The sequence below is a fragment of the Haloferax sp. DFSO52 genome, from assembly GCF_048158745.1.
Lineage (GTDB): Archaea > Halobacteriota > Halobacteria > Halobacteriales > Haloferacaceae > Haloferax.
Map to the genome: position 1 here is coordinate 451638 of NZ_JBLOPB010000002.1, position 114216 is coordinate 565853.

At 56.0% G+C, this 114216-nt stretch carries 111 protein-coding genes and 1 pseudogene (2 of these 112 running past the window's edge); 57 read left to right on the plus strand and 55 right to left on the minus strand.

What is annotated here, in order from left to right:
* A protein-coding gene (locus tag ACK3SC_RS11760) for an acetyltransferase (protein ID WP_416840377.1) crosses the window boundary here: on the plus strand, positions 1–183 show its 3' portion. It extends 405 nt beyond the left edge of the window; only the last 183 of its 588 coding nucleotides appear in the window; the start codon falls outside the window, past its left edge; it ends in the stop codon at positions 181–183.
* Positions 184–311: 128 nt separating this feature from the next.
* On the opposite strand, the gene ACK3SC_RS11765 is transcribed toward ACK3SC_RS11760, so the two are convergent.
* A complete protein-coding gene (locus ACK3SC_RS11765) occupies positions 312–596 on the minus strand; it encodes a PadR family transcriptional regulator (protein ID WP_416840378.1) in 285 nt (94 codons plus the stop codon).
* 271 nt (positions 597–867) lie between these two features.
* Here ACK3SC_RS11765 and ACK3SC_RS11770 point away from each other — a divergent pair, with 271 nt between their 5' ends.
* The gene (locus ACK3SC_RS11770; RefSeq protein ID WP_416840379.1) at positions 868–1428 is read left to right on the plus strand and encodes a hypothetical protein; all 561 of its coding nucleotides are present in this window, start codon (positions 868–870) and stop codon (positions 1426–1428) included.
* Positions 1429–1614: 186 nt separating this feature from the next.
* Positions 1615–2409: a BtpA/SgcQ family protein gene (locus tag ACK3SC_RS11775; RefSeq protein ID WP_416840380.1), complete on the plus strand. Its 795-nt coding sequence runs from the start codon at positions 1615–1617 to the stop codon at positions 2407–2409.
* 143 nt (positions 2410–2552) lie between these two features.
* Here ACK3SC_RS11775 and ACK3SC_RS11780 read toward each other — a convergent pair whose 3' ends face one another.
* Positions 2553–2966, minus strand: coding sequence for a carboxymuconolactone decarboxylase family protein (locus ACK3SC_RS11780; protein ID WP_416840382.1), 414 nt, complete (start codon positions 2964–2966; stop codon positions 2553–2555).
* Positions 2967–3398: 432 nt separating this feature from the next.
* Between ACK3SC_RS11780 and ACK3SC_RS11785 the strand changes: the two genes are divergently transcribed.
* A complete protein-coding gene (locus ACK3SC_RS11785; RefSeq protein ID WP_416840384.1) occupies positions 3399–4100 on the plus strand; it encodes a hypothetical protein in 702 nt (233 codons plus the stop codon).
* Between the two features lie 94 nt (positions 4101–4194).
* On the opposite strand, the gene ACK3SC_RS11790 is transcribed toward ACK3SC_RS11785, so the two are convergent.
* The 6 genes from ACK3SC_RS11790 to ACK3SC_RS11815 form a co-directional block, all read right to left on the minus strand.
* On the minus strand, positions 4195–5124 hold the full coding sequence (locus ACK3SC_RS11790; protein ID WP_416840385.1) for a carbohydrate kinase family protein: 930 nt from the start codon (positions 5122–5124) through the stop codon (positions 4195–4197).
* A 186-nt stretch (positions 5125–5310) separates the two neighbouring features.
* The gene (locus tag ACK3SC_RS11795; protein ID WP_416840386.1) at positions 5311–6177 is read right to left on the minus strand and encodes a hypothetical protein; all 867 of its coding nucleotides are present in this window, start codon (positions 6175–6177) and stop codon (positions 5311–5313) included.
* A gap of 114 nt (positions 6178–6291) precedes the next feature.
* Complete coding sequence (locus ACK3SC_RS11800) at positions 6292–6789, minus strand: metal-dependent hydrolase (protein WP_416840387.1); 498 nt, start codon at positions 6787–6789, stop codon at positions 6292–6294.
* Positions 6782–7315: a hypothetical protein gene (locus ACK3SC_RS11805; protein ID WP_416840388.1), complete on the minus strand. Its 534-nt coding sequence runs from the start codon at positions 7313–7315 to the stop codon at positions 6782–6784. Before ACK3SC_RS11805 ends, ACK3SC_RS11800 begins: the two co-directional genes overlap by 8 nt.
* Positions 7316–7381: 66 nt before the next feature.
* Positions 7382–9181 (minus strand): glutamine--fructose-6-phosphate transaminase (isomerizing), encoded by a 1800-nt coding sequence (gene glmS, locus ACK3SC_RS11810; RefSeq protein ID WP_416840389.1) that lies wholly within the window; start codon positions 9179–9181, stop codon positions 7382–7384.
* A gap of 176 nt (positions 9182–9357) precedes the next feature.
* The gene (locus ACK3SC_RS11815; RefSeq protein WP_416840390.1) at positions 9358–10521 is read right to left on the minus strand and encodes a sugar phosphate nucleotidyltransferase; all 1164 of its coding nucleotides are present in this window, start codon (positions 10519–10521) and stop codon (positions 9358–9360) included.
* 257 nt (positions 10522–10778) lie between these two features.
* On the opposite strand from ACK3SC_RS11815, the gene ACK3SC_RS11820 reads away from it, so the two are divergent.
* Genes ACK3SC_RS11820 through ACK3SC_RS11845 form a run of 6 tightly spaced genes read left to right on the plus strand, consistent with a single transcriptional unit; the run spans position 10779 to position 15293 of the window.
* Positions 10779–11873, plus strand: a complete 1095-nt coding sequence (locus ACK3SC_RS11820) for a glycosyltransferase family 4 protein (protein WP_416840391.1) — start codon at positions 10779–10781, stop codon at positions 11871–11873.
* On the plus strand, positions 11870–13114 hold the full coding sequence (locus ACK3SC_RS11825) for a glycosyltransferase family 4 protein (RefSeq protein ID WP_416840392.1): 1245 nt from the start codon (positions 11870–11872) through the stop codon (positions 13112–13114). The genes ACK3SC_RS11820 and ACK3SC_RS11825 overlap by 4 nt, the downstream gene beginning before the upstream one ends.
* Positions 13115–13122: 8 nt before the next feature.
* Complete coding sequence (locus ACK3SC_RS11830; protein WP_416840393.1) at positions 13123–13713, plus strand: nucleotidyltransferase domain-containing protein; 591 nt, start codon at positions 13123–13125, stop codon at positions 13711–13713.
* Between the two features lie 2 nt (positions 13714–13715).
* Positions 13716–14192 (plus strand): PssD/Cps14F family polysaccharide biosynthesis glycosyltransferase, encoded by a 477-nt coding sequence (pssD, locus tag ACK3SC_RS11835; RefSeq protein ID WP_416840394.1) that lies wholly within the window; start codon positions 13716–13718, stop codon positions 14190–14192.
* Entirely contained in the window at positions 14189–14653 is a 465-nt protein-coding gene (locus ACK3SC_RS11840; RefSeq protein ID WP_416840395.1) for a glycosyltransferase, read from the plus strand. The genes pssD and ACK3SC_RS11840 overlap by 4 nt, the downstream gene beginning before the upstream one ends.
* On the plus strand, positions 14646–15293 hold the full coding sequence (locus tag ACK3SC_RS11845) for a hypothetical protein (RefSeq protein ID WP_416840396.1): 648 nt from the start codon (positions 14646–14648) through the stop codon (positions 15291–15293). Before ACK3SC_RS11840 ends, ACK3SC_RS11845 begins: the two co-directional genes overlap by 8 nt.
* Before the next feature lie 1320 nt (positions 15294–16613).
* Here the strand turns inward: ACK3SC_RS11845 and ACK3SC_RS11850 are convergent.
* Positions 16614–18356 carry a hypothetical protein gene (locus ACK3SC_RS11850; protein WP_416840397.1) on the minus strand — a complete coding sequence of 581 codons (1743 nt, stop codon included), beginning with the start codon at positions 18354–18356 and terminating at the stop codon, positions 16614–16616.
* Positions 18357–19237: 881 nt separating this feature from the next.
* On the opposite strand from ACK3SC_RS11850, the gene ACK3SC_RS11855 reads away from it, so the two are divergent.
* A complete protein-coding gene (locus ACK3SC_RS11855) occupies positions 19238–20692 on the plus strand; it encodes an oligosaccharide flippase family protein (RefSeq protein ID WP_416840398.1) in 1455 nt (484 codons plus the stop codon).
* Positions 20693–20701: 9 nt separating this feature from the next.
* Here the strand turns inward: ACK3SC_RS11855 and ACK3SC_RS11860 are convergent, their stop codons facing one another.
* Positions 20702–22057, minus strand: coding sequence for a sulfatase (locus ACK3SC_RS11860; RefSeq protein WP_416840399.1), 1356 nt, complete (start codon positions 22055–22057; stop codon positions 20702–20704).
* 156 nt (positions 22058–22213) lie between these two features.
* Between ACK3SC_RS11860 and ACK3SC_RS11865 the strand changes: the two genes are divergently transcribed.
* Complete coding sequence (locus ACK3SC_RS11865; protein WP_416840400.1) at positions 22214–23146, plus strand: hypothetical protein; 933 nt, start codon at positions 22214–22216, stop codon at positions 23144–23146.
* 25 nt (positions 23147–23171) lie between these two features.
* Here the strand turns inward: ACK3SC_RS11865 and ACK3SC_RS11870 are convergent, their stop codons facing one another.
* The 6 genes from ACK3SC_RS11870 to ACK3SC_RS11895 form a co-directional block, all read right to left on the minus strand.
* Positions 23172–23957 (minus strand): FkbM family methyltransferase, encoded by a 786-nt coding sequence (locus tag ACK3SC_RS11870; protein WP_416840401.1) that lies wholly within the window; start codon positions 23955–23957, stop codon positions 23172–23174.
* Between the two features lie 334 nt (positions 23958–24291).
* Positions 24292–25446 (minus strand): glycosyltransferase, encoded by a 1155-nt coding sequence (locus ACK3SC_RS11875; RefSeq protein ID WP_416840402.1) that lies wholly within the window; start codon positions 25444–25446, stop codon positions 24292–24294.
* A gap of 53 nt (positions 25447–25499) precedes the next feature.
* Positions 25500–26615, minus strand: a complete 1116-nt coding sequence (wecB, locus tag ACK3SC_RS11880) for a non-hydrolyzing UDP-N-acetylglucosamine 2-epimerase (protein WP_416840403.1) — start codon at positions 26613–26615, stop codon at positions 25500–25502.
* Positions 26612–27595 carry a glycosyltransferase family 2 protein gene (locus tag ACK3SC_RS11885; protein WP_416840404.1) on the minus strand — a complete coding sequence of 328 codons (984 nt, stop codon included), beginning with the start codon at positions 27593–27595 and terminating at the stop codon, positions 26612–26614. The genes wecB and ACK3SC_RS11885 overlap by 4 nt, the downstream gene beginning before the upstream one ends.
* Before the next feature lie 275 nt (positions 27596–27870).
* Entirely contained in the window at positions 27871–29769 is a 1899-nt protein-coding gene (locus ACK3SC_RS11890) for a hypothetical protein (RefSeq protein ID WP_416840405.1), read from the minus strand.
* Entirely contained in the window at positions 29770–30279 is a 510-nt protein-coding gene (locus ACK3SC_RS11895) for a hypothetical protein (RefSeq protein ID WP_416840406.1), read from the minus strand.
* A gap of 233 nt (positions 30280–30512) precedes the next feature.
* Between ACK3SC_RS11895 and ACK3SC_RS11900 the strand changes: the two genes are divergently transcribed.
* The 4 genes from ACK3SC_RS11900 to ACK3SC_RS11915 all read left to right on the plus strand — a co-directional run bounded on the left by ACK3SC_RS11900 (position 30513) and on the right by ACK3SC_RS11915 (position 34527).
* Complete coding sequence (locus ACK3SC_RS11900) at positions 30513–31310, plus strand: hypothetical protein (protein WP_416840407.1); 798 nt, start codon at positions 30513–30515, stop codon at positions 31308–31310.
* Positions 31311–31573: 263 nt separating this feature from the next.
* The gene (locus ACK3SC_RS11905; protein ID WP_416841220.1) at positions 31574–32011 is read left to right on the plus strand and encodes a type IV pilin; all 438 of its coding nucleotides are present in this window, start codon (positions 31574–31576) and stop codon (positions 32009–32011) included.
* Positions 32012–32014: 3 nt separating this feature from the next.
* Positions 32015–32461: a type IV pilin gene (locus tag ACK3SC_RS11910; protein WP_416840408.1), complete on the plus strand. Its 447-nt coding sequence runs from the start codon at positions 32015–32017 to the stop codon at positions 32459–32461.
* Positions 32462–33327: 866 nt separating this feature from the next.
* Positions 33328–34527 carry an aminotransferase class V-fold PLP-dependent enzyme gene (locus tag ACK3SC_RS11915; protein WP_416840409.1) on the plus strand — a complete coding sequence of 400 codons (1200 nt, stop codon included), beginning with the start codon at positions 33328–33330 and terminating at the stop codon, positions 34525–34527.
* A gap of 27 nt (positions 34528–34554) precedes the next feature.
* Here ACK3SC_RS11915 and ACK3SC_RS11920 read toward each other — a convergent pair whose 3' ends face one another.
* The 4 genes from ACK3SC_RS11920 to ACK3SC_RS11935 are packed head-to-tail and all read right to left on the minus strand — an operon-like array spanning position 34555 to position 37871.
* Entirely contained in the window at positions 34555–35298 is a 744-nt protein-coding gene (locus ACK3SC_RS11920; RefSeq protein ID WP_416840410.1) for a glutamine amidotransferase, read from the minus strand.
* Positions 35295–36359 carry a glucose 1-dehydrogenase gene (locus ACK3SC_RS11925; protein ID WP_416840411.1) on the minus strand — a complete coding sequence of 355 codons (1065 nt, stop codon included), beginning with the start codon at positions 36357–36359 and terminating at the stop codon, positions 35295–35297. The genes ACK3SC_RS11920 and ACK3SC_RS11925 overlap by 4 nt, the downstream gene beginning before the upstream one ends.
* Entirely contained in the window at positions 36356–36736 is a 381-nt protein-coding gene (locus ACK3SC_RS11930; protein WP_416840412.1) for a RidA family protein, read from the minus strand. The genes ACK3SC_RS11925 and ACK3SC_RS11930 overlap by 4 nt, the downstream gene beginning before the upstream one ends.
* A 1-nt stretch (position 36737) precedes the next feature.
* Positions 36738–37871, minus strand: a complete 1134-nt coding sequence (locus ACK3SC_RS11935; RefSeq protein WP_416840413.1) for an ABC transporter ATP-binding protein — start codon at positions 37869–37871, stop codon at positions 36738–36740.
* Between the two features lie 135 nt (positions 37872–38006).
* Here ACK3SC_RS11935 and ACK3SC_RS11940 point away from each other — a divergent pair, with 135 nt between their 5' ends.
* Positions 38007–38705, plus strand: a complete 699-nt coding sequence (locus tag ACK3SC_RS11940) for a PIG-L deacetylase family protein (protein ID WP_416840414.1) — start codon at positions 38007–38009, stop codon at positions 38703–38705.
* A gap of 64 nt (positions 38706–38769) precedes the next feature.
* Here ACK3SC_RS11940 and ACK3SC_RS11945 read toward each other — a convergent pair whose 3' ends face one another.
* From ACK3SC_RS11945 to ACK3SC_RS11960, 4 genes are read right to left on the minus strand one after another with little or no spacing between them, the layout of a single operon-like run.
* The gene (locus tag ACK3SC_RS11945) at positions 38770–39003 is read right to left on the minus strand and encodes a hypothetical protein (RefSeq protein ID WP_416840415.1); all 234 of its coding nucleotides are present in this window, start codon (positions 39001–39003) and stop codon (positions 38770–38772) included.
* Entirely contained in the window at positions 39003–39884 is an 882-nt protein-coding gene (locus ACK3SC_RS11950) for a carbohydrate ABC transporter permease (RefSeq protein WP_416840416.1), read from the minus strand. Before ACK3SC_RS11950 ends, ACK3SC_RS11945 begins: the two co-directional genes overlap by 1 nt.
* The gene (locus tag ACK3SC_RS11955; protein WP_416840417.1) at positions 39868–40788 is read right to left on the minus strand and encodes a carbohydrate ABC transporter permease; all 921 of its coding nucleotides are present in this window, start codon (positions 40786–40788) and stop codon (positions 39868–39870) included. The genes ACK3SC_RS11950 and ACK3SC_RS11955 overlap by 17 nt, the downstream gene beginning before the upstream one ends.
* Positions 40789–42108, minus strand: a complete 1320-nt coding sequence (locus ACK3SC_RS11960; protein WP_416840418.1) for an extracellular solute-binding protein — start codon at positions 42106–42108, stop codon at positions 40789–40791.
* A gap of 498 nt (positions 42109–42606) precedes the next feature.
* Between ACK3SC_RS11960 and ACK3SC_RS11965 the strand changes: the two genes are divergently transcribed.
* From ACK3SC_RS11965 to ACK3SC_RS11975, 3 genes are all read left to right on the plus strand, one after another.
* Positions 42607–43863, plus strand: coding sequence for an orc1/cdc6 family replication initiation protein (locus tag ACK3SC_RS11965; RefSeq protein WP_416840419.1), 1257 nt, complete (start codon positions 42607–42609; stop codon positions 43861–43863).
* A gap of 163 nt (positions 43864–44026) precedes the next feature.
* Complete coding sequence (locus ACK3SC_RS11970; protein ID WP_416840420.1) at positions 44027–45010, plus strand: Gfo/Idh/MocA family protein; 984 nt, start codon at positions 44027–44029, stop codon at positions 45008–45010.
* Complete coding sequence (locus tag ACK3SC_RS11975; RefSeq protein WP_416840421.1) at positions 45007–45999, plus strand: Gfo/Idh/MocA family protein; 993 nt, start codon at positions 45007–45009, stop codon at positions 45997–45999. Before ACK3SC_RS11970 ends, ACK3SC_RS11975 begins: the two co-directional genes overlap by 4 nt.
* 443 nt (positions 46000–46442) lie before the next feature.
* Here the strand turns inward: ACK3SC_RS11975 and ACK3SC_RS11980 are convergent, their stop codons facing one another.
* From ACK3SC_RS11980 to ACK3SC_RS11995, 4 genes are all read right to left on the minus strand, one after another.
* Positions 46443–47654, minus strand: a complete 1212-nt coding sequence (locus ACK3SC_RS11980; protein WP_416840422.1) for an MFS transporter — start codon at positions 47652–47654, stop codon at positions 46443–46445.
* A 214-nt stretch (positions 47655–47868) separates the two neighbouring features.
* Positions 47869–48021 (minus strand): hypothetical protein, encoded by a 153-nt coding sequence (locus ACK3SC_RS11985; protein WP_154325991.1) that lies wholly within the window; start codon positions 48019–48021, stop codon positions 47869–47871.
* Between the two features lie 118 nt (positions 48022–48139).
* A complete protein-coding gene (locus ACK3SC_RS11990) occupies positions 48140–49630 on the minus strand; it encodes a hypothetical protein (protein ID WP_416840423.1) in 1491 nt (496 codons plus the stop codon).
* Positions 49631–49973: 343 nt separating this feature from the next.
* Complete coding sequence (locus ACK3SC_RS11995; RefSeq protein ID WP_416840424.1) at positions 49974–50231, minus strand: hypothetical protein; 258 nt, start codon at positions 50229–50231, stop codon at positions 49974–49976.
* 495 nt (positions 50232–50726) lie between these two features.
* On the opposite strand from ACK3SC_RS11995, the gene ACK3SC_RS12000 reads away from it, so the two are divergent.
* From ACK3SC_RS12000 to ACK3SC_RS12010, 3 genes are all read left to right on the plus strand, one after another.
* Entirely contained in the window at positions 50727–52973 is a 2247-nt protein-coding gene (locus ACK3SC_RS12000) for a PGF-pre-PGF domain-containing protein (RefSeq protein WP_416840425.1), read from the plus strand.
* 113 nt (positions 52974–53086) lie between these two features.
* Positions 53087–53596: a hypothetical protein gene (locus tag ACK3SC_RS12005; protein ID WP_416840426.1), complete on the plus strand. Its 510-nt coding sequence runs from the start codon at positions 53087–53089 to the stop codon at positions 53594–53596.
* 110 nt (positions 53597–53706) lie between these two features.
* Positions 53707–54663 (plus strand): alpha/beta fold hydrolase, encoded by a 957-nt coding sequence (locus ACK3SC_RS12010; protein ID WP_416840427.1) that lies wholly within the window; start codon positions 53707–53709, stop codon positions 54661–54663.
* Between the two features lie 95 nt (positions 54664–54758).
* Here ACK3SC_RS12010 and ACK3SC_RS12015 read toward each other — a convergent pair.
* Positions 54759–55043: pseudogene (locus ACK3SC_RS12015) on the minus strand (type II toxin-antitoxin system RelE family toxin).
* Positions 55036–55320 (minus strand): ribbon-helix-helix domain-containing protein, encoded by a 285-nt coding sequence (locus ACK3SC_RS12020; RefSeq protein WP_416840428.1) that lies wholly within the window; start codon positions 55318–55320, stop codon positions 55036–55038. The pseudogene ACK3SC_RS12015 and the gene ACK3SC_RS12020 overlap by 8 nt, the downstream one beginning before the upstream one ends.
* 201 nt (positions 55321–55521) lie before the next feature.
* On the opposite strand from ACK3SC_RS12020, the gene ACK3SC_RS12025 reads away from it, so the two are divergent.
* Positions 55522–56601: a cell surface protein gene (locus ACK3SC_RS12025; RefSeq protein WP_416840429.1), complete on the plus strand. Its 1080-nt coding sequence runs from the start codon at positions 55522–55524 to the stop codon at positions 56599–56601.
* A gap of 53 nt (positions 56602–56654) precedes the next feature.
* Here ACK3SC_RS12025 and ACK3SC_RS12030 read toward each other — a convergent pair whose 3' ends face one another.
* Positions 56655–57182 carry a metal-dependent hydrolase gene (locus tag ACK3SC_RS12030; RefSeq protein ID WP_416840430.1) on the minus strand — a complete coding sequence of 176 codons (528 nt, stop codon included), beginning with the start codon at positions 57180–57182 and terminating at the stop codon, positions 56655–56657.
* Between the two features lie 85 nt (positions 57183–57267).
* On the opposite strand from ACK3SC_RS12030, the gene ACK3SC_RS12035 reads away from it, so the two are divergent.
* The 3 genes from ACK3SC_RS12035 to ACK3SC_RS12045 all read left to right on the plus strand — a co-directional run bounded on the left by ACK3SC_RS12035 (position 57268) and on the right by ACK3SC_RS12045 (position 60572).
* On the plus strand, positions 57268–58017 hold the full coding sequence (locus ACK3SC_RS12035; RefSeq protein WP_416840431.1) for an ABC transporter ATP-binding protein: 750 nt from the start codon (positions 57268–57270) through the stop codon (positions 58015–58017).
* Positions 58010–59245, plus strand: a complete 1236-nt coding sequence (locus tag ACK3SC_RS12040; protein ID WP_416840432.1) for an FtsX-like permease family protein — start codon at positions 58010–58012, stop codon at positions 59243–59245. Before ACK3SC_RS12035 ends, ACK3SC_RS12040 begins: the two co-directional genes overlap by 8 nt.
* Before the next feature lie 115 nt (positions 59246–59360).
* Positions 59361–60572 carry an ABC transporter permease gene (locus ACK3SC_RS12045; protein ID WP_416841221.1) on the plus strand — a complete coding sequence of 404 codons (1212 nt, stop codon included), beginning with the start codon at positions 59361–59363 and terminating at the stop codon, positions 60570–60572.
* Positions 60573–60842: 270 nt separating this feature from the next.
* On the opposite strand, the gene ACK3SC_RS12050 is transcribed toward ACK3SC_RS12045, so the two are convergent.
* The 4 genes from ACK3SC_RS12050 to ACK3SC_RS12065 form a co-directional block, all read right to left on the minus strand.
* Positions 60843–61373, minus strand: coding sequence for a hypothetical protein (locus tag ACK3SC_RS12050; RefSeq protein WP_416840433.1), 531 nt, complete (start codon positions 61371–61373; stop codon positions 60843–60845).
* A 163-nt stretch (positions 61374–61536) separates the two neighbouring features.
* Positions 61537–61911: a type II toxin-antitoxin system VapC family toxin gene (locus ACK3SC_RS12055; protein WP_416840434.1), complete on the minus strand. Its 375-nt coding sequence runs from the start codon at positions 61909–61911 to the stop codon at positions 61537–61539.
* Positions 61912–62142 carry an AbrB/MazE/SpoVT family DNA-binding domain-containing protein gene (locus ACK3SC_RS12060; protein ID WP_416840435.1) on the minus strand — a complete coding sequence of 77 codons (231 nt, stop codon included), beginning with the start codon at positions 62140–62142 and terminating at the stop codon, positions 61912–61914.
* 211 nt (positions 62143–62353) lie between these two features.
* Positions 62354–63136: a CPBP family intramembrane glutamic endopeptidase gene (locus tag ACK3SC_RS12065; protein ID WP_416840436.1), complete on the minus strand. Its 783-nt coding sequence runs from the start codon at positions 63134–63136 to the stop codon at positions 62354–62356.
* A gap of 204 nt (positions 63137–63340) precedes the next feature.
* On the opposite strand from ACK3SC_RS12065, the gene ACK3SC_RS12070 reads away from it, so the two are divergent.
* The 4 genes from ACK3SC_RS12070 to ACK3SC_RS12085 all read left to right on the plus strand — a co-directional run bounded on the left by ACK3SC_RS12070 (position 63341) and on the right by ACK3SC_RS12085 (position 66880).
* Complete coding sequence (locus tag ACK3SC_RS12070; RefSeq protein WP_416840437.1) at positions 63341–63616, plus strand: hypothetical protein; 276 nt, start codon at positions 63341–63343, stop codon at positions 63614–63616.
* 1 nt (position 63617) lies between these two features.
* Positions 63618–64529 (plus strand): DUF4350 domain-containing protein, encoded by a 912-nt coding sequence (locus ACK3SC_RS12075; protein WP_416840438.1) that lies wholly within the window; start codon positions 63618–63620, stop codon positions 64527–64529.
* 69 nt (positions 64530–64598) lie between these two features.
* Entirely contained in the window at positions 64599–65588 is a 990-nt protein-coding gene (locus tag ACK3SC_RS12080) for an AAA family ATPase (RefSeq protein WP_416840439.1), read from the plus strand.
* Between the two features lie 266 nt (positions 65589–65854).
* Positions 65855–66880, plus strand: a complete 1026-nt coding sequence (locus ACK3SC_RS12085; RefSeq protein WP_416840440.1) for a hypothetical protein — start codon at positions 65855–65857, stop codon at positions 66878–66880.
* Between the two features lie 665 nt (positions 66881–67545).
* Here ACK3SC_RS12085 and ACK3SC_RS12090 read toward each other — a convergent pair.
* Together ACK3SC_RS12090 and ACK3SC_RS12095 are read right to left on the minus strand one after the other, a co-directional pair.
* The gene (locus ACK3SC_RS12090) at positions 67546–69183 is read right to left on the minus strand and encodes a right-handed parallel beta-helix repeat-containing protein (protein ID WP_416840441.1); all 1638 of its coding nucleotides are present in this window, start codon (positions 69181–69183) and stop codon (positions 67546–67548) included.
* Positions 69184–69516: 333 nt separating this feature from the next.
* Positions 69517–70320: an alpha/beta fold hydrolase gene (locus ACK3SC_RS12095; RefSeq protein WP_416840442.1), complete on the minus strand. Its 804-nt coding sequence runs from the start codon at positions 70318–70320 to the stop codon at positions 69517–69519.
* Between the two features lie 622 nt (positions 70321–70942).
* Between ACK3SC_RS12095 and ACK3SC_RS12100 the strand changes: the two genes are divergently transcribed.
* The 4 genes from ACK3SC_RS12100 (at position 70943) to ACK3SC_RS12115 (ending at position 74758) form a co-directional block, all read left to right on the plus strand.
* Positions 70943–71704 carry a DUF4386 domain-containing protein gene (locus tag ACK3SC_RS12100; RefSeq protein ID WP_416840443.1) on the plus strand — a complete coding sequence of 254 codons (762 nt, stop codon included), beginning with the start codon at positions 70943–70945 and terminating at the stop codon, positions 71702–71704.
* Between the two features lie 553 nt (positions 71705–72257).
* Positions 72258–72557: a hypothetical protein gene (locus ACK3SC_RS12105; RefSeq protein ID WP_416840444.1), complete on the plus strand. Its 300-nt coding sequence runs from the start codon at positions 72258–72260 to the stop codon at positions 72555–72557.
* Positions 72558–72950: 393 nt separating this feature from the next.
* Positions 72951–74108 carry a low temperature requirement protein A gene (locus ACK3SC_RS12110; RefSeq protein WP_416840445.1) on the plus strand — a complete coding sequence of 386 codons (1158 nt, stop codon included), beginning with the start codon at positions 72951–72953 and terminating at the stop codon, positions 74106–74108.
* 206 nt (positions 74109–74314) lie between these two features.
* Entirely contained in the window at positions 74315–74758 is a 444-nt protein-coding gene (locus tag ACK3SC_RS12115) for a hypothetical protein (protein WP_416840446.1), read from the plus strand.
* Between the two features lie 630 nt (positions 74759–75388).
* On the opposite strand, the gene ACK3SC_RS12120 is transcribed toward ACK3SC_RS12115, so the two are convergent.
* The 4 genes from ACK3SC_RS12120 to ACK3SC_RS12135 all read right to left on the minus strand — a co-directional run bounded on the left by ACK3SC_RS12120 (position 75389) and on the right by ACK3SC_RS12135 (position 78852).
* On the minus strand, positions 75389–75838 hold the full coding sequence (locus tag ACK3SC_RS12120; RefSeq protein ID WP_416840447.1) for a DUF5518 domain-containing protein: 450 nt from the start codon (positions 75836–75838) through the stop codon (positions 75389–75391).
* 171 nt (positions 75839–76009) lie between these two features.
* Positions 76010–76933: a hypothetical protein gene (locus ACK3SC_RS12125; protein ID WP_416840448.1), complete on the minus strand. Its 924-nt coding sequence runs from the start codon at positions 76931–76933 to the stop codon at positions 76010–76012.
* A complete protein-coding gene (locus ACK3SC_RS12130) occupies positions 76930–77418 on the minus strand; it encodes a hypothetical protein (RefSeq protein ID WP_416840449.1) in 489 nt (162 codons plus the stop codon). Before ACK3SC_RS12130 ends, ACK3SC_RS12125 begins: the two co-directional genes overlap by 4 nt.
* Positions 77419–77433: 15 nt before the next feature.
* Positions 77434–78852 (minus strand): DUF58 domain-containing protein, encoded by a 1419-nt coding sequence (locus ACK3SC_RS12135; RefSeq protein WP_416840450.1) that lies wholly within the window; start codon positions 78850–78852, stop codon positions 77434–77436.
* Between the two features lie 170 nt (positions 78853–79022).
* On the opposite strand from ACK3SC_RS12135, the gene ACK3SC_RS12140 reads away from it, so the two are divergent.
* The 11 genes from ACK3SC_RS12140 to ACK3SC_RS12190 all read left to right on the plus strand — a co-directional run bounded on the left by ACK3SC_RS12140 (position 79023) and on the right by ACK3SC_RS12190 (position 89552).
* Complete coding sequence (locus tag ACK3SC_RS12140; RefSeq protein WP_416840451.1) at positions 79023–81089, plus strand: hypothetical protein; 2067 nt, start codon at positions 79023–79025, stop codon at positions 81087–81089.
* Positions 81090–81195: 106 nt separating this feature from the next.
* Positions 81196–82230 carry a DUF1616 domain-containing protein gene (locus ACK3SC_RS12145; RefSeq protein WP_416840452.1) on the plus strand — a complete coding sequence of 345 codons (1035 nt, stop codon included), beginning with the start codon at positions 81196–81198 and terminating at the stop codon, positions 82228–82230.
* A 353-nt stretch (positions 82231–82583) separates the two neighbouring features.
* Positions 82584–83240, plus strand: a complete 657-nt coding sequence (gene rdfA, locus ACK3SC_RS12150; protein WP_416840453.1) for a rod-determining factor RdfA — start codon at positions 82584–82586, stop codon at positions 83238–83240.
* Between the two features lie 26 nt (positions 83241–83266).
* On the plus strand, positions 83267–85213 hold the full coding sequence (locus tag ACK3SC_RS12155) for an archaea-specific SMC-related protein (RefSeq protein ID WP_416840454.1): 1947 nt from the start codon (positions 83267–83269) through the stop codon (positions 85211–85213).
* Positions 85214–85432: 219 nt separating this feature from the next.
* On the plus strand, positions 85433–85768 hold the full coding sequence (locus ACK3SC_RS12160; protein ID WP_416840455.1) for a HalOD1 output domain-containing protein: 336 nt from the start codon (positions 85433–85435) through the stop codon (positions 85766–85768).
* A gap of 191 nt (positions 85769–85959) precedes the next feature.
* Positions 85960–86238 (plus strand): ubiquitin-like small modifier protein 1, encoded by a 279-nt coding sequence (locus tag ACK3SC_RS12165; protein ID WP_416840456.1) that lies wholly within the window; start codon positions 85960–85962, stop codon positions 86236–86238.
* Position 86239: 1 nt separating this feature from the next.
* Entirely contained in the window at positions 86240–86497 is a 258-nt protein-coding gene (locus tag ACK3SC_RS12170) for a hypothetical protein (RefSeq protein WP_416840457.1), read from the plus strand.
* Between the two features lie 2 nt (positions 86498–86499).
* Complete coding sequence (locus ACK3SC_RS12175) at positions 86500–86940, plus strand: hypothetical protein (protein ID WP_416840458.1); 441 nt, start codon at positions 86500–86502, stop codon at positions 86938–86940.
* Positions 86941–87000: 60 nt separating this feature from the next.
* The gene (locus ACK3SC_RS12180) at positions 87001–87696 is read left to right on the plus strand and encodes an AzlC family ABC transporter permease (protein WP_416840459.1); all 696 of its coding nucleotides are present in this window, start codon (positions 87001–87003) and stop codon (positions 87694–87696) included.
* Positions 87697–88035: an AzlD domain-containing protein gene (locus ACK3SC_RS12185; protein ID WP_416840460.1), complete on the plus strand. Its 339-nt coding sequence runs from the start codon at positions 87697–87699 to the stop codon at positions 88033–88035. It abuts the gene before it with no gap.
* 272 nt (positions 88036–88307) lie between these two features.
* Positions 88308–89552 carry a cation:proton antiporter gene (locus tag ACK3SC_RS12190; RefSeq protein WP_416840461.1) on the plus strand — a complete coding sequence of 415 codons (1245 nt, stop codon included), beginning with the start codon at positions 88308–88310 and terminating at the stop codon, positions 89550–89552.
* Positions 89553–89585: 33 nt separating this feature from the next.
* On the opposite strand, the gene ACK3SC_RS12195 is transcribed toward ACK3SC_RS12190, so the two are convergent.
* On the minus strand, positions 89586–90209 hold the full coding sequence (locus tag ACK3SC_RS12195; RefSeq protein ID WP_416840462.1) for a GyrI-like domain-containing protein: 624 nt from the start codon (positions 90207–90209) through the stop codon (positions 89586–89588).
* A 235-nt stretch (positions 90210–90444) separates the two neighbouring features.
* Between ACK3SC_RS12195 and ACK3SC_RS12200 the strand changes: the two genes are divergently transcribed.
* Positions 90445–91152: a hypothetical protein gene (locus ACK3SC_RS12200; RefSeq protein WP_416840463.1), complete on the plus strand. Its 708-nt coding sequence runs from the start codon at positions 90445–90447 to the stop codon at positions 91150–91152.
* A gap of 31 nt (positions 91153–91183) precedes the next feature.
* Entirely contained in the window at positions 91184–93367 is a 2184-nt protein-coding gene (locus ACK3SC_RS12205) for an amino acid permease (RefSeq protein WP_416840464.1), read from the plus strand.
* 63 nt (positions 93368–93430) lie between these two features.
* On the opposite strand, the gene ACK3SC_RS12210 is transcribed toward ACK3SC_RS12205, so the two are convergent.
* Positions 93431–94426 (minus strand): WD40/YVTN/BNR-like repeat-containing protein, encoded by a 996-nt coding sequence (locus ACK3SC_RS12210; RefSeq protein ID WP_416840465.1) that lies wholly within the window; start codon positions 94424–94426, stop codon positions 93431–93433.
* 150 nt (positions 94427–94576) lie between these two features.
* Entirely contained in the window at positions 94577–96508 is a 1932-nt protein-coding gene (locus ACK3SC_RS12215; RefSeq protein ID WP_416840466.1) for an aldehyde ferredoxin oxidoreductase family protein, read from the minus strand.
* A gap of 324 nt (positions 96509–96832) precedes the next feature.
* Here ACK3SC_RS12215 and ACK3SC_RS12220 point away from each other — a divergent pair, with 324 nt between their 5' ends.
* The gene (locus tag ACK3SC_RS12220; protein WP_416840467.1) at positions 96833–98101 is read left to right on the plus strand and encodes an RNA-guided endonuclease InsQ/TnpB family protein; all 1269 of its coding nucleotides are present in this window, start codon (positions 96833–96835) and stop codon (positions 98099–98101) included.
* 45 nt (positions 98102–98146) lie between these two features.
* Here the strand turns inward: ACK3SC_RS12220 and ACK3SC_RS12225 are convergent, their stop codons facing one another.
* Entirely contained in the window at positions 98147–99214 is a 1068-nt protein-coding gene (locus ACK3SC_RS12225; protein WP_416840468.1) for a hypothetical protein, read from the minus strand.
* Positions 99215–99435: 221 nt separating this feature from the next.
* Between ACK3SC_RS12225 and ACK3SC_RS12230 the strand changes: the two genes are divergently transcribed.
* Positions 99436–100518: an archaeosine biosynthesis radical SAM protein RaSEA gene (locus ACK3SC_RS12230; RefSeq protein ID WP_416840469.1), complete on the plus strand. Its 1083-nt coding sequence runs from the start codon at positions 99436–99438 to the stop codon at positions 100516–100518.
* A gap of 140 nt (positions 100519–100658) precedes the next feature.
* On the plus strand, positions 100659–100835 hold the full coding sequence (locus ACK3SC_RS12235) for a hypothetical protein (RefSeq protein WP_416840470.1): 177 nt from the start codon (positions 100659–100661) through the stop codon (positions 100833–100835).
* Between the two features lie 144 nt (positions 100836–100979).
* On the opposite strand, the gene purQ is transcribed toward ACK3SC_RS12235, so the two are convergent.
* The 3 genes from purQ to ACK3SC_RS12250 all read right to left on the minus strand — a co-directional run bounded on the left by purQ (position 100980) and on the right by ACK3SC_RS12250 (position 102884).
* Positions 100980–101654 carry a phosphoribosylformylglycinamidine synthase I gene (purQ, locus tag ACK3SC_RS12240; RefSeq protein WP_416840471.1) on the minus strand — a complete coding sequence of 225 codons (675 nt, stop codon included), beginning with the start codon at positions 101652–101654 and terminating at the stop codon, positions 100980–100982.
* Between the two features lies 1 nt (position 101655).
* Positions 101656–101907, minus strand: coding sequence for a phosphoribosylformylglycinamidine synthase subunit PurS (purS, locus tag ACK3SC_RS12245; protein ID WP_416840472.1), 252 nt, complete (start codon positions 101905–101907; stop codon positions 101656–101658).
* A gap of 86 nt (positions 101908–101993) precedes the next feature.
* Positions 101994–102884: a winged helix-turn-helix domain-containing protein gene (locus ACK3SC_RS12250; protein ID WP_416840473.1), complete on the minus strand. Its 891-nt coding sequence runs from the start codon at positions 102882–102884 to the stop codon at positions 101994–101996.
* A 324-nt stretch (positions 102885–103208) separates the two neighbouring features.
* Between ACK3SC_RS12250 and ACK3SC_RS12255 the strand changes: the two genes are divergently transcribed.
* Together ACK3SC_RS12255 and ACK3SC_RS12260 are read left to right on the plus strand one after the other, a co-directional pair.
* A complete protein-coding gene (locus ACK3SC_RS12255; RefSeq protein WP_416840474.1) occupies positions 103209–104192 on the plus strand; it encodes a formyltetrahydrofolate deformylase in 984 nt (327 codons plus the stop codon).
* A gap of 33 nt (positions 104193–104225) precedes the next feature.
* The gene (locus ACK3SC_RS12260) at positions 104226–104720 is read left to right on the plus strand and encodes a VOC family protein (protein ID WP_416840475.1); all 495 of its coding nucleotides are present in this window, start codon (positions 104226–104228) and stop codon (positions 104718–104720) included.
* 257 nt (positions 104721–104977) lie between these two features.
* On the opposite strand, the gene ACK3SC_RS12265 is transcribed toward ACK3SC_RS12260, so the two are convergent.
* Complete coding sequence (locus ACK3SC_RS12265) at positions 104978–105409, minus strand: CHRD domain-containing protein (RefSeq protein ID WP_416840476.1); 432 nt, start codon at positions 105407–105409, stop codon at positions 104978–104980.
* A 183-nt stretch (positions 105410–105592) separates the two neighbouring features.
* Positions 105593–106612, minus strand: a complete 1020-nt coding sequence (locus tag ACK3SC_RS12270; RefSeq protein ID WP_416840477.1) for a phosphoribosylaminoimidazolesuccinocarboxamide synthase — start codon at positions 106610–106612, stop codon at positions 105593–105595.
* 159 nt (positions 106613–106771) lie between these two features.
* Between ACK3SC_RS12270 and ACK3SC_RS12275 the strand changes: the two genes are divergently transcribed.
* On the plus strand, positions 106772–107530 hold the full coding sequence (locus tag ACK3SC_RS12275) for an NAD-dependent protein deacylase (RefSeq protein ID WP_416840478.1): 759 nt from the start codon (positions 106772–106774) through the stop codon (positions 107528–107530).
* A gap of 36 nt (positions 107531–107566) precedes the next feature.
* Here the strand turns inward: ACK3SC_RS12275 and ACK3SC_RS12280 are convergent, their stop codons facing one another.
* Both ACK3SC_RS12280 and ACK3SC_RS12285 read right to left on the minus strand, forming a co-directional pair.
* Positions 107567–107815 (minus strand): hypothetical protein, encoded by a 249-nt coding sequence (locus ACK3SC_RS12280; protein ID WP_416840479.1) that lies wholly within the window; start codon positions 107813–107815, stop codon positions 107567–107569.
* 93 nt (positions 107816–107908) lie between these two features.
* Positions 107909–108367 carry a DUF5518 domain-containing protein gene (locus ACK3SC_RS12285; protein WP_416840480.1) on the minus strand — a complete coding sequence of 153 codons (459 nt, stop codon included), beginning with the start codon at positions 108365–108367 and terminating at the stop codon, positions 107909–107911.
* A 209-nt stretch (positions 108368–108576) separates the two neighbouring features.
* Between ACK3SC_RS12285 and ACK3SC_RS12290 the strand changes: the two genes are divergently transcribed.
* The 3 genes from ACK3SC_RS12290 (at position 108577) to ACK3SC_RS12300 (ending at position 111602) form a co-directional block, all read left to right on the plus strand.
* On the plus strand, positions 108577–109383 hold the full coding sequence (locus tag ACK3SC_RS12290; RefSeq protein WP_416840481.1) for a DUF1801 domain-containing protein: 807 nt from the start codon (positions 108577–108579) through the stop codon (positions 109381–109383).
* A 298-nt stretch (positions 109384–109681) separates the two neighbouring features.
* Positions 109682–111052: a 7,8-didemethyl-8-hydroxy-5-deazariboflavin synthase subunit CofH gene (gene cofH, locus ACK3SC_RS12295; protein ID WP_416840482.1), complete on the plus strand. Its 1371-nt coding sequence runs from the start codon at positions 109682–109684 to the stop codon at positions 111050–111052.
* 1 nt (position 111053) lies between these two features.
* Entirely contained in the window at positions 111054–111602 is a 549-nt protein-coding gene (locus ACK3SC_RS12300) for a metal-dependent hydrolase (protein WP_416840483.1), read from the plus strand.
* Between the two features lie 39 nt (positions 111603–111641).
* Here ACK3SC_RS12300 and cofG read toward each other — a convergent pair whose 3' ends face one another.
* The 3 genes from cofG to ACK3SC_RS12315 all read right to left on the minus strand — a co-directional run.
* Entirely contained in the window at positions 111642–112805 is a 1164-nt protein-coding gene (gene cofG, locus ACK3SC_RS12305) for a 7,8-didemethyl-8-hydroxy-5-deazariboflavin synthase subunit CofG (RefSeq protein ID WP_416840484.1), read from the minus strand.
* A gap of 294 nt (positions 112806–113099) precedes the next feature.
* On the minus strand, positions 113100–113765 hold the full coding sequence (gene cofC, locus ACK3SC_RS12310) for a 2-phospho-L-lactate guanylyltransferase (protein ID WP_416840485.1): 666 nt from the start codon (positions 113763–113765) through the stop codon (positions 113100–113102).
* 6 nt (positions 113766–113771) lie between these two features.
* Positions 113772–114216, minus strand: partial view of a hypothetical protein gene (locus ACK3SC_RS12315; RefSeq protein WP_416840486.1) — the 3' portion only. Its footprint extends 350 nt past the window's final position; the window shows 445 of its 795 coding nt (coding positions 351–795); the start codon falls outside the window, past its right edge — the gene reads right to left on this strand; the stop codon is at positions 113772–113774.

Consider the following 114216-nt stretch of genomic DNA (forward strand, 5'->3'; position numbering starts at 1 on the left):
AGTTCCGACGAGGTGCCGCAGGGTGACTTCGGGACGGGCCGGACGATCTGGGCTGCTGAGTACCGGTTTACCGCTGGTGACACGGTTGCGTACTACGAGACGCTTCGAACGGCGTTGACGGAGCACGCGGTGTTTGTGAGGGTTGTGACGGCGGCGCTCGAGGCTGAACTCTCGCGTGAGTGAGCGCCGCAGCGCTGGCTTTTAGGGTTTTGACGAAGCGACGGAGTAGTCACTGTCTTCACTCGGACTGTTCTGTCGAGTTGCCTACGAGCGTGTTCGAGGTTGGATAGGAGAGAATCGGACAGCGTCGACTATTCGCGAAGGACCACCTGATCGTCTTCCCACGCGCGTCGGTCGGTGAGTGCAGTCGCTCCCTCCTGCGTGATGCGGTAGTAATTGGTGCGCCGGTCGATATCGCCTTTCTCGAGGTAGCCCCGCTCGACTAACACGTCGAGATTCGGGTAGAGGCGACCGTGATTGACGTTCGAATGTGTCGTTATCTCGGTGAGGTGGTCTTTGATGTCCTGGCCTGATGGCTGGGTCAGCCCTGCAGTGGTGTAGAGCAGATCCCGCTGAAACCCTGTCAGTTCAAACATGTTCAGCAATACGTGAGTTTCACATATTGGTATACATCGCGTTCTTTCAGGTAGTTGCGCCGCTAACCAGGCGATTCAGCGAAATTCACGGAGAACGTCCGCGGTCGTCGCCGTCACCTGATAGCTGTGGTTTCTGCCTGTGGGGAACGACTCTCCCCGACTCGTTCGGTGACACCCGAACCAAACGGGTGGAAATGCGACGACATTCGGCTGAATCCAGGTGGAGTGAGTTGACGATTTATGTCTCCGACCTCCTTTCGAGCCAAGTGCCATGCAAACCAAGCTACACAGGCTGCTCAACACCGATGCGCTCGATGAGCGAACACTCAAGCCCATCGTGAAACTCCTGTTGATGGTCGGCGCACTGTTGCTCATGTGGGCACTGGTGTCGAACCTGCCGGGTATCGACGCACTCGTTCCCCAGACTGCAGTGACCTACGGTGCCGTGCTGGGTGCCATGCTGACACTTGGAATCATCGCAGTCCTGGGACTCGTCGCGTTCAAACTCGAGTCGCTCGTGGTACGGGTACTCGCTGGACCGGCCACCGTCGTCGCTGACGTCGCCTCGATCGCCAAGCACATCGTGCTGTTCGTGGCGGTCATTACGGCTCACAGCGGGCTTGCACCACTCCTCGTTCCGACACTCGAATTCGTCGGTCTCGAGTGGACCTACGATATGCTGTTCCTCGTCTTGGCCCTCATCCCGACGGCCGTTATCGCCATCACGATGGCTGGCAACATCGACGAGGCTGCCTCGCTTCTCTCCGGGCGACTCGCGTCGGCAGATGCTGCCGAACCCGATGATGACGTTGAGCCAGCGTCCATGGACTAACCTGGCCTGACGTGTTCGAGTTCGCCCACTGGCGAACCTCATCGCCGACTCCCCGCTGACGACCCCCCCTCCACGGACGCTTTGTTTTCTTGCGGATTCTGACAGCGTCGTCATTCGCGAATCGTGAGCGATGACGACGTGTGGGCATATCTGTACGATTAAGTCACTTCGACGGCCACGAACGACATGGACATCTTCAGCACGGACCCCTCGATTATCGGGATGGTACATTTACCGCCCCTTCCGGGGTCTCCAGGATTCGATGGAGACCGAAGCGAGATTCGGACGCGACTCCGTCAGGATGCAGCAGCGCTCGAGTCGGGCGGTGTCGACGCTATCATGCTCGAAAACTTCGGTGACGCCCCCTTCTATCCGGACCGTGTGCCTCGCCACGTCGTCGCTGACGTTGCGGCACTCGCTGCAATGCTTCGTGAGCAGGTGTCGATTCCGTTCGGTGTGAACATCCTCCGGAACGACGTCCAGAGTGCACTCGGCATCGCCGCCGCGACGGGTGGCTCAGTTGTCCGTGTGAACGTCCATACCGGTGCGCGCCTCACTGACCAGGGTCTCATCGAGGGGATGGCCCACGAAACGTTGCGGCTTCGTGAGCAACTCGATGCCGACGTTGCTATTTTGGCTGATATCGACGTGAAACACTCTGCGCCACTCGCCGAACGGTCACACGATGAAGTGGTTGGCGAACTCGTCGAGCGCGGCGGAGCGGACGGAATCATCGTGAGTGGGACTGGAACCGGAGAAGCGGTCGATACGACCGTGCTCGAGCAGGTGGTTGGATCTCGCGATGCTCGCGGCCTCGACGTCCCTGTCTTGATCGGAAGCGGTGTGACGCCCGAGACAGCACCCGAGCTGCTTTCGGTCGCCGATGGCGCAATCGTCGGGACGGCGCTCAAACAGGGCGGCAAGACGACGAACCCCGTCGACGAAGCGGCAGTCGAGCGCCTCGTCGAGTCCGTTCGGTAGAATTCTCTCGGCTCTGTCGAAATTCGCAGAGCTTGCTAGCAGTTGTGTGCTGAATAGACGGGTGGATGTAGCAGCGATTACGCTCCTTTGGGCGCGTCTCGATTATACTCGGTGAAAAACTGTGGGACGCCGATTATGCGGCGTTAGTCAGCGGCCTGCTGTTGTTCCTGGATGAAGGCACCAATCTGGTGGAGTTCATCCACGAACGTCTCGTAGTCGTACTGCTGGGTGTGTATCATGGCACTCCAGCGGGTGGTGAGACTCGCCAAGACGCCGGTCTCTGCGAGTTCCGCTTCAGTTGCCCCGTTCATCTCGGCAACCCCAGTGTGGAACGCCTCACAGTACTGGCACTTCTGCGTGGCGGCGACCGCCAACTGCATGAGTTCACGGTACTTCGGCGGGATGACTGTCTCGCCCAGTGTGTACTGCTTGAAAACCGGCCACTCGTGAACGAGGGCGTTTTCGGGAATGGCTGCCATGAAGCCGGGGACGAACCCGAGGCTGTTTTCGATATCTATCAATGTCTCTGTATAGCTTGATTCGGTGGTTACTGCCATCGTCTTGCCTGTTGTTGATCCTCAGAGAATGTCTTGCTGGATCACGTTACCGACGATGGAACCAGTGGTGGACTCGGAGAGTCAATATACTAGAGGGCACGTAAGTATATAAACCACCTTGATTTATAAAGGTCCTTTTATATTGGCAGTAGGGGTTCGCGTCCTCACCCCATCACGGTCGTAGCTGATCGATACATTCGCGCCCGCTAATCAGCGCGATTGCCGGAGCGTTCCCGTCCCAGTCAGAAGGTGCGTGCTGAATTGCGCGGCTGGGCTCGGGACAGAACCGTGTTTATCAGGCCTGTAGCCACGGGCACAAATCGGTAAGGTGCTGGCAGACAATGAACCGATATGGAAAATCCGTCAGGGCACAGGGACCACCATGCCGATCCCACTGAGCCACCTCGGGGATACGGACCCGAAGGGCACGCCGTGCCAGGAGGGCTGGCAATAGACGCGAGCGGGCTTCAGTTCGACCCATCGGAAACTCGGTTCGCACCCGGAACGACGAACGACTGGACGTTTCGGATCGTCCGAACAGACGGAACGACGGTGACCGAATTCGAAGAGGCACACGGGGAACGAAGCCATCTGATCGTGATTCGACGCGACTTAACGCACTTCCAGCACCGTCATCCGACGTTAGAACCGGACGGCACGTGGCGAGTCGAACAGTTCACGCTCCCAGAACCGGGCGCGTATCGCGTATTCGTGGATGTCGTCGTCGATGGCCACCCGGAGACACTCGGGTTCGACGTGTTCGCCCCGGGGACGTGGGAGGTCCAAGCGCGCCCGGGGTCGACACGGACCGCGATAACTGGCGCGTACGAAGTTACACTGTCCCCTGACGAAATCCCTGTTCGCCAGCGAAGTCGGCTCACGTTCGAAGTCAAGCGCGATGGCGCTCCTGTTTCGACACTTGGTGAGTATCTTGGTGCCCGTGGCCACCTCGTCGCACTACGGGAAGGGGATCTCGCATATCTCCACGTCCATCCCGAAGCGACCGCTCCGGATAGTGGCCGCGTTGAGTTCAGTGCGCAGTTTCCAACAGCTGGACGATACCGGTTGTTCTTTCAAGCCAAACCCGAACAGACCCTCATCACAACGTCGTTTGACCTCACTATCGACGGATGATACGTGCGCGTATTACCGAGTTAGTTGGTGGCGAGTCGAGCGTTTATCGAACGCTTCATTCACCAACTGAGGGGTACAACAGACCTGCGCTCCGCTACTGGTTCGCTAAAAACTCCCGAACATCGGATTCCATCGGGAGATAGCCACGGGCACCCATCGCAGTACAGTTGAGTGCGGCCGTGGCCGCGGCAAAGCGGCCGGCTTCTCGTGGCGAGTCGTCGTCGAGGAGCCACCGCTGGATCAGACCAGCCGTGAACGTGTCGCCGGCCCCGGTCGTATCGTTCACATCGACATCGAAGGCCGGAACGTCGTGAACTGTGTCACCATCGAGGAGTAGTGCGCCGTCTTCGCCCCGTGTGATTGCTGCACGAGAGACAGCTCGTTGGGTGAGCGTGGCGATGGCTTCGTCGGCGTCGCCACCGAAGTACGAGCGTGCAGCGACCTCACCGACCACGAATAGATCGACAACAGAGAGTAATTGGTCGATGGTCTCGGGGGTGGTTCCTCTCCCTTCGAGTTCCGGAAGTGGCCCAGCGAGGTCGAATACGAGTGTGGAGATTTCACCGCGTTCGCGAGCGGTCACGAGCTTCGAGACCACCTCGTCGGGGGCGTAGGCACTCGTAAAGACGACATTTGCGGTGCTCGCATATTCGATATCGCGGTCGTCGAGTCGAAGATTCGGTACGCTCTGGCCCCCAGCGACGATCATTCGTTCGCCGTTCGGTGCTCGTAGAATCAGGGTGTACGACGACTCTTCAGACCCGGTTTGGATTCGAGTGCAGTCAATATCGCGTGCTCGGAGGTCGGCTTCGATTTCGGCGGCTGCATCTGTGCCGACGCGTGAGATTACTCCTGTCTTGGTCCCGAACTCCGCGAGTCCAGCGGCGACATTTGCAGCGACACCTCCGACATCGGTCGTGTGTTCGCGGGCGAATGCACCGCCGTCTGGTTTTGGGAGGTTCGAGAGCGAATAGCTGTGGTCGATGACAGCACTGCCGACCGTCACGACGTCGAGTGGGGGCATTGTGTGTAGTCGGTGGGTGGTCGTCTTGAATATGCAGGCGTCGGGGTGGTATCGTGCGCTCTGGCCGTTGCTCAGTTTCGGTGGTGAGCGCCATGTTCGATGGTGTCCCAATCATCCGTTCTCTGTGTTGCTCCACCATTCGTGGATTGTCGAGGCAGTCGAACCGCATCGCAGCCTATTGCAGACTCAACTACTGTCTCCCATGCCCATCTGAGCAAATCCAGGTTCGGAATCATCCCACGAGCCAATGTCTGGAGACTCAGGATCGATGTCCGCAACGAAGCGCATCGTCGTGATGTTCGCCGCGAGCCCAAGCACACCGCCACCGATGATGCCAACCACGAGCCCCATCACTGGGATATTGACCACGAACGCCGATGCAAACACCGAGATGATGAGCACGAAGAAGCCATAGCCGAAAAAGTAGTACAGATACGGGCCGCCTCGAATGGCGAACGAGACTGACCCGCTAATTGCTTCACGAAGGCTGGTATCTCGGAGGACCAAGAGGTAGGGTGTCGCGTACAGCAGATACACTGTGATGAAAAAGAGGACGATGAGGAGTGCGACGAGGGCGACGAGATCTGTTGGGAGGTCGGTCGCGTTGCGACCGATACCCACTTCGAACGGGAGCAAGACCGCGAACGGAACGACAGTGAGGACGAAAAACGGCGCAAAATGGGACCGCACGCTGGCGACAAAGTCGTACTCTCCTGTCGTGAGCTGGCTTTTGATACTCCCGAAGTAGCCCGCAGCGAGTGCTGCTTTCACCACGAGCAACGCAAACACAGGGACCAATACCGATGGACGTCTCCCGACTGGAACACCGAGATAGACGTTCACTCCACTATTTGGCGGGTTTACGAATTGCCAGACTGTTCCGACCGACATCGGGAGTCCGAACGTGAATCCGATATGCACGCCGTCGTGGGCGAGGACGGACTGAATCTTCGAAACCTCTGTACATGCGAACAGGATGGGAACTACAGTGAGTGTGAGCGCGTCGAGCGCTCGCTCCCACCCATCTGTGAATCGCTCGTAGATTCCGGGCATTAGCTTCGTCCCTGGTGTCGTTGTGGGTCGTTTGTGTCGGGGTGTGGAGGCTGAACAGTGAGTGGGGAGGGCATTATTCGTGGACACTCATGTCAGTGTAAATAATGTTCTCCTTTAGTTGGGGGAGGTGCGGCGTTTTCGAGTCACCCCGTACACGACGAGTGCGACTGCTCCGAGAACGATGGCGGGTTCGACGTCTGTACTCAGGTACAGTCCCGGTGTTGGAGGGTAGATTCGGGTGAGTGGCCAGAGGAGTGGGTAGGATTGTCCAGTTGGTTTCAGCAAGAAGGCGTCGGCGATGAGGTGGGATGTAGCGCCCAGTGAGAGGAGGACGAAGACCCGAACTCGTTCGGTTGCTTTGACGAGGAGCACACCAATGAGAACTGAACAGATGACTGCGCCTGTCGTGTGGAGCCCGAACCAGCTAAATGGAACCCCGAGGAGTTGCTCAACTCGAGCGTTTGGGAGAAGCAACTCTCCTTTCGCTATATCGGGGATGAAAGCCCCAGCCATTGCAACCGTTACGTATGGTTGGGTGATCCACTCGTAACGCCACGAGGCAATCATGGCAAGGCTGTAGGCTAGCAAGACGTGGGAGAGCAGGTCAGGCATCGTGTTCCTCCGTGTTCTTGGTGGAGAGACTCAGGTCGCTCGCTTGGAGTGGTTTAGCACGTGGTTCTAACGACCAACTGCCCCAATCGATTCGCCACGTTCGAATGAGTCTCCCGAGTACCCACACGCCAGCGAGGAAGGAGACGACGTACATGTACAGGTAGTTCGACGCGGGGATTGTGTATGCGTTCAACGCACGAATCGTGTGGTTGGGTTCGACGACACCATAGACTGCGAGTGTGTCGCCTTGTTGTGCGTCGATAGCTGCTCCAGTAACTTTGAGTCGAACTTGCTCACCGGATCCGTACTCGGCGACAATCGTGAGTGGGTCTGTCTCGATGACTGTCCCCGTGAGACTGGCCTGTTCGCCAACCCACACATCGTACTCTATCCCCAACTCAGTCGTACTTGGATACGCACCAACTGCTGGGTCCGGGGCAAGTGAGCCAAACCAGATCATAAGTCCCAGTAGACACCCCAGTAAAACGAGAATCGCAACGAGGCGCCGAACTGGTGTGTCTTGCATTGCTCTCCAGTACTGAACTCCGATGAATAAGGGTTCCCGAATAGAATACAGTCGGTAGAGGTTCAGTTATTCGACGGTCACGGACTTCGCGAGGTTCCGGGGTTTGTCGATGGGGCGGCCCATCTCGTTCGCAACGTGATAGGCAAACAATTGCATCGCAACGTTCGCAACGAGGGGTTCGAGACGGCCGAGGCTCGGTATCTCGATCGTATGCTCGCAGAAGGAACCTGAGTCCCCTTCTGTGGTAAGTCCGATGACTGGTGCACCACGCGATTCGACTTCTTTGACGTTGTTGAACGTCTCTTTGGGCGAGGCACTCTCGTTAAGGAACGCGAGCACGGGCGTGTTCTTCGTGACGAGTGCCAGTGGGCCGTGTTTGAGTTCACCCGCAGCGAAGCCCTCTGCGTGGGCGTACGAGATTTCCTTGAGTTTCAGTGCGCTCTCGAGTGCAACGGGATAGGCCAGTCCACGACCAATGAAGAAGAACGAGTCACTGTCGACGTACTGCTGTGCGAGTCGCTTGAGTTGAGATTCGGTATCGAGAACCGACTGAACAGCGCTTGGGAGGTTTCGGATGTTCTCGAGGATATCCACTCCGTCTCCTGCAGAGAGGGTTCCACGCAGGCGACCGAGATAGGTTGCGAAGAGCGCGAGTGCTGTGACTTGCGAGACGAACGTCTTCGTCGCTGCAACACCGATTTCAGGGCCAGCTTTGATGAACAGCGCATCGTCGACTTCGCGGGTTATGGTGCTTCCGACCGTGTTGGTCACGGCGAGTGTCGTCATTCCTGGTGCCTTTGCACGGCGAATAGCTGAGAGGGTGTCTGCGGTCTCCCCACTTTGGGTGACTGCGACGACGAGTGTCCGTCGGTTATCATAGCCATCGTAGACCTCGTATTCGCTTGCGAGGTCGACGCGGACGCTGACGTCGACGAGTGGTTCGATGAGTTCCTGTGCGTACAGTCCGGCGTGATAGGAGGTTCCGCAGGCGACGATTTGTATCTCGTCGATGTTTCGGAGGAATTCGTCGTTGAGGTCGATGTCGAGCGATGCGTTCCCTGAGAGTTCGTCGATACGTCCGGAGATTGCCTGGCGAAGAGCGTGCGGTTGTTCGTGAATCTCCTTGTGCATGTAGTGGTCATGACCAGCCTTTCCAGCAGCGGATGCATCCCAGTCGACGGTCTGGATTTCACGCTCGACTCGCTCGCCATCGTTGAAGATTGTGATGCCGTCCGCACTCAGGTGGGCGACGTCGCCATCTTCGAGGTAGGACACCTGCCGGGTGTACTCGACGAACGCCGTCACGTCGCTGCCGAGGTACATCCCATCTTCGCCGTGGCCGATAACCAGTGGACTGTCCTGCCGTGCTGCGACGATGCCTTCGTGGTCGACGTGGGTTGCTGCGATTGCGAAGCTTCCTTTGAGTTTGTCGAGGACACGAGTGACTGCTGCCCGGAGGTCTGCACCACGGGCGATTTCCTCTTCGATGAGGTGCGGAATGACTTCGGTGTCTGTCTCACTCTCGAATATGTGCCCACCGAGTTCCTCCTTTAGCTCGGTGTAGTTCGAGATGATTCCGTTGTGGACGACTGCAACGTCCCCACGACAGTCAGTGTGTGGATGAGCGTTCTCATCAGTTGGCTCACCGTGAGTGGACCAACGCGTATGGCCAATTCCGTGTGTAGCGTCCGTGTCACTCGGAATGGTCAACCCATCAATTGTCCCTTCTTGCTTGTGCACGTCGACCTGGTCACCAACGAGTGCAATTCCTGCCGAATCGTACCCGCGGTATTCCAGGTTCTTCAACCCCGCTGAGAGTATTGACGCACTCTCCTCCCCACCAATGTATCCCGTTATTCCGCACATAGTTTTGTAGACTCCAGTTGCTCGTTTCCTTGCTGGCTACTGCCAACCGAGCGGTTGATATAAGCAATTTTGAATGAAGCTATTTAGTGTTATTGCACCGACTAATTCGAAGATGAATATCCATTTAGGAGATATAATGAGAGAGATATAACGAAGTTATGGGTGTTAGACCGTACTCAGCCTCGGAATATATTCGCATTGTCAGGGATTCGCCCAGATAGTTTCGACCCACTCTCGACGTGAACGTCATTTCCAACGATAGTTCCGGGTTCAATAGTCACGTTCCCACCCAGGGTAGTGTTGTCTCCGATGAGTCCGCCAAATTTCACGTCTGTGTATAGTTCACTGTCAACACGAACGTCGGTTCTGCCTCCCTCAATTGAATTTAGGGGGCCGATTTCGGACCCGGCACCGACGATACAATCGGAAATAACAGTACCGGGCTTGATAACCGTGTCTTCGAGGATTATGGAATTGGTGACGACAGCATTCGCACAGATAGTAACGTTGTCACCGATAACTACATCGTGGAAAATACGTGCCCCGGGTTGTATTCGAGAGTGGTCACCGACGACTGTAGGTTTGCCAAGTGTCACATCATTGCCAATCACTGCTGAATCAGCGACTATTGAATCCGTCCCAGATAAGACGCCATCGTTGACTGTAAGTAAATCCCACGGGCGAGAGAGTTCGAGCCACATTCCATCGTATCGAACTGCATGCAGCGGGTGCTCGCGAATATGTTCTCTGAGTGTATCGGTTAATCTGAGTTCACCAAAATGTTCGGTTTGACGGATGGCTGAGAAGATGCCAGGCCCGAATGCATAGGCACCTGCATTGACCAAGTTCGATGTGACTTCGTGCGGCTCGGGCTTCTCTTGGATATCGGTGATCTCTCCATTCTTAACAGTGACCGAACCGTAGATGGTTGGATCTTTGACCTCGGTAATTGCCATGCATGCATCACCTGTGGATTGGTGGCGTTGGATGAGCTCTTCAAGTAACTCCGGTTCGACTATTCGATCGCCATTGACTACGAGACAGTCGCTTCCGATAGTGTGCTCTGCTTTTAGTAGCGCGTCCCCAGTTCCACGGGGATTCTCCTGTACGACGTACTCTATTTCAACACCCCAGTCACCGCCATTTTGGAAGTGATTCTGGATACGTTCGCGTTTGTGCCCTACGACGAGAACGATTTCGTCGATTCCAGATTTTTTAATTACCTTCACCACGTGTTCCAAGAGTGGCTTGTCCCCGATCGGGAGCGTTCCTTTTGGGCGCATTTCTGTGAGCGGACGGAGTCGAACACCCTCTCCTGCAGCGAGAATGACTGCTTTCATTATCTATTTGTTGATTTCATTAGTGAAAATCATACGGGATTGATCTACTACCATTTGAAACAATGCAGTGTAATTCTTGCTTGTGGTCATCGTGTCTCCGGAGTTGGATAACACGATGTATCATCGATAAAAGACACAGAGCAAGAGGAAAACAAAAATTCGAATTTGTAAGCTGTGTTGGGTATGTCTACTACTACTCAAGCCGCTCAAACAACTAATTCGAAACATTGACATTTGGTTAGGATATTTAAAAAATCGTGCGAATTGGATTGGTCTACTCAACAGGTTTCCCTCCAGAGGAAGGAATCGGGACCTATGTATGGAAACTGGCAAATAATTTAAGGAAACGTGGACATACACCGGTGTTGATAACCCGAGGAAACGGCAAATCGAGTATTAAAAACGGAATTGAAATCCACCAAGCGAAATTCTATCCGGTTTACCCGTTCCATGTTCATGTCCATGAATTCTTTGTACAAAATGTTGTAGACAAGTTGGATCTCGATGTTCTACATATTCATTCACCACTTTCGCCGGTGGTTGATGCAGATGTACCTATTCTTGCGACGATTCACACCCCAATAATGCCTGTGGCTTCAATTACCGACAAGACAACTGTTTCCGGTCTTCTTGGATACCTGCAGTCAGTTACCGTGAGCCAACGTATTGAAAGGGATCTCGTGAATTCTGCAGATATGGTCACTGCGGTTTCCGAGAGCATCGCGGAGGCGCTTGAACTACAATACTCGGAGAATACTAGATTGTTGTATAATGGTGTGGATGCGGATGAATACGATGAATGCACTGAGCAAGGAGAAGATAAATATCTCCTTTTTGTCGGGAGAATTGCTCAATCAAAAGGGATATTACAGTTAATTCGAGCATACTCCGAATATAACATTGACCTGCCCGTTCGTGTTGTCGGGAGTGGCCCTCTTGAAGGCAAAATGAAGCAGTTCGTTAGTAAAAAGGACATATCTGACAAAGTTATCATCAAGGGATATGTGTCTGATGGTGATCTCAAAGAAATGTATGCTAATGCTGAAGCTCTAATATTACCGTCTCTGTATGAAGGCCTTCCAACTGTGGTTCTTGAAGCATTAGCGAGTGGTACTCCAGTAATCGGAACTGAAGTTCCAGGAATACAAGATTTAATCAATCACCGAGTGAACGGGTTACTAATGCCGGATAACTCAATAGAGCAAATTCACGCGTCGATTACCAAATTGTCTGAAAATCCAGAATTAAAGAGCTTGCTGTCTTCCAATGCCCGCCAATCGGTTGTTCCCAAGTACACGTGGGATAGCATCTCAAATGACGCGATCAAGTATTATAATACATTGACACAATGAGTACTGAAATTTGTTTTTTCACGTTTGGACTAAATGAGCAAATGAAACGGTTGCAGCCTTGGAGATATTATTTTGAAGTTATATCAAACCAGACTGTATTTGATGACATTGAAGTGTATGCTATCTCTTCAGAACCTAATTTAACTACGGAAGAATGGAAGAATATGGACGGTATTTCAATCTATGCTGTTCCTGAAATCAACCCTTTGGGAAGGGATAAGAGCAGGTTGAGGGATTACTTTTCGGAACTTGACCCAGATATTGTTGTATGGCCAGTTGACCAGTTCACTTTCTTGTACCGAAACATCATAAGTGAGCTTGAATCAAAAGTCGTGGGTGTCTGCCCAGGAATTTGGTACGATTTTGATTTGATTAGGAATACGACGGTCTCTGAACTAATTCGGAACATCGATGAGACAGCAATACCTCTATTGATGAGTATTGTCCCGGATTGGCTGGAGTCCCGTAGTTTTCGAGGCGAGTATTTTGACAAAATTATAACTTTCAGTGAAGACACTCGGAAAACATTAATTAGACAAAGGTTTAGTGAAAACCTCTCAAAATCTATCCCACCTGGGTTATCTTCTGACGATTTTCACCAACCAAGTGCTGAGGTACTCAGAAAAGCTAGAAAGAAAGGGAAATCGTCACAAGAAGATTTCACTGTCTTGTATATGGGATCTCCTCTATCGATTCGTGGCTTAGATACAACTATTGACGCAGTAAAATACGCCTCAAAAGAGATTAATAATCTAAATTGTATTGTCCTTTCGAGGAGACATACCGACCCAGAAACGGGAGAGGTACACTATGCTGATCATGAAGAATGGATTAAAGAATATTGTAGCAAAAACCAGGTCCAAGACATTGTGAGTATCGTCCCAGGATTTTTATCTCGCGAAGAAGTGCGCTCTTTCATATCAATCTCTGATGCGGTCTGCTTGCCGTTTAAAACACTACAGGCAGATATGCCATTGTCGATCCTAGAAGTATTGGCGCTGGGCAGGATACCGATTAGCACTACCGTTGGTGGTATCCCTGAGCTAGTTCAAGGCGAAAATAGACGTGGTTACGCTATTGAACCCAACTCACCCGAGCAGTTGGCATCGAGACTTGTGGATCTTCACTCAGATAATCAGTTGAGAGAATCAATTCAATCAAATGCGAAAAATTATGCGTTCGAATGTCATCCGACGTGGGTTGAGGTTTCGAAAGAATTTTATTCATTTTGCCTAGAATGAATAAATACATGATTGATTGGCTAATTGAGAAAACAGATTCTTACCCTTGGGTTGTTGTACTTCGAAATTGGGTTTTCCAAGCGATACTCTATGTAGAGAAGACGGAGCGAATTTTCAAAATTGCTTTCGAGATCGCACTCTTTACTCCTCTTTATATTGTTCTCTCAAAGAACACGAAATTAAACCGCGTAGAAACAATCTTGATGTCCTCATTCGTATCACACTCTATCAATTGGTTATTTAACGGGGACGTCCACGTGTTAAGGAAATGTGTTGGTGAGGGTCCTCAAAACCCTGTTGAGAAGAAGATTGATTACTTAGATGGGTTTGTACAACGTGCAAAAAAGGAAGAATCAATTGCAGCAGTCGGTATCGTTGGGAGCTATGTGCGAAATGAGATGACACCACACTCTGATATCGATGTAAGAATTGTTCGAAATAGCGGCTTAACGAACGCCGTTAAGTCTTCAATGTTTCTTTTACGAGAACGAACTAAGGCTTTGTTCAAAAACTATGCACTTGATTGTTATCTATATGATGATTTTTCCAATTTCGAAAAGGATGATGATGACCACATGATGTTATACTCTGAAGAATAAACATGGCGAAGGTTCAGATTGTATGTTCAAATGGTGGCCATTTAAATGAAGCTCTAGCCATTGCAAAACATTTGAATGATCATCAAGTTGAAATCGTCACTTATGAATCTAAATTCACTGAAGATTTAACAAATGAGATAGAGTATGATGTGAGGTTGGTTAGTCAGTCTCATGTTCGGTTATATGATAATCGTTTGAGGCTTGCAAAACACTTGTACAATGTCACAATAGATGCGAGTAGATACTTGAATGACGATTTTGATTGTGTAATCTCAACTGGATCTGAAATTGCAATTCCGTTTTTATTAATAGCAAAGTTGAGGCGAATCCCATTTATCTTTGTTGAGAGCCTTTCAAGAACAGATGAGCTGTCTGGAACAGGAAAAATTGCATACAAATTCGCAGATACGGTTCTTGTGCAGTGGGAGGCACTCGCAGAAAAATATCCACGCGTCGAATACCACGGGAGGGTTGTATGATATTTGCCACTGTTGGTAGTAGCACTTTCCCAAGAATGATGACTCTCATTAGCGAGGTACATGACAAAGTGGATGATGAGCTCGTGGTTCAAACTGCAGGAGGTGATTTGGACTCAGATATTAGCCAAGTAGACTATCTTGGTTTTTCCTCATTTCGGGTGAACATCAAGGAATCTGATATTGTGATCGGTCATGGTGGGGTTGGTACCCTAATAACCTGTCTAGAATTTAACACCCCACTGGTTGTCATCCCGAGGAAAGAGAGTCTTGGTGAAGTTATCGATAACCATCAAATCAAGACAGTAGAAAAGTTTGAGAAAAACCCGTTAGTGTCGATCGCAAACGATGCAGAGACAGTTTGCAACAAGATTCGTGAAATAAATAGTTCCTCTCAACCAATCTCTTCCCGTCCAAATGAGTTGGGTGAGTTCGTTAATGGACTCGTCAATGAATATGAATAAAACTGACTCACTTCCTCCTGTTATTGTAGTCTCAGGTCCTGACGGAGTTGGAAAGTCAACCCAAATTGATAAATTGACAAAAAAATTTGATGAGTTAAATCTGAAATATAATACTGTTTGGCTTAGACATAGACATTATTTATCATTGGTTGTACTATTGATATCAAGACTAACTGGACATACAGTGTTTGATTCCCATAAGGAATATCAATATCAATATCACGATTTTGATAATAATTTGTTGGGAATGGCGTATATTTTTACAATGTATGTCGATTTGCTAATCGCGTATGTATTTCGAGTTTGGATACCAGTTGTATTGGGCAGGACCGTGATATGTGATCGTGGACCGCTTGACACGTTAATCGATATTCACTTTAAAACAGAGATCGAATATCAGAACACATGGCTCGAGTTAATGTACTTGTTATTAATCCCGATGGAAAATGAAAATATTATTTTGAATATGGACTATGCCGATTGTGTTCACCGGAATGAAAGGTTCAAATATGAACGTGATTTCGAAGAAAGGGTCAACCACTACGAGCTCGAGTCTTCCCGATTCAATATCGAACAAATTGATGCATCCATGAATGTGGAGGCTGTTTTTAATTCAATGTGGGCTGAAATAACAGATTAAACGATATTATTTAGTTCTGAATCTTGTCAACTAATCTCGTCCTCAACATCACCATATTTGGGGCGGTCACCGAACTCAAATGCGCGCCAGCGACGCGTCATCGGTAGGCCGACGTCGGACACTCTGCAAGGCACCGATAGCTCGCCCGCACAGCTCGGGAATGTCGTCAATGCCCAGGTCAAGACATCATGAATCTCGGTGGATTGATGGTGAGCGGACATTTCATACTGCTTACGACGCGCTAACCGCTCACATGCAGACGTGGGGAAAAAACGGGTTATCACCAACTTACCAATACCGAGAAAGTCCACACGCCCGAAAGGTGTCATCTGTATTGAAGACTGTCTCGACGCGTTTGACGTGTGCATCAATCAGCAACGAGGCATTCCATTCGGCTCAATGATAAGCCGTGATTCGATAGGCGGCATTCAACGGCTGACGCAAGCCCAAATTGACGAGTTACTTGAACTCTGCAGTGGAATCGGCAACCTCGGTGCGAATCTTGCCGGATCGGAGTGGTACGTGCAGAATTACTTGACGCTCTACGAGTACATCATCGGTAGCAAAGAAATTCTCGAACAGCAGTACAACAGGCTAGTACCCCCCCCCATTCGTGGCAGGTGATATAATACCATCTCGATGGGTAGATGGACACTGAAAAAGTGTATCTGATTCGTCCGACATACCTCGTTTTAGAGGGTGAAACAGCCAAATTTGGTAGAATGACAATTATTTGTACACCGGCGCGCACCACGCGGTGCCTCGACTCAACATTGACTAGAGGATGAGGCAGGACTGAAAGTCGTTATTTAGGATCTGGTGGATACGAAAGGGTCGCAGAACTCTACGGGCACCCCGGAAAACGGGGAACTGTGGACGTAACACTCACTGGCTTCCGCAGAGCGATGGACGACGTCGTCACTCACCGAGATAATGGTGTGTTGGACGTTTGGAAACCAACGTGGACGAAGATTTGGCCAGACGACCTTGGTGAGGGGGTATCGCCCCGAACGTCGGTACTGAGAATATCACGACGTTTGGACAAAAGGGATGGTCAGAAGTCGGAAATGTTCCTGAAGTCGTTACAGCAGACTTTGCGAATTCCCTCTCTGGGAAAATTACTACCAATCGATGCGACGACGGGGAATGGTACTAACGCTCAAAGTGGTATGAAGTTCGTGAAACCCGCACTCGGTTAAAACATCCATCACGTCATGATTGAATTGTGGGCAAAATCTGTGACAGGGGCGACAGAGACGCTATACGTCACGATCCGAGACGCAAAAAAGACCACGCTAATTCGGCATGTCTGGTTTCGAATCAAGTTCGCGACGTTGAGTTTTTGATTATATACAACTCAAATCCGCCGTTTGAGTGTATCCGATTAATCTGACTGTCTTGTTCTAAGTATCGGTAATCGGACTTTGAATATCTAAACCCTCCGTACAAGCGCGTATAGGCTCTGTCTGTCGATAAGACAACAAGGTATGACTTATTTTGAGTGTATGCTGGGAGTGACTTATTGTTGAAGTGGTCCGGTAATGGGAATGCTTTTCCTGACTCGAACTCGCTCCCATTTGCAGCGATTGCATGGTAATATCGATATTCTGGAGCACGAACGTTGTATACTCGTATTGACTCCTCTCGGTGGGAATAGAACTCTTCGTATCCTGTGAACTGCTGCTCAGATACTTGCTGATTTCCTTGATAGATATATGGGCCAGGGTGAATCAACATCCCAGAAAGACTCAAGAACAATATGAATACAACGAGTAGAGACACGTGTCCAAATTTTTTCGTTGTGAATGATCCAATCAAATCCTTTGTCCGTGAGAGTGTGATTCCACCAAAAACCGTCGCAATAACAGCGATAAATCCGAGGTTCCGAAGGAAGATTGTTCGACCGCTCACCGCGTAATAAATAATCATGATTCCAAGAATTGGAATTACTGCAAGAAGTAAAGCGAGTTGCAAGTCCTTCGGTCGAGAAAGCGTCTGATTATCAGTTAATTCATACAAACGAAAGAGCCCAACTGCTGTCGAGAGCAGCAGAAACACACACAGAACAAAGAATAGTTTTAGGAATAAGACTTCAAAACTCCCACCGATTTGGGAGAGCGAGCTTGATTGATTGCTTATTTGGGAGGACGCATTTGTACCGACGGATATATTAAACACAATTCGTTGAAGAAACGCAATTAAGGTGGCAGATTGCTTTGTCCAGAGCCAAAAGACCAACCCAGATGCAATCAACGTAGCGTATGGTACTATAGTCTGCCTACCAACTCGACCGGAGAGCCCTGCAAGCACGAGGCTCACAGTCCCAAAGTAAACAACGACATTGAAGAATTGCTGTGGATGGATTAGCAGTGTTGTCATCAGTCCAACTAATAACATGACGAGATATGACCGCCTGTTGGTGGTGACATAGCCCAGTCCAGCGTAGAACACGAATGGGAAGAAGAATATCGCCTCAGTAGCTGGATGAAAAACGAGATTCGACCCAAGCCAATTAATCGGTAGAAGGAGTGACATCGAAAGTCCAACAGTAAGAACCTCATCTCGTCTGAATGTCAATTGTCGAGCGCAAAGGATGCCTCCAAGAATAAAAACAACAACAAATATTGGTACAATGGTGACAACAACCCGGCGAACTTCTAATCCTGTTATTAGATGGAGTGTTGCCGCAAGGAGATGGGTGCCAGGGTACAGAATACCAAGCTCGGCCATTTCGCCATCAAGAATTGTCCGAACGTACCCGAGATGAGTTAGTGGATCGCCTTGACCATAAAAATAGTAAGAGCGAATTATCGGAAGAGAGACTGCAGATATCAATGAGATCGACGTGGTGAGAACTCCGCCCCATCTGACACGCCAATCTGTAGAAAAGATAGCGACGACAGTACCGAAAATCGCCGATGCGAAAACTAAAATCCAAAATGAAACCGGTGTCGATTGATAGATTGAAATCTCGTAATTGGTTGCTGGGGTAGAGTGAGACGACAGTACTGCTAGTGCAATTGAGAGGTTTCCAGTAATAAGTAGAAGTTTCTTCCAAGGCATCAAATCACGCTAAATTATCAGAGAGAAGTGGGCGAGGATATTGGTAAACATGAGGAAGAAGGATATCAACAGAGACAAACAGTGATACGAGTCTAAACACATTAGTTGTCTGCGTAGGTGGATTGTATGGATAGAGTGACAAAGGGACGATTAGGGTAGTGCAGACTAATGAGTCAATGATTGGTCGCGAGAAAAGGTCATTTGAAATTACGTTCCTGAGCGTGGCCATGTTGATAAGCCAATATCACTGTGCGTAGATATATGTTTTCAAGAGCAGCGTCTCAATCTAATCCTCCAATTGAGGTTTCTTAAAAAATGTTTAGAGCGTTTTTGAGTAATCCAACACTCAAACTACCAATGTCTCTTTCAATTAGCGAGTCTGACTTACTATCCTTCTCTAATTAGACTCAGTTTTGTCAACTAACTAGTCTCATTCTCCTGTGATGACCTCAACAACCAAGAGCGAGCTCTTGCATCTCTCTTATCATTACCTGGTCACCACGAGAGGGTGAGGGACCGCTGTTCACCGAACTTCAATACAATGACAAATTCGAGATAACTTTGGAGTGCGCAGAACTTATCCCCACAGTTCCGTTCGCAGTCGCACTCTGCGGTGTTGCACACGCTGGACTAAAGCCTAACGAACCGAATCAATCTGACAACCCAGCCCCAATCAAAGTTGCAGTCTCGTGACGGCGGTGGTGATAACTGATGTCGTACTCAACATCGTATTCGATAAACTGCTATTTATATGGGGATTACAACTAGTAATGTGGTCTATATCACTGACATACCGATAGATGTATACCTAATACGAACCCTCTCGGAGACAAGTTGAGAAGTAGACACAGCTTCATGGCATATAGTTAGTAACTGCTAGAATGTTAGACAAAAATCTCAGTAATCTGATATCGATTAGCTTTGTAGGCGGTTTGATAGGGAGTGCGTTTCAATATTTACTTTACTTGATCGTTGGGAGGTATCTCGGCGCAGAGCCATTGGGACTGTTCACGTTTGGCATAGTCATCTTAAATATTAGTGCAACTATCTCGAGAGTTGGGCTAGACAAAGCGGTAAAAAAGTATATTCCAATATACCGAAAAAAAGAGGAGTGGGGAAAACTTTCTGGATTGATAATCATCAGTATAGGGTTCCCTCTTGTGCTGGGCAGTTTGGTTTCTATCATGTTATACTTAAATCCAGAAATTATAAGCAATCTCACATCAGAATCATTCGGTTCGACGACGTCATTGTTCCTTCTTGGGATCCCATTTATGACAATAATGACGGTTGGTAGAGCAGCAACAACGGGATTTATTCATTCAAAATATGCAGTATATATAAAAGACGTTGGTCAAAGTACTACTGCAATTACTCTTGTCGCCATCGCCGCCGTTCTATTAGACTCTACTCAGGCAGTAATAATCGGCTATGTTCTTTCAATAATTATTGCTGCAGGGCTAGCGTTGTACTATCTTTACACCCTTGGTGTGTTTAGAGGAATTAATCAAGTTGAGTTTGAACCAAAGATGTTACTGACGTTTTCTATTCCTCTTACGATAGCAGCAATTGCCCAGTATCTCGTAACGTGGACTGATGTGTTAATGTTGGGTATGTTTCGAACGGCATCCGAGATCGGGACATATCAGGCTGCCTTCCAAACATCAATGATTCTTGGCTTTTTGTTAATCGCAGCAAATTCAGTATTTCCATCCATAGCGTCTGGATTATATGATAGTGGTGAGCTTAATCGACTACGAAATATATACGCGGTATTAACGAAATGGGTCACATACTTTACACTACTCGGATATATTTTCATCGTAGTTTATCCTCGAGATATATTGTTAATATTTGGCTCTGAGTTTACAGGAGCTCGTTTAATACTGATGATTCTTTCAGGTGTTTTTGTTTTATCAACCGCTGTTGGACCAGCCGGATTTTTATTAATGATGGCAAATTACGAAAGGGTTGAATTGCTAAACACAATTATCACCGCTGTAACTAATGTGGTTCTGAATTATTTGCTCATTCAACAATTAGGAGTCCTAGGTGCCGCGATCGCAACTGGCATTTCGTTAGTTGTGTTAAACATACTTCGAATATCCGAAGTGTGGTGGATATTCAAGATTAGACCAAAAATCCGCAATTACGGAAAGGGGGCGGTTGCAATCGCTGCTGCCACCCCAATAATGTTTATTGGTCATACTCTGTCAACTCATTTTGTCATTTCAATGGCTATCAGTGGAATTTTATCACTGTTTGTATTTTGTATCGTGATGTATCTACTCGGACCGGAAAAAGAAGATTACCTCATGATTCAAAGCCTTTCATAGATGGCTTGGTTACAAGTACCCGAGGTCTGATAATCGCTGTCGCTGCTTAGCAGAAAACTCTGCATTCCCGGCGTGGTATGAGATTTGGTTGAATTTCGACTGCCAATCCTCTAACTCTTTTTTCAATCTTTTCAATTCTTTTACATCTGATTTTGCGGAATTTGTATTATAATCTCTGAGCTCGGTAGCTTCCTTTGAGACGACTAATCTGTGTTTCCCATCAGTTATTGAGGCCACATCTGAACTGGGAAACTTTGACCCATCAAATTGATCTCCCAATCTGGAAATCTTGTCTAGTTTTTGTTGTGCACGCTCTCCCGAGCGTTCTGTAATTGCGACCTCACGTGAGGACACGCCTGCCGGAACAGGTGCATCAATTCCCACCTCTTCAACAAGCATCTTCATTACATCTGCATGTTGGATTAGTGAATTCCGTTCCGGTAATTCATCGATGCCAGAGATAACAAGTGGTACATTTGATACAGCAGGGTGTGTTGTAATCATGTGAGCGAGTAATCCATCTTCGCCAAATAGCTCCCCGTGGTCACCTGTTATCACAACCATTGGATCATCTAAGTATTCACGAGCCGTCTTAACAAGATCCTTCACTAACTCGTCAACGTAGTGAATTACTGTGTCGTACATATCTTGAATCGACTCCCATTCATTCTCATCAAGAGGAAGGCCTGTCGCAATTAATTCGTGAAGCTTGTTGGACATGGCTAGTGAAACATCAATAGAGCCATCCGGTGGGTTTCCGAAAATATCCCTCTTAGCAGCAGGAGGCGAATAGGCATGGTGACTGTCACCGTGATGGATATACAAAAACAACGGCTTTTCAGAACTATTGTTCTTGATATATCGCTTCCCGATCTGATTTAAAAAATATCCACTGTTATGCAATTGGAGATTTTTAGTAAGTCCCGCAGAATGTCTTCGAATGGCACCGGTGAACTTGATGATGTCACTAACTTTGGCTTCCTTAAGAATTGTATTTGCATCAACATAGTGAAAATTACTAAACCCTGCACTCAGCCCAGTTGCCTCTCCAAATTGAGGATTGGATGAGATTCCCACAGTTTCATAGCCCGCTTGTTGGAATTGTTCTGGAAGTGTTATTATATCTGAAGGTAGCTGAGCTTCATCAGTCCAAGTTTTATGTTTACTACTCGGCAATCCGGTGAGTATTGATGCAGTAGAGGCACGTGTCCAGATATCGTGACTAAAGCATTTGTCGAATGCTTTAGAATGTGTTTCATTTGCTAGCTCTTTCATGAACGGGGTTGTATCCCTCTGATACTCACCCAATGAGGTCCGATCTTGCCGAACGCTTTCTAAGGTTATCCAAATTACGCTACGCTTCATGGTACTCAAATTACCTACCTGATATAAAATAAACCGTTTGGAATTGTTGCCGTGTTGGTCTATTGTTTTAGGTTATCATTTTCAAATTAGTCATTGAGCGGATCGATAGGTCACAACCGAAACACTCCTGTATCTAAAGTAGCATTATCCCCAATAATGGCTAAGCTATTAGATACTGCCTTGTCAATAAAAAACAACTATAACAACCGACCTTGGTTGTATTACCATTTCGCAGAACGCGTCTTAGCACCAATTCACAATATTGTATACTCTGACTCAGATGGTATTGATATAGTTGAGGAAGACTGGGACAACTTGCTACTTTTAGACGCGTGCCGTTATGACTTATTTGAGGAAGTCGCAGATATCTCTCAATTTGATAGCTACTCTGTCGTTGAATCGAAAGGTAGCCACACGAGTGAGTGGACCTCAAAAAATTTCACTCCTCCAGCAAAAGATAACTTAGTCTACGTCAATTCCTCACCAGAAGTGTCGAGAAACATGGGTACCTCTGTAACTAAGTTTATTGAAGCGTGGCGTACCGACTTTGATCCTGACAAGAGGACTGTTCCAGCCGAAAATATCGCAGATCGTGCTCGATCTGCTAAGGAGGAAAACCCCCACTGCCGGTTATTGGTTCACTTTTTACAACCACACTATCCATTTATTAATCATCCTGAACTACAGTTCACGTCATTCGATAGTACTGAAGAGTGGGATATCAGTTCAAATAGTGAAATCGGAAATGTTTGGGATGCTGTTCTTGAAGGTGTTGTTTCAGTAGAGGACTGCTGGAAAGGATATAAGGACAATTTAGAATATGTCCTAGAGATTGCAATCGAACTCGCTAATGAGTTACCTGGTAAGACAGTCATTACTTCAGACCATGGAAACCTTATAGGTGAGAAACCAAAGTTTTCACCAATTAAAATCTATGGGCATCCAAAAGGGATTCATCACGAACACCTTCGAAAAGTTCCTTGGGCCGTCATTGACAGTGATAGATCGAGTAATAGGTTGGATCAAGACCAGAAGGAAGATTCAACAGATATTCAAGAACAACTTAAAGCACTTGGATATACTAAGTAGCAATCGTCAACTCTTAATCGCGTAGTTAACGGGTTGCTTTTAGATTATATCCACTGCCATTATCTTCTATTATTTCCAAATCGAAACCATGACTCTCAAAAACGTCTTCCACCATTTCAGGAGACGCACCAAAATCAGGAAGGAAATTTCTGTGGATCTCGCAATACACAACTCTTAAATCCGAATCTGAAAGTATTTTTCCCATCCCATTCAATACATTATATTCTGCACCTTCGACATCTATCTTCATAATACTCGGCACTGGGTAACCCTCTTGGACAAGCTGGTCACCAGTTACAACATCAACAGCGACACCATCGCCCTTGCCCAGTTGTAATTTTTCAGAAATTGTGGCGCACCCCGGACTGTCGGAAATTGCTTTTTGGATGACATTAGCGGAAAATCCGTTGAGCGATAGATTGGTCTTAAGTGTATCAGCGCGCTTTGTTGGTTCAACAGCAATGACCGACTCAACATTTTCACTCGTTGCAACCGAACAACTGTATAATCCGAATGCCGCACCTATATCCCAAAAGACATCTTCCTGCTGAATTTCATTAAGGACATCTTGAATAACGGGATATTCTCCAGCATATGCTCCAACAATACCTTGGTTTTCAAAACTCAAATCCACATCGTTGACAGTAATTGTGTTCATCTCGGGGGTTTGGACAAGCCGAAGCAATCTAGCGTAGATTCTTCCAAGGTGGCGGTTAGCCCCCGTTGAGTCCACCACATATTTGACTTTACCCTTGTACACCCTTTTTAGCGTGGATTCCATTCCCCAAACGATTCGCTCTCTGATATTCATAGAGGGAAAATTCGTCAGAGAAATAAAAATATAACTCATGTTTGTCTGTCAAACTTCGTAGTTTTCTATCGGGGAACTTGTGATTGATCGGTCGGTCTCCATAGGGATTCGCCTGTGGTGGTCCTTGATACGGACTTGTGATCTGAACTGTATCTACTATCCCTTGGCCCGTGTGTTGGACGTCGACGTGTTGCTTCGAGAGAAGTTTCTGTAATGAGTCTTGCGTTGGCTATTCATTGTAGGGGGTATTGTGCATCTTTAACAAACAGAGGCCATCATAGGATTTATTTCAGGTGCCTTTTGAAGGATCACACCACCTCCGGTAAGAACCGTCTTACTTTTGATGATTGTTTACTACTTCAAGTAATTGATTCTCCATGGAGGAGGAGACGCTTTCCCAGGAATATTCTTCTTTGACAATTCTACGACCCTTGGTTCCAATCTGAGCCCTTGTATCTTCATTCTCATACAGCGATTGCAGTGATTGGTTCCAGTCTTCCTGTGTATCTGCGATTAGCGCACAATTTCCTACTGCCCTTTTCACCCCTGGAATATCTGAGGAAACGACCGGAACCTCACATGCGAGGTACTCGAACAATTTGAGTGGGAGTGAATTCTTTGCTATTCCATTATCCTTGAAAGGTATTGTTCCGATATCCATTGAATTCACATATCTTGGCACTTCGTCATAAGGTACTGTGCCTGCAAACTCGACTGCATCCTCAATGTCTAACCTTTGCACCAACCTCTGAATCTCACCAATGCCTCCCTCATCACCTACGACCAGAAGACCGAGATCCAGCCCGTCACTACGTAATTTTGCAATACTGTGCACTAATAATGATAAGTCAACCCATTCACGGTTTACCCCGACATATCCGACTATCAAATCGGCATCTATCTCAATTTTCAACCTGTCTGAAGTAGGCTTAAATTTAGAGACGTTTACACCGTTTGGTATTCTTTGTGATGTTTCACCTGACAATTTGTGCTCTTCAGAGATTCCCTTTGTGATATATGTCACCCGTTCGTATTTAGACACCTTACTATTTATTAGATATTCTCCAACCATTGATCCAGCCACACCAAGATAGGATGGTAGTTGCGGTGAATCCCGAATCATAGCTGGTAAATCGTCTGCAAGGTCTAGAACAGATGGAACATTGTATGGTCTGAGCTGGTTACTAATATGATATCCGAGAAATAAGGAATTATAGTCTAGATGGACATCAAACGATTCGTAATCTATGTCCAAGTTTGTAATTAGTAGTCTCGAGAAAATGTCTTGCAATATCGGACTTAAATTCTTACCAGTCAGATATTTCGTTTCTGATTTTTCTTCTGAGGTAGCGCCAGAATAGTTTTCGGTATCTACTTGTTTCGCTCTCCAAACGTCTCTTGGACAGACAACTGTGATATCATGTTCACCCTGAAGATGATTGATAAAATTATGAATTCGATTGTTTGCTGACCCCTTAATATCTACCAACGACGATATGAGTACCTTCATTTTAGGTAATTGTGTTTAAGATTCGAGACCAATTACAGAGGTGTTTCGATTAGAGTTGCTTCACGTGAGACACAGTTAATGATGTACTGTGCCGCGTCTCCATTACCGAATGGATTTTGCCAGTTCTCATCTAATTCAACCATCTCAGTCGCTCGGTCTAATATGCTCTGTGGGGATGTCCCAGCCAACACGTTCGCACCAACATCAAGAGTTTCTGGACGTTCGGTATTCTCTCGAAGCGTTACACAAGGGACACCTAAAATGCATGCTTCTTCTTGAACACCTCCTGAATCAGTTAGTATTAGATCTGCACCACTCTGGAGTCGAATAAAGTCGATGTAGTCCTGAGACGGAATCGTTTTGATGTGCTCTGGCATTGATAGATTGAAAGCATTCACACGACCACGGGCCCGAGGGTGGATTGGATACAGAAATTCAATATCTAGCTCGGATCCAACTTTTTCTACCCCTTCTAAGAGCTTTTCAAATTTTTCCTTGTTATCGACATTCTCAGCACGGTGAGCTGTCAAGAGTCCATACGTTGTATTTGTCAGACTAAAATCTTCTATTACCGAACTCTTTATCGTTGCCAACTCACGATTCTGTTGGACTGCATCTACGACCGTGTTCCCAGTAACGAAAATTCGTTCTTCTGGGAGACCTTCTTCTAGTAGGAACTCTTTGGATTGTTCTGTTGGTGCGAAGAGGTAGTCTGCAGTATGGTCTGCAATCACTCGGTTTTTTTCTTCGGGCATATCGCGGTCGAAGCTCCGGAGACCAGCTTCGACATGGCCAACTTCACAATCCAATTTAGTCGCTGCGACTGTTCCTGCTAGGACGGAATTCGTATCTCCCTGTACGAGGACAACATCGGTATCCTCTTCGAGGAGAATCTCCTCGATTCCAATAATCATCTCTCCAGTCTGCTTCCCATGAGATGCAGACCCAACACCGAGATTATAATCCGGTTGTGGAAGTTCTAATTGGTCAAAAAACACCTCATTGAGGTTTTCCGAGTAGTGCTGTCCGGTATGGATAACACTGTACGAGATTCCACGGTTCTCACAAGTCCGGATGATCGGTGCAAGCTTGATAATCTCGGGTCTCGTCCCGAGAATGATGGTGATGTGTGGTTGTTTCGTGTTCATTGTTGGACGTCTTGTTTGAGTTCGCTGATCATGTTTGAAATCCGGTTCAGGATGAGGCCCACAAAGACTCCGAGAACACCGAGAATCGTGGTAAAACCTGCGACGAATACTTTCCCAGGGTAGAATACATTCGAAGCTTGGTAGATGAGAATTGCATCCACCCCGTACAGTGTTCCAGCGAGCGTCAGTACTGCTCCTGGGACACCAAAGAAAATCAATGGATGCCGGTCACGGATTAGTTGGAGGATGAACGTTGCAACAGTCAGGCCATGTCGAAGTGGGCTGTATGTTTGGCCATCGACGCCCTCATAGCGGACATCGATTGGTGCTTCCTCAATCTTGAGGTCCTTATAGACGGCATCCCCAATCATCTCGCTTTCGACACCCATTCCTTTCGTTTTTACCGAAATCCGTTCGACCGCTGTCGGTGAGAACGCACGGAAGCCACTTTGCGTGTCTGTGAGATTCTGTCCACTCGACCCAACAGTTAAGATATCGAGCACACGCTGCCCGAACCGACGGTACAGTGGTGTCTCATCAGAACCAGAGTCCAGATAGCGACTCCCAATAACAAGGTCACTGTCTCCTTCCAAGACGGGGGAGACAACCTGTGGGATGTCTCGTGGGTGGTGCTGTCCATCTCCATCAAGAATCACGAAAGCATCGCATCCTGTTCGTCGAACGTGATCCAGAAGTGTCTGGACAGCGGCTCCCTTGCCTTGATTCTCTTCGTGAACGATGACAGTTGCACCGGATGCTCGTGCAATTGAAACGGTATTGTCCGTACTCCCATCGTCAACGACCACAACCTCGTCAGCATACTGCTGTGCAGCGAGGATTGTACTTCCTATCCCGACCTCCTCGTTGTAGGCAGGAACCCCCACGACCGTTGTAGCCTCTTGAGAGATTCGGGTATTGTTGCTATTTGTTGGTTTTTCCCGAAGGTTGGTTAACGAATCCTTTTCTCTTCCGTCACCCACATTTTCCTTCGCATCAGCCGACTGCAATGCTTCTCACCCCCTGTTGATTTAGTTGTTTCTCGCGTTCCATGGTTGTCCCCTTTGAGATGAGATTCACGAGATGGGATATGTCCCATCAAGCAAACCTTCACTCCTATTATCATGATGAGGACAACGCTTGGATAAAGAGTTTTCCTCTGAAGAATCAGAGTGTGTGCATAATTATACAATATTGCTACTAACCGTTCTCAATCGCCCATCCTTGAGTCAGGTATTAGATCCGAAATCAATGCATACTATGACCACCGAACGAAGTTGCTCACCCAATCGATCACAGGAAGTGCGAAGCCCCCACTATGTGCGAAATACACGACCCCAGCGAGGAGCAAGAAGTTCGTCGTCACCCCAAAGACAATGCCCAGGAGAGCTGCACCACCCGGTTGAACACGCTGTGGAAGGTGCTGGTGCACAAGCAGCCAGAGTGCGAAACACGCAGCAACACCAAGACTGGCCCACGCGTGGACCTGTGCTGCCTCGCCGAGGGTTGCGTTATTAATAACCAGAACCACGATTATCAGTTGGGAACCGATGAGGACGGTTCCTATATACGAGAACGACATTACCTGAGGGTAACCAGTAAGACTCTGAATTGTTGGGAGTCGGAAGACAGCATAGGCGAACAGTGGCATCACTGGTAAGATATGCCGGACTGTAATCGCTGCATGAGTGGGAAGGTCTGCAACATAAAATAGAATGAACAAACTTGAAATTATCACCACCAGCCAGTCTGTAGCCGCAACCGCTTTGTTCCGGGAGTCTCCACTCATAAGGCTCAGGAGAGCAGCTTTCGGGAGAAACACGAGTGCTGAAACGAGCGGCATCGCCTCTAACACCGAGAGATTAATAGCTTGATTATAGTCTTTGTGTGCGAACCTCTCAATATATCCTCGGCGTATAAATACGGTATAAACGTGAGTCGGTCTGGCCACCGAACGTAGCCCATCCGTGATCATCCGTATAAACCGTTCCGCTGACCTGAGAAGCTCACCAACCGCGAGCTGCATTGTGACCAACAGAGATACCAATATCGGTGTTTTCGGTCCTGTCTCGGTTGGTATGTTAGAGGTCGAAAATCCTCCATTTCTTCCCACACCTACTTCTGGAGGAGTATACCGTGGTAGGAAGAGTGGCGGCTTGAAAGGGTTCCCAGCAATCAAGAGATTCGTGAGCATGAACGGCAACAACGAGACCCCGAACACAGCTCCAACCACACCAAGTTCACGAACCGAATTCGACTCCGCAGTCAACAAATCCACACTGACCAAAGCAACAAACAAGACCAGTGCCTCACCAGCCTGAAGCCATGTCGCTAGACCCACAAAGGCATACGACAGCGCACGGAACCAAAGCCTCTGTTCTGCAGATTGCACCTCTCGACTCCGGTAGAAACTGTACACTGTCGCGACCACGAGCAACGATATGTAGGTGTGACGCTTGGGAATCGTCGCCCAGAAGGTGAGCGGCGTGGCCAGGACGATAGCCGCACCAGCAGCAATCCCAATCTGCTGAGTGTGGATGCGCGTTAGCAGGCGATACACGAGCACTGCAACCAGTGCAGCAGCCGCCATTGACGTAATCTGCAGCGCGAACAAGGCGATGTACCGCTCGTCTAAATGAGTCGCAATTGCGGTGTTGAGTCCGAACGCAGCGAGTGCAAGGACCGAACCCACAACGCCACCCATCGTCTCGCGTCCGGTCACCCGACCAACCTGATAACAGGTTGTGAGAATTCCGAGAGACCACAATCCAACAACACCAAGCCGGAGATCGCCCACTGTCGCAAGTCCCCGAAGGAAGTACACCACTGGGAGCGAAATGAAGAGTTGGCCATAGTTTCGCCCGTAACGGAGGCCGTTGTTCGTAACCATCCCAGGTGTTGCACCTGAGTCTGGGCCATAGATAATTGTCTCAACAGAAAGACTCCCATTGGCGAGATTGTACATCGCATTTGCGATGGTGTAGTTGTCGTTGATGACGAAGCCAACGCGCCAGAACAGCCCGAAAAAGACCATTGAGGCGAGGAAGATGAGAAGCCCAATCTGGTCGCCAAAGATTGCAGTCTGCAGTCGGGTTCGGAGCGATGACTCCTCATCGAGTGCGTCACGCACCCTGATCAACTGGGTCGGAAAGTCCATTTACGAATTCACCTCGACAGTCACGTTTTGACTTGCAAGCTCTCGCTTCGTTTCTCCCGAGCGAACCGATACTGACGCAATTGCGCGATATTGGTCTTGCGTCACGTCCTTGGCCTGTGTCTGACTTTGTGGAGGCTCAATCACGACATCCTGCGGCGAATCACCGTCGACGCCGTGTGAGGTTTGGATAGTATAACCGAGGGCTGGAATATCAACCGCATACACGAGAAAGACAGAGCCATCGATCGAATCGATATGAAGTCTCGCCTCGGGGAACGACGTCGTGTAGATTCCAGATCCCGCCACGCCTTTCTTCAGTTGATATCCTTCTTCCGCGATAGTAATGTTTGAGGCGGTGAGTGAGCCTCCCTTAGAATACGCTTCGAGGCCAACGTATTCGCGTTCGACGTCGGGTGTCAAGTCGACTGCTTGGACGAGTGGACCGCTCACGACCGTCACCACGCAGATACAGAGTACCGCGAGGACCATTTCATCGCGTGGATGTTTCATTGAACATACGTGAATCGGTCTCCATCATAAGAGTGCTGGACGGCTATTATGTAACATACATAGCCTTGTTACATCTCTCACCCAAACGATTCCAAAATTAGGTAACTCCTCCAATTACCATCTGTTGCGTTGGTACAGATACCCGCCGAGAATGTGATAGTGCGATATAATATCTATTAGAAATCACATCTTACCAACAACTTGATATCGTCTTCGTTAGATGTGCTTGGTAGATGCTGCAGGAAGCGGGGTTGGCGAGGACATACTCTCACCCGTCGTATCCTGATCCGTATAATGTCGTCATCGACTACGAACGGGTCAGAAACTACCATCTGTCACACCCGGACCAAGGTTCGACAGTGGTTGCACGGGCACTCGACCTTCCTCGGGCACGGATTCGTCCGTGGTTGAACGGTTCGAAACCGGACCCAGTGAGAGCTATCGAAACAGCGCAACGGCTCGGCTGGTTTGATGCGACACACGAGAACAAATTCGGAGTGGCGTTCAATCGTCTTATCGCAGCGAGTCTGAGTGGTGGGTCGATCAGTCGGTCATTCGAACCGCGTTTTGTTGCCGATACCGACGTTGTCGACGAAGGCGTTAGAGAGAGCTTGACTACGCTGGCTGTTGGCGTGCGTGAAGTGAACCCCAACGAGGCCAATCGGCCAGTTGAACTCACACCGGATTCAGATCGTATGCTCTTGGGGAGAGTGCTGACCGCCATCGGAGTTCCTCTCGGATCGAAAACTTCGGGCTCTGTTCGCGCTCTCCCATCATACCTCGATAATGCACAGCCATCGGTTCGAAATGACTTCGTCGAGATTTACCTCGCGAACCGCGGGGTCGAGTTTGACGGGAAAGACACGGTTCGAATTATCGAAGACCGTGAAACACAGTACAGAGTCCAACTCGCAAACCTGCTTCAGGAAGTGATTGGCAAACCGGTCTGGGTGACAGAACAAGGTATCACAATAAGTGCGGATGCTGCTCGCGAAGTCAAGACAGTAACAGGCGATCAATTCGGCTGGTAAGTTGACTATTTAGATTGGGTACAGACGGAGAGTGTACACCATTGGTATGAGTCCGACCTTGATTGCCGAAATGCGATAATTCGGGCGTTTTACCCGTATTTACGGGCGTTACTGAACGTTCTTCTTCATTGGAAAGTCTGACAAAATTATATATGGGAGGGGTTACGTTAGTAACCTAAGACACGTTTGACCTCCGGGTGGTGGAGATAGTCTCATATCTCTGTTCATATCCCACGAGCGTTGAACTCGTGTCAGATGATACCATGAAAATTCGCAACCTATTCCAAGACGATACGGCTGTCTCACCGGTCATCGGAGTGATTCTGATGGTCGCGATAACAGTCATTCTGGCAGCAGTCATCGGCACATTCGTGCTGGGACTTGGCGACCAGGTCAGTGAAACGGCACCGCAAGCGAGCTTCAGCTTCGATTACGATGGATCTAGCACTCTCACTATCACTCACGAAAGTGGTGATGCGATTGATGCATCGCGGATCTCTTTAGCAGGAGGTGGACTTGATGGGAAGTACTGGGACGATGGTTCAGGTGCAACATCTGGTCTGGTATCAGCGGGTGCCTCAACTACATTCGTATCTGGTGATGGACTCAGTATCGGCTCGGGTGACAAGGTGCGAATCATCTGGACGTCAGAAAGTGGGAGTACCTCTGCAACACTCCAGAGCTGGACCTACAATGGATAAACTATGAATTTCAACCAACTCTTCACAGACGATACCGCAGTTTCGCCGGTCATCGGCGTGATTCTCATGGTCGCGATAACCGTGATTCTGGCTGCCGTCATCGGCACGTTCGTCCTCGGCCTCGGCGACCAGGTCAGTGAGACGGCGCCACAGGCGAGCTTCAGCTTCGATTATGACAATAGTCCAGCGAAATTAGTAATCACCCACGAAAGTGGAGACGCAATTGACCCTGCACGATTAAAGATTATTGCTGACAGCTTCTCCACAGACGATTGGTCAGGTAGTGGTTCTGCCGTTGGAACTACCGGTGGTGATGACAACGTGAATGCTGGTGACACCTTCACGTACGACGGTGGAGCGATTGGAGACGGCGAAACCGTTCGTATCGTCTGGACCTCTGAGAGTGGCAGTACCTCTGCAACGCTCCAGAGCTGGACGTACAACGGCTAAGTAGAGCTCACTCAACTTTTCCGGGCGCATTTTTTGCTACTTCGGCTATCAAACACCACCTGCGAAGCCACTGTGGATTCTGACAGGGCTAATCGAGGTCGAGACTAACGCCAGTAGTCGTACTCCATCGAGCCCGAAGAAGCACGCGCATACCCCCTGTGTAATCGACAGAGCGGCTTACACTAGCAACCGGAACACACACCACTGACTTGGTGCAAGGTAAAACACCCATACGCATGTTCTATCAACCCCGTGACTCGCCAGGTACCGCTGGTCAAAACACTCCTAAGCAGATCGACTACGACGTTTCCACGTCACAGGTGGCATCCTCACACAATCCCTACCACCATCTTCGAGTGAAATCCCTGCACCCGAGATGACGGACCATCTGAAAGTTCTCCCCCTCCATCTATGGAATAGTTGTGTTCAAATAGAGCAATACTATTGGCCAGAGAAAAGAACTCGGAGACCCGAAAAATAAAATAGAGTAAAATGGGTAGAGAAGAAAGATTAAGCAATAATAGCTAATAACAAATCAGAAATGTCAAACCAAACCAATAAATTATATGTAAAGATTTTGTTAAAAAGAAAACGCCACAAATAACCACCCAAAGGGCATTTAATCTGATTTAAATTATTATCGACAGTAGAACAACCAATTAACTATCAGTAACACAGGAGCAGTTAATTTGAATACAGTATTGTATAATAATTACAAAACCAATACCGCCTTTGCGTTAACGAAGTAACAGATATATCCAGCTCGCAACCCCCGTTCTCACACCCCAACGAAACCCCTCAACATCGCCGAAACAACATGTTCCGAGCGACTTATGCGGGTGGCGAATACGCTTCTATGCAACACAATGGCAGAGTCAATCTACGAGCAGCTGGAAGTACCGACAGTGGTCAATGCAACGGGGACGAAAACACGCATCAGCGGCAGCCTCATCCGAGAGGAAGCGGTTGCGGCGATGGTCGACGCCTCGAAATCGTTCGTTCGAATCGAAGACCTCCAGTCTCGCGCCAGCGAGATGATTGCAGACGTCACCGGCGCTGAGGCGGGATACGTCACGAGTGGCGCATCAGCAGGCCTCATGATGGCCGCGGCGGCCTGCCTCGCAGGTGACGACCTGGATGCGATGGCCAGGCTCCCCGAGACTGAGGGTATCGCAGACGAGATCATCGCTCCCCGAACCCATCGAACGGGATACGACCACGCGCTTCGGGCTGCTGGCGCGACCATCGTCGACGTGGGGTCGAACGACCAGCACCTCGGGACGGGCTCACGAAACACCGAACCCTGGGAAATCGAGGCGGCGATTACCGAAGAGACGGCCGCCGTCTTCTATCTCGAAAAAGTATACACCGAACCACCGCTCGAAGTCGTCGCCGAGATTGCACACGCTCACGACGTTCCGGTAATCGTGGATGCAGCAGCCGAAGTCCCTCCCGCGTCGAACCTCGAACGATTCATCGACGAGGGTGCGGATCTCGTGGTCTTCAGTGGTGGTAAGGCGATTCGTGGCCCACAGACGACGGGCATCCTCGCCGGGCGGCGTGACCTTATCGAATCAGTCGCACTCCAGCATCTCGATATGCACGCCGCTGAAGACGTGTGGCTCCCCTCTGGCCTCGTCGATACCGACGCACTCTCAGGTGTCCCCAGACAGGGAATCGGTCGGTCGCTCAAAGTCGGGAAAGAAGAACTCGTCGGCCTCATGAAGGCGCTCGAGCTCTTCATCGACGAAGATACCGACGAACTCGAAGCCGAGTGGCTCGATCGCTCGAAACAGGTCGCCGCCGAACTCGAAGCCGAATCAGGGCTCTCCACACACACCACAGAGGCCGACAAGACGGCTATCGCGCCAGAGGTGGTCGTCAGTGTCGACGAAGAGACGGCTGGCATCACGACGGTCGACCTCGTTCGAGGGCTTCGCGAAGAGAATCCACGCGTGTTCGTCGGTGCGGACAGCCTCGATGCCCACGAGTTCACGATCAACCCGATGTGTATGACCGACGACGAAGCGTCGTACGTCGTCGAGCGAATCTGCTCGTATCTCTAGTCGAGCGCTCGCTTCAGTTGGTGGCGCTCACGTCACGCGGTCCAGAATGGCCTCCCAAAGTGTTGGGAGGGACTCCCACTCCAAGAACGGCTCTGGAGCCCAGTGTGGTGCACAGTCGGTTGCGAAGGCGAAGGCGCTCCCATCTCCGTAGTCACCAACTACCACCAGCGGATCGTCATCGACCGTTGCCCACACAGTCGCGTCCGGGTCGGCTTCGAGGCGATTGTACCCGAGGATGTACGGCCAGACGTCGGGCAGGTCGGCCGGCAGGTCGTCAGTCGCCATCGGCTGTGGGCCAGCGGGTGCTTCGACTCGGTCGTCGACCCGGGCAATCTCGACAGGGAGGACATCTGCAAGGGCTGTCTGTGCATACCGAGCCTGCCCGCCTTTGCCCGCGAAGCTCATGTAGCCGCCGATCATCCCAAGGGCACCACCGTCTGCAACGTACTCCGCAAGCAGCGCACAGCGGTCGACGTCGGGTTCACTCGCCGCAACCTGTGCAGTCAACTGGAGTGAATCCGCGCCGATATCACTCAAGATGACGAGGTCGTACGTATCGAGTTCCTCGCGAGTGCGCGGGAACGCCTCGACAGCGACGTGGCAGGGTTGGAAGTCGACGTCTGCCCCAGCAGTTTCGAGTGCAGCGATGAGGTAGTCCGCTGCCTCTTCGTACGTGCTATCGCGGATGAGGTTCTTGCCTTTGACCTCGAACGAGATGGTGAACCACGACTCACCGGCGAGAAGGACCGAACAGGTGGAATCCGCACTCATAGCGTATCGAATTCGATGACGGCTTTGATGACCGAGTCGTCCGTCTCGAACGCCTGTTCGACGTCGTCCGGTGTGTAGACGTCAGTGACGAGCGCGTCGACGAACCAGTCTGGGAACGCTGCCAGCGACTGCTTCGCCGCTTCGAAATGTGGGACACTCGAGTTGACGCTCCCGACGAGTGCTTTGTTTTCGAGGACGAAGTTCGTGTGCAAGCGCCCACCATCGATTTCGAACGTCCAGTCGTCGGGAATCCCGAGAAGCGCCCCCACACCGCTCGGTGCAAGCGCATCGACCGTCTCGAAGGCGTGCCTTGCGTAGCCCGTCGCCTCGTAGATGAAGTCCATCGGTTCGTGTGCTTCGGGGATGTCCGGGACGGGCGTCTCTCGGGAATCGATGTAGGTCGCACCGAGTTGCTCGATGATATCGATCGTCGGGTCTGGCCGGTCTCGCCTCCCCAAACAGTAGATTCGCTCAAATTCTTCGGTCAACATCGCAAGCGTGAGGAGGCCGAGTGGGCCATTCCCCAGCACGAGCGCACTCTCTGGTGACCACTCGAACGCTGAGCGGGAGGCGAATGCATGGTCGATTGCCTTCTCTGAATTGCTGATTGGCTCGATGAGGAAGCCGTACTCTGCGAAGGAGTCAGGGACGCTGATGAGGAACTCCGTGGGACTCGTGAAGAACTCGGACATGTAGCCGTGTGCGCCCGCAATCCCGCGCTCGACGTAGGCCCCGTCCGGAGCCATGTCTGGTTCGCCGCGCTCGAAGTACTCGTTCGACCCCGACGCCGGGAGCCGCCGGACTGTCGGGACGACCAGGTCGCCTTTCTCGAACTCGGTGTCGTTTGGGTCGACGACGACGCCGATTGCCTCGTGACCGAGGATTTGGTAGTCTTCACCCGCTGGATAGCCACCGTGTCCACCACGAATCACTTCGTGGTCGGTACCGTCGATGCCGACTCGCAGCGTTCGGATGAGGGCTTCTCCAGCGTCAGGTGTCGGTTTTGGAACGTCGATGAGTGTGGGGACCGATTCGCCTTGCTGCACTGCGATTGCCTTCATGATTCAACAGATGCGATAACCTCGATCTCGACGCCGATGTCGATTGGCAAGTCTGCGACTTCGATAGCACTCCGAGCCGGATACGGGTCACTCATGTAGGCACCGTACACCTCGTTGACATCGTCGTAGGTGTCCATGTCGGTGACGAAGACGGTCGACTTGACGACGTTGTCGAGCGAGCAGTCGGCTGCCTGGAGCACTGTCTCGATGTTCTCGAGTGTCTGTGCGGTCTGTTCTTGGATATCTTCGCTGACCACCTCACCGGTCTCAGGGTCGACGGGACCCTGTCCAGAGACGAAGATACGATTCCCGTCCCGAATTGCCTGTGAAAACGGGCCGATACTACCCGGAGCGTCGTCTGTGTGTATCTCTTCCATGTTACTGATCGAGTGTGAGTTCGTCTTCGTCTACCGGTGCCTCTCGATTACGGATTGCATCACCGGTCTCTACGTCGAAGAGATGAAGCTTCGATTCAGGGAACTGGAGCTGCAGTTGCTCACCATCGCGAACGATGGTGTCTCCGGAGACGCTCGCCGTGATGGTCTGGTCGCCGAGTTCGATGTAGACGTACGAGACGTCACCGGTCGGTTCGACTACGTTCGCCGTCGCAGTAATCGTATTCCGAGTAGACTCGTCGGCGAGTTCGATATCTTCAGGTCGGATCCCGAGGACGAGTTCGTCGTGGTCGTCTGGAAGCTCCATCGCAAGGTCTCCCGAAAGTTGGTAGGCGAACTCCTCGTGGTCGAGGGTGCCACCATGGCGCGAGGCGGTGATGAAGTTCATCGACGGCGACCCGACGAAGCCAGCGACGAACTGGTTTTTGGGTTGGTGGTAGCACTCGAGCGGTGTTCCAATCTGCTGCAGTTCACCTTTGTTGAGGATGGCAATGCGGTCTCCCATCGTCATCGCCTCCGTCTGGTCGTGCGTGACGTACACTGTGGTGACGCCGAGTTGTTGCTGGAGGTTCTGTAACTCCGTCCGCATGGTTGTTCGGAGTTTGGCGTCGAGGTTCGACAGCGGTTCGTCCATCAAGAACACCTTGGGGTCGCGGACTATGGCGCGACCGAGTGCGACACGCTGTTGCTGGCCACCGGAGAGCTCTCCCGGTTTCTTCTCGAGGAGTTCCGAGATACCCATCATCTCTGCTGTCTCTTCGACCTTCGCACTGATTTCGTCTGACGACATGTCCGTCGTCATCTTGAGTCCGAACGCCATGTTCTCTCGGGCGGTCATGTGCGGGTACAGCGCGTACGACTGGAACACCATCGCCATGTCCCGGTCCATCGGCTTCTTCTGGGTGACCGAATCTCCATCCAGAATAATTTCGCCCTTTGTCACGCTTTCGAGGCCAGCGATACAGCGGAGTGTCGTCGATTTCCCACACCCAGATGGGCCGACCAGTACGAGGAATTCACCATCTTGAATCTCGATGTCAAAGTCGTCGACTGCGACGATAGCCTGTCCATCGTCGTCGTAGACTTTGGTGAGATGGTCTATGCCAACTCTACTCATATTCGTCTCGAACGACGGTCACACCCCAGTTAAAGGTATTGACAACCCCCATATCATTGCGTAGTTTAATTTACTTAATCTTATATAGAAACTAGCATAAGTCTTTTATTCTACTTCACTCAATTATTGAGTGATATGGAAATCCTTGCCATCGTAGCGCATCCTGACGACGCAGAAATCTTCTGCGGCGGCACTCTGGCAAAGCATGCAGACCGCGGTGACGACATCACCATCGCCTACATGACACGCGGCGAGTACGGCGGTTTCGACACGACCGAAGCAGCGGTCGCCGCGACGCGTGAAGAAGAAGCAGAGCGTGCCGCAGACGTACTCGGCGCAGAGGCAACGTTCCTCGACTTCAAAGACGGCCGTATCGAGTACTCGCTGGAGAATCGACTCACGCTCGTCGACACCATCCGTAAGCACGACCCGGACCTGATCATCACGCACTACCGTGACGACATGCATCCGGACCACCGCGAGACGGCAAAGCTCGTCACTGATGCCTACTACATGACGTCGCTCCCGTTGCTCGATACCGACTACCCTGCGTGCGACCCTGACAACATCTACTACTTCGGCAAGCCGACGTCGTCGTTCGACCCGACTGTCGTTGTCGACACGAGTGGATACGACGAACTCGTCAAGAAGGCCATCGACGAACACGAGTCGCAGGTCGAATGGTTGCAAGAACACGGTGGCATCGACGCCGAGTTCGACAATCTCTTCGATGCAATCCAGTCTGGGAAGCAAGCGCTCGGTCGAACGGTGGGCGCACAATCCGCGGAAGGATTCATTGCATTGCATGAGCAGTCGACCGAGTATCTCTCGTAACGTCGCGGTCAGTTTCTCGTCGAGTTCTTTTCGGGTCTCTCTCTAAGAGTGAGGGGGAGCCTCGTCAGTGTGGCCACGGCCGCAGTGGCCAGAACGCAGCCAACAATGCGAGGCCGAGGAGCGCGAAGCCCATGACCTTCATCTGAATCCCTGCATCCATTTCGTCGCGAACGAACGAGAGATACAGAATGCTCAGGCCAGCAGCACCGAAGACGAGAGTCCCCCCGTAGATGGGCTCGTTTGCCTTCGCTGTTCCCAGTTGCAACAGCACTGGAACGACGGAGCTGAGTGCGAGCATCAGCCCTTCCTCCCGGAGAGGGTAATCCCCTCCATGAAGCTCCGCTGTGCCAGCAGGTACGCCATCAGCACGGGGAACGCAGCCAGCAGCGATGCAGCAAGGAGCGGCCCCCACTGCTGGGTGTACGGCCCAGAGAGGAGTCCGATACCAACCTGGAGCGGGAACATCGCCGTCTCGTTCGTGATCACGAGCGGCCAGAGGAAGCCACCCCAGGTGAACACGAAGGTGAAGATCGCGAGCGACGAGAGCGCAGGCTTCGCCATGGGGAGCATGATCCGCGTATAGATCTGAATCGTGCTACACCCGTCCATCCGTGCGGCTTCCAGCAAATCATCGGGTATCCCGAGGAAGAATTGGCGCATCAGATACGTCCCAAAGGGATTGGCGACGTAGAGTGCCATCATCGCCCAGTACGTGTTGTGCCAGTCGAGCCACTGCATCTCGATGTACAGTGGGACCATCACGACCTGTGGGGGAATGACGAGCGTCCCGAGGACGGCAGTAAAGACGAGCGACCGCCCAACGAAGTTCCCTTTCGCGAGCGCGTAGCCTGCCAGTGAGTCGAGCAGCAGCGTAACGAACACTGCACCGACGGTGAGGATCAGGCTGTTGAATACCCACCGGTCAAACGGGTTTTCGACCCACACCGTCACGTAGTTCTCGACGGTCGGGTTTGCTGGGACGAGCTGTGAGACCGTCGTGAAGATCGCATCTGGCTGCTTCAGCGAGGTCATGAACGCCCACACGAAGGGAGTGATTGCGATGAGTGACGCGATGATGAGAATCGCGTGCGACCCTACGCGAACGAGCGTGTCGGTGTCGATGCTCAGTCCACTGTCTGTCTCTGCCGATTGCGTGTGTGTTTCAGTACTCAACGTCATCACCCCACGATTTCTGCTGGAGGAGGCTCAAGACGAAGACGACCACGAACAACACCACTGCGAGTGCGCTTGCGTATCCCATCTTGAACTGGGAGAACCCTTGCTCGTAGAAGTAAAACACGAGCGAGTAGCTGGAGTTCACCGGGCCGCCACCGGTCATCACGAAGACCTGCGTGAACAGTCGGAACGACAGGATCATCGTCACGATGACGACGAACACCGACGTCGACTTCAGCAGCGGCAGTGTGATGTACCGAAAGCGGTTGAATCGGGTTGCGCCGTCCATCTTCGCGGCTTCGTAATAGACGTCTGGAATCGACTTCAGCCCGGAGAGGAACAACACCATGTTGAACCCGATGTGCTTCCAGATGCTCATCAGGATGATCGAAAGGAGTGCAGTGTCCGTACTGTTGAGCCACTCGAACGTCGGCAGTCCCACGGTTCGAAGCGCGGTGTTCAGCAACCCGTAGTTCGGGTTGTAAATCCACGTCCAGATGAGTGAGACGACGACCCACGAGGTCACGACGGGCAGGAAGATTGCTGTCGAGTAGAACCGCGTTCCGCGCAGATTCTTGTCTAAGAGGAGCGCGAGCCCGAGTGCGATTGGTACGTCGATCAGAAGCAACCCAAGGCTGAACCCGATGGTGTTTTTCAGCGAAATCCAGAAGACCGGGTCCTGGAAGAGCTGGACATAGTTCTCAAGGCCGATGAACGGATGCGTCGCAGCCAGCGGGTCCCACTGATGGAGGCTGATGTACACTGCCCCAAAGAAGGGGACGATGAGGATCGCGCTGAAGACGATGACCTTCGGCAGGACAATCGCGTACCACGAGGGGTCTGTTTCAAGCCCGTCGCTCCTGAAGGGGAGCGAGAAATCAAGGCTTGTCCGTTCCTTGAGTGACATCTACAGGAGGCCACCGATTTCGTTCGCAGCGTTATCCAGCGCTTCCTTCGGCTCCTGCTGTCCTTGCCAGATCCGCTCGGCCGCCGTGTGGGCGATCGTCCACATCTCGCCGACTTTCGGATGGCTGGGGAACGAGACGGCGTTTTCCATCTCCTGTTCGACGACTTCCAGCTTCGGATTCTCCTCGATGAACGACTTGAACGTGTCCGTCTCGTACGCCGACTTCGTGGCCGGGAAGCCACCGACGTTGACCACACTCGCCTGCACTTCGTCGGAGATCATGTATTCGAGCCATTTCTTTCCGAGTTCGGTGTTGCCACCCTTCGACGGAATCGTGTAGTAGACACCGGCACTCCACGAGTGGCTCGAATCCCCACTCGGTCCCTTCGGAATCGGGACGTACTGCCAGTCGATATCAGTGTCCTGGAGGCGGCCGTACTCCCAGCACCCAGCGTAGGCCATCGCAGCGTTTCCGCTGATGAATTCGTCTAAGTCCTTGGTTCCCGGGCGCGTAACGACTTTCCCATCTTGGACGTAGGGATTGAGGAACTCTGCAGCCTCGACTGCTTCCGGTGAGTTAATGACGGCTTCCGTCCCGTCGTCGTTCAGGAAACTGCCACCGTTCGAGAGGATGAACGCGTCGAGTCCTTCACCAGGCGCCATGACGAAAGCCGGGTTCTGGTCGCTTCCGAGCGCGTCGAGCCAGGATCCGAACTGCTCCCACGTGGGGGCAGTCATCGGGTCTGGAATGTCGAGGCCCGCCGCTTCGAACTTCGTCTTGTTAATCGCGATGAGGCGACAGTCGATGTACCACGGAACGGCGTACAGCTCGCCACCGTAGCTGCTGTTGTCGCGGCCGGCCGGGAGGAATTGGGACGAGTCGAATCCCATCTCTCCGAGGTTGGGAACGGTTCCGCGGTCACCGAACCGTGGAGTCCACAGGACAGAAAGCGCCATCGAATCGGGCGCTTCGCCCGCAGAGACTGACGACGTCAGCTTCGAGAGGTAGTCGCTCCACGGGTAGTACTGCCACTCGACGGAGGCAGATTGCTGATTCTTGAATTCAGAGGCCTGTTCTTGCCGTGCGTCTTTCAGCCCGGGGTCGTTCCAGGCCCACACTGACAGCGAGCTCGAACCGCCGCCACTGCTGTCATCGCTGTCTCCACTGCTATCGCCACTGGAATCACCACCGCTGTCGGTGTTCTCTGAACCGCCACCGTCGCTACTGCCGGTACAGCCTGCGAGTCCGGCCATCGCTGCGACCGAGGCGCCACTAGTCAACTGTAGGTACTGCCGTCTGCTGAGGGTATCGTCGCTCATCTTATCCACCTTGCTATATGTTGTCTGCCATGAGTCGTTCTCCCATGAGAGTACTTAAAATTTTCTGAATGATGATTAATGTATGTTCGGTGTCTCTGACCGCGCTCGAGGCTGTTTTTCGTACGCCCGCAGTATTACGACGGGCCGAGAGTAGTTCTGCGAAACCGACGCAAATTCGTCTCAGAAACTGGAGAGATCCACCAGAATAAACACACACCTCAGCAGATTGACACACACCGGACTTCAAGTGAAAATCCGAATGGCTTGACGCCCGTAGGTGTGTAATGGCCCCTGTAAGGTCCTCTGTTTCACTTGAAACGTGGTGTCCACCGACTGTGGTACTGCGTCTCACGACTGTTCGTTACACTCGATATGTCCTCATTTATTCCAGACTGTTATTATATTGAAATAGATGTACCTGAGTATCCTATTTCACTTGTAACCCGGTGTGGGTGACGTTAATTATAAATAGGAATTCGTAATGAGTACGCATAGACAATGACAACTGGTAACGATGGGGAGGGTGATCCTCTATTTACGTCTATTGACCCCATCTTTGCGCGCAAGCAACTACTCAAAATCGGGCACATCCCGGAGGCGGACCGGATCGTCGGGCGTGACGAGGAGATTCGCAAACTCGCGTCGGCGCTCAATCCGGCTGTATTCGGGCACTCGCCGAATAACGTCCTCATCTACGGAAAGACCGGAACGGGAAAATCACTGTGTGCCAGACACGTGACGAAACGGTGCCGGGAAGTCGCATCGAACCAGGACGTGAACGTCGGACTCGCGTTTATCGATTGCTCACAACAGACGACCGAGACACAGGCGATTCGGAAGATTGGGAAGATACTGAACGACGAGGACGCGACCAGTGTTTCTATCCCCGAAAGTGGATTGAGTACCGCACAGTACTACGACCGCTTCTGGAAAATTGCCGACAGCCTGTACGACTCGGTTATCATCGTGCTCGACGAGATCGACCGAATCGCTGACGACAACATACTCATGCAACTCTCGCGCGCGGAAGAAGCCGAGAAAATCCGCGACTGCGGGCTCGGCATCATCGGCATTAGCAACAAGATCGACTACAAAGAACGGATGAACGAGCGGGTGAAAAGCAGCCTCCAGGAACGCGAGTACATCTTTGCCCCCTACGATGCATCGAAGCTGACGAATATCATGGAGAACCGCGACGATGCGTTCAAAGACGGCGTCCTCGAAGAGGGGGTTATTTCGTTGTGTGCAGCACTCGCCGCGCAAGAACATGGGGACGCACGCAAAGCAATCGACATATTCCGGCACGCTGGCGAGATTGCATTCGAAGAAGAGAGCTCGACTGTTGGTGAACGCCACGTCCGCGCCGCCCAAGAACTCGCTGAACGTGACCGGTTTCGCGAACTCATCGCGGGCATCCCCGCGCAGGCGAAAGCTGCCCTTTTGTCGCTCGCACAACTCTCGATTCACAACAAACAACACCGGTTTTCCACCAGCGAGATTTTCGAGGAGTACGAACGCCTCAGTGCTGACGTAAACCTCGAGCGCCTGTCTGAACGCCGAGTCTACGACTTACTCAAAGAACAGGCATTCTTGGGCGTTATCGAGATGAATCGGACTGGTGGTGGTCGCGGACAGGGGAGCTACATGGAACACCACCTGGTCGAAGAGCCGACTATCGTCCGGGCTGTTCTCCAAGAAGACCCCCGATTCAACGACCTCACCTACCGTGACCGGACCCATTTCAAACTCTGGTGAGCACGCAAAACCTCCGTACATGCTCGCTCGCGTCGATCCATACGACTGGGTTGGTCTCAGGTTCCGTGAGTCGTTAATTAATTGATTTAATAGCTGTATTTCATTGGATTAGGTATACGACCGGACAAAAGATTTATTCAGGTTGTCTCCAGAGTGTGACTGTATGCCACGGATAGGACTAGTCGGTACTGGGTTTATGGCTGGAACCCACGCCGAGCGGTACGATGAGATCGACGATGCGGAGATAACAGCTGTCGCGTCGCTCGATGACGTTGAGGAGTTCATCGACGAGTACGACCTTGATGCAACAGCGTACACCGATGGGATGGAGCTGATTGCAGACGCCGATATCGATGCCGTCGACATCTGCACGCCGACGCCAACGCACCGCCGGTTCGTCGAAGCCGCTGCCGAAGAAGGACTCGACGTGTTCTGCGAGAAGCCGCTCGCGAACTCGCTTGCCGATGCACGCGCGATCGGTGATGCGGTTGACGAGGCGGGTATTACCTGTATGGTTGGCCACGTGCTCAGGTACTTCCCCGAGTACGAACAGATGAAACGACAGGTCGATAACGACGTCATCGGTGCCCCTGGTGTTGCACGCGCGCGACGAATCTCGCCGTTCCCTGAGTGGTCGTGGGAACAGTGGTATGCCGATGCCGACCGCAGTGGTGGCGTCCTCCTCGACCTCGCGATTCATGATCTCGACTATCTGCAGTGGGTACTCGGTGCTGTCAAACAGGTGTTTGCGCGGCGAACCTCCTGGGACCAGCGTGAACACGCCCACGTGACGCTTCGATTCCAGTCGGGTGCAGTTGGGTACGTCGATGCTGGCTGGGTTCTTCCCGAAGGCGCAGGGCTGTCGAGCGAGTTAGAACTCGCGGGGAAAGCGGGACTCATCGAGTACGATAGCAACGACACTGCATCGTTCGACATCCAGTCGGATACCGATCGAAGCGTCCCCGTTGGAACGGTCGAAAAGGATGGCTATCGACGTGAACTCGAAGAGTTCGTCGAATGCATAACGACGGGTGCGACACCCTCGGTCACCGTACAGGACGGCATCGAAGCAGTACAACTATCGCTTGCTGCAATTGAATCTGCGGAGACTGGGATGCCTGTCTCACTGGAGGAGGTGCGCGCATGAGCGAGGCTGTCCCGATTGGCATCCTTTCGGTCGAACACGTTCACGCGAGTGCGTACGCGGCGTTACTCTCGAAGATGGACGCTGCAGACTTCGTTGGCGTCGCTGATTCGAACCCCAAACACGGGCGGTCGTTCGCTGCTGAGTTCGATACTGACTACATGGAGAGCAACACGCTACTCGAAAAGGTCGAGGGTGTGCTCATCTGCGCGGCCAATGAAGACCATCTTCCGTGGGTAAAGCAAGCTGCGTCCGCAGGTGTCGATATTCTCTGTGAGAAGCCACTCTCCACGTCGAAAGCAGTCGCAGATGACATCATCCAGATCTGCGATGGCTATGATGTCGACCTCGGAGTCGCGATGCCCCTGCGACACAGCGTTCCAGCACAGCGAGCGAGTGCTGCACTCGAACATGGAGATATCGGTGAACTCAGATCTGTCGTCGGAACCAACCGCGGGAAAATGCCCGGCGGATGGTTTGTCGACCCGGAAGCTGCTGGTGGGGGTGCTGCGATGGACCACACTGTCCACATCGTCGATCTGATTCACTGGATTACTGGAGAACGTGTGACTGAAGTGTACGCCGAACTCGACACGCGGTTTTACGACCTGAACGTCGAGGACGTCAACGTTCTTTCGATGAAGCTCTCCGACGGGACTCAGTTCTCGCTTGATGGGTCGTGGAGCCGGCCAGAACACTGGGACTTCTGGGGTGACGCAACGGTTGAGTTAATCGGAACCGATGGCGTGCTCTCCGTCGACTGTTTCGACGAGACGTTCAAGCAAACGCAGGACACCGGTGAAGAACCCGGAATCGAGTCCATCTACTGGGGTGACGACCCCAACGCCTCGCTCCTCGAAGACTTCATCGAATCGATTCAGACGAACAGTACTCCCCTGGCAACTGGTGAAGAGGGGCGAGATGCTGTGGCGGTACTCGAAGCAGTGTACGAATCTGCACACCGGGGCGAGCCGACTGACGTGACGTACTAACTCGAGGCTCTAGTTACGCCTGTTTTCCCCTAAAGAATAGTCAACTCGACCGTTTTGTCTCGTTTGCCATGTGGATATTTCCTCGCTCACTGTTCTGACTGTTAAAGACACGGCCATCGCTAGTTGTGCTGTTCTGTTCGGGGTTTTCTACCAATATATCAGATAATATTTATTCAAGGATTTCAAATAATTTGTCTGTGGCCAAGACGTCTCATCTTCAGTGGATACGATAATCGGTTTGGGCCACAGTAGCCTGTAAAAAGCGGATTTTCAAGTAATGCCGTGCATTGGATATCTTCGACACGTTATCATTCGTCTTCTGTCTGAAAATTCTCGGTAAGTCTGTTAGGTGCAGTTAAGAGGCGTTATACCCGGTGATTTATAGGATATGGGACTACCGGCGGATTTTGGCAGCTAATATGAAAGATATTTGTATATTTGTCTCAACTACTATTCTCTTTATATATTTGTGTTCGCCCAACACGCACCCACGCGACAACTGCGACTACCACCAACACCCCCACGGGAATCACGAGCAACTGCATCGCCAGCGCAATCCCCATATCAGAAATAACGAACCCCTGGAGCGCAGGAACACCCGCAATACCCAGTGACGAAACAACCAACGCGAGACTGTTGATGGGTGCACTGTGTTCTGGGACGGCCCCGGTCGAGTACGCCAGCAACGTGGGATACAATCCAGACAACGTGAACCCGATCCCGAACAGGCCAACGAGGATGCCCACGCCATCGGCGAACACGAACGTGTAGACGATCGAGAGCAGACAGCCACCAGCAAGGCCGAACATGAGCCGAACGTACCCGATGCGCTCAGATAGCTGCCCGGCCACGAACCGTCCGGGGATGTACGCGACCAGCAACACACTCAATGAGGCTGTCACCATCGACGCAGGGACGCGTCCCTGTGCGTAGGTGGTCAGCCACGTGAACAACCCACCTTCGACGCCGGTCGAGAGGAAAATCCCCGCAATCATGACGAGAACCTCCGGACGACGACCAACCCGCCAAACCTCAGAGAGCGTCAACACGTCGTCACCTCCATCGTCGATACTGGGTGCCGGCAACAGCCACACCAGAGCTGCCACGGGGAAGAATCCAATCCCGAGTGCATAGTAGGCGAACCGCCAGTCACCGAGCCACAGGGCTGCAGTCACCACGAGTGGGCCGATTGTCGCACCGATTGCCCACACTGCGTCGTAGTAACTGAACCACTTGCCCCGATTCGCTGCATGGAGGTGACTCAACAGCGGGCGGTCGGTTCCCCGACCAATCCCACCGAACGACCCACGGACGACTAACGCAACCAGAAAAAACGTGAACGAGGGGGTGAACCCGATGGCGAACACGCTGGCACCGGTACCGAGGATACCAAGCAGAAAGACACGCCGGGTGTTGACGCGCCCGGAAATCGCACCGACCAGAGCCACGAAGACGAGAAATCCAATCGTCCCTGCGGGCGCGACGAGACCGAGTTGCCAGTCGGGGGTCCCGAAGGATTCACGGAGAACAGGGACGACAGCCCCACGCATCTGGAGGCTGGCTCCCTCGAGTGCGACGTACGTGAAGATCGCCAGCGTCCACCAGCGTCGGGTGTCGACTCCAGGGGCAGCGTCCGTATCGTGGGTGCCTTCCATTGGCCGTCTCTCTCACTGGAATACAGAAAGAAGTTGTCTAATCGTCGAGCGGAGAGAGCGGTCTACCGAGTTTCGTTGCCCAGAGTTCGACCTGCTCGGTTGAACATGGCTTCACCGAGTGTGGCGATTCTGGAGGAACGACTACTGAAATTTCCTAATAAAGCATCTCTTCTTCCTAATTCACCATCCTGTTTCCCGCGCGTACGCGACCCCGCTAATCCGCGTCCGAAAGGACGTGACGTGTGGTCACAATCGGACTCGGCGCGTCTACCAGTCGCCGAAGCGTGTCTTCCATCGTCTCACTGTCACGGTTCTGTGACTTGATGTACCCGTGGAAGGCTTCCGACACCCGAATGGATTTGCTCATATGTCACACATTGTCACAGAGTCGCATAAGCGTCGTCATTAGTACAATTGTCTGAGTTTCAGGCCATCGATACGGTGTCTCTACCGAATACGTCGGCGGACAGAGAAACAACAGATGATTAGCGGAACGACGGCGGAACCTGCACAACCTCCACCCCGTTGGCGAGTTCCGTCTTGAGGTGCCGGTAGATGATGGCCACGACGAGTAGCCAGAGGAGCACCAGCAGGTACGGAATCAAACTGCGAGCGTCTCCGACAGGTGACTCGACAACCCCAGCATCGACCGGGTCGATGGGTGAACCGATGTCTGCACCCGCGACGGGCGTTTCCGTCTCGGGGGTTTCGGTCACCTGCGCTGGCGTCGTCTGGCTGTCACCGCGTGCGTCGGCACGCTCTTCGTCGCCACCGCTGTCACTCACGTCTGCCTCCGGAGTGTCTGGAGCGTCGGGTGTCGGAACGGCGGTTGTGGTCGACGAACTCGGTTGCGCCCCACCACCGCCACCACCGCGTTTCGACGACCCACCACTGGACGCTTTCGTGTCGTCGTCAGTGTTGGACGGTTCGTCAGTTGGCGTGCTGGTGTTGTCGTCTTCAGTTGGCGTCGATGTGTTCTCGCTGGTGGGCGTCGACGAGTTGTCGATTGGACTTGAGCTATTCTCGTCGACAGGGTCTGTCGAGTTGTCCGTTGGATTCGAACTGTTGTCGACTGGATTCGACGAGTTGTCGGTCGGTGCAGTGCTGTTGTTCGCCGGACTGCTCGAGTCGTCAGTGGGGTCGCTACTGTTGTCTGTCGGGCTGGAACTGTTGTCCGTGGGGCTGGAGGTGTTATCTGTCGGTGTGGTGCTGTTGTCGTCAGCGGGGTTGCTACTGTTGTCGTCAGCGGGGTCCGACGAGTTATCGACTGGACTCGACGAGTTGTCGTCGACAGGGGGAGTGCTATTGTCGTCAGCGGGGTTGGTGCTGTTATCTACAGGGTCAGACGAGTTGTCCGATGGGCCGGAACTGTTGTCGGCAGGTGGAGTGCTGTTGTCGTCAGTCGGCGTGGAGTTGTTCTCATCGCCGACGTCACCGGTTCCGTTGGAGTCACCACTGTCGCCGGTGTCGTCGTCGGTGCACTCATCGACACCACCGGATGACCCAGTCTGTTCACTCTCGTTGAGCAGGTCCGACACGTAATCAGAGACCTGTTCGCCGACGGTTTCATTCGAGGTCGAATTGTCGTCGGAGAGCGTACACTGAGTCGGCTCCTCGACGGGCGAGTCCTCACAGTGTGGATTCTCGCTCGCGTTGACCAGGTCGTGGACGAAGTCGGAGACGTTCTGGCCAATCGTCTCTGACTCGCCGGAGTCGAGGTCACACCTGTTCGAGTTGGAACCCTGCTCCGTCGATGCGTTCGCGGCGTTCCCAGTCGTCGCATTACTGGATGTATTCGCGTGCGTTTCTGGAGTGGTCGCATTCGGTTCGCCAGCCTGGAGGGGACGCCAGTCTCCACTGCCAGAAACACTGGCCGCCTGCGCATCACTAGATTGGGAAGCGACGGCGGGAACGATTCCCGACGTCAAGATAGCCAGAGAGATGATGAGAATCGTGATAGTCTTGAACGACACCATAGTACGTCATCTGAGAATTTGTTTTATGCTGATAAGGTAATTCTCAGAATAACCCGTGTTAGCAGCCGCCTACGTGCAAAATCCTCTGCATTACGGACTGCAAGAACGGCCCCTTTCACTCGGCTTCGACTCGTCGACGCTCTCACTGTGAGGTCACTTCCAGACCGTGGGTTCGAGGACAACGCCACTTCGGCTACTGGCAACTAAAACACAGAATCCGAATCACGACCCAGTCACCCGACAGAGCGACTCTCGGAAGACCGGCCGCTTGGCGATTCGAACGATGCTTCTGCGTCCCAACTCGGCAACTCACCTGGCCCCCTGACGACTCGACTACCACCGATTATCGCAACAGTTCGGCCGGGACGGTGTACAATCGGACGTTGTCCGAGACCACCGATTCAGCAACCCCCCCGTCGACGGAAAAGAGGTCTGCAGTACTCTCCACCGTCTCGTTCGGGTAGACGTGTTTTGCATCTCCGTACCCGCCGTACACCTCTACCGAAACGGCGAACGTGATCTCGTCGACCTCACTGTCGTCGGAGATGGGGCAGATATCCACCGGTACAACCTCACCTGCTTCGTATTGCTCGTTATTCATATTCGAACCCAACGGCGTTGATTCGCAGCAGTCGCACTCAGAGTCAGACCCACCAGTCCCTCGAGCTCTGTGCGAATTTCTCACATAGTACTTGTCGGACCATCGGTATAATGGTTACCTACTCTATACGACCCACAGCACACTGGCTGAGACCCGATTCGACTGTCCCTCGCTGCTACTGAACGAACAGACGCTGGTCACGCTCTTGTAGTGATATAACACAAATAAGCTTGTTACAACTGTGTCCTTCGCACAACTGGTTTTCCCTACTCAAACACACGATTCGCTCACTAATTTCACCATTCACACGCTGTCACAGTGGGGTCCAGTATCTCTCTTCGACAGTCCTGACAAACAGGCCTGTCTGTCTCGCGATGCTTCGCCACACTTCCACGCCTCCATCGGGATATCTCACGTGTGAGTCGATTCTGAAACAACAGTTCGAAAATTCTGACGTTCACAAGTATTATGACTGTTCTATTTGTTGAGATAGATATGAGTCGTCGCCGTAGGCTGAACCCAAAGTGGTTGAGTCTCTCACTTACACTCATCATGGTGCTCTCAGTCTTTGCAGGCCCTGTCTCTGCGAGTCTCGGGACCACCACTGATGGGCCGCAGATACAAGAACCGATACCGACGAACAAACTCGACACCGTACCAGACGACGAACTCACGAACGTCACCGATAACGTCAGCGTCTGGGACGGCTCAGTGTTGACACTCCGGCCGAATCGGAGCGACCCACAGTTCCAGAACGCCGCGTCGTGGAAGGTCAAAACGGGCACAATGTACATCCGGACCGACGCGACGACGGTGAAGGACCTCAAGAAGAACCCGACGTACATGTACAACACGGGCGAGGAGATCCCCTTCACCTTCGAGGGTCTCACGAACGACCAACTCATCGAAAACAAGGATGTCCAGCTCGTCGCCTCGAAGCTGGAAAAGGGTGCTTCGGTGCCTGGGTCGCTCTCTGCAGTTACGTCGAACATCACGACCAACGAGAACGTCACGTCGTACGTCGTCGGCGAGCCAACCGGGACGAGTGGTGTCAATCACTTCTCGTTCACGCCGAATGAGTCCGGCGTGTGGATGTTCTCTGTCGTCACCGTCGACGACGGGAACGGGTTCTCGGAGACGGGTGACGGGAACCTCTCTGTGAACGGCAACGTCACTGTCGTCGGTGTGGACGCCATGCCGGTCCACGAGCGCAAGTCGTGTATCACGACGAAACCAGTCGTGAAACCGGGGGAGAACGCCACCATCAACGTCGAGGCGTGTGAGCTCACCGGCGACGTTAGCCACACGGTCGCAATCTTCAGCGAAACGTCGCTGAACTCCTACGAGCAGACGATCAACGCGACCGACCGCGACAACGTCACGGTCGAGACCGAGATTGCCAAGGTCAACGGCACGGCTATCACGCCCCCTGACGCGAACATCATGGGTGTCAGGCCCGGTGCACAATCGTTCTCCGGAACGGCAACTGCACTCTCGGTGTTCGAGCGCCTGAACAACTCGACCAACCAGTCACAGGTCGAAGACGTGACCGTCGTCAGTCCGAAGGCGACCATCTACGGATCGACGGTCACGAAAGTTGGCCCGCCAAAAACCACGATCGAACTTCCGATTCCGGCTGACGCCCCTGCTGGGGAGTACGTCGTAGTCCACGTCGCGACGAACAAGTCGGGGACGAAGACCGAATCGAACCGCAAGAACCTGTCCGTCCACCAGTCGAAACCGTACATCAACATCGTCAAAGGATCGGGGACGATTACGAAATCGGTCGTCACTCCGGGCACGCAGTTCACGATCGAGATAACGGTCAATAACCGTGGAACGGGTCCAGGAACCTTCAGCAAGCCCCTCAAAGCGAACGGGAACCAAATCGCATCGAAGAACGTCGAAATCGCTGCTGACTCCTCGAAGAAGATCTCCTACACCGTCTCACTCGATTCAACCGGGACCTACGACTTGACGGTCGATGGGGAATCGGTCGGCACGGTCAAAGTCCAAGCAGAGAGCTCCGGCGGTGGCGGCGGTGGCGGCGGCGGTGGCGGCGGCGGCGGCGGTAACGCAGGCCCACCACCGAAAGCCTCTGGCACCTACGACAGCGGTCACCTCTCGTACGGAACTGACTTCAGGGCGTCACTGCCGGATGGCCGTGGCGTGAACGGTCTGAGTATCGCGTTCAGCAAGGAAATCCGTGGTCAGGTCATCGTTCGCGAACGCGCAGGCGTCCCAGGAACCATCGGTAAACCGGCCGGAACGCCGGTCAGCTGGGTGCAAATCGAGGTCCCAGAAGATGCCGAAGACAACCCTGCGACGCTCACGTTCTCGGTGAAAAAGAGCAAACTAGATGCACTCGACGTGTCCGCCGAGGACATCCAGGTCGAGCGCTACAACGACGAAGCCGGTGAATGGCAAGTCCTGTCTACCAAATCCATCGACGACGAGGGCAAGTACGTCGTCATTACGGTCCAGACTCCTGGCTTCTCGTACTTCGCAGTCACCGCGAAGCAAGTCGATGATGGTCAAACGACGACCACAACGACCACATCGACGACCACTGAAACCACTACCGACGACTGGGATTCGGACGACCAGACGACCACAGCGACTCCCGCCCAGAAGGAGGCAGACACGACCACGACGACGAGTTCGAGCATCCCCGGCTTTGGCGTCGTCGTCGCTGTCCTCGCGCTCATCGCTGTTGCGCTCGTCGCAGTCCGTCGCGACTAACGACTCCCGCACCGCGCGGTTCACGATTTTTCTGGCGTTGTTTAACCCTCTGTTGTGGATACGTTGTCGGGGGCGTGCTGGATAGCGGGCGCGCCTCGGGCACTCGGGATGAGATGGAATTCACGGACGCCACCGTTTGGGAACCCGAACCCGGAGACACACTCTATCACATTCGCCGGATGGAGGAGGTGTGGTACGCGGCCGACCGAGCCAGAATGCTCGGCAGTACCCTCGGTCCGATGTCACCCGAGGAGCGACGGGAACTCATTTCCAGCACGGCCCAAGCGGACAGACGGGTCGAGACGATCGTCTCACCGGACATGTTCAAGAAGGGGCTGGAATTGGCCGAGGAGATGGAGCTGACTAAATTCGCCCGCGAGATGCTCGAATCGGGGCAGGGAAGATCGTTCGTTTACGACGGTCCGATCCCGTTGATACTCGTGATCGCAGACGAGACCGTGATGCTCGCGCCGACCGACGAGAACGGGATTCCGACCGCGGTCGTCGTGACCGAGAACGAGGCAATCCGGTCGTGGGTCGAGACGACGCTCGACGAGTATCGAGACCAGTCGACCGAGTTGACGGCAGACGATCTGCCCATCGCAGACACTGGTGACGACTAACAGCAAGGCACGCACCGGCTGACGAGAAATTAGATTGGGAGGGACAAAACGAACTGTCACACGTCTACTCCGCGATACAAGTTATATCGGTGCGACACGTCTGTTTGTGAATGAGTAGCACCGTGAAGGTACCTCGTCTGTTCGGGAGCAAGGAGAGCGCTGTACCGTCATTCCTGGATGGAGAGACAATCGGGGTGCTCTCGGTCGGTCGTCGCCTATACGAAAACCCGTCTACCGTGGAACTCTCGGACGGACGGACGCTTGGGTACGCGGAGACGGGTGCTCCGGACGGCGACCCAGTTCTCGCCTTTCACGGGATTCCCAATGGCCGGTTGGGGGCTGCCGTATTCGATCAGGTCGGACGCGAGCTCGGCGTGCGTATCATCGCGCCCGAGCGCCCTGGCGTAGGCGTGTCAGATCCTGATCCCACTCGAGTGCTTCTGGATTGGCCGGTCGACGTCGCCGAGTGTCTGGACGCACTCGGTATCGACGCTGCCCCCGCACTCGGGATTTCTGGCGGCGGGCCGTATGCCCTGGCGTGCGGTGCAGCAGCCCCCGAGCGGTTTCCTCGTGTCGCAACCTGTTGTGGTCTCGGCCCGGTCGAGTCGGCCACTCGGCCGCTGCGTCTCCTCTTACGTGGCGCGAACTATCTACCCTGGGCTATTCAGGCGTTCCTGGGAGTAGAGGTGCGTTCTGCCAAGTATGCGCCCGAGTGGACGATTGAACGGCGCGTCAAGGCCTCCGCGCCGCGGGACGAGGCAATATGGCGCGGCGACGTCGGAAAACTTCTCGTCGCGTCGATGCCGATCGCTTGCCAGGAGCACGGAACCAGGTCGTTCGTGAGAGACATCCAGTTGTCCGGGCGGGACTGGGGATTCTCGCTCGACGCCATCGACGTGCCGGTCGGAATCTGGCATGGACAGGCCGACCGGATCAATCCGGTCGAAATGGGTGTATACCTTCGGGACGCAATTCCCACCGCGGAAGCGTACTTGTACCCCGATCTCGGACACCTCTCTATCTTCGTAGAACACGACGCTGAAATGTTCGAGTGGCTAACTCAGTAGACCGGCTGTTCTGTCGTTGCTGGGGTGACCCGACCGATGGCCAGTTGCTGAATACAAAGCGCAAGTCGGTCAGAGGTTTCTTGCAACAAAGCGCATCAGTCGTCGTCAGCAGTGTACGCTCCACCACGACGCTTGACTCGTGCAATCACCATACGCTGTTCGGATTGGCGGAAGGTCACGGCCAAACGGAACTCACCGATGCGCACTTTCTTGTGCAGACTGTTCTGGAGTGGTTCGCCATAGTCTGGTGGGTCCCGCCACGGTGAATCGACGATTTCGTCGAGCTTGTTCAGTATCCGCTCTTACTCAGGTGGAGAAAGAGTCGAAAGATCGTCCTGTGCTGTTGATGTGAGTTCCCACGTCCAGTGCCCCTCACTCATCGCTGTCCGTTCCGAACTGCTTGCGAGCTTCGTCGGCGCTCATTGTCCGTCCCTCACGGATGTCCTCCTCTGCTTGGAGGAGAGCGACGAGTTCATCGCGGTCGAACGTCGGGAATTCTATTGCGTCTCGGAGGGTGTAGCGGATGAATTCGCTTCGGCTGTTAAACCCACGCCCCTGCCATGTGCCGTCTATATCGTCGAGAAATGACTGTGTAACCTTGAAATTCACCGTGACAATCTCGTCATCACCGTTCGACCCCGTGGTTGCTTCAGACATACGCTGGTGTTACGTCTGTCTTACTAAATCAATGTCGGCAGGTTGCTACCTGCTGCATACACCCGCTGTCTCGGTCACGCCACATCTATCGAACTCAGCGGATTCCAACAGAGTCGTTTTTCTCATCATTATCGGACGATGCGTCGACTCTTCGCCGGATGGCCTACAAGCTTTTACCGAAGGTCACGCAAGCGTAACCTGATGCTCCGCCCCCGTGTTTCGATTCCGCTGCTGGTAGCCGCCGCCCTCCTCTTTGCGGCTGTCGCATCTCCCTCGCTCGGTGCTAGCGCCGAGTACGATATCACGATCGACGGCGCGCTCGACACCGTGGACCGAACTGTTTCGACGTCCTACGGTGAGTTCACGATTACCGAAATTGGCCGCGCCGATGCCGGTGAGAGCGTTACCATCGCTGTCGACGCATCGACGACTGCTGACTACACGATTACAGTCCTCGATGGCGAGCAACGAATTCGACGAAGTCAGGCCGCGAGCGGCGACACGACGGCGACGTTCGACACCGAAGGAATGGAAGCAGGAACCTACGCCGTCACAGTCGGGAACCAGTCTACTGACGAGGTGTACGAAGTAGAACCACTCGTGATTCGCGCGTACGATGTGGTGGTCGAATCAGACAATACTGCTGAGGCAGATTCCAGTCTCGATGTAACGATCGAACTCGACCAACTCGAGGCTGGCGAACCAGTCCACGAGGTCCAGGTTGCCCTTACAGATGGTTCACAGGATATCAAAGTCGATGCAACGAAAGTCAGCGACTCGACCTACACCGCAACAGTCCCCCTCGACAAGTTCGCTCCTGGCGACTACTCACTGTATGCAGTTGTTCGCTCTGATGACACGACTCTCGGCGAGAACGAACTCGTCGGCGTGAGCGACGAGCGACCTATCGAAGTCGTCGAAGCGTCTTCCACAACCGAGTCGACCCAGACGACAGAGTCGACAGGTGGCGGGTCGACCGGAGGATCCGACTCGACTGCGACGGCGACGACCGACTCGACAACTGTCACTGAAACGACGACACCCGAAGACACAGCGACGACGACGCAGACGACCACAGACGGACCGACTGTGACCGAGACGACGGCATCGACTGAGGACACAGCGACGACGACGCAGACGACTGATGACGTTCTCACGCCGAACGACCAGTCCACGTCGTCGACACGAACCACGTCGTCAGAACTCCCGAATACGGCAGTTCAGACACTCTTTACAATCCTCCTCGTCGCCGCAGTGGGATGGCGACTCGGGCGGAACTGAGCAGGGACGACTGATTTGGTTTCTCCCGCGGAGACTGACAGTCGTCCCCTCGACTACTGATTCGAGAGTCGTTGTCTGCGAGTATAGTAGTCGTACCCCCAGACAGCGAGCGCGATGACGACGAGGACCCACTGAACGCGATGGTTCGGGTTACTCACAGAGTTGATGGCGCGAACCCACGGCGGAACCCCATCTGACGGATAGTCGATTGCCGGGAACACAGGCCACAGCAAGTAGCGCGTCGAGTACCAGTCCCCGGCGAGAAACGCGCGATACGAATCTCCCAGATAGTGCGACAGCACGCCGACTGAGAGCGCAACCGCGTAGTCGCCATAGCCTGCCCGGTAGCCGAGTCGAAGCACGACGGCCAACACGGGAATGGCGACGAGAAGCGAGTGACCGAGTGAGCGCCCACTCGCCAGCACCCCGAAATAGACGAGTGGTTTGTCGATGAGGTCGGGGAGTTGTGACCCGAACAGGGCCGCCACGATGACCCACCCGCTCGGGAGTGGCCGATTTCGAACCCGCTGGACGAACACAACCGAGAGATACGCGAACGCGAGATGGCCGAGGGGAAACACTACTGTGGAAAACCGCATCGACGCTATTGAACCGTGGGGTCTGCAAGCCCGTAGATATATGTCGTCCTATCGGTCATGTGATGGTATGTCTGAGTCGGTCTCCGAGTCGCGTCTCTCTCCCCCTCCTGAGGCGTCTCCTGCTCTCTCCTGCAAGAACGTCGTCCGCGAGTACAGGCGCGGGTCGAACTCGCTGTTCGCTTCTTCAGCAGACGCACCGACAGTCCGGGCGCTCGACGGTGTCTCACTCGCTATCTCGACCGGTGAGTTCGTCGCCATCGCCGGCCCGAGCGGGAGTGGCAAATCGACGTTACTCCACCTCCTCTCTGCACTCGACACGCCGGATAGCGGCGACGTCTCTGTCGCGGGGACCGACGTTCGGTCGCTCTCCAGCCGCGGTCGAACCCGACTCCGCCGCACCACCATCGGCATCGTCTTCCAACACTTCCACTTGCTCCCCTCGCTGTCCGCCCGGAGCAACGTCGCGTTGCCACTCGTCGAACACGGCGTGTCGAAACGCGCCCGTCACGAACGCGCGGACGAACTCCTCTCACAGGTTGAACTCGCAGACCGAGCCGACCACACCCCCGGCGAACTCTCGGGTGGCGAACAACAGCGCGTCGCAATCGCGCGGGCACTCGTCTCCGACCCGGCGGTCCTCGTCGCCGACGAGCCAACCGGTGAACTCGACACGGAGACGGGCCACCGCGTCCTCGACTACGTCGAACAGACTGCCGCCAACCGAGCAGTCGTCGTCGCCACACACGACGAACACGTCATCGAACGTGCCGACCGAGTCATCCGCCTCCGTGACGGAATCGTGGTGAGCGATGGGTAGGCGACACCGACTCGTCGGCATCGTCGGCCTCGCCGCCCGACGCGTCCTCGGTCGCCTTCGGACGACATCCTCGAAGCAGGTTCTGTTGAGCGTCCTCGGCGTCGCACTCGCGGTGACGCTCATGACGACGGTCAGCGGCATCGCACTCGGCCTCGGCGCGGAGAACGCGATTCAAAGCGACGGCGTCGATTACTGGGTCGTCCCGGAGGCGAGTACGGCCTCGTCAGTCGCGGTGTCGGTCGGCGGTCCACAACTCGGCGAGACACACTCGATAACGGAGCGCCTCTCGACTGACGAGCGTATCGACTACGCAACACCGGTCCAGACGCAACTCCTCACAGTCTCCACCGCAAACGAATCGACCAGTGAGTACGTCCTCGCAGCCGGAATCATCCCACCGGCCGACCCGACGAGTGTCGTCGGCGTCTCGACGAGTGCGCTCACACCGGGTGACCCACACTATGCGAACGGGACGTACGATGGCCCTCGGACCGGTGAAATCGTCCTCAACAGTGCCGCTGCCGAACTCCTGGGCGTCTCCGAAGGCGACGACGTGACCGCAACGGTCGGGTCGTCGCGAGCGACGTTCACCGTCGTCGACGTTCACGACGGCGACCTGTCGAGTGGTGTCGGCCCCGTTCCCGTTGCACTCGTCCATCTCTCTGAACTCCAGACGATGACCGGGTCGACACAGGGTGACCTCGCAGACCAACTCCTCGTCAGTACGAATTCGCCGGGAGTGAAATCGGATATCGAGGCACTCTATCCGCGAACGACCGTCGTCACGCAGACTGGCCTGTCCGTCCGTGGTGCCTCTACGTCGAGTCTACCGCTCGCGATGGCCGCCATCTCGCTCGTCGTCGCCGTCCTCGTCGGTGTTCTCTTCGTCGCGACGATGATGGGACTCGAAGTCACTGCCGACCGCAAGAACCTCGCTGTCCTCGCGGCGATGGGCTACAGCACTGGGTCACGAACGCTGCTCGTCGTCTCCGAGACGGTTCTCGTCGCCACCGTCGGCGGCGTCGTTGGCGTCGTCTTCGGCATCGGTGGAATTTCTCTGACAAACGCCATCACGCAGGAACTCCTCGGCGTTCGAGTCGCGCTGTTCGACCCGATTCTCGTCGCCTACAGCGTCGGTGTCGCGGCGCTAATCGGCCTCGTCTCGTCGGTCTATCCCGCGTGGCTGACGTGGCGAACACCCACACTGGAGGCGATGTCCCGTGACTGACCGAGAAGCCGATGCCACTTCAGACGATGCCGGTGCTACGCCGGATGAGGCCGGTGCCACGCCGAGTGAGCGTGATTACACGCCAGACAGTGCACGATTCCCACGTCTCGCTCGGATTCGCGCTGCTGCAGGCATCGCCACCTCCCAGCTCACACACGCTCGTGGACGGACGATTCTCACCATCCTCGGAATCACGCTCGCCGTTCTCGCAGCGACGCTCCTCGCCGGAACTGGCATCGGCGTGGTCGAGACCGGCCAAGAGAAGTTCGATGCTGCCGGCCGCGACATCTGGATGACCGGCGGCCCGGTTCGGTTCTCACCGACTGGCGTCGGCGGGTTCGAAAACACCATCGTCGGGGCACACGAGTTAGAAGCCGAGCTAGAGGCGCGCGACGACGTTCGCGTCGCAACGCCGATGGCGTTCCAGACGGTGTACGTCAAATCGAACGACTCTGAGTACGAGACACTCGTCGGTGTGGGCGCACCTGCCCGTGGCGAATCTGTCCAGATTACCAACGGCTCTGGATTCAGCAGTGAAGACGTTCATTACGGCGACGGAAACTACACCGGGCCGATGACTCACGAAGTCGTCATCGACCAGCGAACGGCCGACCTGATGAACGTCTCTGTCGGCGACTCACTCTACATCGGTGGCACGACGGGCATCGCCAGAAATAACGAGTTCACCGTCGTCGGCATCTCTCCGACGTTCTCACAGTTCCTTGGGACGCCGAGCGTCGTCGTCCACCTGAGTGAGTTACAGGAGATTACCGGGACGACTGGGACCGACAAAGCATCGCTCGTCACGCTCACTGTCGAAGACGGGGCCGACCCAGAGACCGTTGCAACCGACCTCGAAGCGGCGTATCCTGCCTACGACGTTCGGACCAATCAGGAACAACTCACAGAACTCCTTCGCGAACAGGCGGTCATCATGGCTGCAGGCGGCAGTCTCGTCTTCCTCGCACTGTTTGCCGGCCTCGCACTCACGGTGAACATTCTTCTCTCACACGTCTACCACCAGCAACGCGAGTTTGCCGCACTCAAAGCACTCGGCACGTCCTCGTGGACGCTCTCGTTGACACTCGTCTTTCAGGCCCTCTTCGTGGGGACGATTGGCGGCGCGCTCGGCGTCGTCCTCAGCGTCCCTGCCGCTCGTGGACTGAACTATCTGGCCGAATTCATCGTCGGATTCGACGGAATCGTCACGCTCCCACCGTCGGTTCTCGTCGGTGGCTTTGCGATTGCGTTCGCGATGAGCGTCGTCTCCTCCGTCGCTGTCAGTCGGCAGATTGCGGGAATCAGGCCGCTCGACCACCTTGGGTGACCCTTGATGCTGGCGTCTGCTCTCCCCTCGACGACTCTGATGAAATCCTCTATCGCTGATAGTTCGGTGAGGCCGTGCTGAATACAGCGCGCGAGTCTATCAGCGGATGCACTTTAGCAGGATGAACCGGATGTGTGTCTTCCTACTTTCGTTTTACTGTGTTCTCTCTATCGAAATAGCGGGGGGACTCTGCGGACCACAAGAGTACCGAGAAAACGGAATAAGACTCGCCAACAGGCAGAGAGCAGAGTAATTTTGCTCGATCATCAGTCAGTTGCTGGTCTCTTCGAGGAACTGTCTCACTTCATCAAGTTCTGGACACCCACCGAACTGATTGTCGCAAATGTATAGGAATACTCCTCCATTGGAGAGTTCTTCGGCGTGTCCAGCCGGGATCGAGAGCAACCGTTCACGACCAATCTGGTCTGTAAGGTCAGCATTGTAGAATGTTATTGCCTGCACAGGACGATTGAGTAACGTTTCGTCATCTGTCGGGACCACGGGGTTATTTTCGTTCGTATACGTTCCATAGACGAACCCCATTCGTTCGAATAGTTCCTTTGCAGCCTCAACGAATGCGTCGTGCGATTCACTATCTGGAACAGAGTTCCGATGTGTCCGCAATTCGACCCTGCATCTATCTTCGGCCACCGGGCGGATAATTAGTTTGAATGGGAAACCACGATTTGGTTTGAAGTCGAGTGACACTATGAGAGCAGTCGTCTCTGGGTCAAGCTTATAATACTCTTCAAGAATCTCTCCAATATGTTCAGTACACTCAAACTGAGCAGATTCGTTCACATAACTCGACTCACTGGTCACTCTGTTAGACACCATATAGTTCCCCGGTGCTGCACTCGTGTTATAGCGTGCCCCCCGTGACACGAGAAAGAATAGCACTCGGCTAGCGAGTGTTGAGTCCGGCGCATCAGTATGCACGAACGTGAGATTCCACTCCATAGTCTCACTCGTCTTGGACTGTCTTCAGGTCGAGCCGTGGAGCAAACGATTCGTACGTCTCATCACTCGAAACGATGGTATCACCATCTGATTCAACGAGGTGGAGCGCGTCGAACGGTGTGAACCCGTGGTCTTCGACGTAGGTCGCAGCTGTGACAACGGTGTCCACATCACCACGTACTTCCAACAGAGCAGCGGCATTTGTGACAACTCGCTCTGTATCTCGTTCTTCACGATATGCAACCATGAGGAGTTCGATGAGTGTGAACTGGGACGTCCATAGTTCGTCCCGGTGGTCGCGGTATACTTCCTCTGCGGCGTCACCAAGCCAGTCTTCGTCCTTGATGAGTGCCAGAATGAAGTCTGTCTCCGCGTACATTCAGCGTCCAGCCTCGTCTAGTGCTGCGTTACGTGCTTCCTGCCGGAGTTCTTCCGCCGTCTTCTCGACGTCTGCGAACTCAGAGCGGAGGGCATCGAGCGGGTCATTCTCAATTGGAATCAACTTGATACCGTCGTGAAGCTGGACGATGTGGTAGTGTTCGCCATACCGCTCTCGAATCTCTTTCGGGAGCGTCAGGCGTCCACGACCGTCCAGCGTTGCTTCGGACATACGCTCATATTGTGTGGGTAGGTACAAGTAATTTCCCCGAATTTGTCTAAATACCCACTCAATCAAATCAATCTTGCTTGCTGAACTCACTCTCTGTCTGTGTCACGCCTTTTCTGGCAGTGACTGGGGAGGTTTCGACGGGCGTTCTGCTGTGGTCGTGCTGAATAGAGAGTGTACACTCGCAAGGGGGAACCTCAGCAGCACAGTGGAATCATCCCTGAATGACGCTTGCGGCTAACACGACTACCCAGATTGCGTTCCCGAGTCCATGGACGGTGATGCCAGCCCACGTCGTCTCGTAGCGCTGCGCAAGATACGGTGTCACAAGGCTCGTAGGGAGTAAGGTCACGAAGTTCCACCACATGAAGGCGTGGACCACGTACGCCCAGAGTATTCCGTTGAGCAACCACGCCCATCGACCGAAGACCGCTTCCTGACGGGGAAGGAGGTAGCCCCGCCAGAGGAGTTCTTCACCAGCGATGTTCACCACGAAAGCCAAGATCCAGAAGGGAACGATCCATAGGTTCCCGGCAAGTGGCATCCCCATGAACGCCGACGGTGGGACGTCGACTGGAGTGAGCGGATCGAGGAGAGGTGGAAGCACAGCTGGTAGCGGAAGCGGGACTATCGTAGCTACCCACACACTCACGGGCTCTAGTAGCGCTTCTACCGCGAGTACGAGCAAGCCGGCAGTGAGAAAGAGAAGCCACTCGCGCCGTGTCGGCCACTGAAGCCGGAACCGGTCCCGGAATGCTGGCCACCGCCAATCGCCACCACCTCGCTGGTACACGACGAGTGCAGCAGCGAACACGACGACGATGGGAAGGAATAACGAACCGGTAATCGCAAACAGGAGTGGCACACGCCTGGCTACAAGCCACGGTGTTGCGACGTAGATGCCCACGAATATGAGCAAGCCGGCAGCGACGAAGTATGGTACCGTCCCAAAACCTGCGCTAATCCGACTTCGAGTGGACGAAGTGTCGACAGACATCTGTTGCTCTTCTGTTTTTGACACGCGTACTGTCTTGGTTGGCTGTAAATGTAAATTCAGGCACCGATACTGGCTCAGCTGACCGATCCAACCGCTCTATTCAGCACGCGAGCTCTGTCAGAACGTGATGATTTCAACGGAGCCTCCTCGCCCTCCTATCCGACAAGCGATAGTTTAGTTATCCCTGACCGTCCACGACAGCGTATGGCAACGGCACGACGTGAACGATTCATCCGCGCCCAGCTCGCCTGGATGCTGGGCGCGACGCTGGTGCTCGTCCTCCTCGACGCACTGTCGTACGAGCTGGTGTTCGTCGTGTCACTCATCGGTTTTCTCGTCGTCGTCGAACTCACTGCACCGATTGCAGTGACGCCACGCTGGCGACGGCGACTGCTCTGGCTCATCGGTGGTGGCCTCGTCGTCTTCGGCTACATCGTCGTCCAGCGAATCCTCGATATCCTTCCGCCAGGGGTGTTCTAACGTGCGAATCGGGTCGTCCGATATCGGCTATCCACACCTGCTCGTCGCAGGACTGCTCACAGCGATGCTCCTCGGCGTGGGCGTCGGGGCCAGCACCTCTGGGACGGCATACGGCGCGTTCAACTCCGCGTGGGATGGCGGCTCCGCACTCCGCGACGTTGCGACTGACGCAGAGACCGAGACGTCCATCGTGTACAACACGACCGAGTACGACGAGGCAACCGAATCCGAGACCATCGCGTTCGTCATCTCACCCACGAATGGATACACGGACGCGGAGGCGGCCCGTCTCGAGTCGTTCGTCCGTGCTGGCGGGACGCTCGTCGTTGCTGACGACTTCAGACTCCACAGCAACGCACTCCTCGAACGAATCGGCGCGAGTGCCCGCATCGACCAGACCCCGCTTCGCGACGACCGCCACCAGTACAAGACGGGTGCGTTGCCGGTCGCGACTCGTGTCGAATCGTCGCCGGTCACCCGCGACGTCGATCAACTCTCGTTGAACCACCCGACGACCGTCTCTCCGAACGGCTCGACGGTTCTCGTTCGCTCGTCGAACTTCTCGTATCTGGACCGCGACGACGACGCAACACTCGACGACGACGAGACGCTCGACTCGTATCCTATCGTGACCATAGAACAAGTCGGTGCAGGTGAGGTCATCGTCGTCAGCGACCCCAGTCTGTTCATCAATTCGATGGTGGAGCGACCGGACAACCGCGCGTTCGCAGACGCGCTCGTCGGGTCACACGAGACACTCCTGCTGGACTATTCGAACGTCGACGAACGACCGCCGCTACAGGTGGCGCTGAACACGATTCGCAGTTCGCCGTTCTTCCAGTTCGTCGCTGGTGGTGTGGCCCTCTCCGCACTCGTCGCAGTGGCTCGATTTGGACGAAACGAGCTGGACTGAACGAGTCGTCACATCCTGTGTTCAAGAGACCGCAATTATATGTAACCGCCGTCCGCAGTAGCAGTAAGAATGAACGCTCCCGAAGAGGTCTATTCGACGATTCTCGACGAGGCGTCACAGGTCCTCGTCGGGAACGACGACGCGATTGAAGCGCTCACAATCGCGTTACTCACGAATGGACACGTCCTCCTCGAAGGCGTCCCCGGGGTCGCCAAGACGACGATTGCGAATCTCTTCGCCAACGCCGCGAACCTCGACTTCCAGCGCATTCAGATGACGCCGGACGTTCTCCCGGCCGACATCTCCGGGACGCATATCTATCGCGAAAACACGGGTGAGTTCGACCTGCAGCGAGGCCCCGTGTTCTCGAACGTCGTCCTCGCAGACGAAATCAATCGTGCGACGCCGAAGACACAGTCGGCCCTCCTCGAGGCGATGGAAGAAGGACAGGTGACGATCGAAGGGGAGACGCTCCCCCTTCCTCGGCCCTTCATGGTGATTGCGACGCAGAACCCGATCGAGTACGAAGGCACGTTCAACCTCCCGGAAGCACAGCGTGACCGCTTCCAGTTCAAAATCGTCGTCGACCTCCCTGACCGAGCAGAAGAACGAGAGATACTCGAACGATTCCATCACTCGCCGTCGCTCAACCCCGCAGATATCTCGACGGTCATCGACGACTCCGACATCGGCGCAGCGCGCGCAGTCGTCAGCAACGTCCACGTCGAAGACACAGTGTTCGAGTACATTCTCGACCTGGTGGAGGCGACGCGCGACCACCCAGAAGTCGAATTTGGTGCGTCACCGCGTTCCTCACTCGCGTTCTTGCGTGCCGGAAAGGCAGCAGCAGCGATTCGCGGCCGTGAGTACGTCATCCCTGACGACATCAAACGCCTCGCCTCGTTCGTCTTGTCGCATCGCCTCGTTCTCGGAACGGAAGCAGACCTGAGTGGCCGTACTCCTTACGACGTCGTCGACGACGTCGTCGAATCTATCTCCCCACCGGACGCTGACCTCTCGGAGTCTCCTCCCGCGGCGGTTGCTGACGACGACGACTGAGACAGGCTCCGTTCAGTTGCGCTGTCGAAAATTGTCGCATGTGGTTGTTCTCTGAGAGCGTGCTGAATACCGCGCGCGTGTCTTGCAGGAGATTGTGTGGTGATCAGGTTGTCCAGAGCGGTCGAGATAAACTGGTGCGAATATTCGAACCCTTTCAATAGAGGCGCTCTGCAACTCGTGTGTGCCTGAGTTTGCAGGCAGTTCTGACTTCGAGAACTGTCTGAGCGTAGAGAAGACATATACACGTCTGTCTACGGACGTAGAACATGAACCGACGGAATCTCTTGTTGACGACCGGGTTCGCTTTCTGTACACCGCTCGCCGGTTGTCTCGGCGTCGGACTCTTGAACGAATCACCCGACCCTCCCGAATCCTGTGACCCCGCCAACCCGGGGCTTGAACTCCCTGACGACGCCACGCTCAACAAAAATGACATCGGAGTATATGTCAAAAGAATAGAAAAACAACGCTACCTCAATCAGACTAGCTACCCGGAGTTCACCACGGTACGTCTCTCAGTGAATTCTGTCACCACCTACGACAAGGGGTTCGTGGTCAATATCCACGGGAACGGTTCGATAGACATGGGAGACAACAAAGCTATAGTCTCTATCCGCGAGACGGTGCCTGAAAATGTGACCGTCAAGTCTGCCGACACTGCCCCGTTCTCCGCTATCGACCGACTACATGAGACGATCGAAACAGCGTGGGATCGGCTGTCTGATGAGCGGTGCGAGGGCCGGGTTGCTGCCCATCTCTCTCAGAGTGAATTCGACACCGTGCGGGCAGCATTCGAGGACATGGAATCAGGCCCGGGCGACATCTATTATCTTCGGGGGGACGTTTGCTACATCAGTGTCGAATTCGAGGATTCAACGGTCATAGTTACTCTTTCCCACGACATCCCTAGAAGCGTACAGACTGAATCCGTGACAGCTGAGCAGTTCGACCTAAAACGATTACAGGAGGCCATTGATCAGGCCCTCGGCATGAGTGAGTATACCCACGACCCGGCTTCGTCATACCTCACCGAAGAAGAGTACGACCGACTGAAAAACGGGTTCGCGGAGATGGAACCAGACAAGGACGGTTTCTACTACCTCCGAGACGGCGAGTCATACGCTGCCGTCAAAGTACAACAAGAAGACGGACCCATTGGTCATCTCGCACCCTGGGTCGCGAGATACTATGTTGACGATACGCAAGTACGCGTAACTGCCGATCATGATGCTGAGAACACCGCCGATGCGGATCTTGAAGACCCAACGGAGGGCGGGGTTATCGTCTGTTAGTGAGGGAGAGGTGTGTACACCTGCACAAGTGATCGGCCATAGAGCTATAATCCGATTCACGGGGAATCGAACGGAGCCTTCGTGCTGAACTCAGCGCTCGATGTAATCTGAACGAAGGGGGACAAACGTAGAAGCACGAATGCTCAGAATAGGGAATGTAACTACTGTCGTCTCCAGAGACTATTTGCGCATATCAATCAATGCCAACCCTACGAATCCGATAAACATCGTAATCAGTAGGCACAAGACCACGATTAGATACTCACCGAGTTCAGAGTTCACGAGATGAACACCAAACAGGTTACCGAGTAAGACTCCCAGAAATGCAAAAACTGGTGCGCCAAGAGTGACATACTTGGGATTGTTCCATGCCTCGTTGTCAAACCCGAATAGTCTAGCTTTTAGCGATTCTGCCATACTGAAACATGTACAGTGAGACACATTTAATTGGCGGTCAGTATGCAGGCCGACTGACCAACTGAGTCGGTACAGAGTGTTCGGAACAGACGAGACCGTGCTGAACTCTCCCTCTACCTGTGTCACGACTCTCCTGACAGCATTCGGTGAGGTTTCTGTGGTTGTGCTGAATGCAGGGCGCGTATCTGTCAGTGTCGTACGTTCAATGAGGGAACAGCCAGCGCCCCGGGGGGCGAGCAAGAAGCCGATTACGTTGCAGTCTCTTCGTGGACACCTACGTCGTCTATCGGTGACTCACGGTATGAATCGAAGTGGACGTTCGTCACACCTGCATCATCTGGATTCTCAGAGACTGCACTCCCGGTTCCATTTGCGAGCGTCCCCGTTACAGGGTCGGAGAAGGGAGCGTCGCTATCGTTCGCACTCGATGGGCCGTCACTCGCACCCCAGTAGTTTCCAGTTGCGTTCAGCGTGTCTGGGTCCTCGTTGATGACACCATACGCGTTGTTATCTCGGAGGTCGTTCCCGTGTACAGAGACGAGTTCTGCACCTTCAGCACTATCGGCGTAACATGCTGCAGGTGAGTGTACGTGGACTCCGTTTTTGTTATCGGAGACATTGTTCGACTCAACGACGACGGGGGTGACTGTCGCAAACACGTCCACACCGTCGGTGTTGTCGAGAATGTCGTTTCCACGAACGATGTTGGCATCGCCGTTCACAGACTCGAGGACGCTGATTTTGACGCCGTCTACGTTGTCGATGATTCTGTTCTCTTCAATAACGTTGTTCTCGGCGTACCGCCCGAGACTAATTCCTGCGTCGTTGTCTCGAATCTCGTTTCCGGATATCGTGTGCCCAGTGGCGAGGAAGGAGAGTTCGACGCCAGTCTCGGTGTCAGTGATGGTATTGTTCTGCACGGTGGCGTCCACCGAATCATAGATTTCGATACCAGTTCCCACGTCGTGTACGGTGTTGTTTTTCACCGACGCCTCACGAGTACCGGTGTCGAGGAGAATCCCGGTTCCCGAACCTGTGACAGTGTTGTTCGCCACGGTGGCCCCGTCAGTCATTCCAACGACGATACCGGGATTCCCGGCAGTGGTCGTACCCGTCGTTCGCACGAAATTGTTCGCAATGCTCGTGTTATCTGCCTGTCTGATAACGATGGTCCCGTCCTGGATTTCGTTGGACTTGACGCTGATGTCGGGTTCGTATCCCGACCCATCGGATACCTTGATCGTGCTGTTCTCGACAGCGTTCTGTGTGATATCGATGTCTTCAGTGCCTGACTCGTCGAGGTTGACCCCAAGCTGACTGTCGACGAATTGATTCTCGGCGACGTCAATGCCTTCGGAAATCTTGATGATGACTCCGTCTTCGTTGCCGACGAACGTGGACTCACGGATGGTCGTTCCATCTGCTGAGGCAGGATACCCGGGACGTAATACCGAAGTGTTACCCACCTCGACACCGGTGGTGGTATTCGTCACTTCGATACCCGAGATGGTCGCGTTTCGGGTGTTGACAAGCGAGACGCCAGTCTCCCACGATTCGAGGCGAACGTCGCGGACGGTGACGTTCTGGTAGGTATCTTGGGCCCGAACCTCGTTCGCACTCACATCGATGGCGACGCCGTTGCCACCGCCGCTGAGTGAGTATCCTGCGCCGTCGAGAACCACATCACTCGACTCAATCTGGAGACACGACTCTCCAGCGGTGCTCGTCAGGTTCTGCCCGAGCGTGTAGTGTCCTGCTTCAGAAATCGTCGTACATTTGGTTATCGTCTGTCCACTCGTCGCATCTGCGGTGACGAGTGCCGGGACTGCCATGCCGCCAGCGAATGTGACCCCGACAGCGACCAGTACAGCGAGTATTTTTCGCATTTGTCATCCGTCCCTACAGACGGATTTGATAATATTATCAGAGGGCTAAAAGGAGTGCAATTCTCGAGATTGTCGGTGAATTATCTGGACGATGCTCAAGCTACGTAAGCCGAAGCAGCCAAATACGACAACAGGCCGTGTGCTGAACTCATCCACTAAGTCTTGCACACCGCTCCTGACTGGGATTGGAGAGTATTCTGTGGTCGTGCTGAATAGAGAGCGCAAGTCGGTCACGAGCGAGGGGTCACTCTCGCACCGACCGGATTTTTCGATAGAGGGACTGTATGCAGCAACGCAACGCTGTTGATACTGATTATCCTGTCACATATATTATCAATGGAGAAATGCGAGCACCTCCTCAACGCAGCGATCGGGCTTCGATATGAGTCCAAAGTGATCTGCTCCGTCGATCCGTACGATCCGGCTGTTTGGAAGCGTCTCGCCTAGAGTGTCCGTGGCTTCGATGGCACCCGGGGAACTCTCCTCGCCAACGAGTAGCAACGTCGGTGTCATCACGTCGCTGAACCGGTCATGTTCGAACTCGTATTCAATGAGCTGTTCGAACTCGCGGGGGAGTGTATCCGCTGCGTCCACGAGCGCCTGCCAGTTCGCGCCTGATCGAAGCTCCTCGATGGCTTGTTCGGGTGTTCCCACGGTGTTGAGAACGGTGAGGAGTGCTCGTTCGTTCTCACCGTCGGCTATCAGGGGCCGGATCGTCCCGAGCATTTTTTCCATGAGTGGGAACCCCTCTTCGAACGAAATCCCCGGTTCGTACAGAACGAGGCCCTGAAGGGTATCGATCCGAGCAGCGGCATTCAAGGCAACGACAGCGCCAAAGGAATGGCCGAAGAGCGTCACTGGTTCGTCGAACGATTCGACGACGGCAGCCACGTCTTCGAGCTCACGCTCCAGGTTGTACTCGTCAGCGTCGCCGCTCTCGCCACGCCCACGCCGGTCAATGGCAGAGACCGTGTAGTGTTCCGCAAGCGCAGAACGGGTGCCTGAGAGATCCCAGAAATGGTGATCGAGACCAGATCCGTGGATGAGAAGGAGCGGTGACCCGTTCCCCGTCCGTTCGAATGCGATTTCAGTGCCATCCGCTGACGTGACCACGTTCATCTCGTGTGTTAATGCCATTGGGTCCTCCAGTTAGGGCGCTCAACGTGCCATGCCGCCCTGGAAAGGGGCCTACGACAAGCGCTAACTATTGCTATACGTCGCGCACAATGTTATTTGTTACCAAATGTCGAAGTGAGCAGGAAGTTCACCGATAGATGCTACACGTGGTGGAGAACGTCGCTTCTGGTATAGCTTCAACCACCGGTCAGGTGACCCGTGGAATCCTGCCTTGAATCTTTGAATACTGGGTACGAGCCTTGGTTAGACGCTCCTGAAAGCGTCGGTTGGTGGCTCGGTTGGGTGAACAGTATACGCCCTCAAGTGCTTCACTATCCGATTTCGTTCATTGAGAAAGGCCGTCACGGACGATCTGCACCGCGTGTAAACACGGCCCGGAGGACGTATTGAGTCAGAGGTCACGTTGGCCTCGAAACCGCCGCTGAATATCACGAGTACATCACCCAACAGGTGTACACCAACATCGTCGCAACACAGAGGGAAGCCGGGTGTATTTGTATGCATTCTCTCGCATTTTTCCTATCAATCAGTTTGTGTGCGACATGATATACCTGCACAATCAACCTCTCTCAGTGGGAAAGATGCTCTGAGATATTGCTTGCTCACGTCGTATAGGATATCAATGATGGATCACGAGACAGCGACGGTTACCGGTAAAGAACCGATCTGGATGAACGAGAGCAGGAACACCGCGACCATTGTGGGGGTACTCTTCATCATTGCGACTGTATTCCTCTTCATTGGTGAGTTTTTCTACGCACCGATTCTTGAGTCGCCGGCGTATCTAACCATCACGTATCCGAATCGAACGCTCGTCGTTTTCGGTATCCTACTCGAATTCGCCTGCGTTCTCGCGATACCGCTTATCGCGATGTTCCTATACCCTGTGTTGAGGAAACACAGTGAAGTACTAGCATTGGGGTATGTTGGCTTCAGACTGTTCGAGGCGGTACTCTTCGTCAGCATCGAGATTAACAAGCTTTCACTCATAGCTGTAAGTCAGGCCCACCTCGAACGAGGAGGAGCGGATGCGTCCTACTTCCAGGTTATCAGCAACACGACTCAGGCGCTGAATGAGTGGACGTTTTCGATGTACCTTCTCGTCTTTACGATTGGTGCCCTCATGCTGTACAGTGTACTATACAAATCTCGACTCGTCCCTCGTCTCATCTCGGTGTGGGGACTGCTTGCCGCCATGCTACTATTCACCGGCACCGTGTTGATAATGCTCGACGTGCTTCCTGATATCTCGGGAGTGGTATTGGAGTTGATATTCGCCCTTCCCATTGCGCTGAACGAGATGGTTCTCGCAATCTGGCTCATCGTGAAAGGATTCAATCCATCAGCACTCCAGCACGGCGAGGCTCGCACTACACTGGCATAGCCTTCCGGTAGAAGGACAATACCATTCGGAGTGCCTCTGTGAAACCCTCGGTCAGTGATCGTTTATTGAGGCTGTGCTGAATAGAGGGCACGAATCGGTCAACGTGTCTTCAACGAATTCAGTGAGAAAACACCCATAGTTGTCACTCACGAATCCCGCACGTGGACAATTTGAACCGATTTTACATCCGGTGGAAGTTCATCCTGTTCCTTCTTCCACTCATATTCGTGGCTGCTGCGTTGGTCACAAGAGATACGTCTCTCATTCTGAGCGCACTATTCTTTTTGGCCGCAACCGCGTCGATCGTGTACTTGTTCACCGACTACGTGAGTGATGTACTATGATTCGGTGAAGAAACACTGTGCTGAATTCACCCTCTGTCTGTGTCACGCCGCTCCTGACAGCGTTCGGTGAGGTCTCTGTGGGCGTGCTGAATACAGGGCGCGAATCCGGCAGGGGACTCGCTATTGTTCGTTCAGTGCGGATGGGATATGACCACTCGGTGTGGGTACAGTCGGGTTCTATTTGTCCCCCACGCGAGATGGAACGCTTGATGCCCTCCATCATCGACGAGACCGTGTTCAGTGAGCCATCTGGTCGACCATTCGCAGTAATACAGTTCTGTGGAGCCCTGTTCTTCTCGGGGCTATACGTGTACGCCGTGGTCGTGGAGAATTCCCCAGTGGGTAACTGGCCACTGTTCATGGCAGCAGGGAGTACCTTGTCCGGGACTGCCGAATCCCTCCCGAAGACCCGACGGCAGGCCGCTGGTGTACTGCGTCTCACTGGAATCTTCGTACTGCTGTGCCTGCTCGTGGCCCTCTTCTTCGCGCCCGAATTCGTCATCCAGTAACCGGCGAGGCCTCTTCGGATTGACTGTGTTCTCACAGCCCTCATCTCCCGATTGACCTGCTGCATACACCCTCTGTCTTTGTCACGCCACTTCTGACACCGTCCAGTCGGGTTCTACAACCGCACTGAATACCATGCGTGTATGCATCAGAAGTCATTCTATCGAACCCGCAGTCTCCGCACCGACGTCTCTCCGTGTACGCCCCTGTACCACGGGTTTATCCTGTTTGCTGACCATATCTACTCTCGCTAATCGCCCGAGATGAGCACCCAGATGCCCCCTGACGAGACGAGAGGCAAGCCACACGCAGAGTCGACGGCGATGCGGCAGGTGCCTCGCCAACTCGGCACGTCGGTCGTCCGGTTGTGGCGAACGATCAGCGTCCCTCCACGAGTGTACACCACCGACGAGTCCCGACATGCGACGTGGCTCGAACTCTTCTTCGATCTCGTCTACGTTGCGGCTATTGCCGAGCTCGGTGGGCTCCTCCACGATGACCCGAGCGTCGGTGGATTCCTCGGGTTTGCCGGCTTGTTCTTCATCGTACTCTACACCTGGCTGGGTTTCACGCTCTACGCCGATCAGTTCGATACCGACGACCTGCTCCACCGGCTCGGGATGTCGGCGACCATGCTGGGTGTCATCATCCTCACAGCGACCATTCACGACGCCCTCCGCGGTGATTCGGCAGCCTTTGTGCTGGCGTACCTCCTGCTCAGGCTCCTCATGATCGGGATGTACCTCAGGGCCTGGTTTAGTATCCCAGAATTGCGGCCATTCACAAGAGCAGTCGTGCTCTCGACATCGGCGAGTGCCGTGGTCTGGGCGTCTTCGTTGCTCGTTGCCGAGCCCTGGCGGTTCGTCGTCTGGGGGCTCTCTTTCGTGGTCGGCCTGGCGACGACCACCGTCGTCTACGTCGGGAGTGAGGCCATACCGAAACCCACCTCCCACTACTCCGAACGACTCGGCCTGTTCACCATCCTCGTCCTGGGGGAAACCGTCATCGCAATCGCCGTGGGGACCTCGGGTACTGACTGGGGATTCAGCTCCGGACTCGTCGCTGGGACCGGGTTCATCGTGGTCTTGACCTTGTGGTGGACCTACTTCCGCCACGTCGACGAGTGGTTCCTCCACCGCGTGTTCAAAGAAGACAAGGGGGCGTGGTCACGCGTTCGCGAGTACTCGCTGGTACACGTCCTGAGCCATTATTTGGTCTATGTCGGAATCGTCACTGCCGGTGTTGGCATCGCGTTCACCATCGAAGCTGCGGCGGCCGGACATGCGCTCGACTGGAACCACGCGGCGGTCCTCGTAGCCGGCATTGTCACCTACCTCGTCGGAACCATCGCCGTCCACCGGACGACGTTCGACCCGGTGAGGGATCGATCGGTGGTCCTCCGGTTGGGGGTCGCGGCGCTCGTCACCCTGTCCATCGTGTATCAGCCCATACAGCCTGTCATGTTCATCGGACTCGTGGCCAGTTTGCTGGTGGCGCTCAACATCGTGGAAGGTGGGTGGTCGATAGTCGCCGGCGCAACGAGAGAAGGGTAACCAGCGCTCACGAGACCGGCTCAACCATCGGACAGCGGCCATTGTGCTCACCCGAAGATTGGGAAGAGGGCAGAACAGGGGCTTCGGACACTATTGCCGAACAAGATTCGCTCGTTGCGTCTCGAACAACGACCGTATGTGGGTAGGATATCGACCTGTAGAGCTGTCAAAAGAGGTTTGAGTATCTTCCTGTAATACCGACGTAGATGAGTACGCGTCGTGGCATCCTTTCCGGTCTCGTTGGTGCCTGTGCTGGAGTCGTCAGTTGGACTCTCGGCTCAGAAGTCGTCGACGAGTTTCGGACGTCTGAAGTTCGATACACCGTTCTCCGGAACGAGACCGAAAGCCAGCAGTCCTTCAGTGTGTTGTTCGAGAGTGATGCGGACCCGGTCTTATGGGAAATGTACGAACTCGAACCGGGTGAAGTCGTCGAGTTTGACGGCTTCGACCGAGTCGGCGACTATCGAGTCTACGTACAGTGGAGTGGTATGACTCGCTCCCAGCGACTAGAGACTGGGACGAGAGCGGTCGCGATCGTACTCGCGTTTCCGTTCGGAGATGAAGATATCATCATTCGGGACGTCCCTTTCTCGTCGCTCTCTCCCTCGCAGCGGGCTGCCGAACTCACCCAAAACAGTTCGGCAGAGTAGGAACGCTGGATGCGGTTTGATCTGGCTCCGCGTACACACCCCTGGCTGTTGCACGCCGTTTCAGACAGCGTATGAGTGAGGGCGTGGTCATCGACACGCAAAGTCCGTAGTTTCCACGAGCAGTACCGCTGGGTCGTCTAGCACACGATAATAAAATTTGAGTCGTGGACAGACCACGCCCTCCAGCTCCCACCGAGCAAAACTGACTCTCACCGGTTCGTTGTCGACGACACCATGAACAGCAACCAGTTCTTGGCTGTTCGAGGGGTCGATTGTCATCGTTTCAGAAGCCCCAGGTTCGACGTTCTGAGAGTGCCATTCACCAAGCCCTCCAGTAGTTTCTATTGCGATGTGGAATACATGTGGAACAGCACCTCCATTCTTGAGCTCAATTTCGACCGTCTCAAGGGAGCTAGCAGTTGTCAGTCGGTCAAGACACCCAGAAAGTAGGAACACACTGCCACTGGCACACAGCACTTGCCGTCGGGAGGAGGGCATGGGTTGATAGTGAGGATTTCAAACTACGGACTATTACGTGTATTCTTCCGGAGCATCGTGGTTCGAGAGACGGTGCGAAAGAAACGATCCGGATGACGGACACCGAACCACTGCCTATCCGTTGTACCGCTGTTATGGTGTGTTTGCATCGGTCACCAATCGCGAGAAAACGGTGTTCGCCACCCACCCACCAACTCGTCCGGAAACCAGCCCAAATATGGGGGCGATACACAGCACCAGTCCACCGGCTACGACGATGAATACAACTCTCGCCAGCGATGGCCGTGCCACCGTGGCACCACTGAGAACGGTACTGACCACTGTAACAATTAGCGTGAGGACTGCGACGCCACCAGCGAGAACACCGGAACGGAAGCCAGCAGCACCCGGGTCTGCCGAACGGAGTGCAGCGATAGTCCCTCCGATGAACGCACCGATTATCATGATACCTCCAGCAATGGTCGCCTTCGAATCCGGCAACGAGTCCACAGCGATAGTGGTCGGTAACGAAGCAAGGGCGCCGATGATCGCGAATCGCCATGCCACTGGGAGTGTGCGGCCACGGAGAAGGGGCGGAGACATTCGTGTCAAAGAATTTACTGAGAGGCCGGATATGTCTTTCCTCGAATCAAAGATGAGAGTTGGCGTTGAACGTATCCACTCCCGGATGACCGAGTTGTATTCACCACGTCGATCGTCTCAACTCTGAGGTTCTCACCAATACCTTCTCAGCAGGCGGGTCTGCAGCTTCGCTTAGTTCGATTTCTCGTGCACGTCGTCGCTCTCGTCTGCTCCGACCGACGAGTCCCACCGACACGTCACTGCGAACGTGTTCTTCTCTTCATGTGTGGTTTCGACCGTCACTGGTGTGCCAAGTCCTCGTGCGACGACGACTGCGATAAACGAAGCCACAGGTGTATCGAACGTCGTCGCAGATCCGAATCGGCAGTCGGTCAGCCGCACCGTCATCCGGCCATCGTCTGCGTCGACCTCGGCAGTCGCCGACTCGACGAGTTCGAATAGTTCGACGAGTGCGTCGGTACTCTGCCGAGCGAGTGTCTGCGGGTCGTCTCCGAACAGGCCATCCAGCTGGCGTTCGAACTCTGCTGCGAGACCAGCACCACTCGGGGTGAAGGCGACGCCACGTTCTGTGTCGTCCGCAGCGATGACGAACGTGTCTTGGAGTGCATCGGACTCCGGAAGACTATACTCCGACGACTCGGGGACGAACAGTCGAACGGTCTCTCGGGATGCATCGGGGACGTAGACGCGTGTGTCCTGAAGGCCAAGTTCGTCGACGACTGCATCGTGATTCTTCGCCAGTGGTTCGAAGACGGCCGACCCAACTCCGACTGGGATGAACTGCTCTGGGCTCAAATATCGTGTGACCACCGCACCGAACAACCCAATCGCACCCAAGACGACGAGCGTCTCCCGAACTGGTGGGAAGGCTGCGGCACCCACGAGGCCACTCACGCCGAGGACGACGAGCGCGACGATGGTTCGCCGGTACTGTGTCTGCCGAAGTGACTCGTAGCGTTGTCTGAGTTGTGCATTTTCACGCCGGAGACGTGCGACGGTTTCGTTAAGGTCCGAGGCTTCCTGAGTGGTCGAGTCAGCTCCTACCATCGGTTCTTCGGTCCCGTTCGCTCGATGGTCGTCGGTGTCCTGACTCATCGGTCGTCCTCCGGGTGAACCAGTCCAAGTGAAACGCGTTCGTATCTGTGAATTCCATACGAGAGCGTCGCCGCAGCGACGACGAACAGCGCTGCGGCCTGCCACACCCATCGAAGATTCGTCACGAGTAGCCAGACCACACCGAGAGACCCGAGGTATGCGAGCGCCATGGAGATGAGGTGGACTCGTGTCCGTGGCCACGAGGAGCGTTCACTCACGAGGAGTGGGAAGACCGCGAGTTGTGTCGCGACGAGGAGCCACGGACTCGGTTCCGAGAGGAGCGAGACGAGCACGAGTTGGGCGAAGACGAACGCTGCGGGGCCAGCGACGAGCGTCGCTGCCACGAGCACTCCAGCACCTGCAACGATTCCCCACCCACCGAACGAGAGGGTGACGAGAGCCGTGAAAGCGATAATCCCGATGGCGTCTACTCGCGTCAACTCGTTCGCCGCAAGCACAGGTCGAATGGTCTGTCTGTAGTTCATGGATTCGATTGGGTATCACTCGATTGGCTGGGCCGTCGTGGCCGTCGCCAGTTCGACTGCATCGCGTGGTGCGACTTCGTAGGCCGTCACGTTCGGGAGGTCGTCTAGGCGCCGGCGGAACGACTCGAACGCCGCGAACTCGTCGTGGTCTGTGGGCGACTCGTCGAACAGCACGGTCGGCGTGAGAAAGACGGTCGTCTGCGTACAGTGCTTCGATGCGGCGACGACCGATTCGTACGTCTCTACTTTGGCTGAATCGTCGGTGACGAGGACGAGATGCTCGTCACGGTCAGTTCGCCCACACGACGCTTTGACTGCTACGAACAGCGGTCGTTCACTGACGCGAGAGACGTACGAGGTGGATGCAGTCAGATAGGGGCGGAGGGTTCGGGCGAATCGTGACTCCACGTCTTCGAGAGTACGCCCACGGTCGAGTGCGGTCGTCGGCGAAACGAGTCGCGCAGACTCGGCCGACCGCTGTGGCCCGGCACCTGGCGAGAAAGACAGCAGTTTTCGACGCATCGTCTGGTACGTTCCAGACGCGGACGACGGCCCGAACTCCCACAGCGTCGCGTCGGTTCCAACGAGTCGCATCGCAACTGGGTCGCCGTACGACTCCGCCACCTGGACGAGTCCGAGTGCAACCTCTCTCGCGTACGCGAACATCGTCCGGCCAGTCGGCCCGCGGTTCATGTGTGACCCGCCGTCGACGACGACCGACAGCATGAAGTCAGATTCAGTCTCGAACTGGCGGATGTACGGGCTGCTCATGCGTGCGGTGGTCTTCCAGTCGATTTGCGAGAGTGAATCGCCCGGAAGATACTGTCGCGTCTCGTGCGGAGTCAGTCCCGGTCCGGTCTTGTTGCTCGAATGACTACCGAAGATGGCACCCGTGTGTTCGCCACCCTTTCCGACGTGGATTCCAGTTGGTGTCGCTGAGTCGACCAGACAGGAGGCACTGGCATCCTTCGTGACCGTCTCCGTAAAGTAGCCTGCCCGGTCTTCGATATCGATTCGAACCGTCTCGAACGTGATTCGGCCGGCGATTGGAAACGAGACACTGTACGTCGTCGACCCGGTGGTCTCACCGGGTTCGAGTGTGAACCGTCGCTGGGCGTCCGCCGGTGCGTCGACGCTCGGTGGAGAGACGAGTTCGACGGTCAGTGGTGCGTCGATGGGCGTCGAGAGCGACGCTGTCACCGTAATCGCTGCACGGTCGTCGACAGAGACGTTCGTTGGTTCGACCGAGACGGACGTCGTGAGCAGCTCGTCTGCGGTTTGCATCGTCCGAACTGCGTCGAGTTGGGCGACGAGAAGCCACGCAGTGAGACCGGCGGCAGCGAACAGTGGTACTCGTTCGTCGAGGACGACGGCGAAGACGGCGAAAAAACACGCAGTCCCGGCGAGCACTGCCCACCGACGGGTCGGTCGCATTGTCCGTGTGATTCGTGGCGCCGTAATTGAATGTTTGTGTTCGGGTGCTCGTCAGCGAATTCATGGCCGATTCGGCTGAATGCGAAAATCCATTACAGTGGCACGTTTGCCTACCAGTAGTGCGAAGATATTCGGCGACAGCAGTTCGTCTTCTGTGTGCACTACTTGTGGTGTTGAGTGCCACTGCTGTTCCGGCTATCGCCGTCTCCGCGACGGACGGCGAATACTCGCCGCGCGTGTCGTCATCAACGTCGATGGGAGTGTTCGGACAACAGGCAACGCCCGAATCGAACAACAGCAGCGACGTTCTCCACGAGAACCCGGACGAGGCAGACGACGAAAACGAATACGACCGGCTGTTGTCGTATCTCTCTGGGCGGATGAACTCCCGGATTGGCGAGAGTACACTTCACCTCACCAACGGACAGTACGACGCTGCAAAGGAAGCACTCGGCGACGACTACTCGGAGTCGCTGGCAAAATACGTCGACGTCGAGGGAGAGACGGGGGAGGAGGGTGCGGGTGACCAGTACGAGACGATTCGGCAAACACAGCGCGAGTACGTCGAGACGGTCCAACAGTTCGACCAAACACGACGTGAGTACCGAGAGGCGAAGCAATCCGGTGATGATGAACGGGCTCGCGAACTCGCCCGGGAACTAACCCGTCTTGCTGACGAAGGGAAGGAACAGTCGTCGCAACTCGGCGTCGCGTACGAGGCGCTCGGAAACGAGACAGGGAGTGACCTCTCTGAGAGTACCGAACAAGTCGAGTCGGTACAGACGAGGCTCGACGAACAAACTGCAGAAATCGTCACCGCCGAGTTCACGGCGACCCGACTCGTGGTTCGCTCACACTCCACGAACGTCTCGTTCACCGACCCGCTCGTGGTGTCGGGAACACTCGAAACAGAGAACGGAACGCCAGTCGAAGCGGAGACAGCCAGCTTCTCGATTGGGGCGCAGACGATTCGAACACCCGTCCAGTCCAATGGATCGTTTACACTCACCTACCGCCCGACGCGTGTGCGAGCGAACGTCTCGAACCTGACGCTCCAATACCGGCCTGCGAACTCCTCGGTGTATCAGGCGAGTGAGCAGACGCTCGACGTGTCGATTACACCAGTGACTGCCACCGCGCGGGTGTCCGTCCCGACCGAGTCTACGTATGGGTACGCTGACGAACTCCCCGTGACTGCGCGACTACTCGTCGAGGGCACGCCGGTCGAACAGTACCCGTTGACAGCATCACTGGCTGGCGAGACGGTGTCCGCGGGGGCGACCGACGAAAACGGGCGAATGACACTCAATGGAACGGTTCCGGCGTCTACAGCAGTCGGTGACGCAACGGTCCGTGTCGCACCACCCCATCGAAATCTGGCGGTACAGGTCGCGCCGGTCACAGAGACGATTTCGATAACGAGTGAGCAGACTCAGCTTGATGCCACGGCACGCATGACCGATGAACGAACTGTCCTCGTCGAGGGGACGCTCGAAACCCGAGACGGCGAGGCCGTCAGTGACCAGCCGGTCGAACTCTCGCTCGGTGGGCAGCCAGTTGCGTCGGCGACGACTGGTCCGTCGGGTGCCTACCAGACGACTGTCGAACTGCCGTCCGACCTGAACGCAGAGAATGCGACACTCACGGTCGCATTCGACGGCGACGGGACGAACCTCGAATCGAGTTCGACGGCGGTCGATATCGGTCAGCACGGCTCGAACACTGCGGCCACCGGTTCGTCCGAAGGCGAGTTACCGTTCACGGTGACGAACCTCCTCTGGGCTGTCGCCGGAGCAGGGCTCTTTGGACTCGCTGCTGTGGTCCTCATGCGACGACGGACCGGCGGAGACAGTTCCGACGAGGAAGAGACTGACGGCGCTGTCTCAGCCGACGTCGGTGCATCGGACCCAACGTCCAGCCCTTCTCTGCCGGCGACTGCCGCACTCGCGTCTGCGACGGAGTCGATTTCGGCTGGTCGACCAAACGACGCAGTTGTCGTCGCGTACACCGCAGTCAGGCACGCACTGACACCGCTCGCTTCCGTCGACGACTCGGCGACGCATTGGGAGTTCTACGACCGTTGCGTTGCTGCAGGCGTCGCAGACGCCGACACTCTCGAATCGCTCACACGCGAATACGAGAAAGCCGCGTTCAGTGGACTCTCAGTGAGTGTTGACGCTGCGGAGGCGTTCGTCGAGACTGCGAGGACGCTCGTCACGACCCACTCGGAGTCGTAATCGCCACCCCGGCCGAAGCGTCACGTGGGCGTGTTCGGTCACTGGAACTCCTGTCGTCTCTGCCGACCAACTGATTTTTGTGGTCGCTTTACTGACTCTCAGACAGATGTCGGAGCGCCCCGATTGGCGACTGTACCTGCCAGAGCCAATACGAACCCTCCCTGCCGACCTTGTAGCCACGCTCGCTGTGGTTGCAGTCACGCTCGTTGCGACGCTCGTGCCCGGTCTCGAAGAGACACCGCTTCGAGTCGTCATCGGCCTCCCGTTCGTGCTGTTCGTTCCAGGCTACGCGCTCATTGCTGCGCTCTTTCCAGAGCGTGGACCAGAGACGGATGAGTGGGACGACGACGGCGGACAGAGTGACGACGAGGAGGGAATCGACGGCATCGAGCGCGTGGCGCTCTCGTTCGGAACGAGCATCGCTGTCGTCCCACTGCTCGGCCTCGTCCTCAACTTCACACCGTGGGGGATTCGACTCGTGCCGATTCTCGTTGCAGTCAGTGGGTTCACCGTCGTGGCTGTCGGTGTCGCCGCGTCGCGTCGGAGACAACTCCCAGAAGACGAGCGTTTTGCTGTTCCATACCGAGACTGGACCGCTACGGCGAGGACTGAACTCTTCGAACCGGAGACGCAGACGGACGCGATGTTGAACGTCGTCCTCGCGGTGAGCGTCGTCCTCGCGATGGGGAGCGTCGGCTACGCGGTTGCAGTTCCGAAAGATGGTGAGTCGTTCAGTGAACTCTACTTGTTGACAGAGAACGACGAGGGCGAACTGGTCGCAGATGGCTATCCCGAAACACTCGTTCGTGGTGAACCCGCGTCGCTCGTCGTCGGAATCGGAAACCAAGAACAGCAGTCAGTGAACTACACGACTGTCGTGTTGCTCCAGCGAGTCGAGGTCAAGAACAACTCGACGACTGTCCTCGAAGAAGACCGACTGAAGACGTTCACAACTCGACTTGCGCACAACGAAACGTGGCACAGACCCCACCAGATTCGCCCGACGATGACCGGTGAGCGACTTCGGTTGACCTACCTTCTGTATAAGGGGCCGCCGCCCGCGTCACCGAGTACTGAGAACGCCTACCGAGAAGTGCATCTGTGGGTTTCCGTCCAGAACGACGCTGCGACTGAAGCATAACACGACGACGCTCAGCCGGTGTTTCACGAGGATATATTGAGCGGCAAATCCAATACTATCTCATTAGAACATATTATTACACCTATGAATCGTTGAAACATTTATTATCGGCACAATAATGCAAACTACGCCGATGCATACTCCATTTTACTTCGATTCACAAACCTATTGGCTAGATGGATGTTCATTATTGGTTCGCAACCGTGTTTGCTCGTGTTGGAAGATTGGCTGCGTTCAGTGAGTGAACGTCCACCATATCGTGTAATAAATTAATGTTTTGAATTTATCAACAGTGATAGCCAACGAGTAATGCTTACAATATCCCACTTCGAACGCAGGGCTATATCACCAGGATGGTCTCTTCAGAACGTACGACCTCTCGCCGTGGTGGCCGCGGTCCCAAAATCGAACGGATTGCAGAGCGATACGACATCGCAGGCCTCGGTGACGACCTCGTTGAAGCGTGGGTAGGTGAGTCAGGAGAACAGCGAAGTCTCCGCGAACTCGAAACCGACGTGAACAAACGCCTCGTCCGGGCAGCACTCGACCAGGCGGGTGCGCACGTTCTCGATGGGGAAGCGGACAACTTCTATCGACTCTTGACGAGCGACGACGTGACCGCTGGGAGTCGAACGGCGGCGAGAAACTCCCTTCGCGAGAAAGGGGTCGATGTCGACCAGTTAGCGGCGGACATCGTCTCGTACCAGTCGGTGTACAACTACCTCAAACGACATCGGAACGTCGAACGGGAGTCGACGGACGACGACCAGACCGCTGCCGAATCCGGGCTCGATACGATTCGAAAGCTTCGGTCTCGTCTCCGGACGGTGACCACCGACGTCATCGACCGACTCGTCAACGCGAACGCGGTGTTCATCGGCTCTTACGAGGTCGACGTCGACATCCGAGTGACCTGTACAGACTGTGAAACACGAATGACACCGACAGCATTGCTCTCTTCCGGGCACTGTAACTGTGAGCGTCCGACCGACGACACAGTGGACGAGTAGCAATCAAGCAGAGAGTTACGATACGAATGAGTAAGTCAGAGGCAGTTCAGAACGCGACGGTTCGAATACAGAATATTGGCGGGATAGCGAGTCGTGACGTTACCCTCGCTCCCGGTGTGACGGTTCTCACCGGGCGCAATGCGACGAACCGAACCTCGTTTCTTCGTGCACTCATGGCCGGGTGCGGAAGCGACGCGGTCAGTCTCAAAGGTGACGCAGACGAGGGGTCAGTCGAACTCGAACTCGACGGACGGACCTTCACACGGGTCCTCTCCAGAGCAAGTGGCAGGGTCGAATTCAGCGGCACACCGTATCTCCGAGAGACGACGACTGCGGACCTGTTTGCGTTCTTGCTCGCTTCGAACGAGGCGCGACAGGCAGTGGTCACGAGTCGTGACCTCCACGACGTGATTATGACGCCTGTCGATACGGGCGCGATCGAAGCGGAAATCGACCGGTTACAGACCGAGCGAAACCGAACCGAGCGAGAGCTCGACCAACTGTCGTCGCTCGAGTCCACACAACATTCGCTTGAGACGCGACGAAGTGAGCTGGAGACGAAGATCGCCGACCTCGAAGCCGAACGCGACGAACTCGCGGCACGCATCGACGAGGAAGACCAGACGGTCGAAGCCCAACGTGAGAACCAAGACGAGTTAGACCGCGTTCTCGACGACCTTCAGGGAGCACGGTCGGAAGTAGAGACGGTTCGTTTCCGACTCAAGAGCGAACGAGAGAGCGTCGAATCGCTCCGCGACGAACGCTCGGACCTCGAAGACGAACTCGACTCGTTCGAGGCGGCCGACATCGACCGCGAGGCAGTGACGGGGCGTATCGACCACATTCGGAGTGAAATCGAGACGCTGAACACGGCGATTGCCGACCTCCAGACCGTCATTCAGTACACCGAAGACGTGCTCGACGGCAAGGCGGGACTCGTCGAACAGTCACTCGGAGCGTCCGCTTCGGGCGATGCGCTCACCGACCAACTCGTCTCGTCGGAGACGATTACGTGTTGGACGTGCGGAACGGACGTCGATGCCGTACAGATAGAGCAGACGACGAACCGTCTGCGCGGAGTCAGAGACGACCGACGTGAGCAACGAGCAGAACTTCGTCGTGACCTCGACGACCTCGAAACCGACCTTCGCGTCGCAGAGAAGTCGCGAACCCGCCGCGAACGCGTCCAGCGCAAACTCGACCGCCTCGAAGACGAGTTAGCGAGTCGGACCGAGCAGATCGAGTCGCTCACGGCGGACCGTGAGAAACTCACTGAGCGGGTCGATGCGTTGGAGGACGAGGCATCGGACCTTCGCGGGCAGGCCGAGAGCACGCTCATCGACCTCCACAAAGAACTGAACGAAGTCGAGTTCTCCCTCGACCGAGCGCGTGACGAACTCGCGTCGGTGAACGACGACATCGATGCGACGGCCGAGAAATTCGACAAACGGTCCGAACTCGAGGGCCGCCGCGACCAGTTGACCGAAGACCTCGAATCGGCACGGACACGAATTACGTCACTCACGAACGCTGCCGTCGAGGCGTTCAACGAAGAGATGGAGACGATTCTCGACCTGCTTGGCTACGAGAATATCGAACGAGTCTGGCTCGAGCGGGTCGAACGACGTGTTCGAGAGGGCCGTCGCAAGGTGATGAAGACACAGTTCGAACTCCACATCGTCAGAGAGTCCGAGACGGGCACCGTCTACGAGGATACGATAGACCACCTCTCAGAGAGTGAACGGGAAGTCGTCGGCCTCGTGTTCGCCCTCGCTGGCTATCTCGTCCACGAGGTGTACGAAGACGTTCCGTTCATGCTTCTCGACTCCGTCGAAGCCATCGATTCCGAACGCATCGCCGCGTTGGTCGACCACTTCAAACAGTATCCAACGTTCCTCGTCGCAGCGCTCTTGCCGGAAGACGCACAGGCCCTCGACGCAGCGTACGACCGTGTTGCGTGGGGCGACGACTAACCGCGTCGTCTGGTTTGTACCTTCTCAACGACGCTTTTGACTCTCCTCGACGGCACTTTTGACCCTTCTGTCGAGTCGTCACGTCCCCGGTAGACGCCAGATTCGGCCGACTACAGTTGTCTCTCGAGTGGATTCACACGATTGTTACTTTTGATTGGGATATACCGCTAGTACGCAAGAGATTTAACACATCAACGGAATGTATCTTGTAGAATACATTTGGGGGGATTCACCATTACTACAAAAACTACGCACGATGCCACTGGAGACCGAACCCGAGTCTGGTACGACTGTGACCGACGAGAAGCGGTCTCTGAGGCCATTTTAGCGGCCACGAGTGAACACATGGGGTGCGCGGTGACGGAGTTGCCGCCACTGTCTCAATACACCGACGTCGATGCGTTGAACTCGTTGTTCGGGCCGGAATCACCGACCGCACCGAGGATGTCCAATAGCACACTCGAATTCGAATATGACGGTGTCGTCGTCGCGGTCTCTACTGTTGGAACTATCGAGGTCGTCGACGGAGACGGCACAGTGTCGACCCGAGACTGACTGTCCCGACCGACGCCCGCGCCCTCGGATACGTTCGAGAGTACGTGTCTCACAGCACCCGATTGCCCGTGACGAGCGACTTTCTTCTCCGCTCACGACCGCGTCACCGACGGACCGTCTGCCACATCTCGGTTCTGTATCCGACAACCAGTCCGACGTACCTTTTTGTTCCGTGACCCCCCAAGAGTGGTATGGAACTCGAACTACGCTTCTTTGCAACGTTTCGCGAGGTGGTGGGGCAGAAATCTATCTCCTGGCGCGCGGACGATGGCTCCACAGTCGGCGACGTACTCCGCTCGCTCGAAGCCGAGTACGACGGGTTCTCCGGCGAACTCATCGAAAACGGCGAGGTTCGCCCGCACGTGAACGTCCTGAAGAACGGTCGTGAAGTCGTCCACCTTGACGGACTCGAAACCGACCTCGAAGACGGCGACAAGATTAGCGTCTTCCCACCGGTTGCAGGCGGGTAAGATGGCGGTTCGAGAACGGGCGTTTCGGGGCATTTCGACACGTCTCGTCATCCAGTATCTCGAAGGACTCGGTGGCGAGGCGGAGTCCGAGTCGCGCGTCGTCGGACCAGACTGGTCGGTCGATATCGAAACCGAACCGGTCACGATTACGAGCAGTATCCAACTGACCGAAGTCCAACTCAGGTTCGAAGGCGACGAGGAGACGCTGGACGAACTCATCGACACCTTCGCCCAGAAAGCAATGCGTGCCGGAGGCTAACCATGGGGGCCGACGGCGACCCGCGCGACACACACCGGACCCCGGAGCGACTTCGTGACCGACTGGCACCTGACGACGATTCACCGCGAGGTGGCGCCATCGACGGGACGGCGATCATGATTGCTGCCGCCAAAGCCAGCGTCCCTGCCGCACTCGTCCCAGTGCTCCTCGACCGAGCGCAGGCGTACCTCGACGACCACGCCGTCGAGTACGCCCGCGAGTTCGAATGTATCTACGAAGACGATGACGTAGCAGTCTACTTCGTCCCGCTGGGTCACTGGGATACGAAAGGCGCAGAACTCGGCTTTTCACACCGCGAGGTCGATGCAGTCCGGCGCGCTCACGCCGAGCACATTCGCCGTCTCGGAACAGACGTCGACCGCCGCGACGAGTTCGAGACGGCGCTCGAAATCCGGGAAGTTGCCGTCATCGACGCGGTCTAACTCCGGCAAACCCGTCTCTGATAGACGGATATTTCGGTGACGCCATCTTGCTTCCGACAGATGCCTTCAGTTCCCCCAGATTTTCTCGACGGTGTTCGGGATGCCGCGCCACTCCATCTCGGCATCGTGCCGTTCGGCCTCGTCACCGGGGTTGCCGCCATCGAACAGGGGCTTTCGATTTCCCACGCGATTGGAATGTCTCTCATCGTCTTCGCCGGGGCGTCGCAACTCGCGATGATAGAACTCCTCGGTGCAGATGCACCGCTGGCTATCGTCGTTGGAACGGCAGTCATCGTCAACCTCCGCATGATGATGTACTCGGCGTCTATCGCTCCGTACTTCCGTTCGTTCGCCGCCCGCGCGAAGACCGTCGCCTCGTATCTCTTGACGGACCAGGCGTATGCGCTCTCTCTCGCTCGCTACACCCGTGTCGACGGGACAGACCGCTTTGCCTACTACATCGGTGTCGCCGCATCGCTGTGGGTCGTCTGGCAGTTTGCGACCATCACGGGTGCCGTCGTCGGGACAGGACTACCGCCCGAGTGGGGATTCGGGTTTGCCGCTCCACTGGTGTTTCTCGCACTGCTCGTCCCGACGTTGAAAGACCGTGCGTCGGGTGCGTCGGCAGTCACCGGTGGCGTCGTCGCCGTCGCCGTCGTCGTCGCTGGCGTGCCGTTCCACGTCGATATCGTCGTCGCCGCCATCGCGGGCGTCCTCGTCGGCTTGGCCGTCGAATCGCTCGGAGGTGACGCGTAGATGCCGACGGGGTACGACTCGACGACACTTTGGGGGGTCATCGTCGCCGCAGGCGTTCTCACCTTCGCCATCAGAGGGTCGTTCATCTACCTGTTCGGTCGTATCGACACGATTCCGCGCCGAGTCCAATCGGCGCTCGAATACGTGCCAGCGGCCATCTTCGCCGCACTCGTGCTCCCTGCGCTCGTCGCACCGAGTGGCTCGCTCCAATTCTCGCTCGGGAACGAACGTCTCGTCGCAGGAACGCTGGCGGCGATTGCGGCGTGGTACACAGAACGCGTCGTCGTCACCATCGCCGTCGGGATGGTGGCGCTGTGGGTGCTCCGGTTCGTGGTCTGAAGCCGACTGAGTGAGACAAGTTTCGGCTCGGTGCCACTCCACTTATTTTGGTTTTGGCCGTACTCTGTCTGCTGCGACCGACGTGGCTCTGTTGAAATGTGTGGAGGATGATAGAGGTTGTACGGTGAATAGAGAGGGTGTATTCAGCAGGATACAACCGAAGATGACGGACGAGTAACTAACTTTACTGACGAGGGGTCCGAAGATTACCGAGTGACGATCGCTGATGAAGACGAATAGTCACTGGCAGACCCACGAAGTGTAAATTTACCATGGTCGTAGAGTCGAACCTCACGCTTTTCGCCGGACTGGTCCTCGTCTTGGGTGCTGCGCATACGCTTGGAACGGTCGCCGACAGACTGGGGTTCGCACCGGTTGTCGGTGAACTCCTCACCGGATTGGTTTTAGGTCCGTCGCTACTCGGGCTCGTCGCTCCGAACGTCACGGCCATCGTTGTCCCAGTTTCCGACCAGCTGGCAGCCCTCGCGTCGATCGGGCTTATCTTTCTTCTCGTCATGGCGGGAACTGAAGTCGACGTTCGGGCTGTCCGTCGCTATATTCAACCGACGATAGTCCTCGCGACCGGAGCCTCGGTCGTGCCGTTCCTTCTGGGGTTCGCATTGGGATGGATCCTCCCCGTACGATACCTCGTCACCCCCGAACAGCGTCTTCCATTTGCGCTGTTCTTGGCGACAGCGCTGAGCATCTCGGCGGTTCCAGTCGCCGTTCGTGTGCTGATTGACCTCGACGCGATGGACCGAACGGTGGGACAACTCACTCTCACTGTCGCTGTCGTCATCGATGCGGCGGGGTGGGTCGCGCTCACTGTTGTGTCCGACATCGCACGAGTGGGCCAGACGAATCCGTTAGCGGTCGGTCGAACACTCGGTGTCCTCGCTGTGTTCGTTATTGTCGTCATCGTGGTCGCCCCACGAATCGTCGGTGCACTTTTCGAAATCACCTCCTACGTTCGATCGCCTGCGTTAACCGGATTTTCGATCGTCATACTAGTCGGGCTTGGGATGGCGGCTGCCTCGCTTACACTCGGACTGGAGGCTGTTCTCGGCGCATTCCTGGCAGGTGTCCTGGTAAGGGGCCCCCTCGATAACGAGGCAGAACGGGTGTTTCAGATGGTGACGCTTGGGCTATTCGCGCCCATCTTTTTTGCGACGGCCGGCTTACGAGTCGATCTCAGTGGACTGTTCACGCTGGATACGCTGTTGGTGTTCGGAATCACACTCACCGTTGCCGTGCTTGGAAAGGTCCTCGGTGTGGTACTCGGAGCGACGGTAACGGACCTCACCCGAGGAGAAACCATCTGCCTCGCCATCGGTCTCAACGCTCGCGGAGCGATGGAACTCGTCGTGGCGGCTTTGGGGTTAGCGGTCGGCGTTCTCACGCCCACGATCTATGCCGTCATCGTGCTCGTCGCCATCGTCACCTCTGTAATGACACCGCCACTGCTCCGTCGTGCCCTCTCAAACCTCCCGGATGATGGAGCACTCGGGACTGCGTGACGTACATTGGTTGCTTCGGTGTCGACCCAGCAATTACTTGTAAAATCTATCAGCGACTGGCTGGCGAATAATTGTCTTCAGATTCTCCGGGTCGGCCCGGCGCATGTCGCTCAGGTAGATTTCGTGATGCTTCCCTCGTCGGTCGTACCCGCTCTGCTCGATGAACTCGTGGACGCGTTCGACGGTTGGCCCCTCCTCCGAGAACGGTCCGACGTGGAGTGTTTGTGCAGACAGTCCTTCGTCGAGTGTCTCGAAGCGAACCGCCGAGAGTGACGGCAGGTCTTTCTTCTCGCTGACTGTCTCGCGTGCCCGTTCGACGATTTCGTCGGTCACGACATCGGGTTGCATAATCAGCAGCGTCCACTGCCAGTCGTCTTTGTTCGCCACGTCGAAGTCGTCCATCTCATCAGTCCACCAGAGTCCTTCCAGTGGCATCACGACGTACTTCAGGTCCTGTTCGTCCTTCACGATGGCGCGAATCGCGTAACTCAATGGGTACAACGTCTCGACTGCAGCGCTGAACGTCGGTGACGTATTCGGATTGCCAGCCCCGTCTAGCATCAGGTAACTGAGCGGCGGAACCTCGACGAGAGAGACGTCTTTGTCCGACTGCCGATAGAGGTGTTTCAGTTCTCGCTTGTAATCCACCGATTCCATTCTGTCTCTCTATTGTCTCGAAGAGACGATAAGCGTACGAGCGAGCTTATTCGGGCGCGAGCATCAACCATCGACCGTCCGATAGCCAGGAGTTTGCTGTCGAATTGGTCCCAGTCTGTCCCACGATTCGCCGAGTGCCAGATTGTTCCATCGGCCAACCCTGCCCACAGGTGTTCGGAGACGCCTGTACACCCCGCGAAGGATTGAAACGACCCGGGGTGGATGGTCTATGCATATGACACGTATCGACGACCTGAGGATTCTCGTTCCGGTCGATGTCTCTGAGGTGGAACCCCCAGCCCTCGATGTCATCGACCACCTCGGCGCCGTCGAGGTGGTATTACTCGGCTATTTCCCGGTGCCGGACCAGGCCGAACCGGCACTGCTCAGGGACCAGTACGGTCCCGAGGCCGCCGACAGGCTGGACGCAGTCGCCGCCGAGCACGGCGGTCCAGCCGAGGTCCTCGTCTTCACGCACAACCGAGAGGCCACCATCGACCGCATCGCAGACGAGTACGACTGCGACGCGGTGCTGACGGGCGGACGTTCGACGGTCGTCGACCGCGTTCTCGTCCCACTCCGTGGGGACGTGAACCTCGACCGGATTCTCGCGGTCGTCGCCGACCTGCTGCTGGCGGGCAACGAGACTGCCACCCTGTTCCACTCGGTCGCAGAGGACGCCGACCCATCCCATGGAGAATTACTTCTCATCGGTGCCGTCGACCGCCTGGTCGAGTACGGGGTCGACCGCGACAGGGTCGACTGGCGACTCTCGGAAGGCGGTGACCCCCAGACCGACATCGTCGAACTCGGAGCGGAGTACGACCTCGTCGTCCTTGGCGAGACCGAGCCCTCGCTCCGCGAGCGCATCATCGGGGACGTCCTCTCAGCAATCGTCGACGCGCTCGAGGTTCCGGCGCTCATCGTGAGGGATGTCGAGTGAACCGACACGCCACGAGAAGGAGGAGGGACAGATGAGCGTCGAGGGGAGCGAACTCGAGCGGACGCTCGGATTCGTCGAGGCGATGACGCTCGGCGGGGGGACGATGATCGGTGCGGGAATTTTCATCCTCCCGGGCATCGCTGCTGAAACCGCTGGCCCCGCGAGTTCGGTCTCCTACGCTATCGCTGGCTTCGTCGCGCTGCTCGCGGCGCTTTCACTTTCCGAACTGGCGACTGGAATGCCCATCGCAGGCGGGAGCTATCACTACGTCAACCGAGCGCTCGGCGGACTCTTCGGGGCCGTCGTCGGCTGGGGTATGTGGACGGGGCTGATGTTCGCGAGCGCGTTCTACATGATCGGCTTTGGCCAGTACCTCGTCGAACCGATCCCGTTCCTCGACGGACGGGTCTTCATCGTCGGCCTCGGGCTCGTCGGCCTCGTCCTCCTTCTCGGGGTCAACTACTACGGCACCGAGGAGTCGAGCGCCTTCCAGAACGTCACCATCGGGGTCGAAACCGCCATCATCCTCGTCTTCGTCGCGGTCGGCGTGTTTTTCATCAACCCCGAGAACCTCGAACCCTTCGCCCCGTTCGGGCCCGGTGGTGTCATCGCCACGACCGGTATCGTCTTCATCTCGTTCCTCGGCTTCGAGATTATCGCCACCGTCGCGGGCGAGATCAAGAACCCCAGTCGAATCATCCCGTTGTCGATGATTCTCTCGGTGGTGTTGGTGACCATCCTCTACGTCCTCGTCATGCTCGTCAGCACTGGCGTAATCCCCTTCGAGTCGCTCGGTGACTCGCCGATTCCGGTTTCGGACGTGGCCGTCACCTACCTCGGTCCGGCGGGGGTCGTCGCAATCGTCTTCGCCGCCATTATCGCGGCGATATCGAGCTCGAACTCCTCGATACTCGCAGCTTCGCGGGTCATCTACGCCATGGGCAGAGACGGGGTCGTGACCGACTGGTTCAACGTGAGCCACCCTCGGTTCTACACGCCCCATCGAGCCATCGCGGCCACTGGCGGAGTGACGGCGCTGTTGATTCTCATCGGCCTCGAAGTGGAGACGATCATCGCGCTGCTCGCAGAGGCGGCGAGTTTCAGCTTCCTCGTCGCGTACTCGCTCGTCCACGTCTCGCTCATCGTCTTCCGGCGGGCCGACCCGGACGGCTACGACCCCTCCTTCGCACTCCCGCGACCCCTCTACCCGGCCGTCCCGATACTGGGAGTGGTGCTGTCGCTCCTCGTCGTCTCGCAGATGGCGACTATCGTCGTCGTCATCGGGTCGGGCATCGTCACCTTTGGAGTCGTCTGGTACGCGACATACACACGGGGGCGCGTCGTGAGTGAAGGACTCCTCAGCGAGGCGATTCGTGGGAAGCCAGCCGAGCCGTTCCGCGTGGTCGTTCCGGTGGCGAACCCGGCGACACAGCGTGGGCTCCTCCGTCTGGCAGCGGCCAGCGCGCACGCCAACGAAGACCGGGGGACGCCCGAACTCGTCGCGGTCAACGTCACGCCGGTCGCACACCCGTCGCCGCTTCAGAACGTCGAGGCCGACCGCTTCGAGCATCAGCGCGACCTTCTCAACAACGCCCACGACATCGCAGCCGAGATGGACGTCACCCTCCGGACCAGGACGGTGGTCGCTGCTGACGTTGGAGAGGCGATACTCGACGTGCTCGAAGAGGAGGCCGCCGACGAGGTCATCCTCGGCTGGGACGGGACGCTCGACCGCGATGGCCATGTCTTCGGTGCAACGGTCGACCCGGTGGTTCGGAGCGCTCGCTGTGATGTCTCACTCGTCAACCTCAGAACCGAGACCGTCGGGACGCCAGTGGCACTCATCGCCCCTGGCCACAACGCGCCGGTCGTCGCACACCAAGCAGTCGAATTTGCGACTGTCGACGGGGCCGTCCCGACCTTGCTGAACGTTCAGTCTCCCCGAGGGAAGAACGACTCGGACGCCAAGGAACGGGGGCGGTCGGTCGTCGTCGACGCTGCCGAGGCGGCGGGGCTTGCCCCCAGCGACTACGACATCCAGGTCGTCGTTGCCGACGATATCGGTCGGGCGGTCGTCGAAGCGACCAGTCAGTACGACACCGTCTGCGTGGGTCTCTCGGGGCGGACTGAGGGGTCCCGAATACCCTTCGGAACAGTCACCGAACGAGTCGTGCATGACGTCCCGAGCAACGTCGCCCTGATACGCGGCTCGTAAGCGCCCCCGACGCTCCGCGACAGATACGCAAGGCGAGTGCCTCGGGTTTGACCTCGAGGCGGTTCACTCGGGCGGAAGCATCACCATCGAACGTTCGATAGCCGGGAGTTGCCCGTCAAGTTGGTTCCAGTCGCGCCCTCGATTCGATGAGTGCCAGATTGTCCCGTCGGCCAACCCGGCCCACAGATGGTCGGGCATCGCGGGGTCCGTACAGAGGGCGTACGGCATCGACGAACTGGTGATTCCGTCGAGTCGGACCCACGGACCCTCGCCAGTTCGGCGGAAGAGTGTCGCCTTCGCGTCTCCGTCGCCGTGGGCCGCAAACGGTCCAGTTGAGGCAGAGACGTACCAGATGTCCGGGTTCGCTGGATGGGCAGCAACGCTCCACCCGTACCCCCGGTCCAGTCCGCCGCCGGGCTTTCGCCACGTCTCGCCGCCGTCCGTGCTTCGTGCACCCGGCCGCTTCCCGATTCCTGCGCCACCTTCGTAGACGGACTCAGCATCGGTAGGGTGCCAGACGAGACTGTGACAGTCTCGAATCGCTTTCGGACGGTGATTCGACCACGTCTCGCCGCCGTCTGTGCTTCGGACGACGGCCCCGAACTCGATGCCGGCGACGACGAGGTCAGGGTCGTCGGGTGACACGGCGAGTGCCTGAACGTACGCAGTAAACGGCGGTGAAGCCGGTGACCGCCACATCCGCCGACCTCGGATTTTCTGGAAGGACTCAGATTCGACCCACGTCTCTCCCCCGTCGTCTGACCGGAAGACACCGGATGGCCGGACGCCTGCGTAGAGTCGCTGGGGGTCGCTCGGGGCGACGGCCACGGCCATCACCGTCTCGTCGGCGAGTCCACGTTGCGTCCACGTCACACCTCGGTCGGTCGAGACGAACACGCCATTTCCTTCCGTGCCTGCGAGAACGAGCCCCGTTCCGGGTGGTCCGGCCGCCAGCGACGACACCGGTTGTGTCCGGAGGTGTCTGGTGACGGTCAAATCTCCCTCTGTTACGCTTGCGATGCCACTCCCCGTCGTCGATAAGAAACTCCGTTCGGACATTGTTGCCCCTCCCCGACCACTCACACGACTGTGCAGTGTGGTATCACAATACACTAGGCTGGCTGAACTAATAATGATTCCTTGGAGTGTGCAAGGGGATGCGTCGCTGTTGGCCCAGCGTGTGTCTGGCAAAAAAGATGGATTGACGGATTAGTCGTCTGCCGGTGCAGACGAGTCGCCGCGGGAGACGCCCGTTCCCGGTCCGATGTCGATGCTGAGTTCTTCGAGACGCTCGTCGGGGACGACGCCGTCGACCCACTGGCGGCGAGCGTAGTACTCTTCTTTCATCTCGTCGAGTTCGCACAGTTGGCCTTCGGACGCACCCTGCCCCGGAATCGCCTCGTCGCCGGGGATGAAGCGTCCCGGCAGTGAGTCGTCCGAGCCATCGAAGCCAGCGAGGTTGTTGTAGTAGCGTTCGAGGGTGTAGATGCGGTCACCGGTTTCGAGGAGTTCGTCTTCGGTGACGTCGAGGCCGGTCATGCCGTTGTACTGGAGGACGTACTCTTCGATACCTTCTGCGAAGGCGTTGAACTTGCAGATGTCGAAGGAGTCCGAGATGGCGTGCATGTCCTGGAACAGCGCCACGAGTTCGCCCTTGCCGCGCCATTCGTGCGGGTCGGCCTTCTCCGGAATGCCGAGAATCTCGGCCGAGGGCGTGTAGCCACGCAGGTGGCAGGCACCGCGGTTGGAGGTGGCGTAGCCGATGCCCATGCCTTTCATGCAGCGTGGGTCGTACGCCGGGATAGTCTGGCCCTTGACGGCCAGCGAGTTGCTGTGGGCGTCGAAGCGCTCGGCGAGGCCGTTTGCACCCTCTGCGAGTGCGTCGGCGAGGTCGCCGTCGCGGTTGGCGACTTCGTCGATGAGGTCGATCATCCGCTCGGTGTCGCCCCAGTCGAGTTGTTCGCTCAGGCTGTCGAGTTTGCCTTCTTCGGACATCTCCATAGCCATCGCCATCATGTTCCCCATCTCGATGGTGTCGACACCCATGTCGTTACAGCGCTCGATCATGACGGCCACTTCGTCGCGTTCGGTGTGACCGGAGTTCGGGCCGAGTGCGTACGCGGACTCGTACTCGTAGGACTCCGTGCGGACGTTCATCTCTTCGCCCTTGTGCATGATCGACACTTCGACTTCCTTCTTACAGGCGACCGGGCAGGAGTGACAGGTCGGTTCGTCCACGAGGATGTTCTCGCGGACGTTCTCGCCGGAGACCTTCTCGGCGTCGATGTTTCCGCCCTCGGCCTCGCGCATCGCGCCCGTCGAGGTGTACTTCGCGTTCTTCGTCGGGAGGCCGTCGAGTTCCTCGCCCGCGTTCATCAGGACGTTCGTCCCGTACAGCGAGAGGCCACCTTCGTTCGGACCGGTGACTTCGGACTCGCGGATGAGCTGCATCGCCTGCTGGTAGCCCTTCTTGAACGTGTCTGGCTCAGCGGGTTTTGGCATCTTCGTGCCGGATTTCACGACGACGGCCTTGAGGTTCTTCGACCCCATGACAGCGCCCGTGCCACCGCGGCCGGATGCTCGGTCGTCCTCGTTGACGATACAGGCGTATTTGACCTGGTTCTCGCCACCGGGGCCGATTGCCATCACCGAGAGGTTCTTCCCGAGTGAGCCACCGACTTCGGCTTCGAGTTCGGAGATGGTGTCGTGGACACCCCAGCCCCAGATTTCACGTGCGTCGTGGAGTTCCACTTCACCGTCTTCGACGACGGCGTACACTGGGTGTTCGGCCTTCCCTTCGAACAGGAGGCCGTCCATTCCTGACCACTTGAGACGGGCACCACTCCATCCCCCGTGGTGGGAGTCGGTGACGGTCCCCGTGAGCGGGGATTTCGTCACCACGGCGATTCGGCCACTCATCACGGTCTGTGTGCCCGTCAGCGGCCCTGTCATGAACGCCAGCAGGTTGTCGGGACCAAGCGGATCCACGTCTGGACCCTGGTCGAAGACGTATTTGACACCCAGACCACGAGCACCGATATACTTCTTCGCGTCTTCGTCGCTGATTCCCTCGTATTTCACGTCACCATCGGACAGGTCGACCCGTGCGACTCTGTCGTGATAACCACCAAGTTCTGTCATTGTAATCCTCGATGATTATATACGGCTGGGAGTGGGTTAGTGATTCCCACACCAGAGAAACCAAAATCGGTTACGTGTTGCTGAGGCTACACCGTACCGTCTCCGTATTGCGGCAATCTATGCATCTTATCCCGGTTTCGAGGCTAACGTCCACCCTCCCGGGATTTCACCAGAATATAATGCGACCTTGTTGCTCAATTCATATTTTGCCGACAGGGATGGAATGGGTATCTGCTCCACTATTCGTTTTAGCTCCGGAGATTCCACGATACAGTCACTACCTTTATTAAAATACTTTTCATAAGAACTTATGTAAACGGTCTAATGTTGAAGACGACCCGCACCTATCGAGCAAAGATTGTCAACCACCAACAGGTGAGCGACGACCTCGATGATTGTGGGCACTCAGCATCTAAACTGTGGAACGTCGCCCGCTACCACATCCAACAAGAATGGGATGTGACCGGCGAAATTCCGTCAGAAGCCGACCTCAAGTGCGAACTAAAAGACCACGAACGATACAGTGACCTTCATTCTCAGTCAAGTCAGCGAGTTCTCGAAGAACTCTCTGAGTCGTTCAACGGCTGGTTCAAAAAACGCAAGAACGGCGACACAGACGCGAACCCGCCCGGATACAGAAAGCGAGGCGACACCCATCCACGCTCTACCGTGACATGGAAGCAAATGGGCATCAAACACGATTCCAAACACTACAGACTCCGCCTGAGTAAAGGCTTCAACCTGAAGACCCACCGCTCAGACTTCATCCTCGCAGAATACGAGGCACGTCCGGACGTGACCGTAGAGAATATCCAACAAGTGCGGGCCGTGTGGAACGGCGACCGCTGGGAACTTCACATCGTCTGTAGGGTCAAGATACCCGTCGAAGATGCCCCCGGTGACAACACGGTGGGCATCGACCTCGGCATCAGCAACTACCTCGCCATCGCCTACGACGATGGGGACGCTGAGTTATACCCGGGGAACGTTCTGAAACAGGACAAGCACTACTTCACCCGCGACGAGTACGACACCGAAGGAGAGAACGGGCCATCGAAGCGTGCGTTGCGTGCCCGGCAGAAGTTGTCTCGGCGGAAAGACCACTTCCTACACGCGCTCGCCAAGCACGTCGTGGAGCGGTGCATTGACTACGAGGTCGGTCGCATCGCCATCGGTGACTTGAGCAAGATACGAGAGGACGAGAACGGCGAGTCTCGGAATTGGGGCAAGCGTGGGAACAAGAAACTTCACGGGTGGGAGTTCGACCGCTTCACCACGTTGATCGAATATAAGGCCGAGGAACACGGCATCCTCGTTGACCGTATTTCAGAGCGGGATACGTCAAAGACGTGTTCGTGCTGTGGTCGGAAGCGTGGCGCGAATCGTGTGAAACGAGGCCTGTACGCCTGCGATTCGTGTGGTGAGATGATGAATGCGGACGTGAACAGTGCGGTGAACATTCGCAGAAAGATAACTCGAAGTCCTCCAACAGAGGATACAAGTAACGGTCGTTTGGCACGGCCAGCAGTCTACCTGTTCAACCAAACCTCGGGACGTTTCGTACCGAGCGAACAGGTGGGTTGTAAATCTTAATATCCCAACGCTTGGGGTTCCTTGCCCTTTGAGGTAGGGAGGATGTCAACCCGGTTTCGGTCCTTCAGCTCTGAGTGCGAGGCTTCCAGTGGCGTCGACGACCACGCTCGCGGGGCCTCGCGGCGGGCACGACCACCACGTTCCAGTGACCTCCGCGCCCGTCTCGATCTGGGCGACGACCTGCTTCGGTCCAGACTCGACGAACGGCACAATGTCACGAGACTCACCAGCGTCGAGGTCGAACTGCTCGTCGAACGTATCCGACGCCGATTCGACTCGGACCGAGAGTTGGTGGGGTTCGTCGTCAAAGTTCGCGAGCGTGAGCGTCGTGTTCGCCGGCCCGCAGCCGAAGTCGCCACTCTGGGTGTCGACGTACTTCGTCGGTTCGTCGGGGACGGGCCACGTCGTCTCGACGACTATCTCGTCAGTTTCGAGGACGACACCGTACGTTCCCGTCCGATAGGTCACCGGCACCGCCAGTCGAGTCTGTGATGGAATTCGATACGTTCGGTCGAACAGCACCGACCCGAAGAGGTCGACTTGCAGTCTGGCCGTGGTCTCGCTCCCGGGGTTCTCGACGACGATGCCTGCTGGGGCGTACCATCGACCCGACCCGTCACCGACGAGTGGGAGGTTTTCGGTCTCACCACCCGTTGCTATCGCGCACTCTCGACTGGGGTTGCACGTAACTCGCCCCCAGAACTCGGCCGTCTCTCGTCCGAGGACGACCTCCAATCCGTCGCCACTGTCGTCGACAGTCCACGGTGAACGCGCTCGGATGCCGGTGTCTGTCTCGACTACTATCTCGGTCTCTCCACGTGGGACGGCCACGCGACTCGTGACTCGCCCACCGGGAACGAGGTCCACGTTGTCGAAGTAGACGTCGCGTCCGTCGCGCATGACGACCACCGTCGTAAACACGGGATTGGGTGTCGGATTCCAGACCGAAAGCTGGCGTTCGACCCGTTCTTCCACCCTCGTTGTCGCTGTCTCCGGTGTGGTTCCGCCCTCTGGAGTGGGTGTCTCCGTCTCTGTCTCCCCCTCGGGTGAGCCACATCCCGCGAGGCCAGTGGCGCTGGCCGCGACGAGTGAGAGGAGGGCACGACGGTTCATACCAGAGCGTAGGGCCCCGAGATATATGAACGTCAGCGGACAGCAATTTGCGTGACGACGCGACGCAATGCAGTCTTGTGACAACCTGACTGCAATGTCCTGATTGTGCTGTCCTGAGTATGTCCTGTGACAACCTGACTGCGATGTCCTGAGGTATTTCCCCCCTCGCGGGCGCACGCCAGACGAAGCGGCTTTACGCCCCCATCCGATAGGAGAGTCCAATGAGTAAGCCGAGCCCCGAGGTCTACGAGCGGGGACGCGGGATGGACGCGCACAACAAGGTGATGCGCGACATCCGTTCGCGGAAGCAGAAGACCTACGACCCTCACGAGCCGACGCGGGTGTGGATTGACGAGGACAACACGCCCGACGGCGTCTACGACTCGCTGACGATTATTCTCAACACCGGTGGGTGCCGCTGGGCACGCGCCGGCGGGTGTACGATGTGCGGCTACGTCGCCGAGTCCGTCGAAGGCGGAACCGTCTCTCACGAGGCGCTCATGGACCAGATTCAGGTCTGTCTCGACCACGAAGCCGAAGAGATGGACGACGGCGAGAAAGCCGGCCTCATCAAAATCTACACCTCCGGGTCGTTCCTCGACGAGCGCGAAGTGCCCGCCGAGACGCGCGACGCCATCGCCGAGACGTTTTCGGACCGCGACCGGATGGTCCTCGAGTCGCTGCCGGACTTCGTCACGCGCGAGAAACTCGCGGACTTCACCGATCGTGGGCTGGAGACGGACGTGGCAATCGGCCTCGAAACTGCGACGGACCGTGTTCGCCACGACTGCGTCAACAAGTACTTCGACTTCTCCGACTTCGAAGACGCCTGTGCAGAGGCCGAGGCGGCAGGTGGCGGCGTGAAAGCCTACCTCCTGATGAAACCGCCGTTCCTCTCGGAACCGGAAGCACTCGAAGACATGAAGTCGTCTATCCGACGCTGTGCCGCCGTGGACAACTGCCACACCGTCTCGATGAACCCGACGAACGTCCAGCGCTACACGATGGTGGACGAACTCTTCTTCAACGGTGGCTACCGACCGCCGTGGCTCTGGTCGGTTGTCGAGGCACTCCGCGAGACGGTCGACGTCGACGCCATCGTCGTCTCCGACCCGGTTGGCGGCGGTCAAGAACGCGGTGCCCACAACTGCGGCGAGTGCGACGAACTCGTCTTCAAAGCGGTCAAAGACTTCAATCTCCGGCAGGACCCCAGCGTCTTCGACCAGGTGTCCTGTGCGTGCGAGGCAACGTGGGAGTACGTCCTCGACGCCGAGACGAGTTACAACATGCCGCTCGTCCGGTAAGGTCGGGTTAGCGTTCTATCTATCTGTCCAGTTTTCGCGAGTAGACATGTCTATTTTTACGTGACTTGTCGCTGTTAGGATGCCCCAACGGAGGGTAACGCCCTCCTAACGATTCAGATAGGCTATTCGTATCAAAGTGGATGCAACTCGTTATCACATTCGGGAGTTCGGACACGTGCCCACCCGGACTGCCCGCCATCATGACGAAACACACGTACAAGACCGTCTATTATGCGGATGGATGGTTTGAGATCCGCGAGGAAGAGAACACCGAGGCATGGATTGCCACGGACGCTCCTCGCGCACTCATGCCATAGTACGCGGTATGCGGGTCGGGAAAACTCCAACCATCGCTCATCGTGTACGCTGTTACAATTGCCCATCCGACCCTGTACCGCTCACCGCCGCTGCGGCGGTCTTTTTTATCGAAATCTACCGGCTGTCGAGTTTCGGCAGTCCAGTTATCCCACGAAGCCCGAGAGGACGCCTCGACCGTCCGTGTTCCCGAGTTCTGGGAGTGACGCGCGCTCTGGGTGCGGCATCAAGACTGCGACAGATTCGGACGCGCCGAGGATTCCGGCGACGTTGCCGCGAGACCCGTTGGGGTTCGCGTCGTCGGTGACGTTTCCGTCTTCGTCGCAGTAGCGGAACAGGATACGGTCGTTGGCTTCCAGTTCTTCGTAGCCGTCGTCGTCGATTTCGAAGCGCCCCTCGCCGTGAGCGATAGGGAGTTCGATGACGTCGCCTTCTTCGTACGCGTTAGTCCACGGTGTGTCGTCGTTCTCGACGCGGAGGTAGACGTGTTCACACTGGAACCGAGCACTTGCGTTCGTGGTGAACGCGCCGGGCGTCAGACCGGCCTCACAGCCGACCTGTGCACCGTTGCAGACGCCGAGGACAGGAAGCCCCCGGTCGATGGCGTCGCGGACGGCGTTCATCATCGGCGACCGAGCGGCCATCGCACCACCGCGCAGGTAGTCGCCGTACGAGAAGCCACCAGGGAGCATGATGCCCGTCGTCTCCTCGGGGAGTGGGTCTTCGTGCCAGACACGTTCGGCTTCGAGGCCGAGGCCCGACAGCGCACGAACGGCGTCTCGATCGCAGTTCGACCCGCCAAACTGCACAACTGCAATCATCTTACGCCTCGGCGACCTCGACTTCGTAGTCGTGGATGGTCGGGTTCGCCAGCAAGCGTTCGGCCATCTCGTCGGCGCGCTCGGCCGCCGCGTCGGCGTCCGCCGCGTCGAGGTCGACTTCGTACCGTTCGGTGAAACGCAACGCGTCGAGTTCGAACCCGAGTCGTTCCAGCGCGCGCTTCGTGGTCTCCGCCTCCGGGTCGAGTACGCCACGCTTGAGGCGCACCGTCACCGTCGCGGTGTAGGTGGTCATCGGATGACGATGCGTGGTGATGTGCAAAAACGGTTTTGGGTCGCGTTTGATATGCAAGAAGGTGGATACTGTTCGGGACCCGGCGGTTACGGGGCTGGAGACCGTGCTACGTCGTGAACGTCGAGCGTGTCGTCGATGACGAGCGACAGCGTGTCGCCATCGACTTCGAAGTCGACGCGTGCGCGGAGTGGGTCGTCCGAGACGACGGTGAGCGTCGGTTTGTCGTGCCACGCAGTTCCCCACAGATTCGGTTGCGAGAGGTCGACGTCGTGGTCGTAGTAGAACGAGACGACTGCAGGGTGGTCGAGATACGCCATTCCGACGCCAGCGATGAGTTCTTCGCGACAGCGCGTACAACTGTAGACGGCCTGGGGTTCGTCGCAGACGACGTCTGGGTGGAGTTCGTCCGTATCGGTTTCGAGACGGCTCTCGAGACGTCCCTGGCAGCTCACACAGAACCCGTCTCGTGCCTGCGAGAACAGCGACCTGACGTATCGGTCTGCAACTTCTGGGAGCGCTGCGTCGTCGTAGTCTTCCAGCACACCCGGCGGAATACCGGCGTCTAACATCGTCTTGTCGCAGTCGGTACAGCGGATGTGCACGCGTTCGTCTTCGTAGGTGGCTTCGACGAGCCCATCACACGTCGGGCAGGGATGGTCCAGTGGGATTGGACCGATGTCGTCACCCCTGGTGTACGCGCCGGCGAGGATGGCACCAACGATATTCCAGCCGGCGAGACGGAGCTCGTAGCCCGCCTCGGACTTCTTCACGAAGTTGTCGGTGAGTTTGCCGAGGTGGTAGTTGAACCGACCGCTGTCGGCGACACCGACCCGCTCGCGGAGTTGCGAGAACGTGAGCGGGTCACGCGGCGCGTCTGCGAGTGTCCGAAGGATGGCGAGCCGTGTCTCGTCGGCGAGCAGCGAAAACGCCTGCTCGCTCGCAGAGTCCACGGACGCCGGAACGTCACGGGAACGCATAGCCCATGATTCGTCGGTGTCGGACTTAATCGATTCGTGCGATGACATTACTGTGCACGCCTCCCTGCGACGACGAGCGCGATACGTGGGCCGAATACGGCGAGACGCGGCGTGTGAGTACTGGGTGACTTCATTGGTATCGACGACTCTTCGGGCGACAATAATGGTGAACAGAATCGCAGTTCTGTACACCAGTATACAGAAACCCGTTCGTTCGGTAGAAACCGAACTCGGATGTGAGTTCGTTGCGGAGAACGACAGCGGTTTATCGCTCGCTCTCGCAAGGCGGTGTATGTTCAGCTTCGAACGGCTGGAGGTGACGGTATGACGCGAGAACTAACCGAAATTACGGTCATCGGAGGAGACAAGACTGGGCTCATCGCGAACGTGACCACCCTGCTGTTCGAGCGCGGAATCAACGTCGAGGACCTAGACCAGGCGGTTCGCGAGGGAATCTTCCGGATGACGTTGCATGCGGACACCTCGGAGATGACCTGTACGCGCGACGAACTCCGCGACGCACTGTCGGACCTCGGTGACGACCTGGGCGTGGATGTCCAGGTTCGCTTCCCGTCGGACCGACAGACACGCGAGATTGCAGTCCTCGTCACGAAGGAATCGCACTGTCTGGAAGCGCTGTTCGAGGCGTGGGCGAACGACGACCTCGGCGCGGATATCTCGGTCGTCATCGGCAACCACGACACGCTCGAACCACTGGCGAGTCACTACGACGTTCCCTTCCACGACATCGGTGACGAGAAGGGCACTGCTGACGAAGACAAGCTCATCGAACTGCTCGAACAGTACGACGTGGACCTCATCGTCCTCGCGCGCTACATGCGCATCCTCGGGCCGAACGTGGTCTTCCGCTACGAAGACCGCATCATCAACATCCACCCGTCACTGCTCCCTGCCTTCCCGGGTGCCGCCGCCTATCGACAGGCCAAGGAGAAAGGTGTCCGCATCGCGGGCGTCACCGCGCACTACGTGACGACCGACCTCGACCAGGGCCCGGTTATCACCCAGCGAGCGTTCGACGTGCCAGACGACGCGGCTATCGACGAGATAAAGACTCGCGGACAACCGCTGGAGGCAGACGCACTGCTCGACGCAGTCCAACTCCACCTCGACGATGCTCTGTCGGTCCACCGTGGGCGCACGAGCCTTCGTGAGGAAGCCGACGCTGCCGATTATCAACTCGGTCTCTCTCGCGAGGCACAGGCGGCGAACCCAGACCGCCCCGTCGACGGCATCATCGACGCCCTCGGGAAGAAAGAGCCCGCAGCACTCGAACAGTCGGACGACTGAAGACTTTTCTCGTCCCCTCATACATAGGGGGCGATGACCGACTCAGATTCACGGCGCGACTCCGACGTCCCTGACTTCGCTGGCCGACCGAACGGCCCCGGCGCAGTCCGTGCACTTGGCGAGTTTGCGCTCCGTGTCGAGGACCTGCCGGCGATGCGTGCGTTCTATCGCGACGTCGTCGGGCTTGGCGACCCTATCGGTGACTTCGAGACGGTCACGTTCTTCGGGCTCGGGGAGAGTTATGGCGGCCACGAGGCGGTGTTCGTCCTCTTCGACCGAACTGAGGCCGACGGCTATTCAGGAATCGACCAGAAGAAGACGACCATCGACCACTTCGCGTTCAGTATCGACGCCGACGACTTCGACGCCGAAGTCGAGCGATTGCGAAGCCACGGACTCGAACTCGATTTCGCGTACCACGAGTGGGTCGAGTGGCGCTCGCTCTACTTCTCGGACCCGGAGGGGAATCGAGTGGAGTTGGTGTGTTACGACGCCGAAGGAATGGAGAAGAACGAGCGATTCGACTAAGGAAGTCTTACGACCGGCAGTGTCCCCCCGGCCAGTACCTTATTATCAACCCAAACTGTTTCTGGGCCATGAACGTTCTCAAGGTACTGTTAGAAGCAATCGAAGGATATCGCGATGGCGGCGTCGAAGAAGCAGTCTCGGAAGGCGTCGAGGAAGTTGCGGAAGAAGCGACCGGGAGAGACCTCTAACGGTCTGTCTCCACAACGTTGTCTGTCGGTGTATTCCCGGCCCGGTTGGACGCTGGTCAGTGAGACTGCCTAGTCCAACTGTCCGCGAATCTCACCGCTGGGATTGCCAAGCGTGTGGACGTTCACGTACGCCTCGCCACTCTGGACAGCGTCGTACACGTCTTCTAACGACGTCCAATCACACGCGTTTCCGGGGTTGGGTTCTGTAACTGTCTCTTTTGCGAGGATGCCGTTTGCTGACGTCGGCCCACCCCCGAACAGCGTCACCCCAACCGGGCCGTTCTGACCCGCAGGCCCGCAATGGATGTGTGCGGCCACGACATCGTCGATGTTGGCGACGATCAGGGTGTAGCTGAGTTCTGTGAACTCCTTGTCGAACGAGACGAGCACTTGCCCCTGTGCCTTCGTCTCGACCGGTGGTACCTCTTCGCTCCCCGTGAGGTGGGCACGGAAGTTCCGCTGGTCAGGTGGTACGTGGCCCTGTGCAGTGGCCGGACTCACACCGATTCCACCCACCAACACTCCTGCTACCCCGATGGACCGAAGAAACCGCCGTCTCCCAATGTCTGAACGTTGCATTGCGTCTGGGTAGACGACCGATGCCCGTATTGTTAGTCGCGGATAGGTAGGAAAAACAGACTATTAAAACGAGACGAACGTCAGCGCATCTCTTTACTGTCCGCCTTACAGGTCACGAACGCGCGCCACAGCGTCTTCGATAGATGGCGCGTCGAACCAGTCGTAGTCCACGTACGCATTCGTTCCGGCGCAGTAGATATCCGAAAGGGCTTCGACGATTTCGTCAGGCAGGTTCTCGGGTTCGACTTCGCACGACTCACGCCAGTTGGGTTCGCCCGTCTCGATGGCCTCCTGCTTGGCGGCGGAGACAGCATCGACCCAGTCGGGTTGGACGCGCTTGTAGTACTGGCGGACGACTTCTTTCGACACCTGCTGGCCGTCGTACGAGAAGCGATTCTCGTCGAACGTGCCGACCACGTCTGCGACTTTCACGGTGCCGTCGTGGTAGAGACACTCTATTTTCCCGTCTTCGTGAGAGAACCCGGCCTTCGCGGCCTGCTGGGTGAGGATGTGGTTCACTGCGAGTGCGAGTTCTTCGAGTTGGTCGAGGTCCACGACACCTGCAATCTCGTCTGCTTCGTCGCGGTCCAGATAACGGTCCTGTTCTTCGTACTTCGTAGAGAACTCGACGACTGGTTGGGGAAGGTCCAGGGGTTCGTCTGGCCACTGGTCGAAGTCGAGTCCGTAGTCTGCGGGGTCACCGCGCTTGCGGAGACTCGACCCCACGGGAACGGTGTTGCGGAAGACGATTTCCAGCGGGATGAGGTAGTTCTCGCCGGCAACCTCGTGGTAGGCGTCGTAGTCGTACTCGCCGTCTTCGTGCGGAAGGTCCGGAACCTGCGTGAGTTCGATGGCCATCTCGGTCGGCGGCGACTCACACTCACCGAGGTCTTTGACTTCGCCGTCTTCGATGACTCCGATATAGTGTGTCGGGACGTGGTTCACGTCCAGGAGTTCGAAGTTGTACGCGCCCATCAGACAGAGACTCGCTCCCTTGTTCGGGATGTGGTCGGGCATCTCGCCCCAGTCGAACACCGAGTAGCGGTCGGAGAAGACGAATCGGCCCCGGCCGAGGTCGGTCGCCGTCGGCTCCTCCTCGACGCGGAAGTCCTTCACGCTAGTCATGGTCGCACCTCTGCACTCATCCCACTAAGAACCTTCCACTTCTGTGTGTATCTCGGGCGAGTACATTGCCAGAGTTATGCACGAACTCGCTCATCACTGGACACTGGTTCCCCCTCTCCGACCACTGTGCTTTTTCGCCCTCCGTCCATGCTATCGGGTATGAACGCCGACGTGGAAGCCGACGTCGAGTGGGTCGCACGCCGCCTTCGCGACGCGGACAGCGCCGTCGCGCTCACCGGTGCAGGGATGAGTACTGCCTCGGGAATCCCGGACTTCCGCGGCGACGACGGCATCTGGAACACCGAGTTCGACCCGGCATCGTTCCACCGACGGCGGTTCGACACCGACCCTGCTGGCTTCTGGCGTGACCGACTCCGACTCCACGAGCGAATGTTCCCGGACGACGTGCACCCGAACGCCGCCCACGACGCGCTCGCGACGCTCGAAGCACGAGGCATCCTCGACGCAGTCGTGACGCAGAACACGGATGGACTCCACCGCGATGCCGGGTCAGAGCGTGTCGTCGAACTCCACGGCAACGCTTCTGACGTTGTCTGCGAAGACTGCGGAGCCAGATTCGACGCCGAGATGGCGTTCGAACAGGTTCGGGCCGACGACGTCCCGGCGACGTGCCCCGACTGCGGGAGTGTCGTCAAACCCGCCGTCGTACTCTTCGGTGAGAAGCTCCCACGCGTCGCATTCGCCGAAGCGAGACAGGTCACAGACGAGGCGGACGTGTTTCTCGCGCTCGGGTCGTCACTGTCGGTCCACCCGGCAGCGGGACTGGAAGAGCGTGCCGCCCGAGACGGGTCGCTCGTCGTCGTCAACTTCGACCCGACGGAGTACGACGATAGCGCGGATAGAGTCGTGCGGTCCGACCTCACGGAGTTCCTGCCAGCGGTCGAAAATCGACTCTGACTGCGTGGGGTCGAGGTCGGTTCACTCGCGGCTTCGTCAGGAGTAGAACGGTTCGTCGTCGCGGTGGTTGTCGACGTTCTCCGACTCGGCCGCTTCTTCTTCCCGCACCTCGTCTTTAGCGTCCGGCTTTTCGGCCTCACCCGGCTTCTCGGCGTCGACTTCCTCGGTCTCTTCGGGTGACGATGCACCTGCGTCGCCGCCGCCGTCGACCGTAATCCCGTGTCCGCCGTCGTCTTCGACGTCCGGGTTTCGGTCGGTCACGTCCGCCTCGGTATCGTCGGACATTGGACTGGCAACTAGCGTTTCGCGAGGAAAATAGATAGTGGCCCTCTGTCGGACTGTCTGTTTGGCCCGAACGTCTACCGTTGGAGACGCCAACTACGCGAACTCTTCGTGCAGGTACGCACCCAGATACCCGCCGAGTGCACCGAGGCCGACGGTGTAGAGCAGGATAGCGGCCAGTCCGACGAGTACGATGAGCGCGAGCCCGAGGATACCGAGTCCGAAACCTGTGTTGGGGGCCGCGATCGCGAAGATGCTGAAGAACCCGAGGACGACGAATCCCAGCACGACGGCGATGAGGCTCACGAACAGGCCGGAGAGTGCGCCGGATTTCACGCCCACGTCGCGGTCTGTGCCGGTGAGATAGCCAGCGAGTGCCCCGCCGAGAATCGTCGACCCCGGCAAGGGCGAGAGGACGATACTGGCGATGGCACCGACGATTGCCGAAAACAGGAGGCTCTCACCATCCTCGTCGGTGGACGAGTCGTATTCACTGGGCGGTGCTTCGGGGGTATCGGGCGTCTCGGGAGTGTCGGATGCCGCCGAGTGTTCCATACACGACAGTTCTTGGTCCGGGCGGGTAACCCTTTCTGCCAGTCGCCGGCTCAGTTGAAATCCGCTGAATTTGAAAGAAATGGCGTGTTGAATGGAGAGCATGTATGCAGCACCGAGAGCGGAGTTGTTTCAGACTGCTCTGGCTGAAAACGGTGTTCTGTGAACGTAGAGAGTTTTGATGTTCCCAAACAACATCTTGGTGAGTAAACATGAGCGTGTCCGGCCCACTAACAGCCCAACGGGTCTCCGAACTCGTGATGGCGAATCGAACAATCAGAGCACCCTACTACGATGCCGACCACGACGAGGGGATTCGTTTCACGGATCTTGAAAAGGGACTCCAATGGGGTGCCGACGTTATTCCAGCGCTGATGGGTCTTTTCCGGGTAGAGCAAGACTCCCGGGACGACCATCCTGAAGGATGGGTGGGCTTCGCCCGCCACTGGCGAGGAGGGACGTTGCGGCTGAACTTCGACCAATTTTCTGGACCCGGAGAATCAGACTCGATCTTGGTCGTCACTGCGATATCAGGCCGAGAGGGAGAGAAATTCATCGTGGACGAGGACTTCGGAAACATCGAGCTGCCAGACCAGGTTCCGACGCAGGAGGAATGGAACAAACGGAGTAACCGATACCAGGCGGCACGGCGGGACGATGATACCGATGGTTCGGCAGCGGTACAGGCGTACATCGCAGCGCTACCGGGGTGGAAGCGCACGGTTGCGACACGATTCGACGAGATTATTCAACACGAAGTGCCCCACGTTCGACGCGCTGTGAGGTATCACCAGCCGTTCTATGGCGTTGAGGACCAGGGATGGTTCGCCTCATTCAGTGTGTTCTCGAAACACGTTAAACTGTCATTCGTGAGTGGAACGTACCTTGAACCGAAGCCACCCAGCGGGACAGGGCCGGAGAGACAGGCCCTTGATCTGAAGGAGACAGACGAACTGGACGAAGAGCAGGTCGCTTCCTGGATACGGCAAGCCGCAGAAAATCCGGGGATGGGATGGTAAGAAACCAACGCAGGTGAACCGGCTATGAGGCAGCTACGAATCCGACCTGCAGGCGTGTACGACCACTGCGAACTCTGTAGTGATCGATTCGGATGGCGAGTCTCTTGAGTAGTGTCTTTGCGAGATCCGCGCTCTCTATTCAGCACGGCCGCAACAAACTATCAGCGACTGAGGGTATCAACAGCACCGAGTCGTCGGGTTCGTTGAGTCGTCGCGTCGGCCACCCGCGATTCGGCCCTGTTTCGAACTACTCCTCGGACCGCCTCGTTTTTACGACCGTAGCGCATTCATCATCACCATGACCGGTGCCGCCCGCGACGACTTCGGGTTCGACCACGTCCCGGAGACCGACCAATCGTTCGAAAACGCCCTCACGAAGGCACGAGCGGGTGAGCGCCTCACAATCGCTGACGGCGTCGAACTCATGACGACGGGAACCGACAGCGAGGGAATCGACCCCGGCAGAAAGGAACTGGTCCTGGAGGCAGCAGACCGTCGCCGGGCCGACGTCGTCGGCGACGACGTGACGTTCGTCGCCAACCTCAACAACAACGTGACGACGGCCTGCACGACCGGGTGTCTCTTCTGCAACTTCAAGAACACCGCCCACCTCTTCGAGTCCGACTCCGAGGTAGACCATCAGGGCTTCACCAAGACGCCCGCAGAGTCCCGCGACATCGTCGCGGACGCCGTCGAGATGGGCATCTACGAGGTCACGTCTGTCTCTGGCCTCCACCCGGCGCTCGTCCTCGACGAGGAACACCGTGAGATTCTCGAGTCGTACGACAATCCGGCGGCCGAAGTGAACTACAAACCACCCGAACGGTACGATATCGACCCCGAGACCTACGCGGCACAACTCGATGCGATGTCTGTCGATGGCGTCCACGTCCACTCGATGACGCCCGAAGAGGCCCACCACGCCAAGCGAGGCACCGACTGGAGTTACGAAGAAGTCTATCGCCGCCTCGCAGCGGCGGGCCTCGACAGCGCCCCCGGAACCGCCGCGGAGATTCTCGTCCCCGAAGTGAGAGACGTCATCTGTCCCGGAAAAATCGGCACCGACGAGTGGGTCGCTGGGATGGAAGGCGCGATGCAAGCCGGATTGGACGTGACGGCGACCATCATGTACGGCCACGTCGAAAACGAGATGCACCGCGTGATGCACCTCGACGTCGTCCGCGACTTACAGGACCGCTACGGCGGTATCACCGAGTTCGTCCCGCTCTCGTTCGTCTACCAGAACACGCCGCTGTACGACCGTGGCCTCGTCACTGGCGGCGCATCGGACGACGAAGACGAACTCATGATTGCCGTCTCGCGTCTCTATCTCGACAACATCGACCACATCCAGTCGTCGTGGGTGAAGTTTGGGAACGCGAAGGCGCTCAAACTGCTCAACTGCGGAGCGGACGACCTGATGGGGACGATTCTCTCCGAAGAGATTACGAAACGCGCCGGCGGCGAGTTCGGCGAGTTCCGGTCGTTCGAGGAGTACGTCGACATGATAACCGCAATCGGACGCCGACCGGTCGAACGCTCGACCGACTACCGAACACGCCGACCACTGGACCCGGACGACGACACACACGGGCCGATGCTCGGCCCCCGCGCCGACGGGACGCCGATGCTGGAACGCCGCCGCGACCCGGCGACGGCAGACGATTGATATGATGGCGACGACTCACGCGGCGGTGGGTCTCACCGTCGTCGTCCCGCTGACACAGGTCGCACCGGAACTCGCAGTGCCTGCAGCCATCGGTGCGCTCCTCGGCGGGGTCTTTCCCGACGTGGACCTCTTCGTCGGCGTCCACCGAAAGACGCTGCACTTTCCTGTCTACTACACCCTCGCAGCGGCTGCGCTGGGGGCCGTCGCTGTCACAGCACCAGCCGCACTCACCGTCGCACTGGCGTTTTTCTTCCTCTCGGCGGGCATCCACTCCATCACGGACTGGTTCGGTGCAGGCGACGAACTCCGTCCGTGGAACCGAACCTCAGACCGCGCTGTCTACGTCCACCCCGCGAAACACTGGCTTCGCCCGCGCTATCTCGTTCGGTACGACGGTGCACCCGAGGACCTTGGACTGACGCTCTTGTTCGCGATCCCACCATTGCTCGTCTTCGACGGTGCGATTCGTGTCGCCGTCGTGGTTGGCATCGCTATCGCGCTGTTCTACACGGGCTTCAGAAAGCGGATGCCAGACTGGTTCGGCATCTGAGTGGCGTGTGAGTGGCGTGGCCGACTCAGGAGACACCGACTATCGCTCGGGTGTCGAGAGTGGTCCAGCGCCACGGGCGACTCGACGGAGTCGCTCGCCGTGAACGTCGTCTTCTCGGAGACGCTCGGCGATGGGTGGCCGAATCCACGCATCTCCGTTCTGTGGGGCGGGTGCGGGCGTCGTTTCGGGTGGGCGAACGTCGTCGGGTACGAACCGCGAATAGACGGGCAATCGCTCGCGGAGTGGAACGCCTGCTTCGTCGGCGATGTCTGCGAGTTCCTGAAGTGCTGGCCACGCGTACTCGGGGTTCACGTAGTCGTCGGTGACCGGTGAGACACCACCGAGGTCGTCGACACCGCAATCGACGAGACTGGCGGCCTCAGAGAGATTGGGTGGCACTTGCACCGATATCTCGTCGGGGAGTGCAACCCGCGCCATCGCGACGACGCGTCGCATCGTCGCTCTCGAGGGGCGTTCGAAGGTCGACCGCTCGTTCGGGACGACGTTCTGGACGATGACTTCCTGGATGTGGCCGTACCGTTCGTGGAGCGTGCGGATGGCGAGGAGGCTCTCTGCTCTGTCGCGCCACGTCTCGCCGATGCCGACGAGGATGCCCGTCGTGAACGGGACGCCTTCTTCACCGGCAGCACGGATGGTGTTGAGGCGCTGTCCGGGTGTCTTTCGCCGCCCACCGGAGTGCGCAGCGACGTCTGCTGTCGTCTCCAGCATCACACCCATGCTGGCGTTCACTGGTGCGAGTTTGGCAAACTGCTCGCGGGTGAGGTCACCGGGGTTCGAGTGTGGGAGCAGTCCTTCGTCGAGGGCGACTTCACAGGCGGCGACCAGATACTCCAGAATGTCGTCGTAGCCCCACTCGTCGAGTTGGCGATGAATCTCGGTGTACCGGTCGTCGGGTTCGTCACCGAAGGTGAACAGCGCTTCCGTACAGCCGGCATCTGCGCCCATTCGCACCACGTCTCGAACCTCGTCGAGCGACATGAGCGTCGCCTCGCCGGGCACGTCGTAGTAGGTACAGTACGTACAGGTGTACCGACAGGCGGTGGTCAGCGGGAGAAACACGTTCCGTGAAAACGAGAGCGCTGTCGGTGCCTCGACATCGTCGGGAGTAACCGCGAGGAGGCGGTCGATTTCGGCGTCGTCGATGTCGATATCGACTCCGTACTCGTCGGCACCGGGGAACATACCACTCGGTCTGCGACGGACCACCAAAAACGTGTCACTCGCGGTGTTGTCCAAGACAGAAGTTGAGAGTGGGTCGGGGTATTGGTGCCAGACACGACCCTGACCCATCCGAAGAGGCGTCAGACGTCGAATCCCAGTACAGGAAACTCGCCTAACCGCCGCGACGTTCGGACTCCACTTCGTCACCCGCACCGTCTCGAAGACGGCACGGGAGCGCGGCGCACGTTGCCTCAGTTCCCGCCGGGCACACGAACACACCGCGCCTGTCAATATTTCACGTGGAGCATTATGGTCCTATCGGCGACGCCGCACCACATCGATACGCCCGCCGTCGTCGCTGAGCGCGACGCCAGCGGCGTCGAGCCACGCTCGTATTCGGCCGTCTCCGTGCAAGAGAACCTCGACGAGGTCACTCGGTTCGTCGATATCGACGGCGAGACGCATCGAATCGAGTTCGACGAACGAGACGCCGGCGTCGTCCGCGATGGCCCGGTGGTCTGCAATCGACGCCCCGTGGTAGTCGACCGAGAAGGCGGGTGTTCGCACGACGAGCGCGTTCGTTCCCCCACGGAGTCCCGGTGCGGCCACCACGTCACCCGGCGTGTCGAACAACCGAGTAAGTGACTCCGGCGTCGCGAGCGCGAGGTCTGCCATGACGATTGCAACCGGTTCGTCGCCGCCGAGTTGGCCGTTGACCGCGTCGGTTAGCGGCCGGTCGTCGACGATGACTGGGACGTCTTCGTTGATGTCGTCAGACTGTGTCTGACGGTCTGACGAGCGTTGCTCGTCGATGTCGAGCGGTGCGTCAGCAAGAACGACTGGGGTACCGCCCGCGGATTCGACTGCGTCGAGAACGCCCCGGAGCATCGTGTGCGCGAAGTCGCGTCGCTCGTCGGCGTCGAAAAATGGCGCGAGTCGCGTCTTCGGGGAGTCAACCCCAAAGGGGACGACGACTCGCATGAAACGTTATCCCAGTTTGTCGTACGTCTGCTGTTGGGACTTCCAGTAGAGGAAGCCACCTGCGAGCAGGCCGACGACGAGCAGGCCACCAGCCGCGTAGATGAGTAGCTGCGTGGTCTGACTCGACTGCTTTGCCTTGTTGGCTTTCGTCTCAGCGTCTTCAGCGAGGTTCGACGCGAGGCCGAACTCTTCGCCTTCGAAGGCTTCGACGGCGTTGTTGAGTTGGTTCTGTGCGTCTTGCGTGTTCGAACCACCGGCAGCGGCGATCGCCGCTTTCGCACTGTCGAGTTTGTCGCGTGCAGCGGCACTCTCGTCGGTGTAGTGGTGGGCCGACCACGAGCCGATATCGTTACTGGAGCCACCTTCGCGGGTCTGATTGAGCCGCATGACGGTGAACGTCTGCGCCGGGTCGTAGGTGTAGTTCCCGACCTCGGGTGCCGTTCCCGTCACC

What these genes read in the sequence shown, in the direction of transcription:
- ACK3SC_RS12025 (WP_416840429.1), top strand. Translation starts at nt 55,522, where the DNA reads ATGCTCCGCCCCCGTGTTTCGATTCCGCTGCTGGTAGCCGCCGCCCTC.
- ACK3SC_RS11770 (WP_416840379.1), top strand. Translation starts at nt 868, where the DNA reads ATGCAAACCAAGCTACACAGGCTGCTCAACACCGATGCGCTCGATGAG.
- ACK3SC_RS12145 (WP_416840452.1), top strand. Translation starts at nt 81,196, where the DNA reads ATGTCGGAGCGCCCCGATTGGCGACTGTACCTGCCAGAGCCAATACGA.
- ACK3SC_RS11920 (WP_416840410.1), bottom strand. Translation starts at nt 35,298, where the DNA reads ATGAGTGCGGATTCCACCTGTTCGGTCCTTCTCGCCGGTGAGTCGTGG.
- ACK3SC_RS12055 (WP_416840434.1), bottom strand. Translation starts at nt 61,911, where the DNA reads ATGTACGCGGAGACAGACTTCATTCTGGCACTCATCAAGGACGAAGAC.
- ACK3SC_RS11780 (WP_416840382.1), bottom strand. Translation starts at nt 2,966, where the DNA reads ATGGCAGTAACCACCGAATCAAGCTATACAGAGACATTGATAGATATC.
- ACK3SC_RS11905 (WP_416841220.1), top strand. Translation starts at nt 31,574, where the DNA reads ATGAAAATTCGCAACCTATTCCAAGACGATACGGCTGTCTCACCGGTC.
- purS (WP_416840472.1), bottom strand. Translation starts at nt 101,907, where the DNA reads ATGACCACCTACACCGCGACGGTGACGGTGCGCCTCAAGCGTGGCGTA.
- ACK3SC_RS11955 (WP_416840417.1), bottom strand. Translation starts at nt 40,788, where the DNA reads ATGTCACTCAAGGAACGGACAAGCCTTGATTTCTCGCTCCCCTTCAGG.
- ACK3SC_RS11975 (WP_416840421.1), top strand. Translation starts at nt 45,007, where the DNA reads ATGAGCGAGGCTGTCCCGATTGGCATCCTTTCGGTCGAACACGTTCAC.
- ACK3SC_RS11870 (WP_416840401.1), bottom strand. Translation starts at nt 23,957, where the DNA reads ATGAATATCAGAGAGCGAATCGTTTGGGGAATGGAATCCACGCTAAAA.
- ACK3SC_RS12060 (WP_416840435.1), bottom strand. Translation starts at nt 62,142, where the DNA reads ATGTCCGAAGCAACGCTGGACGGTCGTGGACGCCTGACGCTCCCGAAA.
- ACK3SC_RS11945 (WP_416840415.1), bottom strand. Translation starts at nt 39,003, where the DNA reads ATGCTCGCACTCAGCTCCGTCGTTCCAGTGCTGTTGCAACTGGGAACA.
- ACK3SC_RS11985 (WP_154325991.1), bottom strand. Translation starts at nt 48,021, where the DNA reads ATGAGCAAATCCATTCGGGTGTCGGAAGCCTTCCACGGGTACATCAAG.
- ACK3SC_RS12120 (WP_416840447.1), bottom strand. Translation starts at nt 75,838, where the DNA reads ATGTCTCCGCCCCTTCTCCGTGGCCGCACACTCCCAGTGGCATGGCGA.
- ACK3SC_RS12085 (WP_416840440.1), top strand. Translation starts at nt 65,855, where the DNA reads ATGAACCGACGGAATCTCTTGTTGACGACCGGGTTCGCTTTCTGTACA.
- ACK3SC_RS11765 (WP_416840378.1), bottom strand. Translation starts at nt 596, where the DNA reads ATGTTTGAACTGACAGGGTTTCAGCGGGATCTGCTCTACACCACTGCA.
- glmS (WP_416840389.1), bottom strand. Translation starts at nt 9,181, where the DNA reads ATGTGCGGAATAACGGGATACATTGGTGGGGAGGAGAGTGCGTCAATA.
- ACK3SC_RS12165 (WP_416840456.1), top strand. Translation starts at nt 85,960, where the DNA reads ATGGAACTCGAACTACGCTTCTTTGCAACGTTTCGCGAGGTGGTGGGG.
- ACK3SC_RS11815 (WP_416840390.1), bottom strand. Translation starts at nt 10,521, where the DNA reads ATGAAAGCAGTCATTCTCGCTGCAGGAGAGGGTGTTCGACTCCGTCCG.
- ACK3SC_RS12215 (WP_416840466.1), bottom strand. Translation starts at nt 96,508, where the DNA reads ATGACAGAACTTGGTGGTTATCACGACAGAGTCGCACGGGTCGACCTG.
- ACK3SC_RS11930 (WP_416840412.1), bottom strand. Translation starts at nt 36,736, where the DNA reads ATGGAAGAGATACACACAGACGACGCTCCGGGTAGTATCGGCCCGTTT.
- ACK3SC_RS12105 (WP_416840444.1), top strand. Translation starts at nt 72,258, where the DNA reads ATGCCCTCCATCATCGACGAGACCGTGTTCAGTGAGCCATCTGGTCGA.
- ACK3SC_RS12040 (WP_416840432.1), top strand. Translation starts at nt 58,010, where the DNA reads ATGGGTAGGCGACACCGACTCGTCGGCATCGTCGGCCTCGCCGCCCGA.
- ACK3SC_RS11840 (WP_416840395.1), top strand. Translation starts at nt 14,189, where the DNA reads ATGATATTTGCCACTGTTGGTAGTAGCACTTTCCCAAGAATGATGACT.
- ACK3SC_RS11825 (WP_416840392.1), top strand. Translation starts at nt 11,870, where the DNA reads ATGAGTACTGAAATTTGTTTTTTCACGTTTGGACTAAATGAGCAAATG.
- ACK3SC_RS11940 (WP_416840414.1), top strand. Translation starts at nt 38,007, where the DNA reads ATGGAAATCCTTGCCATCGTAGCGCATCCTGACGACGCAGAAATCTTC.
- ACK3SC_RS11860 (WP_416840399.1), bottom strand. Translation starts at nt 22,057, where the DNA reads ATGAAGCGTAGCGTAATTTGGATAACCTTAGAAAGCGTTCGGCAAGAT.
- ACK3SC_RS12230 (WP_416840469.1), top strand. Translation starts at nt 99,436, where the DNA reads ATGAGTAAGCCGAGCCCCGAGGTCTACGAGCGGGGACGCGGGATGGAC.
- ACK3SC_RS12250 (WP_416840473.1), bottom strand. Translation starts at nt 102,884, where the DNA reads ATGCGTTCCCGTGACGTTCCGGCGTCCGTGGACTCTGCGAGCGAGCAG.
- ACK3SC_RS12220 (WP_416840467.1), top strand. Translation starts at nt 96,833, where the DNA reads ATGTTGAAGACGACCCGCACCTATCGAGCAAAGATTGTCAACCACCAA.
- cofG (WP_416840484.1), bottom strand. Translation starts at nt 112,805, where the DNA reads ATGTTCCCCGGTGCCGACGAGTACGGAGTCGATATCGACATCGACGAC.
- ACK3SC_RS12080 (WP_416840439.1), top strand. Translation starts at nt 64,599, where the DNA reads ATGAACGCTCCCGAAGAGGTCTATTCGACGATTCTCGACGAGGCGTCA.
- ACK3SC_RS11950 (WP_416840416.1), bottom strand. Translation starts at nt 39,884, where the DNA reads ATGACGTTGAGTACTGAAACACACACGCAATCGGCAGAGACAGACAGT.
- wecB (WP_416840403.1), bottom strand. Translation starts at nt 26,615, where the DNA reads ATGAACACGAAACAACCACACATCACCATCATTCTCGGGACGAGACCC.
- ACK3SC_RS11865 (WP_416840400.1), top strand. Translation starts at nt 22,214, where the DNA reads ATGGCTAAGCTATTAGATACTGCCTTGTCAATAAAAAACAACTATAAC.
- ACK3SC_RS12210 (WP_416840465.1), bottom strand. Translation starts at nt 94,426, where the DNA reads ATGTCCGAACGGAGTTTCTTATCGACGACGGGGAGTGGCATCGCAAGC.
- ACK3SC_RS11900 (WP_416840407.1), top strand. Translation starts at nt 30,513, where the DNA reads ATGCTGCAGGAAGCGGGGTTGGCGAGGACATACTCTCACCCGTCGTAT.
- ACK3SC_RS12225 (WP_416840468.1), bottom strand. Translation starts at nt 99,214, where the DNA reads ATGAACCGTCGTGCCCTCCTCTCACTCGTCGCGGCCAGCGCCACTGGC.
- ACK3SC_RS11965 (WP_416840419.1), top strand. Translation starts at nt 42,607, where the DNA reads ATGACAACTGGTAACGATGGGGAGGGTGATCCTCTATTTACGTCTATT.
- ACK3SC_RS11795 (WP_416840386.1), bottom strand. Translation starts at nt 6,177, where the DNA reads ATGCCCGGAATCTACGAGCGATTCACAGATGGGTGGGAGCGAGCGCTC.
- purQ (WP_416840471.1), bottom strand. Translation starts at nt 101,654, where the DNA reads ATGATTGCAGTTGTGCAGTTTGGCGGGTCGAACTGCGATCGAGACGCC.
- ACK3SC_RS12135 (WP_416840450.1), bottom strand. Translation starts at nt 78,852, where the DNA reads ATGCGACCGACCCGTCGGTGGGCAGTGCTCGCCGGGACTGCGTGTTTT.
- ACK3SC_RS11890 (WP_416840405.1), bottom strand. Translation starts at nt 29,769, where the DNA reads ATGGACTTTCCGACCCAGTTGATCAGGGTGCGTGACGCACTCGATGAG.
- ACK3SC_RS12065 (WP_416840436.1), bottom strand. Translation starts at nt 63,136, where the DNA reads ATGTCTGTCGACACTTCGTCCACTCGAAGTCGGATTAGCGCAGGTTTT.
- ACK3SC_RS12175 (WP_416840458.1), top strand. Translation starts at nt 86,500, where the DNA reads ATGGGGGCCGACGGCGACCCGCGCGACACACACCGGACCCCGGAGCGA.
- ACK3SC_RS11935 (WP_416840413.1), bottom strand. Translation starts at nt 37,871, where the DNA reads ATGAGTAGAGTTGGCATAGACCATCTCACCAAAGTCTACGACGACGAT.
- ACK3SC_RS11830 (WP_416840393.1), top strand. Translation starts at nt 13,123, where the DNA reads ATGATTGATTGGCTAATTGAGAAAACAGATTCTTACCCTTGGGTTGTT.
- ACK3SC_RS12170 (WP_416840457.1), top strand. Translation starts at nt 86,240, where the DNA reads ATGGCGGTTCGAGAACGGGCGTTTCGGGGCATTTCGACACGTCTCGTC.
- ACK3SC_RS11980 (WP_416840422.1), bottom strand. Translation starts at nt 47,654, where the DNA reads ATGGAAGGCACCCACGATACGGACGCTGCCCCTGGAGTCGACACCCGA.
- ACK3SC_RS12190 (WP_416840461.1), top strand. Translation starts at nt 88,308, where the DNA reads ATGGTCGTAGAGTCGAACCTCACGCTTTTCGCCGGACTGGTCCTCGTC.
- ACK3SC_RS11925 (WP_416840411.1), bottom strand. Translation starts at nt 36,359, where the DNA reads ATGAAGGCAATCGCAGTGCAGCAAGGCGAATCGGTCCCCACACTCATC.
- ACK3SC_RS12200 (WP_416840463.1), top strand. Translation starts at nt 90,445, where the DNA reads ATGACACGTATCGACGACCTGAGGATTCTCGTTCCGGTCGATGTCTCT.
- ACK3SC_RS12255 (WP_416840474.1), top strand. Translation starts at nt 103,209, where the DNA reads ATGACGCGAGAACTAACCGAAATTACGGTCATCGGAGGAGACAAGACT.
- ACK3SC_RS11995 (WP_416840424.1), bottom strand. Translation starts at nt 50,231, where the DNA reads ATGAATAACGAGCAATACGAAGCAGGTGAGGTTGTACCGGTGGATATC.
- ACK3SC_RS12285 (WP_416840480.1), bottom strand. Translation starts at nt 108,367, where the DNA reads ATGGAACACTCGGCGGCATCCGACACTCCCGAGACGCCCGATACCCCC.
- ACK3SC_RS11960 (WP_416840418.1), bottom strand. Translation starts at nt 42,108, where the DNA reads ATGAGCGACGATACCCTCAGCAGACGGCAGTACCTACAGTTGACTAGT.
- ACK3SC_RS11845 (WP_416840396.1), top strand. Translation starts at nt 14,646, where the DNA reads ATGAATAAAACTGACTCACTTCCTCCTGTTATTGTAGTCTCAGGTCCT.
- ACK3SC_RS12180 (WP_416840459.1), top strand. Translation starts at nt 87,001, where the DNA reads ATGCCTTCAGTTCCCCCAGATTTTCTCGACGGTGTTCGGGATGCCGCG.
- ACK3SC_RS12070 (WP_416840437.1), top strand. Translation starts at nt 63,341, where the DNA reads ATGGCAACGGCACGACGTGAACGATTCATCCGCGCCCAGCTCGCCTGG.
- ACK3SC_RS12115 (WP_416840446.1), top strand. Translation starts at nt 74,315, where the DNA reads ATGAGTACGCGTCGTGGCATCCTTTCCGGTCTCGTTGGTGCCTGTGCT.
- ACK3SC_RS12010 (WP_416840427.1), top strand. Translation starts at nt 53,707, where the DNA reads ATGAGTAGCACCGTGAAGGTACCTCGTCTGTTCGGGAGCAAGGAGAGC.
- ACK3SC_RS11910 (WP_416840408.1), top strand. Translation starts at nt 32,015, where the DNA reads ATGAATTTCAACCAACTCTTCACAGACGATACCGCAGTTTCGCCGGTC.
- ACK3SC_RS12260 (WP_416840475.1), top strand. Translation starts at nt 104,226, where the DNA reads ATGACCGACTCAGATTCACGGCGCGACTCCGACGTCCCTGACTTCGCT.
- ACK3SC_RS12130 (WP_416840449.1), bottom strand. Translation starts at nt 77,418, where the DNA reads ATGAACTACAGACAGACCATTCGACCTGTGCTTGCGGCGAACGAGTTG.
- ACK3SC_RS11850 (WP_416840397.1), bottom strand. Translation starts at nt 18,356, where the DNA reads ATGCCTTGGAAGAAACTTCTACTTATTACTGGAAACCTCTCAATTGCA.
- ACK3SC_RS12005 (WP_416840426.1), top strand. Translation starts at nt 53,087, where the DNA reads ATGGAATTCACGGACGCCACCGTTTGGGAACCCGAACCCGGAGACACA.
- rdfA (WP_416840453.1), top strand. Translation starts at nt 82,584, where the DNA reads ATGGTCTCTTCAGAACGTACGACCTCTCGCCGTGGTGGCCGCGGTCCC.
- ACK3SC_RS11895 (WP_416840406.1), bottom strand. Translation starts at nt 30,279, where the DNA reads ATGAAACATCCACGCGATGAAATGGTCCTCGCGGTACTCTGTATCTGC.
- ACK3SC_RS11800 (WP_416840387.1), bottom strand. Translation starts at nt 6,789, where the DNA reads ATGCCTGACCTGCTCTCCCACGTCTTGCTAGCCTACAGCCTTGCCATG.
- ACK3SC_RS12185 (WP_416840460.1), top strand. Translation starts at nt 87,697, where the DNA reads ATGCCGACGGGGTACGACTCGACGACACTTTGGGGGGTCATCGTCGCC.
- ACK3SC_RS11790 (WP_416840385.1), bottom strand. Translation starts at nt 5,124, where the DNA reads ATGCCCCCACTCGACGTCGTGACGGTCGGCAGTGCTGTCATCGACCAC.
- ACK3SC_RS12095 (WP_416840442.1), bottom strand. Translation starts at nt 70,320, where the DNA reads ATGGCATTAACACACGAGATGAACGTGGTCACGTCAGCGGATGGCACT.
- ACK3SC_RS12125 (WP_416840448.1), bottom strand. Translation starts at nt 76,933, where the DNA reads ATGAGTCAGGACACCGACGACCATCGAGCGAACGGGACCGAAGAACCG.
- ACK3SC_RS11970 (WP_416840420.1), top strand. Translation starts at nt 44,027, where the DNA reads ATGCCACGGATAGGACTAGTCGGTACTGGGTTTATGGCTGGAACCCAC.
- ACK3SC_RS12020 (WP_416840428.1), bottom strand. Translation starts at nt 55,320, where the DNA reads ATGTCTGAAGCAACCACGGGGTCGAACGGTGATGACGAGATTGTCACG.
- ACK3SC_RS11805 (WP_416840388.1), bottom strand. Translation starts at nt 7,315, where the DNA reads ATGCAAGACACACCAGTTCGGCGCCTCGTTGCGATTCTCGTTTTACTG.
- ACK3SC_RS12100 (WP_416840443.1), top strand. Translation starts at nt 70,943, where the DNA reads ATGATGGATCACGAGACAGCGACGGTTACCGGTAAAGAACCGATCTGG.
- pssD (WP_416840394.1), top strand. Translation starts at nt 13,716, where the DNA reads ATGGCGAAGGTTCAGATTGTATGTTCAAATGGTGGCCATTTAAATGAA.
- ACK3SC_RS12235 (WP_416840470.1), top strand. Translation starts at nt 100,659, where the DNA reads ATGCAACTCGTTATCACATTCGGGAGTTCGGACACGTGCCCACCCGGA.
- ACK3SC_RS12205 (WP_416840464.1), top strand. Translation starts at nt 91,184, where the DNA reads ATGAGCGTCGAGGGGAGCGAACTCGAGCGGACGCTCGGATTCGTCGAG.
- cofH (WP_416840482.1), top strand. Translation starts at nt 109,682, where the DNA reads ATGACCGGTGCCGCCCGCGACGACTTCGGGTTCGACCACGTCCCGGAG.
- ACK3SC_RS12280 (WP_416840479.1), bottom strand. Translation starts at nt 107,815, where the DNA reads ATGTCCGACGATACCGAGGCGGACGTGACCGACCGAAACCCGGACGTC.
- ACK3SC_RS12270 (WP_416840477.1), bottom strand. Translation starts at nt 106,612, where the DNA reads ATGACTAGCGTGAAGGACTTCCGCGTCGAGGAGGAGCCGACGGCGACC.
- ACK3SC_RS12275 (WP_416840478.1), top strand. Translation starts at nt 106,772, where the DNA reads ATGAACGCCGACGTGGAAGCCGACGTCGAGTGGGTCGCACGCCGCCTT.
- ACK3SC_RS12000 (WP_416840425.1), top strand. Translation starts at nt 50,727, where the DNA reads ATGAGTCGTCGCCGTAGGCTGAACCCAAAGTGGTTGAGTCTCTCACTT.
- ACK3SC_RS12195 (WP_416840462.1), bottom strand. Translation starts at nt 90,209, where the DNA reads ATGGAATCGGTGGATTACAAGCGAGAACTGAAACACCTCTATCGGCAG.
- ACK3SC_RS11990 (WP_416840423.1), bottom strand. Translation starts at nt 49,630, where the DNA reads ATGGTGTCGTTCAAGACTATCACGATTCTCATCATCTCTCTGGCTATC.
- ACK3SC_RS12155 (WP_416840454.1), top strand. Translation starts at nt 83,267, where the DNA reads ATGAGTAAGTCAGAGGCAGTTCAGAACGCGACGGTTCGAATACAGAAT.
- cofC (WP_416840485.1), bottom strand. Translation starts at nt 113,765, where the DNA reads ATGCGAGTCGTCGTCCCCTTTGGGGTTGACTCCCCGAAGACGCGACTC.
- ACK3SC_RS11915 (WP_416840409.1), top strand. Translation starts at nt 33,328, where the DNA reads ATGGCAGAGTCAATCTACGAGCAGCTGGAAGTACCGACAGTGGTCAAT.
- ACK3SC_RS12035 (WP_416840431.1), top strand. Translation starts at nt 57,268, where the DNA reads ATGTCTGAGTCGGTCTCCGAGTCGCGTCTCTCTCCCCCTCCTGAGGCG.
- ACK3SC_RS11855 (WP_416840398.1), top strand. Translation starts at nt 19,238, where the DNA reads ATGTTAGACAAAAATCTCAGTAATCTGATATCGATTAGCTTTGTAGGC.
- ACK3SC_RS12290 (WP_416840481.1), top strand. Translation starts at nt 108,577, where the DNA reads ATGAGCGTGTCCGGCCCACTAACAGCCCAACGGGTCTCCGAACTCGTG.
- ACK3SC_RS12090 (WP_416840441.1), bottom strand. Translation starts at nt 69,183, where the DNA reads ATGCGAAAAATACTCGCTGTACTGGTCGCTGTCGGGGTCACATTCGCT.
- ACK3SC_RS11775 (WP_416840380.1), top strand. Translation starts at nt 1,615, where the DNA reads ATGGACATCTTCAGCACGGACCCCTCGATTATCGGGATGGTACATTTA.
- ACK3SC_RS12300 (WP_416840483.1), top strand. Translation starts at nt 111,054, where the DNA reads ATGATGGCGACGACTCACGCGGCGGTGGGTCTCACCGTCGTCGTCCCG.